Raw genomic sequence first — 113,915 nt, 5'->3', positions numbered from 1 at the left:
CGTCGGCGGCGTAATCACCCACAACGCCACCGCATCCTCCTCCCCAGGATTCCCATACTTATGCGGTTCCTGGCTGGAAAAACTAAAGCTATCCCCCTCACTCAACTGAAAATACCGTTCCCCCACCCACAGCTCAAAACTCCCCGACAGCACATAACCGGCTTCCTCGCCCTCATGGCTGTAACTCTCCTTGCTGTAGGTCCCCGGCGGAAAGCGCGAGTGCAAAAACTCCAGCTGCCGGGTCGGTTGCGGGGTCAGCAGCTGATCGATAATCCCGTTCTCATAATTCACCTGCAGCCGCTGTTTCTTGCGTACCACATAGCCTTGGTCTTCGGGTGCGGTCTGGGTTTCGCTGGCGAAGAACCATTGGATGGTCACGCCCAGGCTGCCGGCGAAGTTAAATAGTTCGGTGTGGGCGGAGGATGCGCTCCAGTTAGATGATAGGAGGAATTTTTTGGTTGCTGAGGCTGCTTTCTGCCAATAGAGGACATTCAGAAGTGATTGAACATCGCTTTGGATGTTATGCAAAAAAAGATATGCTTAATGTGAATGTTAGAATATTAGTAATATGCTGCACTGGCAGTGTCGCCTGATAATAGTTAAATGGAGGTTCGCTGATGGAGTGGGATGTCTATTCAGACGCGCATGAGCCGTTGTCCGATGATTTGATTGCAGGCATCGAAAAAGTTATCCGTTTCACGCTGCCTGAAGATTACGTTGAATGCGTAAAACGCTTTCATGGTGGACAGCCGAAAGACCGAAGCCTGTCCATTGAGGTTGGTGGTAAAACATGGAATATCGGCTTCGGCATGCTTTTGACTCTTGACCCTTTACACAGCGCCGAGAATATCGTTACCGCTCTATTTTCGTTGCGAAATCACCATCAGCTACCAAATTACTATCTGCCTATTGTCGTGGGTGGTGGCGGTGATTATCTGTGCTTTGATTACTCTGAAAGTCCTCTATTTCCAAAAGTGGTTTTCTATTTTCATGAGTTGGAAGTAGAAGAAGGAATATTTTATGTGGCCGACTCGTTTTCAGATTTGCTTTCTATGTTAAAGGAAGAAAACTAAAAGAATAACCAATGAAAGTATTAACCCTCTGGTTCGCACCGAGACCCATTCAGATGATGCAGTATTCGGCTGCTTATAGTCGCTGTGATGAAAGGCAGTAGGGCCGTTGGAAGCGCTAATTCTGTTCTCTACCAACGTATGCACGATTCAGCCGCAATCGTAATCACAACGAAGATACAAAGGACGTTCCCAGTGGAAAAAGCTTCTCTTAAGAGTTTTTTGGCTATTGTTTCTGTTTTTTTAGCCACATTCGCAAGCGCGAATGAAAACAATCTAAAAGTATCCGCAGAAAGTGAAGCGCTGTACTTCAAAGCGCTGCCTTACCTAGAGAAAATCGATGAAGTACAAAACGATATGTTCACTTTTCGAAAACAGTTAGCAGTCAACGAAAAGGTTCCCGACCAAAAAAAAGAACAATATAGAGACGAAATGCTTCCGCTTGTAAAAGAAGGAATGCCTTTGCTCAAGCGTTCAGCTGAGGAAGGCAACCCAGCAGCGCAGTACCGTCTAGCGTTGATGTTGTCGACTTTTGAATCTCGCGATCAAGTCGCCGAAAAAGTCTGCACTCTCCTAAAGTCCAGTTTCAGTAACGGATTTACTCCAGCGGGTTTGCAGATGCTTTTCTATTGCTTCGATGAGGTTAAAACACCTGGGTATCGGTCACTTGTCGACGCATTGCCTAATGATGAAACCCTGTATGGCAGGTACTACCCCCAGCCAACGATGATGCCGAGTTGCGATAGAAATAGTCGCTCTGACAGCAATCCAATCGTGTTGCTCGACGAAAAAAGTTTCGCGCCAACCTTTATATGAGTATGGCGACTCAAATGTTGACGCAAAACCTTAAGCAAGAGCAGGTGCAGTTTCTCAATAAAGCTGCCGAGCATGGATGCGTCAGGGCAATAGAAAGGCTAAAGCTCAGCAGCGCCACTAATGGAGCTCACCCGAAACTGGGAACACATGATTAACCGCGCCTGGAATGAAATGGGCGAGCACCACGCTCCGCTGACCGAGGCCCAGTTCAGCGAGTGGTTGCGGCAGCAGTTCTACTTCCCAGTCCGTGACAGCTAGTTTTCAGTAAACGAAAGAGCGGTGCATTGCGCTTCCGCTCGGTAGCTTGCTCAAAACGTCGGCGGCGTAATCACCCACAACACCACCGCATCCTCCTCCCCAGGATTCCCATATTTATGCGGTTCCTGGCTGGAAAAACTAAAGCTATCCCCCTCATTCAGCTGAAAATACCGTTCCCCCACCCATAGCTCAAAGCTCCCCGACAGCACATACCCGGCTTCTTCCCCCTCATGGCTGTAACTCTCCTTGCTGTACGTCCCCGGCGGAAAGCGTGAGTGCAAAAACTCCAGCTGCCGGGTCGGCTGTGGGGTCAGCAACTGATCGATAATCCCGTTCTCATAATTCACTTGCAGCCGCTGTTTCTTGCGCACTACATAGCCTTGGTCTTCGGGCGCGGTCTGGGTTTCGCTGGCGAAGAACCATTGGATGGTCACGCCCAGGCTGCGGGCGATGTTGAACAGGGCGGGGATGGAGGGGTAGGCGAGGTTGCGTTCCAGTTGGCTGATGTAGCCGGCGGTAAGTTCGCTCTGCTGGGCCAGTTCGCTCAGGGTCAGGCCGCGGCGTTTGCGCAGGCCGCGGATGCGGGTGCCAAGAAACTGTGGGCCGCCAGGGGCTTGGTTGTCGGTGCCGGGCTCCGGGGCGGGAGGGCGGCTCGCGGGCGGCGTCTTGCTGCTGGGGTTCATGGCGGGCTCCGGACCAGGTGAACGGGCGCTTCCAGGCGCCCGTCCTGCAAAAGCCCTGGAGTATAAAGCAGCCTCAAAGCGCCCAGGCGACTTTCAAGCCTTCATGGATGGCTTCTTCCACGGTGCGCGGTGCCAGGCAGTCGCCGATGCGTTGGAAGGGCACCAGGCCTTTGAGTTGTTGGCCGAGGTCGTCCACGGATTGGTGGCCTTGGCACAGGACGAGGCTGTCGATATTTTCCAGGAGCATGGGTTCGCCGCTGGCGGTGTGTTGCAGGTACACGGTGCTGTCGTCGCAGCCGTAGAGGCGGGCGTAGGGGATGATCGGGATCGCCAGTTTGTGCAGTTCGCCGGCCATTTGGTCGCGCACGTACAGCGGCAGGCTTTCGCCGCAGTGGGTGCCGTTGACCGCCAGTTGCACTTGGTGCCCGGCGCGTACCAGGCGCTCGGCGATGCCGGGGCCGATCCAGTCGCAGCGCCAGTCGGCCACCACTACGCTGCGGCCCAGTTGCACTTCGTCCCGCAGTACTTGCCAGGCGTCCACCACTTGCAGGTCGCCGCCGCGTTCGAAGTTCGGCCAGTAGGGCTGGGCGCCGGTGGCGATGATCACGTGGTCGGGGTTTTCGCGCTCGATCAGGGCGCGGTCGACTCGGGTGTTGCGCACCACTTCGACACCAGCCAGTTGCATTTCCCGTTGCAGGTTGGTGCTGGCGCCGCCGAATTCGCTGCGTCGGGGCAGCAGTTGCGCCAGTTGGATCTGGCCGCCCAGTTGCGCGCTGGCTTCGTAGAGGGTGACCTGGTGGCCGCGTTGGGCGGCGACGGCGGCGGCTTTCATCCCGGCCGGGCCGCCGCCCACCACCAGGATGCGTTTGCCGCGGGCGCTGGGTTTGGGCTGGCCGTAGAGCAGTTCGCGGCCGGTTTCCGGGTGCTGGATGCAGGAGATCGGCAGGCCCTTGTGGAAGTGGCCGATGCACGCCTGGTTGCAGGCGATGCAGGCGCGTACGTCTTCGGCGTGGCCGCTGTCGCTCTTGTTGGGCATCTGCGGGTCGCAGATCAGCGCGCGGGTCATGCCGCACACATCGGCCTGGCCCTTGGCAATGATCGCCTCGGCTTCCTGGGGCTGGTTGATGCGCCCGGTGACGAACAGCGGGATCGACAGCTGGGCCTTGAAGGTGCCGGCCTCTCGGGCCAGGTAGGCGGCTTCCACCGCCATGGGCGGGACGATGTGCACCGCGCCGCCGAGGGAGGCGGAGGTGCCAGCGACGATGTGCACGTAGTCCAGTTGCCCTTGCAGCAATTGCACGGCGGCCAGGGATTCGTCTTCGGTGAGGCCTTCGGGGTCGCGTTCGTCGGCGGAAATGCGCAGGCCGATGATGAACTCGGCATCGGTGCTGGCGCGCATGGCATCGAGGATTTCCCGGATAAAGCGCAGGCGCTGTTCCAGTTCGCCGTTGTAGCCGTCGCTGCGGCGGTTGACCCGCGGGTTGATGAACTGCGCCGGCAGGTAGCCGTGGCTGGCCACCAGTTCCACGCCGTCCAGCCCGGCCTGATACAGGCGCCGGGCGGCGTCGGCGTAGCCCTGGATGATCTCGTCGATCATGGCCTGGTCCAGGGCCCGGGGCATGACCCGGAAGCGTTCGTTGGGCACCGCCGAAGGGGCGTAGGCCACGGCCAGCAGGCCGTCGGAGGACTCCATGATTTCCCGCCCCGGGTGGAAGATCTGCGACAGCACCACCGTGCCGTGGGCGTGGCAGGTTTCCGCCAGGCGCCGGTAGCCGTCGATGCAGGCGTCGTCGGTGGCCATCAGCACGTGGCTGGTGTAGCGCGCACTGTCGTGGACCCCGGCCACCTGCAGCACGATCAGGCCGACGCCGCCTTCGGCGCGGGCGCGATGGTAGGCAATCAGCTGTTCGTTGACCAGGTTGTCGGTGGGCATCGAGGTGTCGTGGCCGCTGGACATGATGCGGTTCTTCAGGCGTTTGCCACGGATCTGCAAGGGTGCGAACAGGTGCGGGAAGGCGCTGGTCATTGCGGTGACTCCAGGCGGGCCAAGGGCAGGGGAGCACAGCCTTGGCGTTGTTATTGTTGGCCTATCAAAATTTACCGCCAGTAAAAAATCAAATTGTTTTTTTACTAAGGCTTGCCGTAGCTTTGATCTGCGCCCGCTTTTGGCGCGAACCTCACAACAATAAAAAAGGGCCGTGCCGGCGCCTGCCGGTGTGGCACCGCGACGAGGATTCACAGATGAAAGCGCTCACCCGCAAGCACGGTTGTTCTTTCCTGGCCCTGAGCCTGGCCCTGGGTTTGTCCCTGGGCCAGGGCACTGCCCAGGCAGCCCCCGACATGGTGGTCGTGGCGTACGGCGGAGCCGGACAAAAAGCCCAGGACGTGGCATTGTTCCAACCCTTCAGCAAGGCCGATGGCAGCAAGCTGATCCAGAGCGAATACAACGGCGAAATGGCCCGCATCAAGGTCATGGTCGACACCGGCAACGTCGACTGGGATCTGGTGCAGATCGAAGGCCCGGACCTGATGCGCGGCTGCGAGGAGGGCATGTACGAACCCCTGGACTGGAAGGCCCTGGGCCGTGCCGAGCAGCTGATTGCCGATGCCGCCCAGCCCTGCGGCTCGGCGGTGCTGGTGTGGAGCGTGGCCATCGCCTACGACCGCAACAAGCTGGCCAAGGCGCCGGCGTCCTGGGCGGATTTCTGGGACGTCAAGCAGTTCCCCGGCAAGCGCGGCCTGCGCAAGCGCGCGGTGTACAACCTGGAATTCGCGCTGATGGCCGATGGGGTCAAGGTCGAGGACGTGTACAAGGTCCTGGCCACGCCCCAAGGGGTGGAGCGGGCCTTCGCCAAGCTGACCGAACTCAAGCCCTACATCCAGTGGTGGGAAGCCGGGGCCCAGCCGGGGCAGTGGCTGGCCGCCGGCGATGTGGTGATGACCTCGACCTACAGCGGCCGCATCGCCGTGGCCGCCCAGGCCGGCGCCCCGCTGGCGGTGGTCTGGCCCGGCAGCCTGTACGGCATGGACTACTGGGCGATCATCAAGGGCTCGAAACACGTGGATCAGGCCAAGCGTTTCATCGCCTTCGCCAACCGCCCCGAGGTCCAGGTCGACTACGTCAAGCAGATCCCCTATGGCCCGACCAACACCCTGGCCGCGGCCAAGCTCGACCCGGCCCTGGCGCAGTGGGTGCCGACCTCGGAACAGAACCTCAAGGACGCCCTGGCGATGAACGTGGAGTTCTGGGTCGATCATGGCGAAGAGCTGGAAGAGCGCTTCAACGCCTGGGCCAGCAAGTAAGCGCACCGGGCTGGACGCCTGCGGGCGTCCGGTCCTATTGTTTGCCCGCCCAGATTGCCCCACCCACCCGCCTGGAGGACTCCAACAATGAACAATATCGCTCCCAGCCCCCACGCCAACGCCGAGCGCAGCGCCACCGAACAGCGCCTGCGGCAAGAGCTGGCGGCCTGCTACCGGCTGATCGCGCACTTTCGCATGACCGACCTGATCTTCACCCACATCTCGGTGCGCCTGCCCGGGCCCGAGCATCACTTTCTGATCAACCCCTACGGCCTGATGTTCGAGGAAATCACCGCCTCCAACCTGGTGAAGATCGACCTCAACGGCGAGGCCGTGGAGCCGTCGCCGTACCCGGTGAACCCGGCGGGTTTCGTGATTCACAGCGCCATTCACGGCGCCCGCGAAGACGCCCAATGCGTGCTGCACACCCACACCAAGGCCGGTTGCGCGGTGGCGGCGCTCAAATGCGGCTTGCTGCCGGTGAACCAGATCTCCATGGAGTTCTATGGCCGCGTGGCCTACCACGACTACGAAGGCGTAGCCCTGGACCTGGGCGAACAGCAACGACTGGTGGCCGACCTGGGGGACAAGAGCGTGCTGATGCTACGCAACCATGGCCTGCTCACCGTGGGCGAAACCGTAAGCCAGGCGTTTTTGCGCATGTACTACCTGGAGAAAGCCTGCGAGATCCAGCTGGCAGCCCAGGCGGCGGGGGAGATCGTCCTGCCGCCGGACGCGGTCTGCGCCCACACCGAACGCCAATTCAACGACCCGGGCCGGCCACTGCAGGAAGGCGAACTCAACGACCCGGACGCCATGCAACTGGCCTGGGCGGCGCTGTTGCGCCTGCTGGAGCGCATCGCCCCCGACTACCGCGCCTGACCAAACCTGGGTTTGTATCTGCCTGTAGCCGCTGCTGAGCCCTGGCGAAGCTGCGAAAAGGCCCGCAGGGCCTTGCTTGACGATCTCCAGCCGAGCTTGTGTCGTCTTCACGATCTTTGCGTCCCTGCGGGCCGTGCGCAGCCTGCGGCAGCGGCTACAGGGACCGCGCCATTTGTTGTTTTTGTCCATGACACGGTGCTCCCGGCTTTGTCATGTGTAGCCGCTGCTGAGCCATGGCGAAGCTGCGAAAAGGCCCGCAGGGCCTTGCTTGACGATCGCCAGCCGAACTTGTGTCGTCTTCACGATCTTTGCGTCCCTGCGGGCCGTGCGCAGCCTGCGGCAGCGGCTACAGGGACCGCGCCGTTTGTTGTCTTTGTCACGGTGCTCCCGGCTTTGTCATGTGTAGCCGCTGCTGAGCCCTGGCGAAGCTGCGAAAAGGCCCGCAGGGCCTTGCTTGGCGATCTCCAGCCGAACTTGTGTCGTCTTCACGATCTTTGCGTCCCTGCGGGCCGTGCGCAGCCTGCGGCAGCGGCTACAGGGACCGCGCCGTTTGTTGTTTTTGTCACGGTGCTCCCGGCTTTGTCATGTGTAGCCGCTGCTGAGCCTTGGCGAAGCTGCGAAAAGGCCCGCAGGGCCTTGCTTGGCGATCTCCAGCCGAACTTGTGTCGTCTTCAAGATCTTTGCGTCCCTACGACGGAATGCCGCCCAACCCGTTCGCAGCCTGCGGCAGCGGCCACAGGAAGCGATGCGGCTTGGGCGGTCACACAAACGCTGGATCGCCACGAAAGGCCTGTTGTACAGTCGTTCAGTTTCAATTTCCCGCCACTGTCCAAGGAACCCGCCCCATGAGCCAGGAAGCGCGCTTTTCCCGTCTGGAACCCGACCTGCGCAAGGCCGAGCTGATCGAGGCGACCCTGACGTGCCTCAAGCGCCACGGTTTTCAGGGCGCGTCGATCCGCAAGATTTCCGCCGAGGCCGGGGTGTCGGTGGGGCTGATCAGTCACCACTACGCCGGCAAGGACGAGTTGGTGGCCCAGGCCTATCGGGCGGTCACCGGGCGGGTCATGAACCTGCTGCGCGAGGCCATGGAGCAGGCCGCGCCCGATCCCCGGGAGCGGTTGTCGGCGTTCTTTCGCGCCTCGTTCTGCGCCGAACTGCTGGACCCGAAGCTGCTGGACGCCTGGCTGGCGTTCTGGGGCGCGGTGAAAACCGCCGAGGCGATCAATCTGGCTCATGAACATTCCTACGGCGAGTACCGCAACGAGCTGGCCAGCCTGCTGACCCGGCTGGCCGGGGAGCAGGGCTGGGAACGCTTCGACGCCGATCTGGCGGCCATCAGCCTCAGCGCCTTGCTCGACGGCCTGTGGCTGGAGTCCGGGCTCAACCCCGGAACCTTCAGCCCGCAGCAGGGCGTGCAGATCTGTGAAGCCTGGGTCGAGGGGCTGCTGGCCAGCCGGGGGCGCGGTTTCGTCAGGTCGACATAGGGCTGTTGATCGGTTGTTCAGTAATGGCTAGGCTGCTGCGCACAGGGTTCCTTTTCCAATAAAAATAATCAGGAAACAGGCGATGACTCCTCGGGTTTTGATCGTCGACGACGATCCGCTGATTCGCGAACTGCTTCAGGCTTATCTCTCTCAGGAAGGCTACGACGTGCATTGCGCCGCCACCGCGGAGCAGGCGGAGAGCTTTCTCGGCCAGCACACGGTGGACCTGCTGATGCTGGACATCCGTCTGCCGGGCAAGGACGGCCTGACCCTGACCCGTGAGCTGCGGGTGCGTTCGGAAGTGGGGATCATCCTGATCACCGGGCGCAACGACGACATCGACCGCATCGTCGGCCTGGAATGCGGCGCCGACGACTACGTGATCAAACCCCTCAACCCCCGCGAACTGGTGTCGCGAGCCAAGAACCTGGTGCGGCGGGTGCGCCATGCGCGCCAGCCCCAGGCCGGCTGCCCGAGCCCGGTCAAGCAGTTCGCCGACTGGGCCCTGGACACCGACCGCCGTCGGCTGATCGACCCGCGTGGCGGCGAAACCCTGCTGACCCACGGCGAGTACCAGTTGCTCAGCGTGTTCCTGCGCAACAGCGGCCACACCCTGAGCCGCGACCAGTTGATGGACCAGATCCGCAACCGCGAATGGGTGCCCAGCGACCGTTCCATCGACGTGCTGGTGGGCCGCCTGCGACGCAAGCTGCACGACGACCCGGCCGAGCCGGAGCTGATCATCACCATCCACGGTGCCGGTTACCTGTTCACCGCCAGCGTGGCCGCCTGAATTGCTGCGTCGCGCACTGAACCTGTGCCTGAGCCTGTGCTTGATTCTGCTGGCCGGCCCGACGTTCGCTGAACCCCAACCCGCGCTGCGCTATTGCGACTACCCGGTGTACCCGCCGATTTCCTGGAGCGACGGCCAGCAGGTGCGCGGGCTGGCGCCGACCCTGGTGCGGCAGGTGCTGGGGGACCTGGGGTATCAGGTGCAGGTGGTGGTGCTGGGCAACTGGAAGCGCTGCCTGCTGGACGCCGCCGCCGGCCGGGTGGATGTGGTTCTGGCCTACAGCACCAGCCAGCGCCAGCAGGACCTGCTGTTTTCCAAGGTGCCGGTGCTGCGCGAAGAAGTTGCGCTGTTCGTCAACCGCCGCCAGCTGCCGCGTTTCAACCACTTGCAGGATTTGCGCGCCTACCGCGGCGGCCTGCTGTTCGGCGAGAGCTACGGCCAGGATTTCGACCGCGAAGTGGTGCAGCACGGCAACATCGAATGGGTCTCCAGCAGCCAGCAGAACTTCGGCAAGCTGATCCGCCAGCGCATCGATTTCATCCCCCATGAACGGCGCACCGGGCAGCTGTTCATCGAGCAACTGCCGGGGGCCGAGGACATAGTCGCCTTGCCCCAGGCGGTGAGCGTCGACTACCTGCGCCTGGCGGTGTCGCGCCATTCGCCCCTGGCGCCGCGCATGGCCGAGATCGACGCGCGGTTGCAGCAGCAGGTGGACAGCGGCGCGGTGCAGCGCTGGCTGGCGCAAAGCCAGGACGACTACCGCGCCATGCTCAAGGCGCAACGGGGAACGGCGCCATGATCCCCCTGCGTTCCGCCGGCCTGTTGCGCCGTCTGTTGCTGTTTATTTTGCTGTTCAGCCTGTGCTTCACCGTGCTCGCCAGCAGCGTGCAGCTGTACTTCGAATACCGCCGGGAAATGCGCGAGATCGACAGCCGCATGGAGCTGATCCGCGCCGGTTACCTGGGCAGCCTGGAACGCAACCTGTGGGACCTCAACCAGGAGCAACTGACCGTGCAGTTGCAGGGGCTTGTGGACTTTTCCGACGTGGCCCGGGTGCACCTGATCAGCAACGATTTCGACTTGCAGCAGGGCAGCACCGAGCTGATCGGGCCGTTGCGGGTGGAGCGTTTTCCCTTGAGCTATCAACCGCCGTCCGGGCCCTTGCGCCAGCTCGGCGAATTGCAGGTCAGCACCGACCTGGGGGCGGTGTACCGGCGCCTGTACGCCACCGGGCTGGCCAGCCTGTTGTGGATGAGCGTGTTTCTCTGCGGGCTGGCGGTGGCCTTGTCCGGTTTGTTCTACCGGCTGGTGACCCGGCACCTGCAAGTGATGGCCGACTTCGCCCGGCGCGTGGCGGCCGGCGAGCTGCATGAGCCCCTGCACCTGGACAAGCGCCAGCGCCCCGGCGGCGACGAGATCGACACCGTGGCCCGGGCCCTGGACGACATGCGCCGGGCGGTGCTCGACGATGTGCAGCGCCGCGAAGCCGACCGCCTGGCCTTGCAGGACAAGCGCGACGAATTGCAGAAAATGGTCCAGCGGCGCACCGCCAGCCTGATGCACGCCAAGGACGAGGCCGAAGCCGCCAACCTCGCCAAGTCGCGCTTTCTGGCGACCATGAGCCATGAACTGCGCACCCCGTTGAACGGCATCCTCGGCATGGCCGAACTGCTGCGCCAGGCGCCGCTGGAGCAGCAGGACCGCCAGCGCTTGCAGGCTTTGCATCAAGCCGGGGAGGGCCTGCTGAGCATCCTCAACCAAGTGCTGTCCTTTGCCCGCCTGGAAGAGGGCGAAAGCCGCCCGGAACTGCGGGACTTCTCCCTGCGTCAGTTGCTGGAAGAAGTCACCACCTTGTTGCAGCCCCGGGCCGAGGCCAACCGCACCCGTTTGGAATTGCACATCGACGAACAACTGGCGCCGCGTCAGCAGGGCGCCGAGCAGTACTTGCGCCAGGTGCTGAGCAACCTGCTGGCCAACGCCATACGCTTTACCGAAGACGGCTGGGTGCGGGTCGACGTGCAGGTGCTGCACAGCAGCGCCGAGGGCCAGCGCCTGCGCTGCTGCGTGCGCGACAACGGCATCGGCATTGCCGCGTCGATGCGCGAGAAGATCTTCGAGCGTTTCGTCCAGGCCAGTGACGAGGTGACCCGGCGCTATGGCGGCACCGGCCTGGGATTGGCCATCTGCAAGCACCTACTGCAGCAACTGGACGGGCGCATCGGTGTGGACAGCGAGCTGGGGCAGGGCAGTTGTTTCTGGTTCGAACTGGCGTTGGGCATCGGCCAGGAACCCTTGTCGGTGCCCGCGCTTGAGTTGCCGATGCAGGCTTTGAACATCCTGGTGGTGGAAGACGTGGCCCTGAATCGCGAAGTGGCCAGCGGCCTGCTCGAGCGAGACGGCCATCAGGTGTGGCTGGCGCAAGACGGCGAGACGGCCCTGGCCCTGTGCCGACAGCAGGCCTTCGACCTGTTGCTGCTGGATGTGCACCTGCCCGGCATCAGTGGGGTCGAGCTGTGCCGGGAAATCCGCCGCCGCCCCGGGCCCAATCGGCAGGCGCGAATCTTCGCTCTCACCGCCAGCGTGCAGCCGTCGCTGGTACGCGGTTATCTGCAGGCCGGCATGCAGGGCATTCTCGGCAAGCCGTTGCAGCTGGCCAGCCTGCGGCAGGTGCTGGCCGGGCAGGTCCAGGTGCCGCCGGCCGACACCCGGCAAGGCTTGCTCGATCAGAGCGTGCTGGACACCCATCGCAGTCTGCTGGGCGAGCAGAAATTGCACAGCCTGCTCCAGGTCCTGGCCGATGCCCTGGATCAGCAACGACCACGGCTGGCCGACGCCCTGGCCGCCGAAGACTGCACCGAAGTCCTGCACCTGGCCCATCGCCTGGCGGGCAGCGCCGATTCCCTGGGCTTCTGCGCCCTGGCCCGAGTGCTGCGGGAGTTGGAAAGTGCGGCAGAGCAGGCCGATCGCCCGACGCTGGCGGCCCTGGGGGCAGATCTGCAAGCCTCCTGGCAGCAGTCCCGGGCCTTGCTGCAACAGCTGTTGGCGGCCTGACGTACAAAATCCTTACGACTTTTTACATCTTCGATCCTGGCGTTCAATCCGAACTTACATGGCTTTCCAATAATCGCCCAAGCCGCGCCCGCCGCGGTCTTCGAAGCTTATTGGAGATAATAATAATGAAACGCCTGCAAGCTGCTTCCGCCTCCCGCTGCACCCCCTCGACCCGCGCCCTGCGCCTCACTGACTGCTGAGGTGCGCCATGACAACCACCACTGAACGTAAAGGCATACACCTGACGCGCTCGCTGAAGAGCCGGCACATTTTCATGCTGTCCCTGGGCGGGGTGATCGGCACCGGGCTGTTCATGGGCTCCGGGGTCACCATCAACCAGGGCGGCCCCTGGGGGGCGATCCTCTCGTATCTGGTGGCCGGCTTCCTGATGTACCTGGTGATGGTCTGCCTCGGCGAGCTGTCGGTGCAGATGCCGGTGTCCGGCTCGTTCCAGGCCCACGCCACCAAATACATCGGCCCGGCCACCGGCTTCATGATCGGCTGGGTCTACTGGATGAGCTGGGCCACCACCGTGGGCCTGGAGTTCACCGCCGCCGGCATGCTGATGCAGCGCTGGTTCCCCGACGTGCCGATCTGGTACTGGTCGGCGCTGTTCGTGGCCTTGCTGTTCGGCATCAACGCCCTGGCCACTCGCGCCTTTGGCGAGGCCGAATACTGGTTCGCCGGGGTCAAGGTGCTGGCGATCCTGAGCTTTATCGTGGTCGGCGCACTGGTGATCTTCGGCGTCATCGACCTGCCCAGCGGCGCCCCGGCGCCGATGTTCGACAACCTCAAGGGCGACTCCCTGTTCCCCAACGGCCTGCCGGCGGTGTTCGCAGTGATGATGACCGTGGTCTACGCCTTCCAGGGCTGCGAGATCATGGGCGTGGCCGCTGGCGAAACCGACCAGCCGGAAAAAAGCATTCCGCGGGCCGTGCGCAACGTGGTGTTCCGCGTGCTGATCTTCTACGTCCTGGCGGTGATGGTGCTGGCGGCGATCATTCCCTGGCAGCAGGCCGGGCTGGTGGAAAGCCCCTTCGTCCAGGTGTTCGACATGGTGGGCATTCCCTACGCCGCCGACCTGATGAACTTCGTGATCCTCACGGCGATTCTTTCGGTGGGCAACTCCGGGTTGTATGCCTCCACGCGCATCCTCTGGGCCATGTCCAAATCCGGCATGGCGCCCAAGGCCCTGTCGCCCCTGAGCAAACAGGGGGTGCCCCTGCGGGCCCTGTTCATCACCCTGTGCTTTGCCCTGATCTCGCTGATGACCAGCTTTATCGCTGCCGACACCCTGTTCATGGTGCTGATGGCTGTGAGCGGCATGGCTGGCACTGTGACCTGGATCGTGATTGCCCTGGCCCAGTACCGCTTTCGTCGCCAGTTCCTGCGTGACGGGGGGCAACTGGAGCAGCTCAAGTACCGCGCGCCGTGGTTTCCGCTGGTGCCGTTGTTGTGCATCGTGCTGTGCAGCTCGTTGTTTGTGTTTTTGGCGCTGGATGAAACCCAGCGGCCGTCGTTGTATTGGGGGTCGGGGTTTATTGCTCTGTGCTATGGCGCTTATTACCTGATGCAGCGTAAACGCCAACTGCAACCTGCCGCCGCCGTGTAGGAGCCGGCTTGCCGGCGAAGGGGGGCGGGAGACATGCGGCGCCTGGGCGGATGCCTTTGCTGGCCTTTGCGGCTAGAGAGGCGGGGTACATATCCATTCCTGCGGGTGTGGCCGTTGGTGGTTTTGCTTTTATGGCGGGGAGTGGGGGGCATATCCGTTGCTGCGGTTATGGCTGCTTAGGGTTTCGCTCTTACAGCGGTGGGCTGTGTACATATCCGTTGCTGCGGTCACGGCCACTTAGGGTTTCGCCCTTACGGCGACTTACTTTTTTCAAACGCCAAAAAAGTAAGCAAAAACGCTTGCCCCTCCATACGGCCCCTCGCTGGGGCTCGGGGTTCCCTCGCTTCGGCATTGCTCCGGGGGCCCGCCGCCAACCGGCCATCCATGGCCGGGTGGCGGCTAGCTCGGCATCCCTGCCGAGCTGCCCCCTACGCAACGCCTGCGCTCGGCCTGCTGGGAAGGGGCCTGAAGATCAAGATCAAAAGCCAAAGCCAAGGTGCGCAGGCCGGCTCCTTGTAGCCGCTGCCGAAGGCTGCGAACGAGCGCTAGCGCTCGCAAAACCAGGCGACGCGATAGGTCAGGAATATCGGGGAGGCAGGTTTAGCGTCTCCTGCGGAGCCGGTCGCAGCCTTCGGCAGCGGCTACATGTAACGCGAACGGCGATGAAACAGGCCGGCCGGCAGGCCGCCGTCAGATTTTGCTTTGGCTTTGGCTTTGGCTTTTGTTTTTGATCTGGTTTTTGATCTTCCTGCCCCCTTAGACACGATGGCCGAACGCAGGCATTGATCCGTGGGTAACCCGGCAGGGATGCCGGGTTAGCCGCCACCCGGCCATGGATGGCCGGTGGCGGCGGCCCACGGATCAATGCCGGAGTGAGGGCATGCCGAGCCTAAGCGAGGCACCGAGTGGAGGGGCAGAGCGTTTTGCTTACTTTTGCGCTCTTCAAAAGTGAGCCGCTGTAAGAGCGGAACCGTAAGCGGCCGCACCCGCAGGAACGGATATGTACCCAACCTCCGCTGTAAAGGCGAAACCATAAGCCGTCGCACCCGCAGCAACGGATATGCCCACCAATCAGACCGCACCCTCATGTTTTACGGCCGCCACTCGCCCGAGCGGGAGCAAGCTCCCTCGCCACAAAAAACTCCCCGCTCGCACTTTTGTCGAGGCTTGTTCGAAGTTGTAACAACCCCCACGCAACAACCCCCAATGCCCAGATTTTTACCTAATAAAAACAAAGGGATACTTCAAAAAATCGACCAAAACTCCCCCCAAACCCCCCAATTGCCGCCTTGTTGAACACTCGTTTAGTATCACCCTCAAGCCACCCCCTCACGCCAACCACAATAATTCGAGGACGCCCATGACCCCTTCATCGTCGCTGCTCAGCCGGATCGAAGCCGGCGTAGCCTGGATCACCCTCAACCGCCCGGCGCAACGCAACGCCCTGGACATCCCGACCCTCAAAGCGCTGCACAGCCTGCTGGACACCTGCAACAGCGACCCCAGCGTCCGGGCCGTGGTACTCACCGGCAGCGGCCGCAGTTTCTGCGCCGGGGCCGATCTGGCGGAGTGGGCCGAAGCCGAAGCCCGCGGCGCCCTGGAAAGCTATGGCTGGACCGAAACCGCCCACGCCTTGATGACCCGCCTGCACAGCCTGGACAAACCCACCATCGCCGCCATCAACGGCACTGCGGTGGGCGCGGGCATGGACCTGAGTCTGTGCTGCGATCTGCGGGTGGCGGCGCAGTCGGCGCGGTTCAAGGCCGGCTACACCAGCATGGCCTACTCGCCGGACGCCGGGGCCAGCTGGCACTTGCCGCGCCTGATCGGCAGTGAACAGGCCAAGCGCCTGCTGTTTCTCGATGAGTTGTGGAGCGCCGAACGGGCCCTGGCCGCCGGGTTGGTGGGTGAGGTGTGCGCCGACGAGCAACTGATCGGCAACGTCGGCGAGTTGGCGGCGCGCTTGGCGGCGGGCCCGACCTTTGCCTTTGCCCAGACCAAGAAGCTGATCCGCCAGGGGGCCGAGCGCAGTTTGCCGCAGCAGTTGGCGGCCGAGCTGGCCGCCGGCCTGCTGTGCGGGCGCAGTGCCGACGGCGCCGAAGCCTTGCGCGCCGCCACGGAAAAACGCCCGCCACGTTTCCAGGGCATGTAGGAGCGGCCGGGCGGCGCTCCGTTTGCCGGCGAAAGGGCCCCAGGGCCATGCGCCCATTTTGTAGGAGCCGGCTTGCCGGCGAAGGCGCCGCAAGAACAGCGCCTTATTCAAGGGCCTGTTCGCCAGCAAGCTGGCTCCTACGGGAAGGAGTTTTTCGGCAGGCCGTCCTGCCCGATCACTGTTTTTTTGCACCGTCACTCACTCACAGGTAGCGCCATGAATTTCCAACTCAGCCAAGAACAAGAAATGCTGGTGGACGCGGTTCGCAGTTTTGTCAGCAAGGAGTTGCTGCCCCACGAAGAGGCAGTGGACCGCGCCGATGAGGTCAGCGCCGACCTCGCCGGGGAGATCCGCAGCAAGGCCATCGCCGCCGGTTTCTATGCCTTCAACATGCCGGAGGAGGTGGGCGGCGGTGGCCTGGATTACCTGTCCCAGGCGCTGATCGAGCGCGAGCTGGCCAAGTGTTCCTGGGCCTTGCATGTGTTCGTTGCCCGGCCTTCGAAAATCCTCATGGCCTGCACCGGCTCGCAGATCGGCGATTACCTGCTGCCCTGCGTGCAGGGGCGCAAGGTCGACTGCTTTGCGCTGACCGAGCCCGGCGCCGGTTCCGATGCCAATGCGATCAAGACCCGCGCCGTGCGTGACGCTGGCGACTTCGTGCTCAACGGCAGCAAGCACTTCATCAGCCACGCCGGGCATGCGGATTTCGCCATTGTCTTTGCGGTCACCGGCACCTATGAGCACAACGGCCGCCAGCGCAACGCGGTGACCGCGTTCCTGGTGGACCGCGACACCCCGGGCCTGACCATCCGCCGTGGCCCCAAGTGCGTGAGCAACCGGGGCTACCACACCTTCGAGATGTTCTTCGACGACTGCCGGGTGCCGGCCAACAAGGTGCTGGGGGAGGTGGGCAAGGGCTGGGAAGTGGCCAACGCCTGGCTCACCGCCGGGCGGGTGATGGTGGCGGCCAACTGCGTCGGGCAGGCCCAGCGCGCCCTGGATGCCTCCCTGCAATGGGCGGCGGATCGCAAGCAGTTCGGCCAGGCCATCGGCAGTTACCAGGGGGTGTCGTTCAAGCTGGCGGACATGGCCACGCAGATCCGCGCCGCCGAGCTGCTGACCCTGCACACCGCGTGGAAGATGGACCAGGGCAGCATGACCGACGGCGAGGCCGGGATGGCCAAGCTGTTCGCCAGTGAAGTGCTGGGCCGGGTGGCCGACGAGGCGGTGCAGATCTACGGCGGCATGGGCCTGATGGACGAAGGCCCGGTGGAACGCATCTGGCGCAATGCGCGGATCGAGCGCATCTGGGAAGGCACGTCGGAGATCCAGCGCCACATCATTTCCCGTGAACTGCTGCGGCCGCTGATGCGCTGAGCGCCCTGGAGAACTGCCGTCATGTCCCAGACTCTTCGTGACAACCTCAAGCGCCTGCTGGCCCCCCGGCATCTGGCCTTTGTCGGCGGGCGCAGCATGGCCCGGGCCCTCAAGCGCTGCGCCGAAGGCGGGTTTGCCGGGCCCATGTGGCTGGTCAACCCGCAACATGCCGAGCTCGATGGCGTGCCCTGCGTGGCCAGCATCGACCAACTGCCCTGCGGCCCGGACGCGGTGTTCGTCGCCACCAACCGTGAGCTGACCCTGACTTGCGTCGAGGAACTGGCGGCCAAGGGCGCGGGCGGGGCGATCTGCTACGCCTCGGGCTTTGCCGAAACCGGCGCCCAGGGCCAGGCCCTGCAACGGCAACTGCTTGCGGCCGCCGGCGACATGGCGCTGCTGGGCCCCAACTGCTACGGCCTGCTGGACTACCTGCACAGCGCCGCGCTGTGGCCGGTGGCCCATGGTGGCAAACCGGTGGAGCGGGGCGTGGCGGTGCTGACCCAGAGCGGCAACTTTGCCTACAACCTGTCCATGAGCGATCGCTCGCTGCCGGTGGCCTACATGGCCTCGGTGGGCAATCAGGCGCAGTTGGGCATTGCCGAGCTGATGGACGTGCTGCTGGACGAACCCCGGGTCACCGCCATCGGCCTGCACCTGGAAGGCCTGAAGAATGTGCCAGGGTTTGCCCGGGCAGTGCACAAGGCCCTGGAGAAGGGCATTCCGATCATCGCCCTGAAGACCGGGGTGTCGCAGATCGGCGCCGAGCTGGCCTTGAGTCACACCAGTTCGCTGTCGGGATCGGACGCGCTGTACGACGCACTGTTCCAGCGCCTGGGGGTGATCCGGGTCAGCGGCCCGGTGAGTTTTGTCGAAACCTTGAAGGCCGCCTCCTGCGGGCAGTTGCCGGCCGGCCCGCAGCTGATGGCCCTGGCCTGTTCCGGGGGCGATGCCGGGCTGATCGCCGACTACGCCGAACGCAACGGCCTGCAGTTGCCCAAGCTTGCGGCCGGGCAATGCGCCGAGCTGGCCCAGGTACTGCCCGGCTACGCCAATCTGGTCAACCCGCTGGATTTCACCACCGCCATCTGGGGCGACGCCCAGGCCTTGCAAGCCATGCTCGACACGGCCCTGCGTACCCGGGCCGACAGCGCCATGCTGGTGCTGGATTACCCGGCCGAGTTCACCGGCGAGCGCAAGGAATGCGACCTGCTGCTGGAGCTGTTCTGCGCCGCGCTGCAACGCCACGGCCTGCGCGGTTTTGTCACCTCGGCCTTTCCCGAGCTGCTGCCGGCCAGCGCCCGCGAGCGTCTGCATGCCCATGGCATTCCCGCCTTGCAAGGGGTGGAGGATGGCCTGGCGGCCTGGGGGCGGATCGTCGCCTATCAACAGCGGCGTCCAGCGTTGCTGGCCCTGGGCGAATCGGCCCTAGTGCCGCTGTGCCCGCAGGCCCTGCCCGGTGCCGGGGTGCTGCTGGACGAGTGGCAGTCCAAGCAGGCTTTGCGCGGCTTTGGCCTGAGCATCCCGGACGGGGTGCTGAGCAGCCCCGAGCAGGCCCTGAGCGCAGCGGCTGCGGTCGGTTACCCGCTGGTGCTCAAGGCGGTCAGCGCGCAGTTGCCGCACAAGACCGAGGCCGGGGCGGTGGCCCTCAATCTCAAGGACCCTGAAGCCCTGGGCGCGGCCCTGCGCCTGATGCGCACGCGGGTGGCCGAGCATGCGCCGGGCGTGGCCTTTGAGCGGGTGCTGCTGGAGCCCATGGCCGCGCCGCCCCTGGCGGAGCTGATTGTTGGCATCAAGCGCGAGAACGACTTCGCTCTGGCCCTGGTGATCGGTGCTGGCGGAGTGCTGGTGGAATTGCTCAAGGACAGCCGCAGCCTGCTGCTGCCCACCACCGAAGGGGCGATCCGCCAGGCCGTGCTCAGCCTGCGCAGCGCCGCCTTGCTGCAGGGCTTTCGCGGGCGCCCGCTGGCCGATCTCGATGCCCTGGTGGCGGCCATCGGCGCGGTGGCGGACTACGCCTGCGAACACGCCGGGCAATTGCTGGAACTGGATGTGAACCCATTGTTGGTCGGTGCCCAGGGCACCGTCGCGGTCGATGCGTTGATTCGCCTTGGCCAGGCTTGAGGAGAGAGACATGCACGATCAGACCTTGACCGGTGGCCAGGCCCTGGTTCGCCTGCTGGCCGGCTACGGCGTCGACACGGTGTTCGGCATTCCCGGGGTGCACACCCTGGAGCTGTATCGCGGCCTGCCCGGCAGCGGCATTCGCCATGTGCTGACCCGGCATGAGCAGGGCGCGGGCTTCATGGCCGACGGTTACGCCCGGGTCAGTGGCAAGCCCGGGGTGTGTTTCGTCATCAGCGGCCCGGGGGTGACCAACGTCGCCACGCCGGTTGGCCAGGCTTATGCCGACTCGATCCCGCTGCTGGTGATTTCCAGCGTCAACCACAGCGCCAGCCTGGGCAAGGGCTGGGGCTCGCTGCATGAAACCCAGGACCAGCGCGCCATCACCGCGCCTATCACCGCCTTCTCGGCCCTGGCCCTGAGCCCGGAAGACCTGCCGGAGCTGATCGCCCGGGCCTTTGCCGTGTTCGACAGCGAGCGCCCGCGCCCGGTGCACATCAGCGTGCCCCTGGATGTGCTGGCGGCCAGGGTCGCCCGGGACTGGACCGGCGAGGTGCGCCGGCGTCCCGCCCGTGGCCCGGCCGCGGCGGCAGATATCCAGCAGGCGGCCGACGCACTGCGCAATGCCAAGCGGCCGATGATCATTGCCGGCGGCGGCGCGCTGCATGCGGCCGAGCAGTTGCGGGCCTTGAGCACGCGCCTGGGCGCGGTGTTTTTCAGCAGCGTCGCCGGCAAGGGCCTGCTGCCGGACGAGGCGCCGCTCAATGCCGGGGCGACCCTGTGCGTGGAGCCCGGCTGGCAGTTGATCAGCCGGGCCGACGTGGTGCTGGCGGTGGGCACCGAGATGGCCGACACCGACTACTGGCGCGAACGCTTGCCACTGAACGGCGAGCTGCTGCGCCTGGACATCGACCCGCGCAAGTTCAATGACTTCTATCCGTGCGCGGTGGCTTTGCACGGTGATGCCCGTGCCACCCTGGATGCCTTGCTCCAGGCCTTGCCAGCCACACCGGCCGAAGCCGGGGCGGCGATTCACGCGGTGGCCGATCTGCGTCAGGCGGTGCACAACGGGCAGGGGCCCTTGCAACAGATTCACCGTTCGATCCTGCAACGCATTGCCGCCGAGCTGCCGGAACACGGCTTTATCGCCAGCGACATGACCCAGCTGGCCTACAGCGGCAACTACCTGTACCCGAGCCGGGCCACCCGCAGCTGGCTGCACCCCACCGGCTACGGCACCCTCGGCTATGGCTTGCCGGCGGGGATCGGCGCCAAGCTCGGTGCCCCCGAGCGTCCGGGGCTGGTGCTGGTGGGCGACGGCGGTTTTCTCTACACGGTGCAGGAGCTGGCCACGGCGGTGGAGGAGCTGGACAGTCCGCTGGTGGTCTTGCTGTGGAACAACGACGCCCTGGGGCAGATCCGCGACGACATGCTGGATCTGAACATCGAGCCCATTGGCGTGCTGCCGCGCAACCCGGATTTTGCCGCCCTGGCCCGAGCCTTCGGTTGCAGCGTCAGCCAACCCGCCAGCCTCGACGAGTTGCAGCAGGCACTGCGCGACGGCTTTGCCCGCAACGGCCTGAGCCTGATCGAACTCAAGCACGCCTGTGCGCGCTGACCATCCCTTTTTGCCTGGAGCCTGAGCATGCGCTTTTCTCAACTGACCCAACGTATTGCCGGAGACGGCGCCGCCGCCTGGGACATTCATTACCGGGCCCTGGCCAAACGCGAACGCGGCGAAGAGGTCTGGTTGCTGTCGGTGGGCGACCCGGATTTCGACACTCCGCAACCCATCGTCCAGGCGGCCATCGACAGTCTGCAGGCCGGCCACACCCATTACGCCGATGTGCGCGGCAAGCGCGCCTTGCGCGAAGCCATTGCCCGCCGTCATCAGCAGCGCAGCGGGCAAGTGGTGGAGGCCGAGCAAGTGGTGGTGCTGGCCGGTGCCCAGTGCGCCCTGTACAGCGTGGCCCAGTGCCTGCTGGACCCGGGCGACGAAGTGATCGTGGCCGAGCCGATGTACGTCACTTATGAAGCGGTGTTCGGCGCCTGCAATGCCCAGGTGGTGCCGCTGCCGGTGCGGGCCGAGGACGGTTTTCGGGTGCAGCCCGAGGCGGTGGCGGCGCGCATCACCGGCAAGACCCGGGCCCTGGTGCTCAACAGCCCGCACAACCCCACGGGGGCCAGCATCCCCCGGGCCACCTGGGAAGCCCTGGCGGCGCTGTGCATCGAGCATGACCTGTGGCTGATCTGCGACGAGGTCTACAGCGAGCTGCTGTACGAGGGCGAACATGTCAGCCCGGCCAGCTTGCCGGGCATGGCCGAGCGCACCGCGACCCTCAACAGTCTGTCCAAGTCCCACGCCATGACCGGCTGGCGCCTGGGCTGGGTGGTGGCGCCGACGGCCCTGGCCGCGCACCTGGAAAACCTCGCCCTGTGCATGCTCTACGGCTCGCCGGAATTCATCCAGGACGCGGCCATCGTGGCCCTGGAGCAACCCTTGCCGCAGTTGCGGGAGATGGCCGAGGCCTATCGCCAGCGCCGGGATCTGGTCTGCGACCGTCTGGCCGATTGCCCCGGTGCCCGGCCGTTGAAGCCGGATGGCGGCATGTTCGTCATGGTCGACATCCGCGCCACCGGGCTCAGCGCCCAGGCCTTCAGCCAGCGCCTGCTGGACGAACAGGGCGTCTCGGTACTGGCCGGCGAAGCCTTCGGCCCCAGCGCCGCCGGGCATATCCGCCTGGGGCTGGTGCTGCAGCCGGATGACTTGCGCGAAGCCTGCCGGCGCATTGCCCTGTGCGCCGAACACTGCCTGAGCCGCCGCGTTGCCCCCGCCACTTTGCCTACTGTTTGAGGAGTCTTCATGAAGGTACTGATCGTTCACGCCCACCCCGAACCGCAATCCTTCACCGCCGCCTTGCGTGACCAGGCCCGCAGCACCCTGGAGGCCCAGGGGCACCAGGTGCAGGTCAGCGACCTGTACGCCATGAACTGGAACCCGGTGGCCAGCGCCGCCGACTTTGCCGCCCGGGATAACCCGGAGTACCTGGTGTACGCCCTGGAGCAGCGTCTGGGGGTGAAGAACCAGAGCATCGCCGCCGACATCCAGGGCGAGCTGGACAAGCTGCTGTGGGCCGACCTGTTGATCCTCAACTTCCCGGTGTTCTGGTTCTCGGTGCCGGCCATGCTCAAGGGCTGGATCGACCGGGTGCTGGTGTCCGGGGTGTGTTATGGCGGCAAGCGCTTCTATGACCAGGGCGGGCTGGCGGGCAAGAAAGCCCTGGTGACCCTGACCCTGGGCGGACGCGAGCACATGTTTGGCGAAGGCGCGATCCATGGACCGCTGCAGGACATGCTGCGCCCGCTGCTGCGGGGCACCTTGGCCTATGTCGGGTGCGAGGTGCTGGAACCGTTCGTGGCCTGGCATGTGCCCTACATCAGCCAGGAGGCCCGAGAAGCCTTCCTGCACAGCTACCGTCAACGCCTGCAGCACCTGGCGAACGACCAACCCCTGGTCTTCCCGCGCCTGGAGCAATTCGACGAAGCCCTGTACCCCCTGCCGGCTGATTGCTCCCTGTAGCCGCTGCCGCAGGCTGCGAACGGCCCGCAGGGACGCAGGGTTCTTAACAGCGATAGAGGTTTGGCAGGCGATCGCCAGGCAAGGTCCTGCGGACCTTTTCGCAGCCTCGCTAAGGCTCGGCAGCGGCTACAGGATTCGCCGCGTTTCGTGTAGCCGCTGCCGCAGGCTGCGAACGGCCCGTAGGGCCGCAGGGTTCTCAACAGCGATAGAGGTTTGGCAGGCGATCGTCAGGCAAGGCCCTGCGGGCCTTTGCGCAGCTTCGCCGTGGCTCAGCAGCGGCTACAGGATTCGCCGCGTTTCGTGTAGCCGCTGCCGCAGGCTGCGAACGGCTCCGCAGGAGACGCAGGGTTCTCAAGAACGATAGAGGTTTGGCAGGCGATCGTCAGGCAAGGTCCTGCGGACCTTTTCGCAGCCTCGCTAAGGCTCGGCAGCGGCTACAGGATTCGCCGCGTTTCGTGTAGCCGCTGCCGCAGGCTGCGAACGGCCCGTAGGGACGCAGGGTTCTCAAGAACGATAGAGGTTTGGCAGGCGATCGCCAGGCAAGGTCCTGCGGACCTTTTCGCAGCCTCGCTAAGGCTCGGCAGCGGCTACAGGATTCGCCGCGTTTCGTGTAGCCGCTGCCGCAGGCTGCGAACGGCTCCGCAGGAGACGCGGGGTTCTCAAGATCGATAGAGGTTTGGCAGGCGATCGTCAGGCAAGGTCCTGCGGGCCTTTTCGCAGCCTCGCTAAGGCTCGGCAGCGGCTACAGGATTCGCCGCGTTTCGTGTAGCCGCTGCCGCAGGCTGCGAACGGCTCCGTAGGAGACGCGGTGATCTTGAGGCTGCCCAAGATCGTCAGGCAAGGCCCGTTGGGCCTTTGCGCAGCTTCGCAGGCTCAGCAGCGGCTACAGGGGCGGCGACTCCATGGGGCGCTCAGAAGCGCAGGGTTGCGCCGGTGGTCAGCCAGCGGTCGCGGGCTTCGGTCAGGTGCTGGCCCAGGATCAGGTCCAGGTCAAGGTGCTGGCCCACGTGCAGGCGTGGGCCAGCCTGCCAGCCTTGTTCGCCGCCGCGCTGGCCGTAGCGCTCGGCAATCAGGGTCAGGCTCGGCATCAGGTCGTATTCCACACCACTGCCCCAGGTCCAGCGGTGGTTCTGCTCGCCATCGTCGTAGGCGTGGGTCCAGCCGGCATTCAGGTTCAGCCGTAGGCTGTCGCTGGCGCTGAAGGTCAGGGGCAGGGCGAGGTCGCCGCCGTCGAAGCTGTGGTGGCGGTTCAGGGCCCAGTGGGCGGAGCCGGCCAGGGCCAGTTGCAGGCCCAGGTCTTCGCGGTTCAGCAGTTGGACCTTGATCTGTGGACTGAGCTGGGTTTCGCCGTGATCGTCGGCCTGCTGGCGCTGCACTGCGACCCCCAGTTGCACCCAGGACAGTTGGCTGAAGGTGCAGGCCGGGGCAATCACGCTGTTGTGGCTGGAGCCTTGATGCCGGGTGCTCTGGTACCAGGCATCGACATTGCATTCCCCGGGGGCGTTGATGGCGCCGTCATCCACCACGTAGGCGCCGCCGGCGGCCTGGGCCTTGGAGCACAGGGCCAGGGTGGCGGTGGCCCCGGCGGTGAGGGCGAGGAACAGCAGGTTGCGTTTGAGCATGCGGCTTTTCGCGGCAGGCAGGGTGTGGCCCCAGGAGGCGCAACGCGAGGAGCGATGTGGGCGGTGCTTGGACATGGCAGGTCTCGTTCTGTTGGGCGCCGGACCGTTTGGTTGGGGAGCCGGCGCGGGTGGGTGCTGGGTGGGGTGTTTACTGGGCGTCCACCGATAGGGTCTGGATGCCGCGAACCCGGGCCTGGGCCAGCAGCTCTTCGGTGTCTTCCCCGCCGGGCAGGGCGAGGACGATGTCCGGGCGGCTGTCGGCCAGCATGAAGCTGTTGCGCAGGCGCTCGGCGTGTTTGCCGTGCAGTTGCCAGTTGGGCGGGTAGCGGACGATGTGGGCCCCGGTTTCCCGGGCCCAGTCCTCGATGTGAGCACCGAGGAACTGGCTGCCGCCGTGGATCACTACCCGCACTTCGTGCAGGCGCTGGAAGGCTTCCAGGACCCGGCGGCACAGGCGGCTGTCGGCGTAGTAGCGGCCGGCGCAGATCAGGACGCGCATGGGGTGTCCTCCTTGAGCCCGGCCACGGGATGCTCGGCGCCCGGCGCTTCGGCCAGGGGCTCGCTGAGGTAGCCGTGCTCGATGTCGCGCTCGCCGGCGCGCTCCAGGGCCGGGTAGGCCAGGGCGGCGATGTGGTGGTGGACCCGGCGGTAGTCCCGCAGCAGGCGCTGGAAGATGTCCCCGGATTCGGCCCAGGCGCTCTGGTCTTCCCGCAGTTGGCGAAAGTGCTCGCGGCCGGCGGCGGCTTCCAGGCGCCGCACGTTTTCCTTGCGTGCCAGCAACTGGTGGGCGGTGGGCAGGTCTTCGCGCAGGAACACGGTGATGGCCAGGCTCAGGCTGTCCAGCAGCTCCTGGTGCAGCGGGTACAGGGTGCCCAGCTCGAACTCGGAGAAGGCTTCGCCTCGGCGCAGGCGGCGCACCGCCAGTTGCGCCAGGCTGGTGGCGAGGATGTCGCCGGCGTGCTCCAGGTTGATCACCAGCAGCAGGATCTCCTGGGAGCGGTCGGCGTCCTGGTCGCTGATGCCTTCCTTGCCGACGTCCGCCAGGTAGGCGCGGATCGCCGCGCTGAGCAGGTCCAGGGACTGGTCGATGTGCCGCACCTGCTCGGCATGGGTGATGCTTGAGGTGCGAAACAGCTGCAGCACCCGGTCGAGCATGCTCGAAAGCATGTCGGCCATGCGCAGGGCTTCGCGGGCGGCGTTGGCCAGGCCGATGTTGGCCACTTCCAGGCCGGCCTGATCCAGGTACAGCGGCATGCCCGGGTCGGTGACCGGGGCGGGGGCCGGCAGCAGCCGGGTCAGCAGTTTGCCCAGGGGCTGGGTGAAGCCGATGAACAGCAGGGCCAGGACCAGGCTGAAGGCGCTGTGCAGGTAGACCACCAGCAACTCCGGTGCCAGGGTCTGCACCGCCTCCAGGCGGGCCAGGGCGGTGATCCACGGCAGCACCAGGGCCACGCCCAGCAGGCGCACCAGCAGGTTGCCCAGGGGCAGGCGCCGGGCCACGTTGCCGCTGGCGCTGAGCAGGGATGGCAGGGTGCCGCCGAGGTTGACCCCCAGCACCAGGGCCATGCTGGTGGCCGGCGACAGCAGGCCGGTGCCGGCCAGGGAGGCGATCAGCAGAACCACCGCGACGCTGGAGTGGCACATCCAGGTCAGCAGCATGGCCACCAGCAGGGCCAGCAGCAGGTCGCCGTCGAGGCTGGTCATCACCAGCTGGAACACCGGGGTGCTTTCCACCGCGCCGAGGGTCGCGCCGAGCATGCCCAGGGCCAGCAGCATCAGGCCCAGGCCGATCAGCGCGCAGCCGATGCTTTCAAAGCGCGAGTCGTCCCGCAGGCGCAAGGTCAGGAAACCCGTCAGCAACAGCACAGGGGCCAGCAGCGACAGGTCGAGGTTGAGCAGCTGGACCACCAGGGTCGAGCCGATATTGGCCCCGAGCATGACCGCCAGCGCCGGGGCCAGGCCCAGGGTGCCGGCGGCGGTAAAGGAGCTGGCCATCAGGCTCACCGCGGTGCTGCTTTGCAGCACGCCGGTGATGCCGACGCCGCACAGCAGCGCCAGCCAGCGATTGTTCAGGTGTTGTCCGAGCCAGTGCCGCAGCGGGCTGCCGAAGCCGCGCAGCAGGGATCCGGAAATCATCTGCGAGCCCCAGAGCAGCAGGGCGATGGCCCCGGCCAGGTTGATCAGAAGTGTGGTGCCCGACATGAGTGTGCTCCCGGGTCGGTGACGGGTTCAGGCGATCGCCACCCGCAGCGAGGCGCGGGTGAGGGTGGCGCTGAAACCCAGCAGAAAACGAATTTCAACCGCGCTCAGCAGGCCGCGGACATACAGCCGGATGCTCACGCGGGTGAGCAGGCGGGCGCTGGTGCACAGGCAGCAGACCAGCAGGGCCTGGAGGCCGCGTTGCACCATGGAAAAAGGCTTGAGATACATGGCGATGCTCCTTTCGGGCGAACAGCGTCGCCGTCGGCAGGGCGCTGGCCGCGCCGACGGTGGCATCGTTGGTCAGGTGTATCGGGCGCGGCCGTTCGAGGGCGGCCGCGCCGGGCTCACGCCCTTAGAACCAGGCCCTTAGAACCACTGCTTGAAGCGGCGGATGTACAGGGTCTTCATGGTCTGGGCGACCACGCAGTAGCTGAGCAGGGTGCCCACCAGCCACGGGAAGTATTCCCACGGCAGCGGCACCAGGCCGACCATGCTGCCCAGGGGCGAGAAGGGCACGTAGATCCCCAGGGCCATCACCAGTCCCGTGGCCAGCATCACCGGCAGGGCCGCGGTGCTCTGGATGAACGGGATCTTGCGGGTGCGCAGCATGTGCACCACCAGGGTCTGGGACAGCAGCCCCTCGATGAACCAGCCGGACTGGAACAGGGCGGCCATTTCCACGCTGTTGGCGGCGAACACGTACCACATCAGGGCGAAGGTGGTGATGTCGAAGATCGACGAGGTCGGCCCGATCCACAGCATGAAGCGCCCGATGTTGTTGGCGTCCCACTTGCGCGGCTTGGCCAGGTATTCCTTGTCCATCTTGTCCCAGGGCAGGGCCAGCTGGGAGAAGTCGTACATCAGGTTCTGCAGCAGCAGGTGGATCGCCAGCATGGGCAGGAAGGGGATGAAGGCACTGGCCACCAGCACCGAGAACACGTTGCCGAAGTTGGAGCTGGCGGTCATGTTCAGGTACTTCATGATGTTGCCGAAGGTCTCGCGGCCCTTGATCACCCCTTCCTCCAGCACCATCAGGCTCTTTTCCAGGAGGATGATGTCCGCCGATTCCTTGGCGATGTCGGTGCCGCTGTCCACCGAGATGCCGACGTCGGCATCGCGCAGGGCCGGGGCGTCGTTGATGCCGTCGCCGAGGAAGCCCACGGTGTGGCCGTTGGCCTGCAGGGCCTTGAGCACCCGGGACTTCTGCAGCGGGGTGAGCTTGGCGAACACCGTGCGTTCTTCCACCAGGCGCCCGAGCACCTGGTCATCCATGTGCTCGATGTCGCGACCCAGCAGCGGCTCGCCCGCTTCCAGGCCCACTTCGCGGCAGATCTTCGCGGTGACGATGGGGTTGTCGCCGGTCAGCACCTTGACCGTCACGCCGTTGTCACGCAGGGCGGCGATGGCCGGACCGGCGGTTTCCTTGGGCGGATCGAGGAAGGTCAGGAAACCTTCGATCACCAGCTCGCGCTCATCGCTGGCGCTGTACTGGTTGCGGGTCTGGCCCTTGGGCAGGTCCCGGGTGCCCAGCAGCAGCACGCGGAAGCCGTCGCGGTTGTAGTCCTCGGCCAGTTGCAGCAGGGCGGCGCGGCGCTCGGCGTCGAGGCTCACGACGATGCCGTCCTGGCGGACCCGGGTGGCGGTTTCGAGCATCTCTTCCACCGCGCCCTTGCACACCAAAAGGTGGTCGCCACGGGCATCGGCGAGGATCACCGACAGACGCCGACGGACGAAGTCGAAGGGCAGTTCATCGACCTTGCGCCAGGCGGCGGGCGGGGTGAAGTGCGGGTTGCCCTCGGCGAAGGCGACCACGGCGCGGTCCATCAGGTTCTTCATGCCGCTCTGGTGGTGGCTGTTGAGCCAGGCCAGTTGCAGCACCGCATCGCAGCGGCTGCCGCTGATGTCGACGTGGTGTTCGAGGATGATCCGGTCCTGGGTCAGGGTGCCGGTCTTGTCGGTGCACAGCACGTCCATGGCGCCGAAGTTCTGGATCGCGTTGAGGCGCTTGACCACCACCTTGCGCTTGGCCATGGCCGCGGCGCCCTTGGCCAGGTTGGCGCTGACGATCATCGGCAGCATTTCCGGGGTCAGGCCGACCGCCACCGCCAGGGCGAACATGAAGGCATCGGCCCAGTCGCCCTTGGTGAAGCCGTTGATCAGCAGGACGATGGGCACCATCACCAGCATGAAGCGGATCAGCAGCCAGCTGACGCTGTTGACCCCACGGTCGAAGGCGGTCTGCGAGCGCGAGCCGACGATGGAACGGGCCAGGGAACCGAAGTAGGTGCGCTCGCCGGTGGCCACCACCACCGCGGTGGCGGTGCCGCTGACCACGTTGGTGCCCATGAAGCAGATGTTCGGCAGGTCCAGCAGGTCTTGCTGGTCGGCGGCCAGGGCCTGGGCGGATTTTTCCTGCACGGCGCCCAGGGTGTCGTATTTCTCCACCGGCAGGGCTTCGCCGGTGAGCACCGCCTGGCTGATGAACAGGTCGCGGGATTCGATCAGGCGGATGTCCGCCGGGATCATGTCGCCGGCCGACAGCTGGATGATGTCGCCCACCACCAGTTCGCGCATGGGGACTTCGCGAACCCGGGCCTGCATGCCCATCTGCTCGCGGCGCAGCACCGCAGCGGTGGTGCGGACCATGGCCTTGAGGGCTTCGGCGGCCTTGGCCGAGCGGTGTTCCTGCCAGAAGCGCATCAGGCCGCTGGCCAGCACCATCACCAGGACGATGATCACGCCGGTCAGATCAGTTTCTTCGCCGGCTTGCAGCGGCAGCCAGAAGTCGGTGAAGAAACTGATACCGGTCAGGGTCATCAGCACATAGATGAAGGGGTTGTTGAAGGCTTGCAGCAATTGCACCAGGGCGTGAGGCGGACGGTCGTGGGCGACTTCGTTGTGGCCGTCGCGTTGCAGGCGGCCTTCGGCGTCCAGTTCAGTCAGGCCGGCGGTGCTGGAGTTGACGTTGGCCAGGGTCACGGCCAGGCCGTTCTGGGCTTCGCGGGCGGCGCGCATCGACAGTTTGTTGCTGTCGCGGCTGGCGCTGGTGTTGCGGGAAGTTGCGGTTTTTACAGTCATTGCGTGTGCTCCTGCCGCCTGACTGCGACACGACACACCGACAACTCAACTAATTAAAGACGAGCGAAAGTATGTCGAATCGCAGGTTGGCGATCGATTAGGATCTTGGCGTTTTTCAGGTTTTAACGTTCGCTGTCCAAACAGTGAAGTTGAATGGACAGCGAACCTACTACTGGCCTCTTCCATAACTTTCTCCAACAGAATTAGTTAACTGACAGGCAATAAGAAACCGTCGAACTTCAAACTTGAAAGTTCGTGGGTAAACAACGGTGAATGACCGTCGAATCAGGCGGAAGTGCGCGCCCCGAGGTACAGGCCGAAGATCAGTCCGGCCTGCCGCAGCAGGGCTGCGCCCCGACTCTGCGGGTCCTGGCTGTCGTCCAGGCTCCAGCGTTGCTGGAGCTGGCCGGTCATCGGGCAGACGCGCCAATTGGCCCGCAGGGCGGTGCTGGCGGTGGGCACGCAAGAGGAGAAGGGGGAGCGCGCCAGAGCCTTGGGCTCACGGCACAGCCGGACCCGCATGGTCGCAGCGAAGGCGCGTACGCCTGGCAGTACGGAAGATGTGAAGTGCATAACTTTTGCCTCGTGACCGGACTGGTTCCGGGGAGGCAAGTTACGTTGGAGCGTCAAGCCCTAGCGCAGCTTACCCGACCGCGGAGTCGAGTCCCGTCATTGTTCAGGGGTGCCTGGCGCTGCGCAGCGGCAGTGACCAGACAGCGTCTAGATACTGTGTCCATTGGCTTCTTTAGTGAGTTGAAAAAAGGCCGGTTTGACCGGCCCGCGCAATTTACTCAGGAGGGTCCCGGGAGTCAAGGTCAAATTGTCTTGAAAGAGTATTTGGCGATGAAGTTTCAGGTGAGGTTCAGCTAAGAGACTAAGTTCAGTGCTGCAACAGCCGAGCTTATATAACGAGGGGTAATGAAAAAGTGCTCATGCCAGAGACCGGATGACATGAGCACTTGATATAACTTTGCCGATGATCAATTCAACACGTGCCGGGAGATGTCCTTGTACGTGTCGCTGTCGGTGGCGGCCATCAGTTGCCGGCCATCCTTGAGGGTGCCGATGAAGGTCACTTCGTTTTCCGTCCCCGCCATCAGGTAACCGGCAATGGCGCCTACCGGCCCCAGCAGCATGGCGCCGGCCACGCCATAACCGAAGGCGTCCTTGTTGGCGACGGGGCTTTCAGTGGCGATCTCCAGGCTCTTGAACGCCGACGCCTTGACCTCGACACCGGAGCTGTTGAATACCGTCTTGAGCCTGAAGGTGCCGTGCCGGTACTCGCCGGCGCCTTGCAGAAAATCGCCCGATAGAACTTCGATCTTTGCCATGTTGAATCATCCTTGTCCAAGCATAACCAGATGGGCCATTGAGCCCCTGGTCATGGGGGGCGTCAACGGGGTTGCGATGAAGGGTGCTACCACCAGTCCGCCTTCACCTGTCCTGAGCCTCGGCCAGGATCCTGCGCTCAATGCTGATCCAGATCAGGGCTGTGAATGTTTGTAGCAGTCCGCGGCGCCCGGACCGCGTCGTTCCGACCAGTGGCGGTCACGCAGCCGGGGCGGGGCGGCGGGGAATGGCGATGTTAAAAAATGTTAGATTGAAAAATATCTTCACATAATCCGTTCATTGGTGGATGATCGTTCACAGCCAACGTTCAACCTGATAACAACAGCAACAGGATGGCCACGATGATCGATTCGCTCCTGCCTTCCAGCGCACCCGCTCAGGGTGCCCTGTGCCGCCACGCTGCCCATTCGGGCGCAGTGCCTGTTGCTGCCTGTTCACCTTCGTCTGCCGGGCCCGCTGCCCGGGTTTCCCTGCCTTCCCCGGTTGCTGGCCGTCGCCTGTCTGGCGTGGTCCGGCCGTGGTCTTTCACTGGAGTCCCCCATGAATAACAACAATGTCGGTGTCATCGGTCTTGGCGCCATGGGCCTGGGCATCGCCCGGTCGTTGCTGCGCAGCGGTTTCAAGGTGCATGCCTGTGACGTGCGTGCCGCCGTCACCGAGCAGTTCGCCGCCGAAGGTGGCGTGGCCTGTGCCTCGGCCGCCCAGCTGGCGGAGCAGTGCGAGGTGATCATCACCGTGGTGGTCAATGCCGAGCAGACCGAGAGCGTGCTGTTTGGCGAGGGCGGGGCGGTGGCGGCATTGCGCCCCGGCAGCCTGGTGATCGGTTGCGCCACCGTGGCCCCGACCTACGCCGTGGACCTGGGCCAGCGCCTGGAGGCCCTGGGCTTGCTCTATCTGGATGCACCGATCTCCGGGGGCGCGGCCAAGGCCGCCGCCGGCGAGATGACCATGATGACCTCCGGCCCGGCGGCCGCTTACGCCAAGGCCGAGGCGATCCTCGCCGGCATGGCGGGCAAGGTCTATCGCCTGGGGGATGCCCACGGGCTGGGCTCCAAGGTCAAGATCATCAACCAGTTGCTGGCCGGGGTGCACATTGCCGCCTCCGCCGAAGCCATGGCCCTGGGCCTGCGCGAAGGGGTGGACGCCGATGCCCTGTACGAGGTGATCACCCACAGCGCCGGCAACTCGTGGATGTTCGAGAACCGCGTGCCGCATATCCTCAAGGCCGACTACACGCCGTTGTCCGCGGTGGACATCTTCGTCAAGGACCTGGGCCTGGTGCTGGATACGGCCCGGGCCAGCAAGTTCCCGCTGCCGCTGTCGGCCACCGCGCACCAGATGTTCATGCAGGCCTCCAGCGCCGGTTTTGGCCGCGAGGATGACTCGGCGGTGATCAAGATCTTCCCGGGCATCGAGCTGCCCGTGGCCAAGCCTGATGCCGTTTGAGGAGCCTGTGATGACGACTTCCACTCCACGCCCGTTGCTGGGTTGCATCGCCGATGACTTCACCGGCGCCACCGACCTGGCCAACATGCTGGTGCGCGGCGGCATGCGCACGGTGCAGAGCATTGGCATTCCCAGCGCCGAAGTGGCCGCCGGCCTGGACGCCGACGCCGTGGTGATTGCGCTGAAGTCCCGCACCACGCCGGTGGGCGAGGCGGTGGCCGAATCCCTGGCGGCCCTGCACTGGCTGCGCGAGCAGGGCTGCGAACAGATCTTCTTCAAGTACTGCTCGACCTTCGACTCCACCGCGGCGGGCAATATCGGTCAGGTCAGCGAGGCCTTGCTCAAGGCCCTGGGCAGCGATTTCACCCTGGCTTGCCCGGCGTTTCCGGAGAACGGCCGGACGATTTTCCGTGGCCACCTGTTCGTCCAGGACCAGTTGCTCAACGAGTCCGGCATGCAGCATCACCCGCTGACGCCGATGACCGACGCCAACCTGGTGCGGGTGCTGCAAGCGCAGACTGTGCTGCCGGTGGGCCTGCTGCGTTACGACAGCGTCGCCCAGGGCGTGGACGCGGTGCGGGCGAAGATCGCCGAACTGCGGGGCAAGGGCGTCGCCATGGCGATTGCCGATGCGCTGTCCGATGCCGACCTCTACACCCTCGGCGCGGCCTGCGCCGACCTGCCGCTGTTGACCGGCGGTTCCGGGCTGGCCCTGGGCCTGCCGGAGAACTTCCGCCGCGCCGGCAAGCTGCGGGACCTGGACGCCGCGAGCCTGCCGCCGGTGGCCGGTGGCGAAGTGGTGCTGGCCGGCAGTGCCTCGGCGGCCACCAATGCCCAGGTGGACGCCTGGCTGGAAGCCGAGCGCCCAGCCCTACGCATCGATCCCCTGGCCCTGGCGGCCGGTGAACCGGTGGTGGCCCAGGCCCTGGCCTTTGTCCAGGCCCAGCAGGACACCGTGCTGATCTACGCCACCAGCACCCCCGAGCAGGTCAAGGCGGTGCAGCGGCAATTGGGCGTGGAGCGCGCCGGGGCCCTGGTGGAGAACGCCCTGGGCGAGATCGCCCGGGGCCTGCGGGATAACGGCGTGCGCCGCTTCGTGGTGGCCGGTGGCGAAACCTCGGGGGCGGTGGTCAAGGCCCTGGGCGTGCGCCTGTTGCAGATTGGCGCGCAGATCGACCCCGGGGTGCCGGCCACGGTCAGCAGCGGAGGCGAGCCCCTGGCCCTGGCCCTGAAGTCCGGCAACTTCGGCGGTCGCGACTTTTTCAGCAAGGCCCTGGGCCAACTGGCCGGAGGTCAGCCATGAGCCGGGAAAACGCTCTGCGCGAAGAAATCTGCGACGTCGGCCGCAGCCTCTATCAGCGCGGCTACACCGTGGGCAGCGCCGGCAACATCAGCGCGCGGCTCGATGATGGTTGGCTGATCACCCCCACCGACGTCTGCCTCGGGCGCCTCGATCCGGCGGCGATTGCCAAGGTCAACCTGGCGGGGGAGTGGGTCAGCGGCGACAAGCCATCCAAGACCCTGGCCCTGCATCGTCAGGTGTATGACCGCAATCCGGGGGTGGGCGGGGTGGTGCACACCCATTCCACCCATCTGGTGGCACTGACCCTGGCCGGGGTCTGGCGCGACGACGACATTCTGCCGCCGCTGACCCCGTACCAGGTGATGAAGGTCGGGCACATCCCGTTGATCGGCTACCAGCGTCCGGGTTCGCCCAAGGTTGCCGAGCAGGTGGCGCAACTGGCCAACCGGGTGCGTGGGGTGATGCTCGAACGCCTGGGCCCGGTGGTCTGGGAAAGCAGCGTGTCCAAGGCCAGCTACGCCCTGGAGGAACTGGAGGAAACCGCGCGCCTGTGGTTGCTCACCCAGCCGCGCCCGGCGCCTCTGGACCAGACCGCGCTGGATGAACTGCGGGACGCCTTCGGCGCCGCCTGGTAAACGCAGCACGACTGCCAACGCTTGATGCAAGCCTGTCCCCGGGAGCCTTGACAGGACTCCCGTGGGGAGCGGCTTGCCGGTAAAAACAATAACAACAGGACTTCCCGAGATGAATGACTGCATGTGCTTTACGGGTTCCAGCGTCACCTGCCACACCTGCCAGCCACTGTGTGGAGGGCTTGGCCAATGAGCCCGCTGATTCTGATGATCACCGCCGGGGCCGGTATCGCCCTGCTGCTGTTTCTGGTGCTCAAGTACAAGTTCCAGCCCTTTGTCGCGCTGATGCTGGTGAGCATCCTGGTGGCGCTGGTGGCCGGGGTGAAACCGGCGGAACTGGTGGCCACCATCGAAGGGGGCATGGGCAAGACCCTTGGCCACATCGCCATCATCATTGCCCTGGGCGCCATGATCGGCCGCATCATCGAACTTTCCGGCGGCGCGGAGGCCCTGGCCAAGACCCTGATCGAGCGCTTCGGCAACCGCCGCACGCCCCTGGCCCTGACCATGGCCGGCTTCATCATCGGCGTGCCGGTGTTCTTCGAAGTCGGGGTGATCATCCTCATGCCGCTGGCCTACGGCGTGGCCCGCAGTGCGCGCAAGCCGCTGCTGGTGTTCGCCTTGCCGATGTGCGCCGCGCTGCTCACCGTGCACGCCTTCCTGCCGCCCCATCCGGGTGCGGTGGCGGCGGCCAGCCAGCTGGGCGCGGACCTGGGCCGGGTGCTGATGTTCGGCCTGCCGCTGACCGCGCTGCTGTGCTATGTCGGCTACCGCGTGGCGGGGCGCATGACCCGGCGCAACTACCCGATGACCGACGACATCCGCGCCGAAGTCTATGGCCCGCACGTCACCAATGAAGACCTCGCGGCCTGGAACAACGGCGCTGCACAGCCGGCCAGCCCGCAAGCGGTGGCGGCCGTGGCCCATATGGGCCTGGAGGAGTCCACCGGCACTCTGGCGGCGAAGCTGCCGCCGGCGCCGCCACCGGGGTTCGGCCTGATCGTCGGCCTGATCCTGCTGCCCATCGTGCTGATCCTGCTGGGCACCCTGGCCACCTCGCTGCTGCCGGTGGAATCCACCCTGCGCGGGGTGCTCACGGTACTTGGCGCGCCGCTGGTGGCGCTGCTGCTGGACACCTTGCTCTGTGCCTGGCTGCTGGGCTCGCGCCGTGGCTGGAGCCGCAGCCAGGTGTCCGATGTGATCGGCTCGGCGCTGCCCGGGGTGGCCATGGTGATCCTGATTGCCGGGGCCGGCGGGGTGTTCGGCAAGGTCCTGGTGGACACCGGGATCGGCGCGGTGGTCTCCGACCTGCTGCGCACCACCGGGCTGCCGGTCCTGGCCCTGGGCTTCTTGCTGACCATGCTGCTGCGCGCCGTGCAGGGCTCCACCACCGTGGCCCTGGTGACCACGGCCGGGATCATCGCGCCGCTGATCGCCACCCTTAACCTGAGCCCCAACCACATGGCCCTGCTGTGCCTGGCCATGGGCGGTGGCGGGCTGGCCATGTCCCATATCAACGACGCCGGGTACTGGATCTTCACCAAGCTGGCCGGGCTCAACGTCGCCGATGGCCTGCGCACCTGGACCGTGATTACCACCTTGCTCGGCACCTTGGGGTTCTGTATTACCCTGCTGATCTGGCCGTTTGTCTGACCCTTTGTCCCAGGAGTTCCCATGCCTCGTTTTGCTGCCAACCTCAGCATGCTCTACCCGCAACACGACTTCCTTGAGCGGTTTTCCGCTGCGGCGGCCGATGGTTTCAGCGCGGTGGAATACCTGTTTCCCTACGACTACAGCCCCGCGCAACTGAAACAGCGCCTGGACGATAACGGCCTGCAGCAGGCCCTGTTCAACGCGCCGCCCGGTGACTGGGCGGCGGGGGAGCGGGGCATCGTCTCCCTGCCCGGACGCGAGCAGGAGTTCCGCCAGGGTTTCGACAAGGCCCTGGAGTACGCCGCGGTGCTGGGCAATTCACGGATCCACGTGATGGCCGGCCTGCTGCCGTCGGAAAGCGACCGCGCCCGGCATCACGGGGTGTACCTGGAGAACCTGGCCCACGCCGCGACCCAGGCGGCCAAGGTCGGAGTCACCGTGCTGCTGGAGCCGATCAACACCCGGGACATGCCGGGGTTCTTCCTCAATCGCCAGGACCAGGCCCAGGCCCTCTGCAAGGAAGTGGGTGCGGCCAACCTCAAGGTGCAGTTCGACTGCTACCACTGCCAGATCGTCGAAGGCGACCTGGCTGTAAAACTGCGGCGGGATCTGCCGGGCATCGGCCATATCCAGATCGCCGGGGTGCCGGATCGTCACGAGCCAGACCTTGGCGAGTTGAACTATCCCTACCTGTTCCAATTGATGGACGAGCTCGGCTATGACGGCTGGGTCGGTTGCGAATACCGCCCGCGTGGCGACACCTCCGCCGGCCTGCAATGGCTGCGCGACTGGCAGGCGCGCCAAGGCTCGGCGGTGTAGCCGCTGCTGCAGGTTGCGCAGGAAAAGGCATCTGGGGAACGTCGCGCAAGGCCCTGCGGGCATCGCTTTATGTAGCCGCTGCCGAAGGCTGCGAACGAGCCGTAGGCTCGCAGCGACTCCCTGGCCGCCGAGGCCCCTGCGGGCCTTCGCGCATCGCTTTATGTAGCCGCTGCCGAAGGCTGCGAACGAGCCGTAGGCTCGCAGCGATTCCGCGACCGCCGAGGCCCCTGCGGTGCCTTGCGCAGCCTGCGGCAGCGGCTACAGAGGGTACGCAGGCCACGAACGGCTTGCGATGATTCGTAGCGATAAACACAGGAGTTTTTTCATGCAGCGTCTTGTCCGCCGGGCCGCGTTCGGCCTGATTCTGTCCCTGGGTGGTATGTCCCTGGCCGCGGCCGCGAGCTTGCCGCCGGCCACCGAGGGTGATTGGGTCGCCCCGCAATTCACCTTTCACAACGGCGAACAGCTGGCCAACCTGAAACTGCACTACATCACCCTGGGCAACCCCCAGCACCCGGCGATCCTCTACCTGCACGGCACCTACCGGCCGGCCAGCGACCTGCTGAGCAAGGATTTTGGCGGTGAACTGTTCGGCCCGGGGCAGCCTCTGGACGCGAGCAAGTACTACATCATTGCCACCGACGGCATTGGTGTCGGCCAGTCGAGCAAGCCTTCCGATGGCCTGCGCGCGCGGTTTCCCCAGTACAACTACGACGACATGGTCCAGGCCCAGTACCGGTTGGTCACCGAGGGGCTGGGGGTCAAGCACCTGCGCCTGATCATCGGCAATTCCATGGGCGGCATGCAGACCTGGCTCTGGGGCCAGCAATGGCCGCAGATGATGGACGCCCTGGTGCCCATGGCCTCCCAGCCCGGGGAAATGTCCTCGCGCAACTGGATGATGCGCCGCCTGCTGGTGGAGTCGATCAAGCAGGACCCGGCCTGGGACAACGGCAATTACCGGGTCCAGCCGCCGTCTCTGCGTCTGGCCAATGCGTTGTTCGCCACTGGCACCAGCGGCGGCACCCTGGCCTATCAGGCCCTGGCGCCGACCCGGGCCCAGGCCGACCAGTTGGTGGATGAACGCCTCAAGGCGCCACAGACCGCCGATGCCAACGACTTCATCTACCAGTGGCAGTCTTCGGCGGACTACAACGCCGCGCCGGGGTTGAGCAAGATCCAGGCGCCGGTGCTGGTGATCAACGCCGCGGACGATGAGCGCAACCCACCGGAAACCGGCACCCTGCAAGCGGCGCTCAAGCAAGTGAAAGATGCTCGCCTGCTGTTGATTCCCGCCAGCGCCGAAACCCGCGGGCATGGCACCACTGGCATGGCCCGGTTCTACGCCCGCGAGTTGGGGCAGTTCATGGCTGAAACCGAGAAACCACGCTAGCGGCCATGCACGCTCTGGGTGGCGAGGGAGCTTGCTCCCGCTGGGCGGCGCAGCCGCCCCAAACCCGGACGGCGCAACCTTTCAGACGTTGAGGGGCATCAGGCATTGCGTCTGCTGCGCAGGCGCGCGGGAGCACGCGCCGTCGCCACGGATTGCACGTGTTGGGGGTTACCGCTGACTCAGGATTGTGCCGGCAGCAGCAACTCCACCCCGTGCTTGCGAATCCCGTCCGCTGCCGCCGGGGCCAGGGCGGCGTCGCTGATGATGATGTCGAACTGCTCCAGTTCGGCGATCTTGTACATGCCGAAGGTGCCGTACTTGGAGCTGCTGGCCACCAGCACCGCCTGGGTCGCCGACTGCATCGCCACCTGCTTGACCTCGACCTTCAATGCCGAGGGCGTGGTGATGCCCCGGCGCAGGTCCCAGGAACTGGTGGAGATAAAGGCGATGTCCGTCACCACCTGACGCAGGGTGGCCACCGCCAGCCCGCCGACACAGGAATGGTTGGAGTGATCCAACTGGCCTCCGGTGTGAATCACCGTGACCTGGGGCGCCTCCATCAAGGCCTGGGCCACGCCGAAATCGTTGGTGATCACGGTCATCCCCGACAGCGCCTTGATGTAGGGCACGATCTCCAGGGTGCTGGTGCCGGCGTCCAGGTAGACCGTCATGTCCGCGTGCAACAGGCCCGCCGCGAGCTTGGCCATGGCCTGCTTCTGCGGCAGTTCCACCACCGCCTTGGACTGGTGGCTGGGCTCGCTGTGCAACTGGCTGGCGATGCGCACGCCGCCGGTCACCGAGTGGGCGCGGCCTTCCTGTTCCAGCAGGGCGATATCCCGGCGCACGGTCATGTGCGAGCAGTCGAACATCTCCATCAACTGATGCACGCTGAGCACCTGATGCTTGCGCAACTGGCGCAGGATCTGCTCGCGGCGCTGCTCGGGAATCATCGGCGCGCCGCTGTCGCTGGCAAGGTCCTTGGGGGTAGGCATTGAAGCTCCGGTTTGGCGGGTCGGCAAAGGCAGAAATCGGCACGCCATAGTAGCGAATGTAGCTGCCGTGGACGAGATTTAGTGCCGTGCGCGCGTCAGAAAACGCTTCGCAGAATCAGCGAGCCAGTTCGTTACGGGTCAGGGGCAGAACGGGCAATACAGATTGTCGAGAAAGTCCTGGCTGTCGATGTTGTCGTCAAGCACCTGCACCACCACCGGGCCATGGTGTTTGCATTGCAGGACCTGCCCGGCGCCGCTGCGGCTGGGGGGCTGGTCGCTGAATTCATGGCTGCCGCACCAGGGGCATTTGCGCACGCTGGCCTCGCTCTGGCCGAGGATCGCCAGGTGCCAGCCGCAGCCGGCGCAATGGAGGCGATGCAGCGGGCGGGCAGGGGTAAAGGTCGGCATGGAACATTCCTTGGCGCGGGGCTCAGCCCGGCATCAGCAGTCGTTTGAGCAGGCGGGTCAGCGGTTGGCGCGCCTTGCGGTGCTTGAAGGCCCCCGGGATGTGCAGCAGGAAGCTGCGCCAGGGATAGCCGCCGGGATCGCGTTGCGCTGACTCCAGGTAGTCGTGCAGGGCCAGCGCCGACTCGCGGTTGAAGGCCCAGAGCATCTGGCCTTTGTAGGCCACGGAAAAATAGGCCTCGCTCGGCCAGTTGAGCGTGTGACGCGCCGAGTACCGGCAGTGTTCGCAGGCCAGCGAGCCCAGGTCCAGGCCGTGATCGCGATACCAGTAGGGTGAACACTGCCAGTGGCTGGCCAGGTAGCCTTCGGGCAGCGGACCCAGGCTGTGAGTCGGGTCGCCGTGCAGGCCGGGAAAGTACAGGGCGTAGTGACGGTAGTGCCCGCAGCTGTCCTGCTCTTGCCGATAGTCCAGCAGTGGATGGTCGGCGAAGAACGGCACATCGACCTTGCGCGCGATGGGCCTGGAGACGACGAAGTCGAAGCGCGCCTGGGCCCCGCATTGCGGGCAGTTGAGTGCCAGTTGATGGGGCATGGCGCTCCATTGGACAAGGCGGGTCATGGCTTGAATTCACCCACCTGTGGGGGCGTGCGATCGATATGCCAGCGCTGCATGAACGCTTGCAGGCTGCCATCGTCTTTCATCGCGTCCAGGGCCCGCTGCCAGCGGGCCACCTGGGCTGCATCGACCTTGGGCGAGAAGGCGATGTAGGCGTCCTGGTGCATCAGCGGCATCTGGTAGCGCAACTGTTCGAAGGGCAGGCCCACATTGCTGGCGAAGGTACTGACGCTCATGGTGTCGGCGACCACGTACTGCACGCGGCCGATCTGCAGCAGGCGCATCATGATTTCCGGGCTGTCGACGCCCCACAGGTTGTCCAGGCCCTGCTGCTTGAGGTAGCTGTAGACCAGCCATTTGCGCGGTACGGCGATCTGGCCCTGGGCCTGGCTCAGGTCGCTGATCGGCGGAGTGTCGCCGCTGCGGGTGTACAGCGCGGTTTCGGTGCGCATCAGCGGGCCGACCCATTGGTAGCGGGATTCACGCTCCTGGGTGCGCAGGATGGTAAACACCGCGGTGTCGGCGTCCTCGCTGGCATCGCGCAGGGCGCGCAGCATCGGGCGTTGCTGCACCTGCACCGGGTCGCCGGTGCGTTGCGCCAGGGCTTGCACCACCTCCACTGCGAAGCCCGTCATGTGCGGGCCCTGCTGAAAGTGCAGCGGCGGGTGGTTGTCGGTCAGCATGCGCAACTCACCGGCTTGAGCGGTGAGGCTCAACAGCGGCAACAGTGCCTGCAGCATCCATTTCATGCAGTGCCCTTGGGGGATAAAAACCAGAGCTTAGTACGACTGGTTGCCGCCTGTCGCGCTAAAACTGTGGGCCTGCCGCGTGCCTTGGCGGGCCATGCCGGGGCGATTTTGTCGTCGGCAGATGGCTCTGCTGCAGGTATCCTGGCGCGGCCTTCGTTGAATGGAATCGACCCATGTTTGCCCCCCTTGTTCATCCCCTGCGAGCCAGTGGCTTGCTGCTGGCGCTGCTGGCCTGTGGCCAGGGCGCCCAGGCCAGCAGTTTCGACTGCGCCAAGGCCGCCAGTGCCAGTGAAAAGGCCATCTGCGCCGACCCCTATACCGCCGGGCTGGACAGCCGGTTGGGCAAGGCCTGGACGGCCGCCCTGGCCGAGGCCAAGGACCCCAAGGCGCTGCGCCTGGGCCAGCGTGAATGGCTCAAGCAGCGCGACCAGTGCCAGGCCGATCTGGGCTGCCTGCGCAGCCAATACCTGAGCCGGCTGACGGTGCTGCGCTATGTGAACATTCCGTTCAGCTGGCAGGGCACCTGGCAGCGGGTCTCGGTCAGCCCGTTCTACGGCGGTGAGCTGGTGATCCGGCGCAGCGGCGAGGATCGTCTGAGTTTCGACCTGTCGGCCATGGGCGGCGCCAATTCCGGTGCGCTGGCGGGCAAGCTGCAGCTCAAGGACGGTGAAGCCCGCTACGGCGTCGAGGGCTGCAAGCTGCGCTTCACCCCGCGCAACGGTCTGTTGCAGGTGACCCAGGAGGGCGATGCCTATGCCTGCGGCGCCGGCTCGGGGGTGTATTACGACGGGCTCTATGTGGCCTCCCGGCAAATCCTGGAGAACCAGTACGATTTGCTGTCCACCGCGCTGGTGCGTACCGAGGCAGAAGACCAGCGCGCCCGCAAGCTGCTGCAACAGGATTACCAGACTCTGCTCGACAGCGGCTCGGTGTTCTCCCAGGACACCTCGGCCGAGCTTCCGGGCGCCGAGGTCACCGATATGTGGCTGCAAGGGCTGGCTACCACCCATGCGGCGATTTTCGTGCGCGGTGCCCAGGGTGAGTTGTGGGTCGCGCTGCTGGCGGTGGTGGGCCCCGCCGATGAAGTGCGGGTGCGCTACTACACCACCGAGCCTGCGTGGAAGCAGCGCCTGCCGGACGTGGTACAGCGCTGGTACGAGGCGCGCAGCCAGGGCCAGCAACTGCCGCTGGACAGGATGCCCTGAAGCACAGGCCGGCCGGACTTCATCATCTGTTGATGAACGTGGCTGCAGAAATTTCGCCGAGTGGATGCACAAGCCTGCCGGTGCAGCTGCTAGAGTCTCGGCCCTGGCCGCCTGGATGTCGCCCCGAGGGTGCCGGCACGGGGGCGCCAAGCCTCGGCCTGCCGGGCAAATTCCATCAGTTGGTGACGCGAAGCCATTGTGAGCGTCTACGACCTTAGCAAGTGACACTGCCGCCGCCGTTACCGGCGCCTGGCACATTGAAATTGGGAGATTGTGAATGGTCATCAAACCCCGCGTTCGCGGCTTTATCTGTGTGACGACCCATCCGGTGGGTTGCGAAGCCAACGTCAAGCAGCAGATCGATTACGTCACCCAGCAGGGCGCCATCGACGCAGGGCCGAAGAACGTACTGGTACTCGGCGCCTCCACCGGCTACGGCCTGGCCGCGCGGATCACCGCCGCCTTTGGCTGCGGTGCCAACACCCTGGGTGTGTTCTTCGAGCGCGGCAGCGTTGACGGCAAGCTGGGCACCGCCGGCTGGTACAACACCGCAGCGTTCCACAAGTTCGCCGAAGAAAAGGGCCTGTACGCCAAGAGCATCAACGGTGACGCCTTCTCCGACGCGGTCAAGGCCGAAACCATCGAAACCATCAAGCGCGACCTGGGCAAGATCGACCTGGTGGTCTACAGCCTGGCCGCCCCGCGCCGCACCCACCCCAAGACCGGTGAAGTGCTGAGCTCGACCCTCAAGCCCCTGGGCAAGTCCGTGACCCTGCGCGGTGTCGACACCGACAAGGAAATCGTCAAGGAAACCACCCTGCAGCCGGCGACCCAGGAAGAGATCGACGGCACCGTGGCGGTGATGGGCGGCGAAGACTGGCAGATGTGGATTGACGCCCTGCACGACGCCGGTGTCCTGGCCGAAGGCGCGAAAACCACCGCCTTTACCTACCTGGGCGAGAAGCTGACCCACGACATCTACTGGAACGGTTCGATTGGCGAAGCCAAGAAGGACCTGGACCAGAAAGTCATCGGCATGCGCCAGCAACTGGCCGACCTGGGCGGCGACGCTCGGGTGTCGGTGCTCAAGGCCGTGGTCACCCAGGCCAGCTCGGCGATCCCGATCATGCCGCTGTACCTGTCGCTGCTGTTCAAGGTGATGAAGGAGCAGGGCAGCCACGAAGGTTGCATCGAGCAGGTCTACGGCCTGTACAAGGACAGCCTGTACAACAGCGAGCCGGTGATCGACCAGGAAGGCCGCCTGCGTGCCGACTACAAGGAACTGCAACCCGAGGTCCAGGATCGGGTCAAGCAGCTGTGGGACCAGGTCACCAGCGAGAACCTCTACGAAATGACCGATTTCGTCGGTTACAAGCATGAGTTCCTGCGCCTGTTCGGTTTCGAGATCGAAGGGGTCGACTACGAAGCCGACGTCGATCCGGACGTGAAGATCAGCAACCTGATCCAGCTGTAATCCGCTCGTAGCATCAACCAGCGCCCCTCCCTCGTGAGGGGCGTTGTCGTTTGCATCCCCCTGTTTCCCGTAGGAGCCAGCTTGCTGGCGAAGAGGCCCGCAGGTCTTGTGCTGGTCTTGGAGACGCCTTCGCTGGCAAGCCAGTGGCCGCTGCGGTTCGCGCCGCCAGCATGATCAGTCCGGGCGCTTGATCAAGGGTGGGAGCGAGCTTGCTCGCGATGGTGGTCAACGAAAACGCCGCGTTCACGGGGGCAACGCGGCGTTCTTGAGTGCATCGCGAGCAAGCTCGCTCCTAAGGCGTTTGGTGGTTGCAAAAAAAGCGCGGCGGTGGGCAATTGCGCAAGATCGTTCAAGCCAGGCGCCGTGCCAGCTGGCACAGTCAGCGTCCGTCATCTGTGTGCAGGGTGTTATGTCCAGCGTTCTTCTGCCCCGCGCCGCGTTTATCCGCGGTGCCATCGCCATCATGCCGCTGTCCCTGGCCACCGCGCCCTGGGGGCTGCTGGCCGGTTCCATGGCCATCGAGGCCAATCTCACGCCGCTGCAGGGCCAGGGGCTGTCGAGCATCGTCTTCGCCGGTGCCGCGCAACTGGTGGCCATCGGCATGCTCAAGGGCGGGGCGGGGATCTTCTCGATCCTGTTGACCACGCTGCTGCTGACCTCCCAGCACCTGCTCTACGGCATGAGCATGCGCTCGGTGATCTCGCCCTTGCCCGGGCGCTGGCGGGTGGGCCTGGGCTTTCTGCTCACCGATGAGTTGTTCGCCTTGACCAGCGCCCACGACAAGCAGCAGTTCGACCGCTGGTACGCCCTGGGCGTGGGCCTGACCTTCTACGTGGCCTGGAACCTGTTCACCCTGCTGGGCATCGTGCTGGGCAAGAGCATTCCCGGCCTGGAACACCTGGGCCTGGATTTTTCCATCGCCGCCACCTTCATCGCCCTGATCACGCCGCTGGTGCGCAATGTGCCCACCGTGGTCTGTGTCGCGGTGTCGCTGTTCTGCTCGGTGCTGTTCAGCTACTGGCACTGGGGCTCGGCCCTGGTGCTGTCGGGGCTGGCGGGGATGAGTGCGGGTTTTGTCTGCAACAAGCTGTATCGGGGGCGCGCATGATGGTCTGGGCAGTGATTTTCGGCATGGGCCTGCTGGTCTTTCTCAATCGCTACGTGTTTCTCGAACCGCGCCTGCCGCTGCGCCTGAGCAGCAACGCGCGGCAGTTCCTCGGTTTCGCCGTGCCGGGCATGCTCACGGCGATCTGCGGGCCGATCGTGTTCATGCCCGATCAGCAGTTGAACCTGCACTGGGACAATCCCTACCTTTCGAGCTCCCTGGTGGCCATCGTGCTGGTGATCTACACCCGCAATACCCTGGTCAGCATGCTGCTGAGCATGGGGTTCTTTTTCCTTCTGCGCTGGTGGCTCTGAGGCAGGATTGCGGTAGCCTGTGCAGCTTTTGGCACAGGCCGACCTTCAACCGCAACGGATGCATCGGATGAGCAACTTCCCCCACGATATCGACCTGGACGCGTTCTGGGACCACGACAGCAGCCGCAAGATCAACCAGCCACCGGCGAGCGCCGCGATGATCGCCGAGCTGCAAGCCCAGCTGGGCTATCGGCTGCCGCCGTCCTATGTGGCGTTCATGCAGCGTTACAACGGTGGCTACCCGCACCTGTGCTGTTGCCCCACGGAGCAGGGCACCTCCTGGGCCGAGGACCACTGCGCGATCGACAGTTTCCTGAGCATCGGTCGCGACAGCCGCTACTCCCTGGGCGGCGACCTGGGCAGCCGCTTCATGATCGAGGAGTGGGGCTACCCGGACCTGGGGGTGTACATCTGCAATTGCCCCTCCGCCGGGCATGACATGATCGCGCTGGACTACCGCGAGTGCGGCCCCGAGGGTGAACCCCGGGTGGTGCACGTGGACCAGGAGGGCGACTACGAGGTGACTGTCCTGGCGCCGAACTTCGAGGCCTTTGTCCGCAGTCTGGTGTCCTGGGAGGTGTATGACACCTCCGAGCAGGATTACCTCGACGACCTGGACACGGTCGCCAGCGCGCCGTTCTCGCCACTGCTGCAGGAGCTGCTTGAACACTGCCCGGACGTGCCTGACCTGGGGCCGCTGATCCGCCAGATCGCCCTGCGCATCGTCCAGGACAAACGCTACTTTGCGTTGCACGCCGACCCGCTGTCGCACCTGCTGTACGACCTGCAGTTCTGGCTGTACCAGAACCGCTACCCGGTCCCCAGCCAAGAGGCCTACCTGGAGGTCTATCAGGACATGATCGCCTTCGCCAAGGGCTTCAGCACCGGCGGCTACGCCCCGGATTTCATCCGCGACTGGTTCCGCGCGCGGCTGGCGGACGGTCATCTGCACCAGGTGGCGGGCGGGTTCGCCCTGACCCCGGCCTACCGCGTGCAGTTGCTGGAACAATTGTCGGGGTTTCGCCCCGCCGGCCCACACACTCAGGAGCAGCCATGAGCGAGGAAACCATCCGCATCACCGCCGAGAAGACCCTCTCCGACAACTGGTACGTGCTGAAGAAATACAGCTTCGAACTGCGCCGCCGCGACGGCAGCTGGCAGGCCCAGGAGCGTGAGGTCTACGACCGCGGCAATGGTGCGACGATCCTGCTGTACAACCTGGAACGGCGCACGGTGCTGCTGACCCGGCAGTTCCGCATGCCGGCCTTCGTCAACGATCACAGCGGTTACCTGATCGAGACGGCCGCCGGGCTGCTGGATAACGCCAGCCCGGAAGTGCGCATCCGCCAGGAAGCGCAAGAGGAAACCGGTTGCCGGGTGGGCGAGGTGCAGAAGGTCTTCGACGCGTTCATGAGTCCGGGCTCGGTGACCGAACGGGTGCATTTCTTCATCGGCCATTACCAGGCCGAAGACCGCATCGATGAGGGCGGCGGGCTGGAGCACGAAGGCGAGGACATCGAAGTCCTGGAGCTGGATATCGACCAGGCCCTGGACATGATCAAGAGCGGCGAGATCGCCGACGGCAAGACCATCATGCTCCTGCAGTACCTGCAGTTGCATGTGCTCAAGCCTCGCAGCCTGACGGTGCTGGTGGCCGGCCCCTACCGTTCCGGCACCGGCGACGATCCGCTGTTGCTGGCGCGCAATGTCGAGGCCATGGAGCAGTGCGCCGCCCAGGTGCTGGAGGCCGGGCATTTCCCGCTCTTGGGGGAGTGGGTGGCCTTGCCCATGACCCGTCTGGCCGGGTCCCGGGCGGTGGGCGATGAGGTCTACAACCAGCGCTTCCACGCCTATGCCGAGCGCCTGCTGCAGCGCTGTGACGCGCTGCTGCGCATCGGCGGTGCCTCGGCCGGCTGCGACGCCATGGTGCAGATCGCCCAGAGGCTGGGCCTGAGCATCTATCACCAGGTGCAGCAGCTGCCCAAAGTGACTCCCCGCCCAGGCCGGGACTGACCCCGGTCGCCTCTGGTCGGACGCCGCCGGCCCGTTGCCCGGTCGCCGGCGTCCTGCCCTGACCCCATCGCCATGGCTGCACGGCTTTCGCCCCCGGCGTTTCTTCAGGCCCGGGGGGGAAATACTGTCTATCGTCTAATAGGCAAGCAGGAGCTTCATCTCGGGCCGCGTGAGCTTGGAGCACACCGGTCGGTTTTTCGCTATGGCGCTTGGAGCACTATGGAAAACCTAGGTCTTGATCTGACGCCGGTGCGCAGCATCTCGAATCAGGCGCTGGCCCGCGCCACCTTGCTCGGATGCTCGGGATTGCTGTTGGCGCTGTTCCTCTTCACCGGCGTGTTGCTGGTGTACATCGCCCTCGACCAGAACCTGGCTGCCGAGCAGCACAACCGCCTGGAAATCGAAAAGGCCCTGCAATCGCTGAAAAACCATGCCCGTAGCACCGTCAAGGACTATGCGCAGTGGGGCGATGCCTATCAGCACCTGCACCTGAAGGTCGATCCGGACTGGGCCTACACCCGGCACAACTTCGGTTCGTCCCTGTACCGCGACCTGGGTTTTGACGGGGTGTTCGTCATCGACCCGGCCGATCGCACGGCCTACGCGATGGTGTCCGGTCGCCTGGAGGCGATGGAGGCCCGGGACTGGTTCGGCGATGCGCTGCAACCCTGGCTGGCGCAGGTGCGCCAGGCGCCCGATGGCAAGGTCTTCAGCCGTTATCACGCGATCGGCGGGACACCGGCGCTGGTGTTCACCAGCGTGCTGAGCCCGGGCAACGATCCGCAAGTGCCGGTCGATGACGGCCCGCAGTCGGTGCTGGTGTTCGTGGTGTGGCTGGACCCGAGCCGTTTGCTGGTGCTGGGCCGTGAGGCGGGCATCGAGCGCTTGCAGCGGGTCGACGCCGGGGCGCCGAGCCCGCAGCCGACCCTGAGCCTGCCCGACGGCGCCGGAACCCTGCACTGGCAGCCGACGCGACCGGGGCACCAGTTGCTGGTGCTGGTGATCCCGCTGTTGCTGCTGGCCGGGCTGCTGGTGGGCCTGATGGCGATCCTGCTGCTGCGGCGCTCTGCGGTGGCGGCGCGGCTCATCGATGATCAGGTCCAGGCCCTGCGCAGCAGTCGGGGCGCGCTGGAGGCCAGCGAGGAGCGTTTTCGCGATGTTGCCGAAGCGGCTTCCGACTGGATCTGGGAAGTGGATCCGCAGTTGCGCTTCACCTACCTGTCCGAGCGCTTCGAGGCGGTTACCGGCCTGTCCCGGGAGGCGGCCCTGGGGCGGCCGATGCATGAGCTGCTGAGCGCCGAGCAGGGATCGCTGCGCCACTGGCTGAGCGCCTCGCAGCGGCGTTCCCAAAGCCTGCTGCAATGCGCCTACCTGGACGGTCAGCGCCGGCCGCGGATCTGCCGCCTCTCGGTACGGGCCATGGACGGCGGCGGTTACCGTGGCACCGCCAGCGATATCACCGAGGAGGTCGCGGCCCGGCGGCGCATCGAATACCTGTCCCAGCACGATGCACTCACCGGCCTGGCCAATCGCATGCGCATGCGCGAATACCTTGAAGATCGGCTGTCGGCCCTGCGGGTGCTGCGCGAGCCACTGTTGATGCTCAGCGTCGACCTCGACCGCTTCAAGCCGGTGAACGATCTGCTGGGGCATGCCGCCGGCGACCAGGTGCTGCACGAGGTGTCCCAGCGCCTGTCCCACTGCCTGCGCAGCGAGGACCTGGTGGCCCGGGTCGGTGGCGACGAATTCGTGCTGGTGGTGCCCGGGCAGATGGCCCAGTCGGAAATCGACGGCCTGTGCCGGCGCTTGATCCAGCGTATCGAGGAGCCGTTCTACATTGGCGAGCATGAAGTCTTCATCAGCGCCAGCATCGGAGTCGCCCGGGCCCCGGCCGATGCCAGCCAGGCCGAAGAACTGCTGCGCTTTGCCGACATGGCCCTGTACGAGGCCAAGGCGGCGGGGCGCAGCACCTGGCGTTTCTACGCCGCCGACATGAATGCGCGGATCATCGAGCGCCGCGGCCTGGAGCGCGACCTGCGTCACGCCATCGACCAGGACCAGTTGAGCCTGCAGTTCCTGCCGCGCTATCGGCTGGGCGACGGCCAATGGCAGGGCGCCGAGGTGTTGGTGCGCTGGCAGCACCCGCAGCGCGGGCTGCTGGGGCCCGAGGTGTTCATGCCCATCGCCGAGGACACCGGGCTGATCCTGCCGCTGAGCAACTGGGTGCTGCAGGCGGCCTGCCGCGCGGCTCGGGCCTGGCCCGAACACCTGCAGCTGGCGGTGCATCTGTCGGCCTGCGAGTTCCAGCGCGGCCAGCTGGTGGCCAGGATCCGCTCGGTGCTCGCTCAGAGCGGGCTGGCTCCTTCGCGTCTGCTGCTGGAGGTGGCCGACAAGGCGCTGCTGGACGACGGGCGCCCGGTGCAGGACATCATGGGCGGGCTCAAGGCCCTCGGGGTGCAGCTGGTGCTGGACGATTTCGGCAGCGGCTGTTCGGCGTTGCAGGACCTGCGGACCTATCCCCTGGACGGCCTGAAGATCGACAGCGGTCTGGTGGCCGGCCTGGGTCGCAGTCCGGCCGGCCGTTCGATCGTCCAGGCGATCGTCGACCTGGGGCATGCCCTGAGCCTGAAAGTGCTGGCCGAAGGGGTGGACACCCCGGAGCAGTTTGCCGCGTTGCGGGACATTCGCTGCGATGAGGTTCAGGGGCGGTACCTGAGCCCGCCCCTGGATGGCGACGCCCTGTTGCACCTCTGCGCCCAGGCGCCCCGGGCCGGAAGCTCGATGAGCTGAGGGCAAGGGTTGCGGGTGTTTGGCCGGGGGAGGGGCGCGGTGCTTCAGTGCGCTTGCTCGGTCGCTGTCCGGGGCGCCTGGCGGATCGGCAGCTCCACGCGAAAGGTGCTGCCGACCCCCGGTTGGCTGCGGACGCTGATCTGCCCGCCGTGCTTCTTGACGATCCCGTAGGACAGCGACAGGCCCAGGCCGGTGCCCTTGCCCACCGGCTTGGTGGTGAAGAAGGGGTCGAAAATCTTCTGCAGGTGCTGTGCATCGATGCCGCAGCCGGTGTCGCTCACCTCCAGCCAGACATGCTCGCCGTCCACCCCGTTGCGCAGGGTGATGGTGCCGCGTTCCGGCCCGATGGCCTGGGCGGCGTTGACCACCAGGTTCATCACCACCTGATTGAGCTGGGAGGGCAGGCACTCGATCTGCGGCAGCTCGTGGTAGTCCTTGACCAGGTCGGCCTTGTACTTGATCTCGTTGGCGACGATGTTCAGGGTCGAGTCGATGCCCTGTTGCAGGTCCGCCAGTTGCCATTGCTGATCGCTGTCGACCCGGGAGAAGTTCTTCAGGTCCTTGACGATCTGCTCGACCCGGCCGATGCCTTCCTTGGATTCCTTGATCAAGAGCGGGATGTCCTCCTGGAGAAAGTCCAGGTCGATGCTTTCGCGCAGGCTTTGCAGGTGCTCGCGCACTTGCGGTGCGGTGATGGCTTCTTCGCTCTGGCGGTAGGCGCTGAGCATCTGGCCGATCTGTTGCAGGTAGCCGGCCAGGCTGCCGAGGTTGGAGGCGACGAAGCCGATGGGGTTGTTGATCTCGTGGGCCACGCCCGCGGCCAGTTGCCCGAGGGAGGCGAGCTTTTCCGACTGCACCAGCTGGTTCTCCAGTTGCTTGCGCTCGTCGATCTCCTGTTGCAGGGCGGTTCCGGCACGTTCCAGGTCCGCGGTACGCCGGGCCACCAGGTTCTCCAGGTGATGCATCTGCAGCAGGGCACGGGCGGTCATCTCCCACTTGCTGGTGAGGGTGCTGGCCATCTGCTGGACTTCGATATTGTCGAAGGGCTTCTTCAGGATCAGCAGGCGGTTGTGGCCCTGCAGACGCTCCAGCAGGTCTTCCCAGGAATAGTCGGAGTAGGCGGTGCACACCACCACCTGCAGGCGCGGGTCCTCTTGCCACAGCCGTTCGATGGTCTGCACCCCGTCCCAGCCCTGGGGCATGCGCATGTCGACGAACGCCAGGGCATAGGGGCGCTGCTGCGCCAGGGCCTGGGTGACCTTGTTCAGGCCTTCCTCGCCGCCGTAGGCCGAGTCCAGTTCGAAGGGCTGCTGGCGGGTGCGGGTCGGGGCGCCGAACAACTGCGCCTCCAGATCGTCGAGGCCAGTGTCCTGGCTCTGCGGCATGAGGATCTTGCGAAAGTCTTCGTGGATCGCGGGGGTGTCGTCGATCAGCAGAATCCGGCGGTTGATCAGTGAGTCCATGTGGGGTTCTCGGCGTCGATCAGCGGGATGTCCAGAGTAAAGGTGGCGCCCAGTCCCGGCCCGTCGCTGTGCACGCTGAGCTGGCCGTCCATCTCCATGGCGGCCAGGGCGCAACTGTGCAGGCCGAAGCCGTGGCCCTCCTTGCGGGTGGTGAAGCCGTGGGCAAAGATCCGCGTGAGGTTTTCGGCGGCGATGCCTTCGCCCTGGTCCTGAACCTGGATGCGCAGGGTCCGGCCCTCCAGCACCCGGGCGCGAATGGTCAGGGTGCGGGACTGCTCGTCGAGGTCGGACATGGCGTATTTGGCGTTGCTGATCAGGTTGATCAGGATCAGCAGCATGCGGTGCTTGTCGCCCATCACCGCGGGCACTTCGGCGTAGTCCTTGACCACCGTGACCTGGTGCCGGACCAGGGCCCCGGCGTTCATGCGCAGGGCGTCGTCGATCAGTTCGTTGACCCGCAGGGGTTCGATCAGCCGTGAGGCGCCGGCATAGGACTGCTGGGTGGCGACGATCTCCTTGATGTGATCGATACTGCGCCCGAGCTGGGCCAGCTCGTCGCTCATGCCCTGTTGCTCGCTGGCGATGGCCGCGACCAGTTGGTTGAGGTAGCCGGGGAGCAGCTTGCCCTTTTCGTCTTCAGTGAAGAACTGCCCCAGGTCGTTCTGGTGCTGGTTGATCAGCTGCATCGCCTTGCCCAGGCCCTGAGCCTTGCTGGAGCGCAGGGTACGGCTCAGCAGTTCGCTGGAGATGTTCACGCTGTTGAGCACGTTGCCGACGTTGTGCAGCACATTGGTGGCGATTTCCGCCATGCCCGCCTGGCGCGCGGCGTGCAGCAGTTCGCTCTGGGCTTCCTTGAGCTCGTGGGTGCGTTCCTCGACCCGTTGCTCCAGGTGTTCGTTGGCGCTCTGCAGGGCGGTGTTGACCCGGCGGATCACCCCGTAGCTGCGCATCAGATGGATCACCAGATAGAGGATCAACAGCACCAGCAGCGTCGAAAACAGCAGCAGGTACTGATGGGCCTTCTGGTCCTGCAGGTCGGCCTGGAGCTGGTCGCGGTTGAGCAGGGCGTTGATCTCGTCCAGGCGCTGGGCCACCGGGATCGAGGTGATTTTCTCCAGCAGCTGGTTGACCACCGGCTGTTCGCGCAGGATCACCGAGACGTGGTTGCTGAGGATGGCCACCGGTTCGTGCATGGCCTCGGGCAGGCGCTCCTTGTTCACCTCCAGCTTGTTCAGCCCCACCAGAATGTCGGCGGCCTTGTCGTCGCTGGACACCTGGGCGAACTCCAGGCTGCTGAGCAGCAGGTCGTAGGTGTCGATGGCGATGCTCTGCTGCGACAGGCGCTGGCTGTCATCCAGCCCGGCCAGGCGGCTCTGGATGTCGTCCTCGGCGGTGGGCAGGAAGGCCAGGGAGTTGCGCAGCACCGAGTTGTGGGACTTGAAGCGCTCCACCAGGTCGGCCTTTTCCTTGAACGCGGCGAGGAAGGCCTGATGACTGGCCTGCCACGCCTCGGGGTCGATGTGCTCCTGCTGCGACACCTGATCGAAGCGACTCCACAGCTGATTGATCTGTTGCACCGGCAGCACCAGTGGATCGTAGTCATGGGTGATGGCGATGCGAGCCTTGAGCACCTCGGTTTCCCACTGGGCATTCAGTTGCTTGATGTGACCGATCAGGTCCCGGGACAGGGTGTAGTTCGCCGTCTGGCCGATGACCGTCTTCACGTAGAGGAACGCCAGCGCCAGGACCAGGCCCAGGATCAGCAGGGTGAACAGGGTGACGGGCAGGCGGGGCAGCTTCATAGGGGCTTGTCCTGCCATTGCCCGGTCAGGGTCTTGAGAAACTTGACGATCAGGCCGGTGTCCTGGGGGCTTGGGGTCCGGCCCAGCTGGTACTTGAACATCACCTCGACCGCCTGTTCCAGGGTCTGCGCCGAGCCATCGTGGAAGTAGGGCCCGGTGACCGCCACATTGCGCAGGCTCGGCACCTTGAAGACGTTGCGGTCCTGCTCGTCGCCGGTGATCAGGAAGCGGCCCAGGTCGGCCTGGGTGGGGTTGCCCCGGGCGGCGAAGTAGTCGCCCATCACGCCGAATTTCTGCAGCATGTTGCCGCCGATGTTGACCCCTTGATGACAGGCGATGCAGCCGTAGTCCTTGAAGCGCTGGTAGCCGTATTTCTCGTCCAGGCTGAGGATCTCGGTGTTGCCTTGCAGGTACTGGTCGAAGCGCGAGCCGCTGCTGAGCAGGGTGCGTTCGTAGCTGGCCAGGGCGTCCTGCACGTTGGCCGCGGTCAGCGCATCCGGGTACAGCTCGGCGAAGCGCTGGCGGTAGTCGGGGTCGTCACTCAGGGTGCGGAGCAGGTCGGGCCAGTTGTTGCCCATCTCGATCGGGCTTTGCACCACCTGGTCGATCTGCGCTTCGAGGCTGTCGGCGCGGGCGTCCCAGAACTGCCGAAAGTTCAGCGCGGCGTTGAATACGCTGGGAGCGTTGACCAGGGTCGGTTGGCCCTTGATGCCCAGGGACTTGGCCTGAGTGTCGGCGCCGCCGTGGTCCATCCGGTGACAGCTGGCGCAGGAGCGGCTGTGGTCTTGGGACAGGCGCGGCTCGTTGAACAGCCGGCGCCCCAGTTCCACCCGCCCGGGGTCGAGGTCGGGGGCCGCGGGCAGGGGTTTGAGCGGTTCGTCCAGGGGCGCCGGGAGGGCGGGCAGGGCGATGCCGAGCAGCAACCAGAGCGCCACGCCCAGGTGGCGCCGCCGCGGCCGGCCCGCAGGTGCTGCGCGGTTCATGGCTGGCCCTGCCCGGCGGGTGCGGCCCGCCCTTGCAGGAACCGGGCGAAGTCTGCCGCCGGCAGGGCCTTGCTGAAGTAGTAGCCCTGGCCTTCCTCACAGCCTTGCTGGGTCAGGAAGGCCAGCTGCTGCGCCGTCTCCACCCCTTCGGCAATCACGTTCAGGTTGAGGTTGCGCCCCAGCTGGATGATGGCGCTGACCAGGGTCGCATCCTTGGGGTCGTGGCTCAGGCCGTGGACGAAGGACTGGTCGATCTTCAGCACGTCCAGCGGAAACTTGCGCAGGTAGCTGAGGCTGGAGTAACCGGTGCCGAAGTCGTCCACCGCCAGGCGCACCCCCAGGGTCTTGATGGCCAGCAGGGTGACCAGGGTCGCCTCGACGTTCTGCATCAGCACCCCTTCGGTGATTTCCAGCTCCAGCAGGGTCGGGTCCAGGCCGCTGTCCTGCAGAGCGCTCTGCAACTGGGCGAGCAACTGCGGCTGGCGGAAATCGCTGGGCGACAGGTTGACCGACAGGCGGATCGGTGCGAGCCCGGCCTGTTGCCAGGCGCGGGACTGGCGGGTGGCCTCGCCCAGCACCCACCGACTGACGGCGTTGATCAGGCCGCTGTCCTCGGCCACCGGGATGAACTGGGCCGGGCTGACCCAGCCCCGTTGCGGGCTGAACCAGCGGATCAGCGCTTCGGCCCCTACCACCTGGCCCGAGGCCAGGTGGATTTTTGGCTGGTAGTGCAAAACAAACTCCCGATGCTCCAGGGCCTGGCGAATGCCCGACTCCAGGTGCTGCTGTTCCCGGGCCCGATGGGTCATGTCCTCGGTAAAGAAACCGTAGCGGCCCGGTGCCTGGTCCTTGCTGTTGCGCATGGCCATCTCGGCCTTCTTGATCAGGGTCAGGGCGTCCTGGCCATCCTCGGGATACAGGCTGATCCCCAGGCTGGCGGTGACCTGCAGTTCGTGCCCGGCGATGTCGTGCACCTGGTTCACCGTGGCCAGGAGTTTTTGCGCGACGCTGCGCACCTGGGGCGGCGGCTGCTGGTCATGCACCAGCACCACGAACTCGTCGGAGCCGTAGCGGAAGACCGAGTCCGACTCGCGCATGCTTTGCTGCAGGCCCTGGGCGATACGCTTGAGCAGTTCATCGCCGGCCGGGTAGCCCAGGGCCTGGTTGATCCGCTTGAAACGGTCCAGGCCCAGGAACAGCACCGCCAGCTGTTGCTCATAGCGCCGGGCCCGGGCCATGGCCTGGCTCAGGCGGTCGCCCAGCAGGGTGCTGGAGGGCAGCCCGGTGAGCACATCGTAGTGCAGCAGGTGCGAGACCTTGAGCAGTTCGGCGACCCGCTCCTCGATGGTCCGCTGCAGGTCGTCGAGCTTGTTCCGTGCGTCCTGGGCCATCTGCCATTTCCAGGTCAGGGCGCTGGCCATCTGGCGGATTTCCAGGCTGTCGAAGGGTTTTTTCAGAATCAGCAGGCGATCGCCGAAGTCCAGGCGCTCGGCCAGGGCCTCCCAGGAGTAGTCGGAGTAGGCGGTGCACAGGGCGATCTGCAGCTCGGGGTCGGCCAGCCACAGCTGTTCGATGGTTTGCAGGCCGTCCCAGCCCGGCGGCATGCGCATGTCGATGAAGGCCATGGCATAAGGCGTGCCCTGGGCCAGTGCCGCCTCGACCCTGGCCAGGGCTTCGCGGCCCTGGAATGCCGAGTCCAGGCTGAAGGTCGGCGCGGGGCCAGGCGCCGCTTGACCGAACAGTTGCTCCTCAAGCGGCCCCAGGTCCGGTGCCTGCCGCGGGGCGAGGATCTTGTAGAAGTCTTCGTGGATCTGCGGGCTGTCATCGACGATCAGCACTCGCCGATTGACCCGCGCAGAGGGCGGGCCCGGAGTGTCTTGCGCTGTTGTCTGCGGGTCGCAGCCAGTATCCATAGACCGTCCCTAGTGCCCTGAGCCTGCGTTCAACGCTGTGAGCATAGTCACTGTGTTCTGCACCTGCGGAGGTTTTTTTAACGTTGGGCCAGAGCGCAAAAGCAAAATATGACTAGGATTGCCAAGGCAATCGAGCAACTGGCCGGTGGCCTGTCAGGGGTGTCCGGCCAATCCAAGGGATCACCGGGAGATGCATCACATGGAAGAGCCGCAGTCCGTCGAACCTGGCCGGCGTCCCTGCCTGTTGCTGGTGGATGACGAAGAATCGATTCTCAACAGTCTGCGGCGCCTGCTGCGCGGCCAACCTTATGACGTGCTACTGGCCGACAGCGGCGCCAGGGCCCTGGAGATGCTCGCCGAGCGTCCGGTTGACCTGGTGATGAGCGACGCGCGCATGCCCAACATGGACGGCGCCACCTTGCTGGCCCGGGTGCGCGAGAGCTATCCGGGCACCCGACGCATTCTGCTGACCGGCTACGCCGACGTGAGCACCATCATCAAGGCGGTCAACCAGGGGCAGATCCACCAATACCTGAGCAAACCCTGGAATGACGAAGAACTGCTGCTGATCCTGCGTCAGGGGCTGGAGCACCAGCAGGCCGAACGTGAACTCAAGCGCCTGCAGCAACTGGTGCTGGAGCAGAACCGCCAGCTCAAGGCCAGCAATGCCGGGCTGGAACAGCGGGTGGCGTCACGCACCGCGGAGCTGCAGCAGACCGCCGACATGCTGGACCTGGCCTATGAGGAGCTCAAGCACAGTTACGTCACCGCCACCGAGGTGTTCTCGCTGCTGGCCAACCTGCGCCTGCCGGCGGACAAGCAAACCAACCGCAAGATCATCGAGCTGGTGCGCGCCTGCTGCACAGCCCATGGCCTGGACGAGAGCGCCAGCCGCGACCTGGCCATGGCCGCCGCCCTGTACAACATCGGCAAGCTGAGCTGGAGCGATGCCATGCTGGTCGCCCCCGCGGACCTGTTGCGCCATACCGAACAGGAGCGCTACCGGGCCTATCCCGAGCAGAGCGAGTCGGTGCTGATGGCCCTGGAGCCGATGCAGGACGCGGCACGCCTGATCCTGCATCACCAGGAACGCTGGGACGGCAGCGGTTTTCCCCGGCACCTCAAGGGCGAGGCGATTCCCTGGGGCTCGCGCCTGCTCAAGCTGGCGGTGGATTTCATCGAGTTGCAGTGCGGGCTGATCCTGGAGCGCCACATGAACAGCGACGAAGCCCTGCTGTTCATTCGCAAGTACGCCGGTCGCCTGTACGACCCCAATCTGGTGGAAAGCTTCGTCCAGGTCTGCGCGGCCTATCTGAGTGACGTGACCGTCGATGATCCAAGCGTCAGGGTCCTGGGCACCCGGGAGTTGCAGGCCGGGATGGTCCTGCGTCGCAACCTCAATGCCGACAACGGCATGTTGCTGCTCAATGCCGGCAAGGTGCTCAGCGAGCCGCTGGTGCACAAGCTGATCGCCTTCGAGGCCATGGAAGGGGCCCGCTACAGCGTCTTTGTCAGCGTGCCCGAGCAGGTCGCGGCACTGGATGTTGGTCACTGATCGCGCCTGAGCGCCTGCCTGTTGTATTGTCGCCGCCGCGCCTGGCCGGCTTTGCCGGGACAGGCGCGGCGCATGTCATGTTCCTGCAACCCCGGCATGCCAAGAAGGTGGAGCGGTGTGCCGGCGGCTCCACCCCGATGGCGGGGCCAGGACGATTCGATTCCACAAGGAGAGGTCACGATGAGAAAGTTTTTTGCCCTGATGGCGGCCCTGGTGCTGACCCTGGGGCTGGTGGGCATCAGCGACGCACGTCAGCCCAAACAGCAGCGGGACTCGGTGGCGGGGACCTTCGACTACTACCTGCTGACCCTGTCCTGGTCGCCGACTTTCTGCCTGATGCACCCGGAAAACGAGCAATGCTCGGGCAAGGGCTACGGCCTGGTCCTCCACGGGCTGTGGCCGCAGTACGCCAAGGGCGGCTGGCCCGAATCCTGTCCACCCCTGACCCCGTTGACCCCGCAAGAGCGAGCCAAGGGCCTGACCCTGTTTCCCACCGCCAAGCTGATGAACCATGAGTGGACCAAGCACGGCACCTGCAGCGGCCTGGGGGGCATGGGTTACCTGGACGCGGCGGACAGGGCCCTGGGCTCGGTCAAGATTCCCGAGGTCCTGCAGCCTTCGACCACGGTGCGCTACTTGCCTGCCACGGAAATTGCCCGGCAGTTGCGCCAGAGCAACCCGGGCATCGGTGAAAACGGCGTGGCCATTCTCTGCAGCGGTCCCGAGCTGTCCGAGGTGCGCGTGTGCCTGACCCGGGACCTGGAGTTCGGCCCGTGCGGCAAAGGGGTGAAGACCCAGTGTCGGGCCGGCGACATCCGCATCCCGCCGATCCGCTGAGAGCGCCCGCGCGCCGCAGCGATCGGCGTTTGCGGGCATCGGGATTGCCGCGCCACTGTGCCCCCCCGCCTCTGTAGGAGCCGGCTTGCCGGCGAAGAGGCCCTCGCACCTTGCATCGGGCTTGAGGACGCTTTCGCTGGCAAGCCAGCTCCTACGGGCCGCAGGCACGGCAATGCCGATGATCCGTAGGGCAAGCCCTTCAGGGCAGGCCGGCCAGCAGGTGTTGCAGGTGGGCGGCGGTGGCAGCGCTGCAATCCTGCATCGGGGCCCGCAGGTGTGGCTCGATCAGACCCTGATGGGCCAGCAGGGCCTTCACCGGCGCCGGGTTGGGTTCGGCGAACAGCGCCTGGATCAAGGGCACCAGTTGCCGGAAGCTGGCCCTGGCCGCATCCAGCTGCTGGTCCATGACCTGGCGCTGCAACTGCACGAACAACTCCGGACGAATGTGCGCCGCCGCCGCAATGGCGCCGCTGGCCCCCAGGCACAGGGCATTGAACAGTTGCAGGTCCTCGCCGCACAGCACCTCTACCGCGCCGCTGGCCAGCAGCGCCAGGGTCTTGTCCAGGTTGCCGCCACAGTCCTTGACGGCGGCGATCCGCGGATGGCGCACGATGTTGAGCAGGGTGTCCTTGTCCAGGTTGACCCCGGTGCGGTAGGGAATGTCGTAGACGATCAGCGGCACGCTGGAGGCATCGGCGACGCTGTGGAAGAAGCTTTCCAGGGCCGCCTGCGAGGGGCGGATGTAATAGGGCGCGGGCACCAGCAGGGCCGTCACCGGGCGCTTGAGGATTTCCTGCTGCAGGCTCAGCAGCGATTTCAGGTTGTTGCCCGCCAGGCCCATGATGACGCGCCCGGCGGGGGCCTGTTCGAGCACGGCGTCGAGCACCGCCAGTTGCTCGTCCTTGTCCAGGGCCGCGGCCTCGCCGGTGGTGCCGCAGACCACCAGCCCGGCCACGCCGCTTTCCAGCAGATGGGCGCTGAGCCGGCGCAGGGCGGCAAAGTCGATGGCGCCATTGTGAAAGGGCGTGACGATGGGGACCCAGATTCCTTGAAACGATGACATGCGTGTTCTCCTGAAGGTTGACCGTCGGGTCGTCGTCAGAAGAGTAGAAGGGCGGTAAGCAGGGGGGGAGGTCCGTCGCGCTTGATGTCCTGTCAGCTCATCTGACGGGACACAGCGCCCCGGTCACATGAGCGACTGTTTCTTCGATTTAGAGTTGCAAGCCACCCAGGCTCCGGCCTTGGCCAGCAGGCCAATGGCGCGAGAATCGAGGGTCGGGGCTTGGGACATGGTTCGGCAGACTCTGAAATCAGGTGCACAGTTGTAAAAGCCGGCGCGGGCTTTGTCAATCCTCGAACCCGACTCGCTTGCCAGGGTGTGGCCACGCCGGGGCGAGACGGGATTGACCCTGGCTACAGGGTTTTTACCGCGCGCCCAATGAACTGCACCGGGCCGCTGGGCCTGCCTAGCGCCGAGCCTTGGCGGTCCTCCAGGGTCAATTCGAACAACTGATTGGTTTGCAGGGGCGGCAGGTGATCAAGCGGCACACGCAGCGGCTGGCCGGGCTTGACCAGTCCTAGAGACACCGGGCCCTGCCAATCGTCGGCCTTGGTCCAGAACTCCAGGGCCTTGTCCGCCGGAACCTCGATGCTGCCCAGTGGAATCAACTGCAACTCCCGGGTGTCATTGGCCTGCACCACCCAACCGGGTGATTTGTCCTGAGGGGCGACCAGCACCACCAGGTAACCGGGCGGGGCATGGGGGCGCAGCATCAGCAGGCTGGCCAACAGGACACTGGCGGCCAGGCCGGCAGCGGCCAGTCCGCGCCACAGCGCCAGGGAGTTGAAGCGCCCGGGGTTGCCGGAAGCCGAAACCGGCCCAGGTTCAGCCAGTTGCTCCAGGCTGCGTTCTATACGCCGCCAGAGCCGGGGCGACGGCGTGACGGGAGCGGCCAAAGCGGTGAGTGGATGCAGGCGTTGTTCCCAGCTGTGCACGGCGTTACGCAAGGCGGGCTCATGGGGCAGGCGCTGTTCGAGCAGGCGCCGTTGTTCGGCGTCCAGGGTGCCCAGGACATATTCACTGGCCAGGGCCTGGAGCGCGGGATCGCTGTCGTCCCGTGGCGCGATCTTCATCCCAGGCACTCCCGTAAAGCACTGAGGCTGCGTTTGATCCAGGCTTTGACCGTCCCCAGCGGGGTGGCCATCCTGGCGGCAATCTCCCCGTGTGAATAACCGTCCACATAGGCCTGCAGGAGACACTCGCGGCGTTGCGAGGGCAGTTGCCCCAGGCAATGCTCAAGACGTCCGGCATCAGCCAGCGCGGTGGCTGGCGCCGTGCTCATGGCCAGCACATCAAGGGCTTGGGGGTATTCGGGATAGGGTTCATCAATGGGCACCTCACGGCCATGGCGCCGCAGGAAATTCAGCGCCAGATGCCGGGTGATGCTGAACATCCAGCCGCGGGCACTGCCCCGTTCCGGGTCGAAACCGCTTGCGCCTTGCCAGATTCGAATGAAGGCGTCGTGCAGGATGTCTTCAGCCAGGGCCGTGTCGCGTACCAGGCGTCTGGCGACGCCAAGCAGGCGCGGCCCTTCCTCGTGATAGAGGGCCTCCAGGGCCTGGCGCTCGCCTCGGGCACAAGCGGCGATACAGCCTGCGTGGTTAAACAGGGATTCGGGTAGAGACAAGGGCGTTTACCTGCGACAGATGACAGCCACCGCCACCCTGGCGGCGCGGTGGCTGTCAGCAGCGTAGACCAGTTGCCGGTGCCGGTACTGGCATCTTGCGGGGCGAGTCAGCGGGCCGCCCAGAAGATGTAGTCCGCCTGGTATTTCACTGTTTCGCGGGTGCCCTTGTTGGCCGCGGTGCACGCGCTGCCGGGGGCCACGCCACCCTTGAGGGCCACTCGCTGAATGTAGCTGACGCCGCTCATCAGCCCCTTGCCTTCGGCCGGATTGGCCTTGACCAGTTGATAGGGCAGGTTGCCGGGGCTGGACGGCGCCACGGCGACCTGGGTCCCGGTGATCTTCGAACCGTCCTTGGCCTGCCAGGTGGCCGGTGGGCCAAAGTAGTCACCCAGCACTTTGCCGCCGCGATCGCTGAGCACCGCCTTGGGACCGACGAAGAACCACTCGGTCTCGCCCGGTGCGTTGGCCTTGTCCCGGCATTCGTAGGTGATTTCACCGGTGCCCACGGTTTCCAGGGCAACTTTGTGGCCCTCTGGGACCTTGATGCTGTCGGGCAATGCGCTCTGCGCCTGGGCGGCGGGCAGGGCGCCGAGGCAGGCGATGGTCAGGGTTGCGCTGAGGCAGATAAGACGTTGTCTGGCGTGCATGGTGGCTCTCCATTGGGGATCGGTTCGGCAGTTTTCAGGACTGCTATGGGTACTACCCCTGAGCGACGTATCTGGATGCAGGGCCGAGAAAAAATATTCCGCGCAGCCAACACTCATCCGCTGCGGATCATCCGGTGATCCTGGGCGTTGAGCCGGTACAGCAGGCTCGGTGGCTGCCCGGGAAAATCCTCCAGCTCGCCGTCCAGGGTCATTCCCAGGCGTTCCAGGGCCCGCCGGGACGGCAGGTTGTCGGGCCGTACCAGGCCGGTGACCCGAGGCGCCAGCAGTTCGCCGAAGGCCAGTTGCAGGGCCGCCTGGGCCATCTCGTTGGCGAAACCCTGGCCCCAGGCTTGGGGGGTGAAGCGAAAGTACAGGTTCAGCCCGGCCTCCTGCCCGAAGTGCGCCCGCATGAGCCCGCCAAAGCCGATGAGCTGCTGCGGTGCGTCCAGCCGGGCGATGGCCCAGTAGCCAAAGCCGTACTGCTGCCAATGGGCAATCCAGCTGTGCAGCCGGTCGCTGGTGGCTTCGGCGCTGTCGGGGCCGCTGGGGTTGAAGCGGTGGGTCTGCGGGTCGCCGTGGATGGCGCAGGCCTGCGGCAGGTCGGCCAGGGTCGGTGGACGTAACAGCAGGCGTGTGGTGCGGGTGGTGGACGATGACATGGACGAGGCTCTTTGCATCAAGCGCAGGTGGAGCGCCAGGCGGCGGGGGGGCCGGGCCTGTGCGGGTGGTCCCGGAGAAGGTAGGCGATCGGCGCGGACGTTGCCAATGTCGTCAGGGTGCGGTGCAGGAAGCCGCGCGCCGGCGCAGCCTGGGCAACCCGGCGCGGGTGCCGGTGCAGCGTCAGCCTGGCCAACGGTACAGGCTGGCGGGATAGCCCTGGGCGACGATCGAGGTCGGGGTTTGCCCCGCCAGCATGGCCTGCCAGAAATCCCGGGCGGGCAGGTTGGCCTCGAAGTGCATCACCTGCCAGGGCCCCTTGTGTTGCTCGAACAGCTGTTGCGCCACCTGCCGGCCGACGCCCAGGCGCCGGAACCGTCGGGCAATGAACAGGTAGCCGAGATTGTGGCGGGCATCGCTGTCGCAGCGTTGCTGGTCGACGACGGCAAAGCCCGCCAGCTCTCCCCCCACCAGGATCAGCCAGGGATGGGTGGCCGGGTGGCGCCAATAGTCGTCCAGGGACTGCAGGGCATACAGCCCCTGGGCCGCCAGTTTGATGGGCAGCCACCGGCTCAGCTCATAAAGATAGAACTGCATGAGGTTTTCCAGGCAGGGCCAGTCGTCGCGAGCGGCCGGGCGCAGTTCGAGGTGTTCCATCAACAGTCACTCCAGCTCCGGTCGGTCCGGGGCGTTGTGGGACGCCGGCAGCGCCGGGGTCCGGGGCGTGGACAGGGTATGTGCAACTGCGTCCCATTGGCTTGAACCGTTAAAAATGCTGGCTTGCAGGCCTATACCAAGGTAGTGGCATTGTGCTCATGGATCTTGGTCTAGGATTCTCTGGCCGGGGGAGGATATTCATCTCGGAGAATCGGGCAGAGGGACCAGCACGATGCTCAATCACAAGCCGATCATTCTGATCGTGGACGATCAGGTCAATGACCTGCGGATACTCGGTCAGGCGCTTCAGGACCTGGGCGAGGTCTATGTCGCCACCCAGGGAAGCCAGGCCCTGGAAGTGGCCCGCCAATGCCACCCGGACATTGTCCTGCTGGACATCGAAATGCCCGACATGGACGGCTACTCGGTGTGCGAGCTGATCAAGTCCGACCCGCGGCTGTGCCAGGCCTCGGTGATCTTCGTCACCTCGCACCGCCAGACCGAGCACGAATTGCGCGCATTGCGCCTGGGCGGCGCCGATTTTCTGCAAAAACCGATCAATGTGCCCATTGCCCGGGCGCGGGTCGAAGCCCATATCAAGCTGGGCGAAGAGTCCCGGCGCCTGGCCAACTACGACCCCCTGACCCAGTTGCCCAACCGTCAATTGCTGCACGACCGCACGGAACAGGCCATTCGCCAGGCCGCCGCAGGCCAGGGGCTGGTCGGCTTGCTGTCGATCGATATCGACCACTTCAAGGTCATCAATGACACCAGCAGCCATCGCGAAGGCGACGCAGTGCTGCAGGAAATCGCCCTGCGTCTGCGCCATTGCTGCCGCCTGACCGACACCCTGAGCCGCCAGGGCGGCGATGAGTTCATGCTGTTGGTGCCCGAGCTCAACGCCGTGGACGACTTGAGCGAGTGCGCCGAGCGGGTCATGCAGACCATCGCCCAGCCGCTGGTGATCGGCCCGTCGCGCTATGACCTGACCGCCAGCATCGGCGTCAGTGTCTATCCCGATGACAGCCTGGACGCCGAGTCCCTGCTGCAGCACGCCGACGCCGCGGCGCATCAGGCCAAGCAGGCGGGGCGCGGGCAGTACCGCTTCTTCGACCACCCGACCCATCAGCGGGTCCGTGCCCGGCATCAGTTGGAACAGGAGATGCGCACCGCGCTGGAGCAGGAGCGCTTCGAGGTGTTCTATCAGGCCAAGGTCGATCTGCGCCTGCAGCGGGTGGTCGGCGTCGAAGCCCTGCTGCGTTTGCGCGACGAGCACGGCAGGATGATTTCCCCCGCCGAGTTCATTCCCCTGGCCGAGGATTGCGGGCTGATCGTGCCCCTGGGGCGCTGGGTGTTGCGCCAGGCGTGTCGGGCGATCCGCCAATGGAACGAACAGGGGCATGCCATCAGCGTCAGCGTGAACATCTCGCCGCTGCAGTTTTCCGATCCGCAGTTTCTCGATCTGGTCAAGCAGGCGCTCGCGGAAAGCGCCATCGAACCCCGGACCCTGGAACTGGAAATCACCGAAGGGGTGCTGGCGCTGGTGGACGGCGAGCACAGCTGCGACTTGCTCAGCGACCTGAAGGCCCTGGGGGTGAGCATCGCCATCGATGATTTCGGCACGGGCTATTCCAGCCTGGCCTACCTCAAGCGCTTGCCCATCGATGTGCTGAAGATCGACCAGAGTTTCGTGCGGGACATGGTCAGCGATCCCAGTGACGCGGCCATTACCCGGGCCATCATCCAGCTGGGGCTGGCCCTGGGCCTGCAGCTGGTCGCCGAGGGCGTGGAGACCGAGGAACAGGCCCGGGCCCTGTCCGCCCAGGGCTGCCACGTGATGCAGGGCTTTCTGTACTGCCGTCCGCTGTCGTACCCCAACATGAGTGAGTACCTGGCCGCGGGCCGCCTGCCGGCGCTGCCCTGAACCCTGCCGGCCCCGACGAGGATCGCCCGTGAAGCCTGGACGCACTGTTCAAATGGGATTTGTCTACCTGGCGCTGATCAGTGTCCTGGGTAGCAGCGCCACCGCCGCGGTTTACTGGCTGGTGGCACGGGTCAACGCCCATCAGCTGGAACAGGCGGTGTCGCGGGCCGCCGAGGACGCCGCGCACCATGTGCTGGAGCGCATGACCTTGTATCAGTACGGCTTGCGCGGCGCCCGCGGGGTGATTGTCACGGCCGGTGCAGATGGCGTGAGCCGGGAGATCTTCTATCGCTATAGCCAGGGTCGGGACCTGCACAGGGAGTTTTTCGGCGCCCACGGTTTCGGCTTTGTCCGGCGTGTGCCCGAGGCGCAGGAGAGCTCGTTCCTGGCCGCGGCGCAACTCGACGGCGCGCCAGGCTTTCACCTGCAGCAATGGCAGCCCCACCACGGTGATCGTTACGTGGTGCAGTACATCGAACCGCTGGCGCCGAACCAGTCGGCCCTGGGCCTGGACCTGGCGTCGGAGCCGGTGCGCCGGGCGGCCGCGGTGGCCGCGATGCGCAGTGGCGAGCCGCGGCTGACCGGGCCCTTGTCGCTGCGCCAGGAGCCCGGCGTGGTGATGGGCTCGTTGCTGTTCCTGTTGCCGGTATACCGCAGCGCCGAAGTGCCGCCCTCGCCGCAGGAGCGTGAGGCCCAGCTCCTTGGCTGGACCTTTGCGCCCCTGGTGATGAACCAGGTGCTCAAGGATCTGTCGTTCGATCCTGCCAGCCAGCGCCTGGTGTTGCGCGACATCACCGATGACGCCGACGCCGGCAGTTTTTTTGCCAGCTCGACCCAGCCGTTGCAGGACACGCTGGCCTTGCGGACCCGTGAGGAACAGGTGTTCGGGCGGCGCTGGGCCTTCGAGTTCAGCGTGGGGCCGGGGTTCGTCGAGCCGCTGCATCAGACCTCGTTGGCCTGGGTCCTGTGGGTCGGTGGCCTGTTGACCCTGTTTCTCGTGGTGGTGGGCACCATCATCGCCCTGGGGGTCAACCGGCAGAACCGCTTGCGCCGTGACCAGACCCGGCTCGCGGCCATCGTCGAGAGCTCCACCGACGGCATCATCGGCAAGACCCTGGAAGGGCGCGTCACCAGCTGGAACCGCGGCGCCGAAGAGATTTTCGGCTATAGCGCCGAACAGGCGCGGGGGCGCTTGATCCTGGAACTGATCGTGCCGCCGGAGCTGGCGCAGGAAGAACAGCAGATCCTGCGCAAGCTGCGCAATGGCGAACGGGTGCACAGCTTCGATACCCAACGCCTGCGTCGGGACGGCAGCCGGGTGGAGGTATCGATCAACGCTTCGCCGATTCTCAATGAGCGCGGTCAGGTCATCGGCGCCTCGAAGACGGTCCGTGACATCACCGCGCAGAAAGCCGCCGAGGCGCGGATTCTGGAGCTCAACGCCAGCCTGGAGGACCAGGTGGCGGCACGCACCGCCGAACTGGGGCAGATCAACCTGCTGCTCTCCAGCGTGCTGCGCTCGGCCTCGGAGGTGGCGATCATCGCCACCGACCGCGACGGCATCATCCGTGTGTTCAATCGCGGCGCCGAGCGCCTGTCGGGCTACCTGGCCGAGGAGCTGGTGGGGCTGCACACCCCGGAGGTGATCCACCTGCCGGAAGAGGTCCGCCAGCGCGGCATCGAACTCAGTGCCCAGCATCAGCGTCCCATCGAAGGCTTTCGCGTGTTCGTCCAGCAGTCGGAAACCGAAGGGGCGCAAACCCGCGAATGGACCATGGTGCGCAAGGACGGTTCGCACTTCGCCGCGACCCTGGTGGTCAGTGCCTTGCGTGATGAAGGCGGGCAACTGACCGGCTACCTGGGCATCGCCGTGGACATCACCGAGCGCAAGGCCGCGGAAAAGACCCTGGCTGCCGCCCGCGACCAACTGTTGATGGCCGCCGAAGTGGCCAGGCTGGGGATCTGGTCCTGGAACCTCGATGACCACTCGCTGGACTGGAACGAGCGCATGTTCGAGCTCTACGAGCAGCCGCTGGAACTGCGGGGCAACGGTTTGAACTATGAGCACTGGCTGGCCCGGGTGCACCCGGAGGACCGGGAGCTGACCCAACGCAAGCTGGAAGAGGCGGTGGCGGGCCAGGGTATCTACGATCCGATCTTTCGCGTGGTCAGTCCCAGCGGGCAGGTGCGTTTCATCCAGTCCGGGGCCTATGTGGAGCGCAACGCCGATGGCAAGGCGCTGCGGGTGACCGGGATCAACCTGGACATCACCGCCCAGCGCGAACTGCAGTCCCAGTTGCTCTACGCCAAGGAGCAGGCGGATGCCGCGAGCCAGGCCAAGTCTTCGTTCCTGGCCAACATGAGCCATGAGATCCGTACGCCGATGAACGCCGTGCTGGGCATGCTGCAACTGCTGCAGCTGGCCGGCCTGGAGCCGCGCCAGCTGGATTACGCGACCAAGGCGCAGACCGCCGCCAAGTCGCTGCTGGGGCTGCTCAACGACATTCTCGACTACTCGAAGATCGAGGCCGGCAAGTTGCAGCTGGAGGAACACGCCTTCGACCTCGACCAGCTGCTGCGCGACCTGGCGGTGGTGCTGGCCGGCAACCAGGGCGTGGGCGATATCGAGCTGATCTTCGATCTCGACCCGCAGTTGCCGCTGAACCTGGTGGGCGACAGCCTGCGCCTGCAGCAGGTGCTGATCAACCTGGCGGGCAATGCCCTGAAGTTCACCGCCCAGGGCCAGGTGGTGGTGGCCCTGAAGCTGCTTGAACAGCGCGAGCACAGCGTGCGTTTGCAAGTGGCGGTGAGTGACAGCGGCATAGGCATCAGCGCCGAACACCTGCAGGTGATTTTCGAAGGCTTCCATCAGGCCGAGGCCTCGACCACCCGGCGTTTTGGCGGCACCGGCCTGGGGCTGGCGATCTGCAAGCACCTGGTGCGGCTGATGGGCGGGCAGTTGCAGGTGCGCAGCCAGCTTGGCGCCGGCAGCTGTTTCAGCTTCGAACTGGAGCTGGGGCTGGACGGCGCCTGTGTCGCCGAAACCCTGCCCTTGGGCGGCAAGGCCCTGCGGGTACTGGTGGTGGATGACCACCCCCTGGCGCTGGCGCTGAATGTGCGCACCTTGCGCAACTTCGGCTGGAGCGTCGAACACGCCGCCAGCGGCGCTCAGGCCTTGCTCGTCGTGGATGCCGCCGCGGCCCGGGGCGAGGCGTTCGATCTGGTCCTGCTGGATTGGCTGATGCCGGGCATGGACGGCCTGCACGCCGCCCAACTGATCAAGGACATGAGACTCGAAGCACCGCCGACAGTGGTGATGCTCAGTCACCACGATGCCACGGCGCTGCTGGTCCGGCTGGACTGCGCCGAGGCGCCCTTTGCCCACTACCTGAGCAAGCCCTTTACCCCCCGGCAACTGGCGCAGACGCTGCTGGCCGAGCGCACTGCCGCCCTCGATGACCCACCGGCCAAGACGCCCGTACGGCGCTCGACCCTCAGTGGCCTGCGGTTGCTGGTGGTGGAAGACAACGCCCTGAACCGGCAGATCGCCCGGGAACTGCTGACCCTGGAAGGGGCCCAGGTGCAGTTGGCCGACGGCGGGCTGCAGGGGGTGCAGATGGCCCTTGATGCCCAAGAGCCCTTTTCGGCGGTGCTGATGGACATCCAGATGCCTGATATCGATGGTTATGAAGCCACCCGGCGGATCCGCGCCGATGCGCGCTTTGCCCGCCTGCCGATCATTGCCATGACCGCCAATGCCTCCCAGGCCGACCGCCAGAGCTGCCTGGCCGCGGGCATGGATGACCACGTCGGCAAACCGATCAACCTGCCGCAGTTGGTCAACAGCCTGTTGTTCTGGACCGGTGGTGCGGTGCGGGCCGCGCAGGTTGCCGAGCCCTCCACGGACACCGGCCTGCTCGAGGATCCGACGCTGATTCTCGAACGCTTCGGCGGGAACCGTGACTTGCTCAAGCAGGTGCTCGAGGGCTCGGAGGCCACGCTGGGAGAACTGCTCGAACGGCTGCGCCAGAGTCTTGCCCAGGACAACGCCAAGGACGCCTGCTACCTGCTGCATACCCTCAAGGGCGCTGCCGGCAACCTCGGGGGACGCGGGTTCGCGCTCTACTGCGCAGAGTTGGAACAGCCCCTGCGAGACGGCGCGGCGCTGCAGCTGACCCTCACCGAGGGCCATCTGGATGAACTGCAACGGTTGCTGGCCAGCACGTTGGCGAGCTTGCAGGTGGAGTTCGGCCGTGCTTCACCGGAGATGGCCCGCGCCTCTCAAGACATTTTGCACCTGGCGCTTTTCCAGAGCGCCCTGCAGGAGATTCTGCCGCTGTTGCGGCAGAGCAACTTGCAGGCCCTGACGCTCACTGAAGCCCTGGCGCAACATGCGTTGCCGGTCGATAGAACGACGTTCGACGAGTTCGTGGCCCATGTTCAGCGGATGGAGTTTGTGCGGGCGCAAAGTGTTTTGGAAAGAATGCTTCTCAACAACTAGAAAGCTAGCTTTCTATTCTGGCTTCAATTGTTGATTTACATCAGAAAATCTTTGATTTTTTGCCCTCTAAGTTGAATGGCTTTATGAAATTTTCACACTTTTTTTGACGCCGGAATCTAGACTTGCCTCGACTGGATTGATAATGGCCATTTGCAATAATCCACTTGGCTCTGAAAAGTTCTGCAAGTCGGCAGAGGAAGTCTTCGAGTCATCGCAGGATGCGGAAATCTTTATTTGATACCGAATGGAAAATGAACACTTTCCTGCGAGGCTCTTTAGATGAGAAACAATCTTCCTGTGACCCAGCGCGAGCTGGTGTTTCCTGCAGAACAACGGCTGATTTCCGCCACTGATGTTCACGGCAAGATCACTTACTGCAATGACGAGTTTGTTGCGGTCAGTGGTTTCAGCCGCGAAGAACTGATCGGCAGCCCGCACAATATCGTGCGCCATCCGGACATGCCCGAAGCGGTGTTCGCGCACATGTGGTCCTACCTCAAGGACGGCAAGAGCTGGATGGGCATCGTCAAGAACCGCAGCAGCAACGGTGACCACTACTGGGTCAACGCCTACGTCACGCCGATCTTCAGCAAGGGCGTGATTGCCGGCTACGAGTCGGTGCGGGTCAAGCCCGAGCGCGAACAGGTGGAACGCGCCGGCGCACTGTATCAACGCATGCGTAGCGACAACCTGGCCCTGCCCTGGAGCTACCGGGTGGCCAGCGTCTGCGGCTTTGCCTTGCCGCCGCTGCTGGCCCTCGCGGCTACGGCCGGGGCCTATTGGCTGGGGGGCGCCTGGGCGGCACTGGGGGCGGCGGTTCCCGGTTATTTCGCGGTACAGGGGTATGCCTTCTATCGCGCGCGGCAGATGTTGCAGCGCATCAGCTCGGTGTCCCTGGGCAGTTTCGACAGCGAGCTGATCGCCCGTACCTACACCGACGAACACGGCCCGGTGGCCCAGTTGCAGATGATCCTGATCAGCGAATCGGCGAAAATCCGCACCGCCCTCAGCCGGCTTGGCGACTACGCCAACCAGGCGGCGTCCCTGGCATCCACCAGCCAGAGTCTGTCCAAGCAGGCGGAAACCGCCCTGGGCAAGCAGCGCGACGAAGCGGACATGGCGGCCACCGCGATGAACCAGATGGCCTCGTCGATTTCCGAGGTGTCGGTGCATATCCACGACACCGCCTCGGCCGCCGATCAGGTCAACAACCTGACCCAGGTGGGCTCCGAGGAAGCCCAGAAAACCCGGGTGGTGATCGAGAAGCTGGCGGACACCGTGGATGCGGTCAGCCAGTCCGTGGAGGGCCTGGCCGCGGAAACCCAGTCGATCCAGCAGGCGGCCAACATGATCCGCTCCATTGCCGAGCAGACCAATTTGCTGGCCCTCAACGCGGCGATCGAGGCCGCCCGGGCCGGTGAGCAGGGCCGCGGTTTCGCGGTGGTGGCCGACGAGGTCCGGGCCCTGGCCTCCAAGACCCAGGAGTCGACCCAGAGCATCCAGCGCATCATCGTTACCCTGCAGGAAGTGGCCACCCAGGCGGTGGAAGTGGCGCGCCAGGGCAGTGTCGAAGCGCGTTCCGGCGTAGCCCAGGTGATCAGCACCCAGGAAGCCCTGAATGGCATCAACTCGGCGGTGGAACGCATTCACCAGATGAGCCAGCAAATGGCCGCCGCTTCGGAGCAGCAGGCCCATGTCGCCGAGGAAATCTCCGAGCAGATCACCAAGATTGCCCGGGTTTCGGATCAGAACGCCGAGATTGCCGTGCATTCGTCCACCGTGGGCGGCGATCTGGAGTCTACCGCTCACGAACTGAACGCCTTGGTGACCCGTTTCAATAGTTGAACGCCAACAGCAGTCAGCAACTTTCATTTAATCGCCGATTGATCAACTAGATCAGGGCAGGGGGTTCATATGTCCAGTGTGATGGAAGCGGTGAATAGCCGTACTCAGTTGGCCGGGCAGAATCGTCTGGAACTATTGTTGTTTCGTTTTAATGAGTCACAGTTGTACGGCATCAACGTCTTTAAAGTCAGAGAAGTTCTCAAGTGCCCCAAGTTGAATGTACTGCCCATGTCACATTCGGTGGTGTGTGGCGTGGCCAATGTTCGCGGTGTATCCATTCCGATACTTGACCTGGCACTGGCCACCGGTTTGCCCGGAGTCGAGGATATCGACAACGCTTACGTGATCATTACCGAGTACAACAACAAGACCCAGGGTTTCCTGGTCAGTGCGGTGGAGCACATCGTCAACCTGAACTGGGAGGAAATTCACCCGCCACCCAAAGGCAGCGGCCTGGACAACTACCTGACGGCGGTGACCCGGGTCGGCGAGCGCATGGTGGAGATCATCGACGTGGAGAAGGTCCTGGCCGAGGTGTCGCCGGTCTGCGAGGACATCTCCCAGGGGGTGATCCCGCCGCAGACCCAGGTCGCTGCGGCCCATTGGCGGGTGCTGACGGTGGACGACTCGGCGGTGGCACGCAAGCAGGTGACCCGCTGCCTGGAGAGCGTCGGGGTGCAAGTGGTGTCGTTGAAGGACGGCCGCGAGGCGCTGGAGTACCTGCAGGCCCTGCTCGACGCGGGCAAGCGCCCGGACGAGGAGTTCCTGATGATGATCTCCGATATCGAAATGCCGGAAATGGACGGCTACACCCTCACCGCGCAAGTGCGCAACGACCCGCGCATGAGGCAACTCTACATCGTGCTCCATACCTCGCTGTCCGGGGCCTTCAACCAGGCCATGGTGAAGAAGGTCGGTGCCGATGATTTTCTCGCCAAGTTCCGCCCCGACGATCTGGCCGGGCGGGTGGTGGACCGGATCGCCAGCCTGACGCCGGCGTGAGCCGGCCCCCCGGGGCAGTGAGGCAGTGCCCGGGATTGACTTCATGGTGGGAGTGAGCGTCATGCAAATGTCTGAACTCGACTATCAGCAAGCCTTGCTGCGTTACCTCGCCGAACGTCCGGAGCTCGCGGCCCAGCTGGGGCTTGGCCCATCCTCGGGACGCCCCTGGCAACCCGGGGACTTGAGCGAGTTGCAGATCCAGCACGCCAGTCGGCTGTTTGACGAAGAAGCCCGCTTGCGCGGCATGGGCAACTGGGAGCTGGCGCTGTCGTTCATTGCCCGCACGCCCCAGGAACTGAAGCGGATGACCCTCGAGGCACATCGGGAAATCGCCGAGATGGTGGACATGGAGTGGGACCAGTATTGCCAGCTCAATCACTTGCACTGCTAGAGGCCGACGAGGGCAGTTTTCTTCAATACGCCGCGATCCTGGCTCCCTAATCTGGGCGGCGGTCAATCCGACCCAGATTGGAGAAACAAGACATGAGCCTGGTGTTTTCCATGGCGGCCTTTGCCCTGGCCGCTTCCATCACCCCGGGGCCGGTGAACATCGTCGCCCTCAGCAGCGGCGCGCGTTTTGGCTTGCGCAGCAGCATGCGCCATGTGACCGGAGCCACCTTGGGCTTCGTCGGGCTGCTGGTGCTGATCGGCCTGGGGCTGCACGAACTGCTGCGCCAATGGCCGATCCTGACCCAGGGCATTCGCCTGTTTGGCGTGGCCTTCCTGCTGTTCATGGCCTGGAAACTGGCCAGCGACGATGGCCGGCTCGACACCCAGGACCAGGCGCGGGCGCCTTCGGCCTGGTATGGCGCGCTGATGCAGTGGCTCAATCCCAAGGCCTGGCTGGCCTGCGTGGCCGGCATGGGGGCTTTTGCCGCCGACGGCGAGCTGCGCCAGGTGTGGCTGTTTACCGCGGTGTACCTGGTGATCTGCTACCTGTCGATTGCCTGCTGGGCCTATGTCGGCAGCTGCCTGCGCCACTACCTGAGTCATCCGCCGGGGGTGCGTCTGTTCAACCGCAGCATGGCGGCGTTGCTGGCTGCCAGCGCGGCTTATCTGCTGTTCTAGCGCTGGCCGCGGTACTGGCCGGGAGTGGCCGCCAGGTGCTGTTTGAAGGCGCGCTGGAAATGCGCCTGATCGGCAAAGCCGGCCTCCAGCGCCACCTCGGCGATCGGCGCGCCGCTGCGCAGGCGGGCCTGGGCGAACTGCACCCGCTGGTTCACCAGGTAGGCGTGGGGCGGCATGCCGAACTGCTGCTTGAAAGCGCGGATCAGGTAGGACGGTGACAGCTGCGCCGCCTGGCACAGGTCGTCCAGGCTCAGGGCCTGGGTGCAATGCCGGCGGATGTAGTCGGCGGCTTCCTGCAGTTTGCGGTTGTCGCCCCGGGGCGGCGCCTCGGCGGGGTTCAGGCGCTGCTGCAGGTCGCTGAAAAAGCTCACCACGGCGCTGTGCTTGAGCAGGGGCTCGGCCTCGGCGGCCACCAGGGTCCGGTACAGCTGCTCCAGCTCGGCGAACAGCTGCGGGTCGCGGCTGTGAGTCTCGCGAAACGGCCGAAAGCCCAGCTCGGCGCAAAAGCCCAGGTCGTGCTGCAGGGCGGTCAGCCAGGGCGTGTCGACATACAGCATGCGATAGGACCAGGGCTGATCGTCGATCGGGTTGCAGGCGTGCACCACCCCCGGGTTCATCAGCACCACGGTGCCGCGGCTGACCCGCCACTGCGAGTGGCCGCTGAGGTAGGTGCTGACCCCCGCGGTGATGCTGCCGATGGAGAACTGTTGGTGGGCATGGCGGCTGTAGCAGACCTTGCGGCCATCGGCGATGGAGCGGGCTTCGATGAACGGCAGGGCAGGGTCGCGCCAGAACTGCGGTTCCTGGTCGGCGGTGAGGGCAGGCTTCATTGAGGTTGTCCGTCTGCGAAAGCTGGCGCGATTGTATTAGCTCTGGCCGTCGAAGGCGCGTTGCAGCGTTGCGATATCGAGTTTTTTCATCCCCAGCAGGGCCTGCATCACCCGTTGCGAACGGGCCGGGTCGGGGTCGCAGATCATCGGCGTGAGGCACTGCGGCACGATCTGCCAGGACAGCCCGAAGCGGTCCTTGAGCCAGCCGCAGCGCTGCGCCTGTGGTGGGCCGCCAAAACCCAGGGCGTTCCAGTAGTGATCCAGCTCGGCCTGGCTGCGGCAATGCACTTGCAGGGAAATGGCTTCGTTGAAGCAGAACAGCGGGCCACCGTTGAGGGCGGTGAAACCCTGGCCGTCGAGTTCGAACGCCACGCTCATCACCGAGCCCTCGGGGCGTCCGTGAATGTCGAAGCCGGCCTTGCCGTAGTGGCTGATGTGGGTGATGTGCGACTGTTCGAAGACCGAGCAGTAGAACTGTGCCGCCTCGTGTGCCTGGTGGTCGAACCACAGGCACGGGGTGATGGTCTGGATACGTGGCATGGTGTCGGTCCTCTGCGGGTTGATCACGCTGGCTCAAGCGTAGTCAACCCGCTGCCGCGCAGCGCGACCGTGGATCGGCGCGCTCAGAAGTCCCAGCGGGTCGCCAGTTGCAGGCTGCGTGGCTCGCCGTAGAAGCCGGTGCCGAAGTTGCCGATGCCGGTGTAGTACTTCTTGTCGAAGAGGTTCTTCACGTTCAGGGTCGAGCTCAGGTGCTGGCTGAACTGGTAGCGGGCCATGGCGTCCACCAGGAAGTAGCCGTCCTGGGCGATGCGCGAGTCATGCCCGCCGTTGACCGCGTCGCTCGGGTCGGGCTGGTAGACCTTGCCGAAGAATTGGCTCTGCCAGTTGACCCCGCCGCCCAGGGTCAGGCGGTCCCAGGCGCCGGGCAGGCGGTAGCTGCTGAACAGCCGCGCCACCTGCTGCGGCTCGGTGGTTTGCAGGACCGAGCCGTAGACGTAGTCGTGATTGGCGTCGCGGGTGTGGTTGTAGCTGTAGCCGGCGGACAGGTTCCAGCCGTCCAGCAGCTCGCCGGCCACCTCGACCTCGAAGCCCTTGGTGGTTGCGCCCTTGGTCGGGCGGTAGACCGCGTCGGTGCCCCAGCCGTCCACCAGTTGCGCGACATTGTCCTGCTGCACATGAAACACCGCGAAGCTGGCATTGACCCGGCCGTCCAGGTATTCGGCCTTGATCCCGGCTTCGTAGCTGTCGCCCTGCACCGGGTCGAGGATCCTGCCGTCGGCGTCCTTGCTCATCTGCGGCTGATAGATGCTGGTGTAGCTGGTGTACAGCGAGTAGCGGTCGTTGAGGTCATAGACCAGCCCGGCATAGGGCGTGACCACTCCGGTCTGCTGGTAGCGCTGGCGCGCGTCGGCGCGGCCGGGCTCGAAGTAGCGGGTGTTGTCGATGCCCTTGAAGTCGCTGACCCGGGTGCCGAGGATCACCGCCAGGTCGTCGCTGGGCTTGAGCCGGGTGGCCAGGTAGGCACCGGTCTGGCGCTGGAGGATGTCGTTGTCGCCGATCTGCGGGATGTCCGGCTTGGCGAATTCGCCGCGCCACTGATAGATGCTGCCGCCCACCGGCGGGTACACCGAACCGTGGACCGGGATGTCCTGCTTGGCGTTCATCAGCATGAAGCCGGCGATCAGCTCGTGTTCGCGGCCCAGCAGGCTGAAGGGGCCGTGCAGGTTGATGTCGAGGTTGTCCTGGGTCTGCTCGCCCTTGAACTTGCCCATGTACATGAACATGCCGTCGCCGCTGGCCTGGTCCGGGTTGCCGCCGCTGGCCGAGCCCAGCAGGGTGTCGTGCTCGCGGCGCAGGTGGTCGTAGCTGACCTTGAGGGTCCAGTCATGGGCCAGTTGCTGTTCCAGGGAGGTGAACAGGGTCTGGTTCTTGAAGTCGCGACGGCTCCAGTCGGTGGCCGGGTTGAACGAGCGGGAAAAGTGTGTGCGCGAGCCGTTGCTGAAGTACATCGGGAAGCCGGTCCAGGTGGCGCCCCGGGAGCGGGTGTTCTGCTGGTCCAGGCCCACCGTCAGCAGGGTGTCGGGGGTCAGGTCGGCCTCCAGCACGCCGTAGGCGATGTCCTTGCTGTTCTGGTAGTGGTCCAGGTACGAGCTGCGGTCCTGGTAGACCCCGACGAAGCGCCCGCGCAGGTTGCCGGTCTCGGTCAGTGGCCCGGAGATATCGCCTTCGCTGCGGTAGTTGTCCCAGGAGCCGAGGGTGCCGGTGACCGAGGCCTTGAAGTCCTTGGTCGGCCGCTTGCGGATCAGGTTGACCGTGGCCGAGGGGTCGCCGGAGCCGGTCATCAGGCCGGTGGCGCCCTTGATGATTTCCACCCGGTCGAAGGTCGCCATGTCGGTGCTGGTGGTGCCGTAGTCGTAGACCCCGTCGTAGGTGACGTTGACCCCGTCGTACTGGAAGTTGGTGATCGGCAGGCCGCGGCTGGAAAACTCCCAGCGTTCGCTGTCGTAGTTCTGCACGCTGACCCCCGGGGCCCGGCGCAGGGCATCGGCGATGCTGTTGCTGCCCTGGTCGTCCAGTTGCTGGCGGGTGATCACCGTCACCGATTGCGGGGTTTCCCGCAGCGACAGGTTGAGGCCGGTGGCCGAGGCGCTGGCCCCGGTGGTGTAGCTGCGGCTGTCCTCGGTGACGCTGCCCAGGCCCTGGGCGGACACCTGAGTGGTGCCCAACTGCAACGGGCCGCTGGCGGTCGGCAGCGCTTGCAGCACATACCCGCCGCTGACGGCCTGGGCTTGCAGGCCGCTGTCCTTGAGCAACTGCTGCAGGGCTTGTTCGACGCTGTAGCGGCCCCGCAGCCCCGGGCTCTGCTTGCCGGCGGCGAGGTCGTTGTGCCCGGCGACAAAGACCGCGCTCTGTTCGGCGAAGCGATTGAGCACGCTGACCAGTGGGCCGGGGCCGATGTCGTAGCTCCGGCGCTGGCTGTCCGCCTGCTGGCTGGCGGGGTTTTCGGTGGCCTGGGCCCAGGGGGCGGGCAGGCACAGCAGGGCGCTGCACAGGGTCAGGGGACGCAGGGACGGGCGCAAGCGGGGACGGTTGGGGGTTGGCATGGGGCTCCCTTGTGGATCGGCAATGTGAGTGCTGTTACCCGGTTAACCGAACCAGACAGGCAAAAGGGAACCGCAACCTTAAAAAAATGTTCGCCGGATGTTCAGGCGCGGGGTTCAGGCCCGAGGCTCAAGGGTCACCCACCAGGCAGTCAGGCGCTGGACCCGCACTGGCAGGGCGGCTTCCAGCAGGGCCAGGGCCTGGTCGGAATCGTGCAAGGGGAAGGCGCCCATCACCGGCAAACGACCCAGGGCCGGGTCGCAGCCCAGATGCCCCGGGCGATAGCGCCCCAACTCTTCGAGCAGTTGCGCCAGGGGCAGGTTGTCGGCCAGCAGCAGCCCGCGACTCCAGGCTTCGCGAGCGGCGCTGGCGCCTTGCAGCGGACCCAGCGCGACGGCGTCGAAGGCCAGCTGCTGGCCGGCGTCGACCCGCAGCTGCCGGCCGCTCTTGGCGCTGTGCACTTGCACCGCGCCGGCGTAGACGTTGAGCAGGGTGCGGGCGCCCTCCCGGCGCACGCTGAAGCGCGTGCCCAGGGCCTGCAGCCGTCCGTGTTCGGTGTCCACCCGCAGCGGTCGCTGCGGATCCCTGGCGGTGTCGATGAGGATTTCGCCCTGGTGCAGTTGCAACAGTCGCTCCCGGGCGCTGTAGCGCACATCCAGCGCGCTCAGGGCATTGAGCCAGAGGTGGGTGCCGTCGCTGAGCCGGACCTCGCGGATCTCCCCGGTGCCGGTGGCATAGTCGGCCCGCCAGCGACCCAGAGCCTGGGGCAGCGGCGTACCGCGCCAGGTGCCCCAGCCCAGGCCGAGCAACAGCAAGGCGCCGAGCACCTGGCGCCGCCCCAGTGGCGCCCGCCGGCCACCGCGCAGGGCCTGGCCGGCGGCTTGCTGGGCGCCGGCCTCCTGCAGCGGCAGCAGGCACTGGCTGACCCGCTCGACGTAGCCCCAGGCCCGACGGTGTTCCGGGTGCTGTTCGAGCCAGGCCTGCCAGTGGCGGCGTTGTTCGTCGCTGACGGCCTCGTCCTGCAATTGCACGTACCAGTGCGCGGCCTGTTGCAGGCTGGCGTGGCTCAAGCGCTGGGCGCCGTGTTCGCTCATGGGGCTCTACTCGATCAGCAGGCCGTCGAGTTCGGCCTCCAGCAGCGCGCAATGCACCAGGGCCTGGGCCAGGTATTTCTTCACCATGCGCTCCGAGACCCCCAGTTCTTCGGCAATGGCTTTGTAGGGACGGCCATGCAACTGCGCCAGGAGAAAGGCCTCGCGCACCCGTTGCGGCAGGCGGCCGAGCATGGCGTCCACTTCGTGTAGGGTCTCGACGATGATCGCCCGTTGCTCCGGGGACGGTTGCAACGCCTGGGGCCGCGCCGCCAGGGCCTGCAGCCAGGCCTGTTCCAGCTGGCGGCGGCGCCAGTGATCGATGCACAGGCCCCGGGCGATGGTGGCCAGGTAGGAGCGCTGCTGCACCTCGCCGTCCAGCTGCGGCGGGCGCTTGAGTACCCGGACGAAGATTTCGTGGGCCAGATCGGCGGCATCCCAGGCGTGGTTCAGGCGGCGCCGCAACAGTTCATAGAGCCAGGGGTGATGGGCGTCATAGAGGTTGTGGACCAGAGCGGGGCTGGCGGGCGGCATGGAAGGCAAGGGCGTGGTCCGGTGGCGGGTGGCGTTGCAAATGGGAATTGCTCGCGATTAAAGCAAAACCCCTGATACGCTGCAAATGATATTGATTCGCCGTTATACCGGGGTGCAGCCGGGCCGGAGGCGCGGCGTCGGGGTCAAGTCTGGCGCCGCCGGGGCGATAAAACACTCAAGGCAGTGCCATCGAGTGCTTGCCGACCAGGGTTTCTACAGTGGTATCTTCGCCTGCACCCCCTGTTTGCCCCACGGCGCCGCCAGACGCCGGGCGGCCGTGGCGGGGGCCGTCTGCGGGGGACGGACGTGTGCTGGCAGAGGGGAGAGGCCGATGCGGCAACTGGGGTTCAAGCTGTTTTTCACCCACCGCCTGGCGTTGCTGGCGGGCGCCGAGTCGTTGCGCTCGATTCGCGAAGGCCTGCTCTGGCTATTGCCCTGCCTGCTGGTGTCGGCACTGTTCCTGATCCTCGCGCAATGCGCCCAGGCCCTGGGCGCCCCCGGCTCCCTGGTGGACCTGCTGACCGGGCTGCACAACCGCATCAGTTCGATCATTCCCCTGCTGGTGGCGGCGTCCATCGGCTACATGCTGGCGATCCAGCACCGCTTGCCCCAGCTGCCGGTGGCCTTTCTCTGCCTGGCCCATGTGGTGATCGCCATCTACCTGCTGCGGGACTATCCGCTGGCGTCGGCGACCTTCGTGCTGTTCATCGCCATCGCCTCGCCCCTGGTCAATGTCCCGGTCATGGCCTGGCTGCACCGCCGACGCTGGACCCGGCTGGTGGACGAAGGCCTGGTGGGGCACAACCTCAAGGGCACCATCAACATGGTGCTGCCGGGAGGGCTGACCTGCCTGGCGCTGGTGGCGGTGCTGCAGCTGCTGTTGCAGGTCCACGACTTTGCCTACATCCAGCGCCCGCTCGACATCGACAGCCTGGATCACCCCTACCTCAACGCGATTCTCCTGACCTCGACCAACTCCCTGCTGTGGTTCTTCGGCATTCACGGCACCTACGCCATGCAGCCATTGATGGAGGTGATGGATCAGGCGGTGGCCCTCAATGCCGCCGATCACGCTGCCGGGCAGCCCCTGCGCTTTGCCCTCAACAGCGGGCTACTGGGATGTTTCGCCTTTATCGGCGGTTCCGGCGGATCCCTGGCCCTGGTGCTGGCGATCCTCGGATTTTCGCGCAACCGTTCCATGCGCCTGCTGGCTATGGCGAGCCTGGCGCTGTCGCTGTTCAACGTCAACGAACTGCTGCTGTTCGGCCTGCCGATCATCCTCAACCCGCGGCTGCTGGTGCCCTTCATGCTGGTGCCCATGGTCAACGCCTGCCTGGCCCTGCTGGTGGTGCAACTGGGCTGGGTCAGCCCGGCGCTGGTCAGCCTGCCCTTTACCTCGCCGGTGCTGCTCAATGCCTACCTGAGCACCCAGGGCGACTGGGGCGCGGTGCTTCTGCAACTGCTGTTGCTGGGGATCGGCACCCTGATCTACCTGCCTTATGTGCGCAGTATCCAGCGCCAGGGCGAAGGCGCCGGGCAGGTCTACCTGAAAACCTTCGACACCACCTTCCGCGGCCTGGAGGAGCGCGGCAGGCTGTTCGAGCTGGACCCGATGGTGGCGGCCTACCGACAGGCCGCGCAGCAGTCCCTGCAACTGGCGCGGATCCAGCAACTGAGCGGCTACGACTTTCACCTGGAGTACCAGCCCCAGGTGGCCAAGGGCAGTGGCCTGTGCACCGGCTGCGAGGCGCTGATCCGCGCCCGGGACGGCGAGGGCAAGGTGCAGTCGCCCTGGGAGCTGTTGCAATGGCTGGGGCAGGCCGGGCTGATGCCTGAGGTGGATTTCTGGGTCGCCTCCCAGGCGGTGCGCCAGCACCTGGCCTGGAGCAAGAGCGGCTTCCAACTGCCCATCACCATCAATATCTCCAGTGCCACCCTGGCCTCGGCGGAGCATGGTCGGCGCCTGCTGGAGATTCTCGCCTGGGCCCAGGGGCAGGTGTCGGTGGAGATCACCGAGGACGCGCTGGTGGGCGATGCCCTGCTGACCCAGCAATGGATCGGCAAGCTGCATGCCCTGGGGGCGCGGGTCTACATCGATGACTTCGGCACCGGTTTTTCCGCCTTGAGCTACCTGCACCAGTTTCCGGTGGACGGGATCAAGATCGACCGCAGCTTCGTCCTGGCCCAGCGCGAGCCCAGGGGCGCCCAGGTGCTCAACGGTCTGTTGCGCTTTTGCGAGACGCTCAAGCTCAAGGTGGTGGTGGAAGGGGTGGAAACCCGGGAGCAACTGGACTTTCTGCAATCGAGCTCGGAGCTGATCATCCAGGGCTGGTACTACAGCAAGTCCCTGCCCGGGGAGCAGATCCCCGGTTTTGTCAGCCAGCGGGCGCACAGTGCCCTGGCCGCCCGCGAGGACTGAGGCGCCGCTTCAGGCTGCGGGACCAAACGCCGGATGCTCCGGGCGCGCCAGGGCCTGCCAGGCGCCGGCCAGGTGCGCGTCGGCGGCGAGCAGCCACAGGCCCTGATGGGGCTCCAGGGCCTGGGCGGGCAGGGCGAGCAACTCGGCCAGGGGCAGGCGCAGGCTGCGGCCCGGATCGGCGTCGTCCGCGGCCTGCCAATCCCGTTCGAACAGGCGCAACTCCAGGTCCTGGTGGTCGAAGCGCCGCAACAGCGGCCGGTGGCGCAGCCATTGCGGTGCGATGCGCAGGCTGCGCTGGTGCACGTCCAGCAGCAACAGCTGCCAGGCGCGGTGGCCGTCCTCGACGTCGAGGCGCAGCCGGGTCAGGGCCAGGTAACGGCCATCGGCGGACCAGATCAGCGACGGTGCCAGGTCCGTCAGGGCGCAGCCGCTGGCGGTGAGCAAGTGGCCGCCCAGGCGCGGGCTGCTTTCCCGCAGCCAGCTGTCGGCGTATTCGGTTTCGCTGCCGAACAGCCACGCGGCATCCCGGCCGTCGGGGGCCGGCTGGATGAAGTCGCCTTCAGCCACCGCGGCCTGGGGCCGGTCCACCAGGCGCCAGTCGGGCAGCGGCAGCAGCTGCTGCTCGGTGATCTGCAAGCGCTGGCGTTGGTAGCACAGCTGGGAGCCGTCTTGCTCGGCGCAGAACGCGGCAGCGTCGTCGGGTGCCGGCGCGGGCTGATTGAAGCGTTGCAGGGGGCTGCTTGGCAGGTCCTGGTCGAGGCGGCCGACGATCACCGCCAGGCTCAACTGGCCATGGCGCAGGTCCAGCAGGCGCGCCGCCAGCAGCGGCGGGCTGTGCAGCAGGCGTCGCTGTTGCAGGTCGGCCACCACCGCCCGGTCGCTGACCAGGGGAAGCCGGGCAACAGGCAGCAGGGCCAGGTAGCGCCGGCAGTCGGAAACCCGATGGTCCAACCGCCAGTGCCCGGGCAGTTGCCAGTCGCCGATCCGGCAGGCGTAGGTGCCCAGGCCGTGTTCATCGTCGGCCAGCCAGCTGAACAGCGCCCGCTGGCCGCCCAGCAGCGGCTCCGACTCGATCTGGCTGTCACCGCGCTGGCCGCCGCTGTCCAGGGGCTGGCGCACTCGGGTCCGCACCAGGGGCAGCGGCGCGACCTGCAGGCAACCTTCGGGGTCGTGGCCGACGCCGGTCTCGGTGTCGCTGTGGATGCTGTGCAGGCGATAGCCGTAGCGGCCCCGGTCGGCTTCGGCGCAGTCCAGGTAGGCCGCGTGGCGCAGGTAGTGGCTGTCCAGCTCCAGCAGGGGGCCGGGGTAAAAGGAGGGTTCCGCCGGACTGGCAACCCAGGGCGCCGGCAGCGGGCGCCAGCCGTGGTCTGCCTGCCACAGCCAGGTCGCGGCCAGATCGGGTTGTTGTTCCTCGCGGGCGCTGCAGGCCAGGGAGCGGCTGTCGCGGCTCCAGCAGCGGGGGCTGTCGGCGCCGATCAGCAGGCCAGTGGGCTGGCCGTCCAGGCTCAGTTGGTAAGGCGGCGCCCGCAAGGGTTCCAGGGGTTGGGGCAAGTCTCGCAAGCAACGGGGCAGGAGCATCCGCGCCTGGAGCCGGTGACGTCCGTCCGGGGACTGTTCCTCGAAGCTCTGCCGGGCCAGGCTGTCGACCCAGGCACCGGGCTCCAGCCACAGATCGGCCACCGCCAGCAGGTCGATCGCTTCGGCGCCCTCCAGCAGCGTGGCCAGGCTGGCGTGGCGCGAGCCGTTGTCCACCAGGGGACTGTGCCGCCCGATCAGGCGCTCTTCGCTGAAGGCGTCCAGCTCCCAGAACTCGCTGTGGTCGCAGCGGTACAGCCGGCGCAGCGAGCGATCGAGGATCGCCAGGCCCCAGCGTTGCCGCGATGGCAAGGGCGCCGCGAAGTAGCGTCCGTCGCTGGAGAAGCGCGCCGACGACCCCAGTCCTTGCAGCAACACGCCGTCCGGAAACAGGTAGTCGCAATAGGTGGGGCCGCCCATGGCGATCTCGCCCTGGTTGAACACCCGGATCGGCAGGCCTTCCGGGGTGCTCTGCGGTTCGCTGCCGCCCCAGGCGCTGGTGCTGGCCGCGGGGGCCTGGACCAGGCCCAGGCGGCGCTCCAGGTGGCTGATGGTGCCCATGCCAACCAGGATGCTGGCGAAGGCCGCGGCGATGTCCCAGTACGCCGGCAATGCCCGCCCCAGGCTGAAGCCCAGGCCGAACACCGCACTGATCATCAGGCGGGCCATGGCGCGGCCGGTGCGGGGCCAGCCCAGGCGAGCCGCCAGGACCATGCCGGCGGCGCAGCCCAGCACCACGGCCAGGGCCAGGGGCGGCGGCAGCACGGTGACCAGGAAGATCGGGATCAGCAGGGCGCTCAACTGCCAGAGCAGTTCCAGCAACAGGCGCGACAGGCTTTTTTCGGACGGGGCGCTGGGACGGGAGGGCACCGGGGACATCCTTGTGGCGTAGGGGGATGGCAAGGGCTGCCAATCTACGCCCTTGGGCGGAAAAACGCAGCTCGCAAAACCGAGTCGAATTGACCTGTTGCGTGGTCGTTATGACCTGATTTTTTCGGGTCATAAAGACTCGGTGTGGCTGGCGGCCGCGGTTTTGCCGGGCGGCGGTCTTGGCATGAAACCTGATGGGGCTGATGCATCGCTGATTGGCCAAGGAGTTCCGAGCATGATTCGTCGCTGCAATTCGCCGTTGCCTGTCCCGAGCCAGGGGAGGGATGCCTGTGTCGCTGCCTGAACGTTGGCGGCAATGGGCCGCGCAGCCGCTGTGGAGCCTGGGCTTCCGGCCGTTTTTCCTCGCCGGAGCGGCGTTTGCCTGCCTCGCCCTGGTGGGCTGGGGCCTGTGGCTGCACGGCGGCTGGAGCGGCCGCCAGCCGCTGGGCGGCATGCTGGCGTGGCATCGGCACGAGATGCTGTTCGGCTTCGCCGTGGCGATCATCGCCGGGTTTCTGCTGACGGCGGTGGCCAACTGGACCGGGCGCCCGGCACTGAGTCGCACGCCGTTGATCCTGTTGTGGCTGCTCTGGCTGCTGGCGCGGCTGGCCTGGTGGCTGGCGCTGCCGCTGCCGTTGTTCCTGGTGCTGCAACTGGCCTTCATGCCGGCGCTGGCCGCGGTGGTGGGGCATGAACTGTGGCGTGCGGGCAAGCGCGACAACTACCCCATGGTGCTGATCCTGGGCCTGTTGACGCTGTTTCAGGGGCAGACCCTGCTGGGCCTGCTGGCGGCGCAGGAACTCTGGCAGCGCCACGGCGAGCTGGGGGCGCTGTGGCTGGTGGCGGCCCTGATGACGGTGATCGGCGGTCGGGTCATTCCGTTCTTCATCCAGCGCGGGCTCAATCGGCCGCCGGCGCCACCGGCTTCGCCCTGGCCCACCCGGGTGTTGCTGCTGGGCAGCCTGCTGGCGGCAATCTCCATGGCCCTGGGCGGCGGTGACGCGCCACGGCCCTGGCTGGCAGCGTTGTTCGCAGTGCTGGCGGCCCTGCATCTGTGGCGCCTGTGGCGCTGGCACCAGCCGGGGCTGTGGCGGCTGCCGCTGCTGTGGTCGCTGTACCTGGGCTACCTGTGGCTGGCGCTGGCCACCCTGGGCATGGCGCTGTGGCACCTGGGCGGTCTGTCGTCGCAGAGTCTGGTGACCCACGCCCTGGCGCTAGGCGGTCTCGGCGGGCTGGTGCTGGGCATGATCGCCCGGGTCAGCCTGGGCCATAGCGGCCGGCCGCTGCAGGTGACCCGGGCCATGGTCGGGGCCTTTGCCTTGCTGTTCCTGGCGGCCCTGTGCCGGGTGCTGCTGGTGCCATTCAGCGCCCTGGGCCTGGGGATTTCGGCGCTGTTGGGCGCCTTGGCCTTTGCCCTGTTCGTCGGCGGCTACGCGCGGATCCTGTTGACCGCGCGGCTGTGACAGGCCGCGATCGAGGACCGCCAGCCGCCTCGCCAGGGGCTGGCGGTGAAACTGGACTACGCTTGCGGTCTTAGCCGCGAATGGAGTCCGCGATGTTGTATCCCCGCAAACCCAGTGATGAGGCCCGGCGAGTCCAGACCCTGCGCGAGCTGAATGTGCTCGACACCTTGCCGGAGGAGCGTTTCGACCGGGTGACCCGACTGGCCAAGCGCCTGTTCAATGTGCCCATTGCCCTGATCAGCCTGGTGGACAGCGATCGCCAGTGGTTCAAGTCCGCCGCGGGGCTGGAGGCCAGCCAGACCTCCCGGGACATTTCGTTTTGCGGCCACGCGATCCTGGATGACCAGATCTTCATGGTCCGCGACGCCGAGTGCGACGAACGTTTCCAGGACAACCCACTGGTCACCGGCGAACCGCGGATCCGCTTCTACGCCGGTTGTCCCCTGAGCGTGCCCAATGGCAGCAAGCTGGGCACCCTGTGCCTGATCGATACCCGGCCCCGGGACCTGGACGACGAAGAGCGTGCCCTGCTGCGAGACCTGGCCCGCATGGCCGAGCAGGAACTGGCGGCCGTGCAGATGGCCAGCATGGACGAGATGACCCTGCTGTCCAATCGGCGCGGCTTCGAAGCCCTGGCCCGGCATGCCCTGGCGGCGTGCACGCGTCTGGACAAGTCGGCGACCCTGCTGTTTTTCGATCTCAACGAGTTCAAGCGGATCAACGACAGCTACGGTCATGCCGAAGGGGACGGGGCCTTGAAGACCTTTGCCGATGTGCTGCGCATTGCCTTTCGCGAGAGTGATGTGATCGGCCGCCTGGGCGGCGATGAGTTCGTGGCCCTGCTGACCGGGACCGATGACGTCGAGACGTCGGCGATCATGGCGCGCCTGCGGGAGATCCTCGATGAGCGCAACGCTTCCCTGAAACGCGGCTACGACATCCGCTTCAGCGTCGGCCAGATCGCATACGACCCCGAGCGCCACGCCGGTATCGAAGCGCTGCTGGCCGATGCCGACCAGGCCATGTACCTGCACAAGCAGGCCGGCAAGCGCAGCCACTGAATCTGCTGCCGGCAAGGCCGGCAGCGTGGAGCGGGGCTGCAACCCAAGGCGCTGGCCGGCCGCTACGGGCCGCGCTCGATGGCCGGTGGCGCATAGCCTTCCTCGAGGGTCACCCCGGCGGCCCTGGCGCGGGTTTCCGCTTGCGAGCGCCGCTGCAGCAGGGCTTGCAATTGAGCCGGGAGCAGGGCTTTCCAGTGTGCTCGCTGGTGCTCGGCAAAATGGCTCGCCCAGAACCTGTCCAGGGACATCAGGTTGACGCTGATCAGGTAGACAGCGGTTTCCAGGGGCGCGCTTTTCGAGTCGTAGCGCAGGGCCCGGACATGGGCGATGAAGTTGCCCTGGTAGAGATACCAGTCATAGAAGGTGCCGACGCCGAGCCATTCTTCCAGGCTCATTTCACGCTTGGCATCGAACAGGGGATGGCTGAGCGGGGTCATGCCCAGGAGGCTCTCCTGCCCGTCGAGCTTGTGCCATTGCGCGCCGGGTATCCGCGGGTCTGAAGGGAAGTAGTAGGTTTGCCAGCCGGCGCTCTTCAAGTTCCCGATGAGGCGATAGATCAGGTCCTTGTTCTGCTTGTGCGTGCTGTTGTCCGGCAGGCCGCGCAGGTCGATGTTCAATGCCTGGATGTTGTTCGAAACCCGGCCATCCACGGCCATGCTCAGCCCGGACACCTGATCCAGCTCCAGCGCGCCCTCGGGCTGGGAAAGGCTCAGGTCAAGGAGCGCGCCTTGGCGATCGGCTTCATACCAGCACATGTCGACCGCCTCCAGGCAGTCGGCGCCAAAGCGTACCGGGCTGTTTGCAATGATCTCGTCAACCGTTGCGGCCAACGGGATGTGCAGGCTGGCGACTGTGTCGGTCAGGCGATTGGGCTGGGTGTCTTGAGGCTTGTCGCAGCCGGCAAGAAAGATCACCAGCAGCAGGCACGGCAGCTTGATGCCGGGCGGTTTCGGCGGGCGAGCAGACGGCCGGGTTTTCCATGGGGTTCTTTGCATCGGGCATCCGTGAGGGGCAGGTATCTGCACTGCGGCCGGTGAGCCTGGATCGGCGATCAGCCGGTGTCGCGGCGCTGCGACGAGGGCCTGAGGGCCCTCGCCACAGCCGGGAGTCATTCGTCGAGGTTGCCCATGGCGGTGGTGTTGAAGCCGCCGTCGACGTACATGATCTCGCCGCTGATGCCCGAGGCCAGGTCCGAGCAGAGGAAGGCCCCGGCGTTGCCGACTTCCTCGATGGTGACGTTGCGCCGCAGCGGGGTCTGGGCTTCGTTGGCCGCCAGCATCTTGCGGAAGTTCTTGATGCCCGAGGCGGCCAGGGTGCGGATCGGCCCGGCGGAGACCGCGTTGACCCGGGTGCCTTCCGGGCCCAGGGAGCCGGCCAGGTAGCGCACGCCGGCTTCCAGCGAGGCCTTGGCCATGCCCATCACGTTGTAGTTGGGCATGGTGCGCTCGGCGCCCAGGTAGGACAGGGTCAACAGGCTGCCGTTGCGGCCCTTCATCATGTCGCGGCCGGCCTTGGCCAGGGCCACGAAGCTTTAGGCGCTGATGTCGTGGGCAATGCGAAAGCCTTCGCGGGTGGTGGCGTCGGTGAAGTCGCCTTCGAGCTGATCGCCCGGGGCGAAGCCCACGGAGTGGACGATGCAGTCCAGGCCGTCCCAGTGCTTGCCCAGCTCGCTGAACACCTGGGCGATCTGCTCGTCGCTGGCCACATCGCAGGGGAAGCACAGCTCGGCGCTGGAACCCCAGCCGGCGGCGAATTCCTCGACCCGACCCTTGAGTTTTTCGTTCTGATAGGTGAAGGCCAGCTCGGCGCCTTCACGGTGCATGGCGGCGGCAATGCCGGAGGCGATCGACAGCTTGCTGGCGACACCGACGATCAGGACACGCTTCCCAGCGAGAAAACCCATAAGTGGCTACTCCTGTTGCAGGTTATTCGGCGCTTGCCGGAGCCAGGAAGGCGGCTTCCAGCAATTGCCGTGTGTAAGGGTGTTGCGGGGCGCCGAAGATTGCCTGGGCGTTCCCTTGTTCCACCACCTGGCCGTGCTTGATCACCATCAACTGGTGGCTCAGGGCCTTGACCACCGCCAGGTCGTGGCTGATGAACAGGTAGGTCAGGTTGTACTTGCGTTGCAGGTTGCGCAGCAGCTCCACTACCTGGCGCTGCACGGTGCGGTCCAGGGCCGAGGTCGGCTCGTCCAGCAGGATCAGCCGCGGCTTGAGCACCAGGGCCCGGGCGATGGCGATGCGCTGGCGTTGCCCGCCGGAGAATTCGTGGGGGTAGCGGTGTCGGGTGTCCGGGTCCAGGCCCACTTCCTTGAGCGCTTCGATGATCGCCTGTTCCTGCTCCTGTTCGTTGCCGATCCTGTGGATGCGCAAGCCTTCGCCCACGATCTGGCTCACGCTCATGCGCGGGCTGAGGCTGCCGAAGGGGTCCTGGAACACCACCTGCATTTCCCGCCGCAGCGGCCGTACCTGTTGCTGGCTCAGGGCGTCGAGCTGCTGGCCTTCGAAACGAATCCCGCCCTGGCTGGCGATCAGGCGCAGGATCGCCAGGCCCAGGGTCGACTTGCCCGAGCCGCTCTCGCCGACGATGCCCAGGGTCTGGCCCTGGGGCAGGCTGAAGTGGATGCCGTCCACGGCCTTGACGTGATCCACGGTGCGGCGCAGCAGGCCCTTCTTGATCGGGAACCAGACCTTGAGGTTGTCCACTTGCAGCAACGGCGGGCCGACTTCATTGCTCGCCGGCAGGCCGCTGGGCTCCGCGGCCAGCAGTTCCCGGGTGTAGGGGTGCTGCGGCGCGCGGAACAGCTCCTCGCAGGACGCCTGCTCGACGATGCGGCCTTTCTGCATGACACAGACCCGGTGGGCAATGCGCCGCACCAGGTTCAGATCGTGGCTGATCAGCAGCAAGGCCATGCCCAGGCGCGCCTGCAGTTCCTTGAGCAGTTCGAGGATCTTCAACTGCACGGTGACGTCGAGGGCGGTGGTCGGCTCGTCGGCGATCAGCAGTTCCGGCTCGTTGGCCAGGGCCATGGCGATCATCACCCGTTGCCGCTGGCCGCCGGACAGTTCGTGGGGCAGGGCCTTGAGGCGCTTGTGCGGCTCGGGAATGCCCACCAGTTCCAGCAGTTCCAGGGTGCGCCTGCTGGCGACCTTGCCGGTCAGACCCTTGTGGATGCCCAGCACCTCGTTGATCTGCTTCTCGATGCTGTGCAGCGGGTTCAGCGACGTCATGGGCTCCTGGAAGATCATGGCGATGCGGTTGCCGCGAATGTGGCGAATGGTCTTTTCCTTCAGGGTCAGCAGGTCGTGCCCGGCGTACTGGATGCTGCCGGACGGGTGCTGGGCCAGGGGGTAGGGCAGCAGGCGCAGGATCGAGTGGGCGGTCACCGATTTGCCGGAGCCGCTTTCCCCTACCAGGGCCAGGGTTTCGCCGCGCTTGATGTCGAAGCTGATGCCTTCCACCACGCGCTGGCACTGGGCGCCGGCGACGAATTCCACCGCCAGGTCGCGGACTTCGATCAGAGTGTCCTGGGTCATGTCATTTCCTCGGGTCGAAGGCATCGCGGGCGGATTCGCCGATAAACACCAGCAGGCTGAGCATGATCGCCAGCACGGCAAAGGCACTGATGCCCAGCCACGGCGCCTGCAGGTTGGACTTGCCCTGGGCCACCAGCTCGCCCAGGGACGGCGCCCCCGGCGGCAGGCCGAAGCCGAGGAAGTCCAGGGCGGTGAGGGTGCCGATGGCCCCGGTGAGGATGAAGGGCATGAAGGTCATGGTGGAAACCATGGCGTTGGGCAGGATGTGGCGGAACATGATGGCGCCGTTCTGCATGCCCAGGGCCCGGGCCGCGCGCACGTATTCCAGGTTGCGCCCGCGCAGGAACTCGGCGCGCACCACGTCCACCAGGCTCATCCAGGAAAACAGCAGCATGATCCCCAGCAGCCACCAGAAGTTCGGTTGCACGAAACTGGCGAGGATGATCAGCAGGTAGAGCACCGGCAGCCCGGACCAGATTTCCAGGAAGCGCTGCCCGGCCAGGTCCACCCAGCCGCCGTAGAAGCCCTGCAGGGCGCCGGCGATGACCCCGATGATGGAACTCAGGATGGTCAGGGTCAGGGCGAACAGCACCGAGATGCGAAAGCCGTAGATGACCCGGGCCAGCACATCGCGGCCCTGGTCGTCGGTGCCCAGCAGGTTGTCCGCCGAAGGCGGCGCCGGGGCCGGCACCCGCAGGTCGTAGTTGATGCTCTGGTAGCTGTAGGGGATCGGTGCCCAGAGCACCCAGGCGTCCTTCTGTGCCAAAAGCTCGCGGATGTACGGGCTCTTGTAGTTGGCTTCCAGGGGGAATTCGCCGCCGAAGGTGGTTTCCGGGTAGCGCTTGAGGGCCGGGAAGTACCAGCCGCCTTCGTAGTGCACCACCAGCGGCTTGTCGTTGGCGATCAGCTCGGCGCCCAGGCTGAGGATGAACAGCACCAGGAACAGCCACAGCGACCACCAGCCGCGCTTGTTGGCCTTGAAGCGTTCGAAGCGCCGGCGATTGAGGGGGGACAGGTTCATCTCAATGCTCCCGGCTGTCGAAGTCGATGCGTGGGTCGACCAGGGTGTAGGTCAGGTCGCCGATCAGTTTCACCACCAGCCCCAGCAGGGTGAAGATGAACAGGGTGCCGAACACCACCGGGTAGTCGCGGTTGATCGCCGCCTCGAAGCTCATCAGGCCCAGGCCGTCGAGGGAGAAGATCACTTCCACCAGCAGGGAGCCGGTGAAGAAGATGCCGATGAAGGCCGAGGGGAAGCCGGCGATCACCAGCAGCATGGCGTTGCGGAACACGTGGCCGTAGAGCACCCGGCGCTGGGTCAGGCCCTTGGCCTTGGCGGTGACCACGTACTGCTTGTTGATCTCGTCGAGGAAGCTGTTCTTGGTCAGCAGGGTCATGGTGGCGAAGTGGCCGATCACCAGGGCGGTGACCGGCAGCGCCAGGTGCCAGAAGTAGTCGAGGATCTTGCGCCCCCAGCTCAGCTGGTCGAAGTCGTTGGAGGTCAGGCCGCGCAACGGGAACCAGTTGAAATAGCTGCCGCCGGCGAACACCACGATCAGCAGGATGGCGAACAGGAAGGCCGGGATCGCGTAGCCGACGATGATCGCCGAGCTGGTCCAGACATCGAAGTGGCTGCCGTGGCGGGTGGCCTTGGCGATCCCCAGGGGGATCGACACCAGGTACATGATCAGGGTGCTCCACAACCCGAGGGAGATGGACACCGGCATCTTCTCCTTGATCAGGTCCACCACCTTGGCGTCACGGAAGAAGCTGTTGCCGAAATCCAGGGTGGCGTAGTTCTTGATCATGATCCACAGGCGTTCCGGCGCCGACTTGTCGAAGCCGTACATGTGCTCGATTTCCTTGATCAGCGCCGGGTCCAGGCCCTGGGCGCCGCGGTAGCTGGAACCGGCCACCGAGACTTCGGCGCCGCCGCCGGCGATGCGGCTGGTGGCGCCGTCGAAGCCTTCGAGCTTGGCGATCATCTGCTCCACCGGGCCGCCGGGGGCGGCCTGGATGATCACGAAGTTGATCAGCAGGATGCCCAGCAGGGTGGGGATGATCAGCAGCAGTCGGCGAAAGATATAGGCCAGCATGTCATTGCTCCCTGTCGGCCGGGGCCGCCTGGTCCGGGGCCGGTTCTACGGCGGGCTTGGCATCGGGCTTGATCCACCAGGTGTTGATGCCGATGTCGTACTTGGGCGCGACTTGCGGGTGGCCGATGTGGTCCCAGTAGGCCACGCGCCAGGTCTTGATGTGCCAGTTGGGGATCACGTAGTAGCCCCATTGCAGGACCCGGTCCAGGGCCTTGGCGTGGGCCACCAGGCTGCTGCGCGAATCGGCGTTGATCAGGCTTTCCACCAGGCTGTCGATGGCCGGGTCCTTGAGGCCGATGTAGTTGCGGCTGCCGGGCTTGTCGGCGCTGGAGGACATCCAGAACTCGCGCTGCTCGTTGCCCGGGGAGTTGGACTGGGGAAAGCTGCCGACGATCATGTCGAAGTCCCGCGAGCGCACCCGGGTGATGTACTGGGACACGTCGACCCGGCGGATCACCAGGTCGATGCCCAGGTCGGCCAGGTTGCGCTTGAACGGCAGCAGCACCCGCTCGAACTCGGTCTGGGCCAGGAGGAACTCGATCACCACCGGCTTGCCCTGGGCGTCGACCATCTTGTCGTCGACGATGCGCCAGCCGGCCTCTTGCAGCAGTTGGTAGGCCTGGCGCTGCTGGGCGCGGATCATGCCGCTGCCGTCGCACACCGAAGGCGAGAAGGCCTGGTCGAACACCTGTGGCGGGATTTTGCCCCGCAGCGGTTCGAGGATCGCCAGCTCCTCCGGGCCCGGCAGGCCGGTGGCGGCCATCTCCGAGTTCTCGAAGTAGCTGCGGGTGCGGGTGTAGGCCCCGTTGAACAGCTGCTTGTTGCTCCACTCGAAGTCCAGCAGCAGGCTCAGGGCATGGCGCACCCGCACATCCTGGAACATTGGCCGGCGGGTGTTGAAGACAAAGCCCTGCATGCCGGTGGGGTTGCCGTTGGCGATCTGTTCCTTGATCAGCCGGCCCTGGGCCACGGCCGGGATGTTGTAGGCGTTGGCCCAGTTCTTCGCGCTGATTTCCAGCCAGTAGTCGAACTGGCCGGCCTTGAGGGCTTCCAGGGCCACGGTGTTGTCGCGGTAGTAGTCGCTGGTGATCACGTCGAAATTGTAGAAGCCGCGGTTCACCGGCAGGTCGCGGCCCCAGTAGTCCTTGACCCGCTCGTAGCGAATCGAGCGTCCGGCCTTGACCGCGGTGACCCGGTAGGGGCCGCTGCCCAGGGGCACTTCCAGGTTGCTCTTGGCAAAGTCGCGGCTTTCCCACCAGTGCTTGGGCAGGACCGTCAGCTGGCCGAGGATCAGCGGCAACTCGCGGTTGTTGTTGTGCTTGAACTTGAACAGCACCCGCAGCGGGTCTTCGGCGATCACCTGGTCGACGTCGGCGTAGTAGCCGCGGTACAGCGGCGAGCCGGCGCTCATCAGGGTCTGGAAGCTGAACACCACGTCCTCGGCGCGAATCGGCTGGCCGTCATTGAAGCGTGCTTCCGGGCGCAGGTAGAAGCGCACCCAGCTGTTGTCCGGGGCTTTCTCGATCTTGCCCGCCACCAGTCCATATTCGGTGAAGGGTTCGTCCAGGCTCTGGGTCATCAGGGTGTCGTAGATCAGGCCGATGTTCTGCTCGGGCACGCCCTTGCTGATGAAGGGGTTGAGGCTGTCGAAGCTGCCGAAGCCGGCCATGCGGAAGGTGCCGCCCTTGGGGGCCTGGGGATCGACGAAGTCGAAGTGCTGGAAGCTCGCCGGGTATTTCGGCGCTTCGTTGTACAGGGTCAGGGCATGTTGCGGCGCAGCCTGGGCACAGCAGGCGATGACGCCGAACAACAGGCCGCCGGTGCGCAGGAGCAGGGCTCGCAGAGGCATCATTGGGGAGTCTCCAGGGACTTCAGCCACCAGGCGTTCAGGCCCAGGTTGTAGGGCGGCGTGGTGACGAAGGCGAACCGGTTTCGGTAGGCCAGTCGGTGATAGTTGAGGTACCAGTTGGGAATCATGTAGTGCTGCCACAGCAGCACCCGGTCCAGGGCGCGGCCGGCGGCCAGTTGGTCGTCGCGGCTCTGGGCGGCCAGCAGTTGCTCCAGCAGGTGATCGACGATCGGGTTGTTGATGCCTGCATAGTTCTTGCTGCCCTTGACCGAAACCTGGCTGGAGTGGAAGTACTGCCATTGCTCCAGGCCCGGGCTCAGGGTCTGGTTGAGGGTCATGAGGATCATGTCGTAGTCGAACTGGTCCAGGCGCTGCTTGTATTGCGCCCGGTCCACGGTACGCAGGCGCGCCTCGATGCCGATGCTCGCCAGGTTCTCCACATAGGGCTGGAGAATCCGTTCCAGGTTGGGATTGACCAGCATCAGCTCGAAACGCAGCGGCTGCCCGGTGCTGTTCTGCAGGCGCTGGCCGTTGAGCTTCCAGCCGGCGTCGGCCAAAAGCCCCAGGGCGCGGCGCAGGGTTTCCCGGGGAATGCCGCGGCCCTCGGTGCGGGGCAGGCCGAAGGCCTGGGTGAACAGGCTGGCCGGCAACTGGTCGCGGTAAGGCGACAGCAGCAGCCATTCGTGTCCCACCGGCAGGCCCGTGGCGGAGAATTCGCTGTTGGGGTAGTAGCTCAGGGCGCGCTGGTAGGCACCGCTGAACAGGGTGCGGTTGGTCCATTCGAAGTCGAACATCAGGCCCAGGGCTTCACGCACTCGCACGTCGGCGAAGAGGCTGCGCCGGGTGTTCATGAACAGGCCCTGGGTCTGGGTGGGGATCTGGTGCGCCACCTGGGCCTTGATCACCTCGCCGCGATTGACCGCGGGGAAGTTGTAGCCGTTGGCCCAGTTCTTGGCCTGGTGCTCGATGTAGATGTCGAACTCGCCGGCCTTGAAGGCTTCGAAGGCCACGTCGCTGTCGCGGTAGAACTCCACCTCGACCCGGTCGAAGTTGTTGAAGCCGCGGTTGACCGGCAAGTCCTTGCCCCAGTAGTCCTGGACCCGTTCGAACACCAGTTGGCGTCCGGGCTGGACCTGGGTGATGCGATAGGGGCCGCTGCCCAGGGGCGGGGTGAAGGTGGTGGCCTTGAAGTCGCGGTCTTTCCAGTAGTGCTGGGGCAGTACCGGCAGCTCGCCCAGGCGCAGGATCAGCAGCGGGTTGCCGGCGCGCTTGAACACGAAGCGGATGCGCTGCGGGCCGAGGATGTCCACCCGTTGCACTTCCTGCAGGTTGGTGCGGTATTGCGGGTGGCCTTCCTTGAGCAGCAGGCGGTAGGAAAACGCCACGTCATAGGCGGTGATCGGCTGGCCGTCGTGAAAGCGTGCCTCGGGCCGCAGGTTGAACACCACCCAGCTGCGGTCCTCGCTGTATTCCACGGAGCGGGCTATCAGGCCGTAGCTGGAGGTGGGCTCGTCGCCGGAGGGCGCGTAGAGGCCGGTGCCCACCATCAGGGGTTCGTTGAGTTCGTTGACCCCGTATTGCAGGAAGTTCGGCGTGGCGACCGGGCTGGTGCCCTTGAAGGTGTAGGGGTTGAGGGTGTCGAAGGTGCCAAAGGCCATGACCCGCAAGGTGCCGCCTTTGGGCGCAGCGGGATTGACCCAGTCGAAGTGGGTGAACTTGGCCGGGTACTTGAGCGTGCCAAACTGCGCATAACCATGACTTTCGGTGATCGTCGCGCTTGCGGGAAAGCTCAAGGCCAGACTGAAGAAGAGCAGAAGGAGGGGACGCATCGAGTCAGAGATCCGTTCCAGGCGGCTTGGGCTTAATGCTCCGTACAGTAACAGCTTGTATCAGCAGGAAAAAGCTCGCTGGCGCGAGCTTCGTGCAATTGAAACCTGCTGTAGAAGCCGGCTTGCCGGCGAAGGTTGTTGGCTGGCGAGCCGGCTTCTACAGGGGCGGATTTCAGTGCGGCAGGTAGACCGTGAGCATCTGGCCGGGCTTGAGGGCCTGGGCCGCCCGAGGGTTCCAGCGCTTGAGGTGCTGCATCTCGACATTGAAGCGCTTGGCCACGATGTACAGCGAGTCGCCTTGCTTGACCTTGTAGCGGGTCGACTTCTGTTTGCCGCTGCTGGCCACGGTGGTTTTCTTGCCGGCGCTCTTGCGGGTGTCCTGCATCACCAGGGTCTGGCCGACCTTGAGGTCCTTGCCGCTGAGCTTGTTCCAGCGTTGCAGGTCCTGCACATCCACCTTGTTGGCCTTGGCGATCAGCGTCAGGTTGTCGCCGTTCTTGACCCGGTAGATCCGCTTGGGCCGCAGCGAGTCGCGGCCATCGTCGCGGTCGAAGACCGGCTTGAGGGAGCGCTTGCTGATCAGCTCTTCGGGTTTCATGGTGGACAGGCTGGTGGTCAGCAGCTGGGCCTTGGACGTGGGCACCAGCAGGTGCTGGGGGCCGTCGACGGTGGTGCGCTGCTTGAACGCCGGGTTGAGCTGGAACAGCTCGTCTTCGTCGATGTTGGCCACCGCCGCGACCTTGGACAGGTCCATGCGCTGGTTGATTTCCACCACCTGGAAGTACGGCTCGTTGGCGATCGGGTTGAGGTTCACGCCGTAGGCCTGCGGGGCCAGCACCACCTGGGACAGGGCCAACAGCTTGGGCACGTAGGCTTGAGTCTCGGCCGGCAGCGGCAGGTTCCAGTAGTCGGTGGGCAGGCCGAGCTTGTCATTGCGCTCGATGGCCCGGCTCACGGTGCCTTCGCCGGCGTTGTAGGCGGCCAGGGCCAGCAACCAGTCACCGTTGAACATGTCGTGCAGGCGGGTCAGGTAGTCCAGGGCGGCGGTGGTGGAGGCGGTGATGTCGCGCCGGCCATCGTAGAAGCGGGTCTGGCGCAGGTTGAAGTAGCGTCCGGTGGCCGGGACGAACTGCCACAGGCCCACGGCATCGGCCCGGGAATAGGCCAGCGGGTTGTAGGCGCTTTCGATCACCGGCAACAGGGCCAGCTCCAGCGGCATGTTGCGCTCTTCGAGACGCTCGACGATGTAGTGGATGTAGAGACTGCCGCGTTCGCCGGCGTTTTCCAGGAAGGAAGGGTTGCTGGCGAACCACAGGCGCTGCTGTTCAATACGCGGATTGACGCCCAGGCCTTCTTGCAATTGGAACCCCTGGCGCATGCGTTCCCAGACATCCTGGGGCACTTGCGGGCTTGGTTTGTTGCTCAGCCAGATGGGTTTTTGCTTGATGCGGGCGTTGAAATTCTGGGTGTGTGTCGCGTCGCTCTGCGGGGCATGGCCGGTGCTTTGGCAGCCCGCAAGAGTCGCTGACACAGCTACCGCGATGGCCTGGGCCAAGCGCGTCAATGCGTCTGAACTGATGGAATAACGAATAGATGACGACATTGGCTGGAAGTAAGTTCCGGGCAAAAATGTCGGGCGATTCTAGAAAGCACCCGGGGTGCGGTCAACCATTCAGAATTTTTGTACCAATAGATAGCTTGCTTAGAATATATCTTTCCAAGCCCTCAGGGCCGCAAAGACCGCACTCTGCGACAGGTTATCCGAGCCGGTCCGTTCGTCCACTTTTTGTTTAACGGATGTTTCGCCAGTCCGCAGGAACGGGTTGGTCAGTTTCTCCAGGGCCAGGGTCGAAGGCAGGGTCATGCGCCCGTGCTCGCGCAATTGCGTGACCTTCTCCAGGCGCTGGGCGATCTCCGGGTTGGCCGGCTCCACCGCCTGGGCGAAGCGCAGGTTGCTCAGGGTGTATTCGTGGGTGCAGTAGATCAGGGTGTCCTCCGGCAGCGCGGCGAGACGGCCTAGGGACTGGTGCATCTGTTCCGGGGTGCCTTCGAACAGGCGCCCGCATCCGGCGGCGAACAGGGTGTCGCCGCAGAACAGCAGGCCGTGGTGGTAGTAGGCGATATGCCCCAGGGTATGGCCGGGGACGGCCAGCACCTGGAATTCCCAGCCGAGGACGCTGATGCGCTGGGCGTCGTCCAGGGCTACATCGCGACCGGGGATCTTTTCCTGCGCCGGGCCATACACGGTGGCGCCGCTGTGCTGCTTCAGACGCTCGACACCACCGACGTGGTCGTGGTGGTGATGGGTCACCAGGATGTCGCTCAGGACCCAGCCCGGGTGCTGTTCCAGCCAGGCCAGGACCGGCGCCGCATCGCCCGGATCGACGACCGCGCAGCGCTGGCTGCGATGATCTTGTAACAACCAGATGTAGTTGTCGGTGAAGGCGGGCAGGGCACTGATCTGTATCATCTTCGGATTCGCCAAGCGGAAAACAATGGCGCATCTTAGAGCTTCTTGGCGTGTTGGAGAATGCAATGACCGATAAAGCCTTCGCTCAGGCAGATCCCGACTGGCTGGCCCTGATCAGTGCGGCCCGGGACTGGCTGTCCGGTCCCCTGGGGCAATTTTTGCTGGACGAAGAGCGGCGCATGCTCGAAGAGGAACTGGGGCGTTTCTTCGGCGGTTACCTGGTGCATTACGGGCCTTCGGCGCAAAACCCGCCGGTGGCGCCTCAGGTGCAGCGCAACGTGCGCCTGGGAGCACCGCTGCCGGGGGTGGAGATCGTCTGCGAGGAACAAGCCTGGCCCCTGAGCGAGCATGCCGCCGATGTGGTGGTGCTGCAGCATGGCCTGGATTTTTGCCTGTCGCCCCACGGCCTGCTGCGCGAGGCCGCCAGTAGCGTGCGCCCCGGTGGTCATCTGCTGATTGTCGGCATCAACCCCTGGAGCACCTGGGGCCTGCGCCATGTGTTCGCCCACGACGCCTTGCGCCAGGCCCGTTGCATCTCGCCTTCGCGGGTTGGCGACTGGCTCAACCTGCTGGGCTTCGCGCTGGAGAAACGCCGCTTCGGGTGCTATCGTCCGCCGCTTGCCTCACAGGCATGGCAGGCGCGACTGGCCGGCTGGGAGCGCAAGGCCGGGCAGTGGCAACTGGCCGGCGGCGGCTTTTACCTGCTGGTGGCGCGCAAGATCGCCGTCGGCCTGCGCCCGGTGCGCCAGGTGCGACGCGAACCCATGGGCAAGCTGGTGCCGCTGCCCATGGCCAAGGTCAATCGCCGTAACAGCGAACCCTGATGACCTGCAGCAACCTTCTTTTTATATAGACCGGCCGAGTGACCTCGGCCTTGGGCGCTGTCGACCGCAATCGGCAGGCCACTGGCAATTTTCTGATGGAAGGCGTGGATGAGCGATAGCGTAGAAATCTTTACCGACGGTGCCTGCAAGGGCAATCCCGGCCCGGGTGGCTGGGGTGCGTTGCTGGTGTTCAAGGGCGTCGAGAAGGAGCTCTGGGGAGGCGAGGCCAACACCACCAACAACCGCATGGAGCTGATGGCGGCGATTCGCGGCCTGGAAGAACTCAAGCGCGAGTGCGACGTGCTGCTGGTCACCGACTCGCAGTACGTGATGAAGGGCATCAACGAGTGGATGGCCAACTGGAAGAAGCGCGGCTGGAAGACCGCGGCCAAGGAGCCGGTGAAGAACGCCGACCTGTGGCAGCAGCTGGACGAGCAGGTCAACCGGCACAAGGTTACCTGGAAATGGGTCCGTGGCCACACCGGTCACCACGGCAACGAGCGGGCCGACCAGTTGGCCAACCGTGGCGTGGATGAGGTTCGCGGCTACAAGGGCTGAGGGCGTTACAGGGTGAGAATCGCCGCCGCCAGTTGTTCGTCGCTGTAGGGCGGGTTGTGCAGTGTCCGGCGAATGTGCTGTAACGCCGATTCCAGTCGCGCCCCGCGAATCGCGCCGTCGCTGGCGACGAAGGCCGCGGCGTCGCTGCGGGCTTCCAGGACAAGCTTGTCATCCCTGAACGAACTGCTGATCTTGGCCGTGCCTTGGCTGCTGCTCAGCAGTCCGCTCATGCTCAGGTCGGTGCTGATCACCAGGCTGGTGGCAAGGCTGGAACTGCTGAACATTGCAATGAGCAGGGCGATGAATAGCAGGTTTTGCAGACGGCGCCGGAGAGTCTTCATGACCGCGAGTTTCCCTGGAAAAGATCGGCGGCACCCTAGCAGCCGGGCCTTGGGCGAACCTCATCAGCTTTGCGAATAACTGTTAAAAAGTGCGCGGCAGCGGCCTGTTCCCTGCGGCGCGCTGTCCCTGGGCCGGGCATGCTAAAATCCCGCCCTTTGCCAGATTGAGAACGGACCACTGATGGCCAACAGATCTGTTGTACTCGATACCGAAACCACCGGTATGCCGGTGACCGACGGCCACCGGATCATTGAAATCGGCTGCGTCGAGTTGATCGGTCGGCGCCTGACCGGGCGGCACTTCCACGTTTACCTGCAACCGGATCGCGAGAGCGATGAGGGCGCCATCGGCGTCCACGGCATCACCAACGAGTTCCTGGTGGGCAAGCCGCGCTTTGCCGAAGTCGCCGATGAGTTCTTCGACTTTATCCAGGGTGCTCAGCTGATCATCCACAACGCGGCGTTCGACGTTGGCTTCATCAACAACGAATTCGCCCTGATGGGGCGCCACGACCGCGCGGACATCACCCAGCACTGCAGCATCCTCGACACCCTGTTGATGGCCCGTGAGCGTCACCCGGGCCAGCGCAACAGCCTCGATGCCCTGTGCAAGCGCTATGGCGTCGACAACTCCGGTCGTGAACTGCACGGCGCCTTGCTCGACTCGGAGATCCTGGCCGACGTCTACCTGACCATGACCGGTGGCCAGACCAGCCTGTCCCTGGCGGGCAACGCTTCGGACGGCAACGGTTCTGGCGAAGGCTCGGGCAACCGGGCCACGGAAATCCGCCGTCTGCCGGCCGATCGTCCACGGGGGCGGATCATCCAGGCCAGCGAAGCCGAATTGGCCGAACACCAGACGCGCCTGGAAATCATCGCCAAGTCTGCCGGCGGCCCGGCCCTGTGGACCCAGTTGCTCGAAAACCAACACTAAGCCGTTGTCGTCCGTGGCCCTGTAGCCGCTGCCGCAGGCTGCGAACGGCTCCGAAGGCGACAGGTGTTTGCCGGGAGATCGCCAAGCAAGGCCCTGTGGGCCTTCACGCAGCTTCGCCATGGCTCAGCAGCTGCTACAGCTGTGTGGGGCGTGGGCCGGCAATTGTGCCTGTGCGACCTTTTGTTACATCCAGTCTGTGCTCGGGGTGACAGGCGACGCCAGGAGCTTCTACCCTGAGTCCATTGGCGGGACCTACCCGCCGCCTCAGGACAGCCTGCCCCATGTACAAAGACCTGCAGTTTCCGATCCTGATCGTGCACCGCGATATCAAGGCCGATACGGTGGCCGGGGACCGGGTCCGGGGCATCGCCCGGGAGCTGGAGAAGGACGGCTTCAGCATCTTCTCGGCGGTCAACTACGCCGAAGGGCGCCTGGTGGCTTCTACCCACCACGGCCTGGCCTGCATGTTGATCGCCGCCGAGGGCGCCGGGGAAAACACCCATCTGCTGCAAAACATGGTGGAGCTGATCCGCCTGGCCCGGGTGCGCGCGCCCCTGTTGCCGATCTTCGCCCTGGGGGAGCAGATGACCCTGGAGAACGCTCCGGCCGACGCCATGAGCGAGCTCAACCAGCTGCGGGGCATTCTCTATCTGTTCGAGGACACGGTGCCGTTCCTGGCCCGGCAAGTGGCCCGGGCCGCGCGCAATTACCTCGATGGCCTGCTGCCGCCGTTCTTCAAGGCCCTGGTGCAGCACACCGCCGACTCCAACTATTCCTGGCATACCCCGGGGCACGGCGGTGGCGTGGCTTATCGCAAGAGCCCGGTGGGGCAGGCGTTCCACCAGTTCTTCGGCGAGAACACCCTGCGTTCGGACCTGTCGGTGTCAGTGCCGGAGCTGGGTTCGCTGCTGGACCACACCGGGCCCCTGGCGGAAGCCGAGGCGCGGGCGGCGCGCAATTTTGGTGCCGACCATACCTTCTTCGTGATCAACGGCACGTCCACCGCCAACAAGATCGTCTGGCACTCCATGGTGGGGCGCGATGACCTGGTGCTGGTGGATCGCAACTGCCATAAATCGGTGTTGCACTCGATCATCATGACCGGGGCCATCCCCCTGTACCTGTGTCCCGAACGCAATGAACTGGGGATTATCGGGCCGATCCCCTTGAGCGAGTTCAGCCCCGAGTCGATCCAGGCCAAGATCGACGCCAGTCCGCTGACCCGTGGCCGGCCGCCCAAGGTCAAGCTGGCGGTGGTCACCAACTCCACCTATGACGGCCTGTGCTACAACGCCGAACTGATCAAGCAAAGCCTGGGCAACAGTGTCGAGGTGCTGCATTTCGACGAGGCCTGGTATGCCTACGCCGCTTTCCACGAATTCTTTTCCGGGCGCTATGGCATGGGCACCTCGCGCAGCGCCGACAGCCCGCTGGTGTTCACCACCCATTCCACCCACAAGCTGCTGGCGGCCTTCAGCCAGGCGTCGATGATCCATGTCCAGGATGGCGGCGCCCGGCAGTTGGACCGGGACCGTTTCAACGAAGCCTTCATGATGCATATCTCCACGTCGCCGCAATACAGCATCATCGCCTCGCTGGATGTGGCCTCGGCGATGATGGAAGGGCCGGCGGGGCGCTCGCTGCTGCAGGAAATGTTCGATGAGGCCCTGAGCTTCCGCCGGGCCCTGGCCAACCTGCGGCAGCACATCGCCGCCGATGACTGGTGGTTCTCGATCTGGCAGCCGGAACGCGTCGAAGGCATCGATCAGGTGCGCACCGGGGACTGGCTGCTGGAACCCGAAGGCGAGTGGCACGGCTTTGCCGGCGTCACCGACGACTATGTGCTGCTGGACCCGATCAAGGTGACCCTGGTAATGCCCGGGCTGACCGCAGGCGGGGCCCTGAGCGAGCACGGGATTCCGGCGGCGGTGGTCAGCAAGTTTCTCTGGGAGCGCGGGCTGGTGGTGGAAAAGACCGGGCTCTATTCGTTTCTGGTGCTGTTCTCCATGGGCATCACCAAGGGCAAGTGGAGCACGCTGCTGACCGAGCTGCTGGAGTTCAAGCGCAACTACGACGCCAATGTCAGCCTCGCCAGTTGCCTGCCCAGCGTCGCCAGCCAGGACCCGCAGCGCTATCAGGGCATGGGTTTGCAGGACCTGTGCGACCAGTTGCATGCCTGTTACCGCAGCAACGCCACGGCCAGGCACCTCAAGCGCATGTACACCGTGCTGCCGGAGGTGGCGATGAAGCCTGCCGATGCCTACGACCAACTGGTGCGCGGCGAAGTCGAGGCGGTGTCCATCGATCAGTTGCAGGGCCGTATCGCCGCGGTGATGCTGGTGCCGTATCCGCCGGGCATTCCGTTGATCATGCCCGGCGAGCGCTTCACCGAGTCGACCCGCTCGATCATCGATTACCTGGCTTTCGCCCGGGCCTTCGACAGCAGCTTCCCGGGCTTTGTCGCCGATGTGCACGGTCTGCAGCATGAGGATCTGGGCGACGGGCGCCACTACACCGTCGATTGCATCAAGGCATGAGGAGTTTTCCCGCTATGCAGCCTGTTGTGAACCCCGTGCACCCGGGGCTGGCGATCCGTGTGGCCGACCAGGGGTTCGCCGCCTATGTCTGGGGCAGCGATTTCAGCTTCGAGGTCAGCGCCTACGCCGAGCCTGCGCCAGGCCTGGCGGTAGCGGACTGGCCGCTGCGCAAGGTGGTGCCGTATCGCAAGTGCTATGGCATCGATCCGGAGGAATTCGGCAGCTATCGCAATGCCGCGGACAGCGAGATCTTCATGGCCTATCTCGATGACCAGCCCGTGGGGCATGTGGTGGTCAGCACCAACTGGAACGGCTACGGGCATGTCGACGAACTGGCGGTGCATGCGCCGGCCCGGCGTCACGGCGTAGCCCGGGCACTGCTGGAGGTGGCGCAGTTCTGGAGTCGCAAGAAGCAACTGCCGGGGGTGATGCTGGAAACCCAGAACAACAACCTGGGGGCCTGTCGCCTGTACGAGCAGTGCGGCTATGTGGTGGGCGGGGTGGATCAACTGCGTTATCGCGGCATCGATCCGCAGACCCGCGAAGTGGCGATCTTCTGGTATTGCCTGTTTGCCGATGAACCCCAGGTCCGCCAGCCTTAGCCCGCCAACAGGGCCTCGGCCTGTTGCGTCAGCAGTTCCAGCAGGGCATTGAGCAGGGGCGAGACTTCGCTGCCCTGGCGGCGCAGGGCGTACAGGGTGACGCCGATCGGCGGCGACAGCGGGCATGCATCGAGCCCGGCACTGCGGGCGCCGACGGCGGTGAAGGGGTCGACAATGGCCAGCCCTTCACCGGCTTCCACCAGGCTGCGCATCATCTGATAGGTCTGCACCCGGGTCTGGATCACCGGGCTTGGCCGCAGATTCTGCAATTTACTGGCGAGCATCACGCTCAGCGGGTCCTGGCCTTCCAGGCCGAGCATGGCCTGGCCGGCCAGATCCTGCAGGGCAGCGTATTTCTGCCGGGGCTGCAGCCAGCCGTGGGGTGCCAGCAGGAACAGCTTGCCCTGGGCCAGAGCCTGGCTGTGGATGTCCGGGTGTTCGGGGTCATGCAGGCTCAGGCCCAGGTCGCAATCGCGCAGCAGCAGGCGCTCGACCATGTCCCGGGTGCCGTGGCTGAGGAGACTGCAAGGGGTATCGGGAAAGCGCCGCCGCAGGGCGGCGATGCATTGGGGCAGCAGTTGCTGGACCAGTGGCGGGGTGCCGATGATGCGCAACGGCGGTGCTTGGTGAAAGCGCAAACTGTCGGCCAGGCGTTGCAGCGGCTCGAAGGCGTCGTAGACCCGGGTGATCGCCGGTTGCAGTTCCCGGGCTTCGCGGGTGGCCTGCAAGCGTCCGCGCACGCTGGCGAACAGCATGAACCCCAAGTGGCTTTCGGCATCGCGCAGCAAGGCCTCGACCTCGGCCACCGAGAGCTGCAGCAGCTCGGCGGCGGTGCCCAGGTGGGCGGTTTGCAGGAGGGCCTGAATCACTTCGATATGACGTAGACGCATGCTTGAAGTCCATCTCCAGCCGTTGGGCGGTCAAGCATCGAATCCTACCCCAACTGCAGGTCCGGAATCTGTAGTCGCCAGCCTTGGCCGGACCGGACCGCCGGGGCCGGTTGCGCCTATTCGGTGACGTAGGTCTCGGGCTCGCGGACGATGGTCACATCCGATTGCACCAGCAGGAACTGATTGTCGTCGAGCTTGCGCACCCGGTCGCCAATCGCCAGGCGGTAGGTGGTGACGGGTTCCGAGCCGGTCGTACCGTCCTGCGCGGGCATGGATTCCTGGAACTCGTGCACTGAATACACCCGTCCTTCGGCATCTCTTGCATGGAATTGTCCGACAAGTACTGCAGCCATCTTTAGAGCCTCTGGAGATAAAACACGCAAATTTCGCTGCTGTAGACCCGGCGGGTGCCGGGTAAGTTTTGCCGCCTGGAAAAAATAATCCACGGCCGCCGCCGGCCGTGGGGTGCGGCAGGATTTATCTGAGCAAATGGCGCTCGCGGGGTAGCAGGCACCCCCCGGGCTCATCTATAACTAACACCTTCTTCACGCCAAGGGTTGGAAACTCCAATGAGCAATGTCTACAAGGTTGCAGTGCTGGTCGGCAGTCTGAGAGCGCAGTCCCTGAACCGTAAGGTCGCCCTGGCGCTGGCCGAGCTGGCCCCGGCGAACCTGCAGTTGGGCATCGTCGAGATCGGCGACCTGCCGCTCTACAACGAAGACATCGATGTGACGCCGCCGGCGACCTACACCCGCTTTCGCGAACAGATCGCGGCCGCCGATGCCGTGCTGTTCGTGACCCCTGAATACAACCGCTCGGTGCCTGCACCGTTGAAGAACGCCATCGACGTCGGTTCGCGTCCTTATGGCAAGAGTGCCTGGAGCGGCAAGCCGGGTGCGGTGATCAGCGTGTCCCCGGGGGCCATCGGCGGCTTCGGGGCCAACCACCACCTGCGCCAGTCCCTGGTGTTCCTCAATGTGCCGTGCATGCAGCAGCCGGAAGCCTACCTGGGCGGCGCCGGTGCGGCGTTCGATGATTCGGGCAAGCTGTCGGAGGCCACCCGGCCGTTCCTGCAGGGCTTCATCAACGCCTACGGCCAATGGGTCGAGCAACAGAAGAAAGCCTGAACGCCTTCCTCCCTCCACATTCCCCTGCTGTTGCAGGAGCCGGCTTGCCGGCGAGCGGGTTCCTGAGGCTCATGGAGGCCTCGGGGGCAGCTTCGCTGGCAAGCCGGTTCCTTTGCCGGTCAGCTCTTTATTCAAGATTCCTTAAATCATGTTGATTGCAGTATTGATCTTCCTGCTGACCATCACCCTGGTGATCTGGCAGCCCAAAGGCCTGGGCGTGGGCTGGAGCGCGGTGTTCGGCGCGCTCCTGGCGCTGTTCTGCGGCGTGGTGCAACTGGCCGACATCCCGGTGGTGTGGCAGATCATCTGGAACGCCACCGGCACCTTCGTCGCGCTGATCATCATCAGCCTGCTGCTGGACGAGGCCGGATTCTTCGCCTGGGCCGCCCTGCACGTGGCGCGCTGGGGACGGGGCAGGGGGCGACGCCTGTTCGCCTTCATGGTGTTGCTCGGCGCCCTGGTGTCGGCGCTGTTCGCCAACGACGGTGCGGCGCTGATCCTGACCCCCATCGTCATTTCCATGCTGCTGGCCTTGCGCTTTTCTGCCGCCACCACCCTGGCATTCGTCATGGGGGCCGGCTTCATCGCCGACACCGCGAGTCTGCCGCTGGTGGTGTCGAACCTGGTGAACATCGTCTCTGCGGACTTTTTCAAGATCGGCTTCAACCGCTATGCGGCCGTGATGCTGCCGGTCAACCTGGTCAGCGTTGCCGCGACCCTGGCGGTGCTGCTGTGGTTTTTCCGCCGGGACATCCCTGAGCAGTACGATCCGCGGCAACTGGCCGAGCCGGCCAGTGCCATCCATGACCGGGCGACCTTCATGGCCGGCTGGTGGGTGCTGCTGATCCTGCTGCTGGGCTGCTTTGCCCTGGAGCCGCTGGGGATTCCCATCAGTGCCATTTCCGCGGTCTGCGCCACCTTGCTGCTGGTGATCGCGGCGCGTGGACACAAGATCTCCACCCGCAAGGTGCTCAAGGAAGCACCCTGGCAGATCGTGATTTTTTCCCTGGGCATGTACCTGGTGGTGTACGGCTTGCGCAATGCCGGGCTGACCGGGCACCTGGCCGCCTGGCTCGACGCCTTTGCCGGCGGCGGAATCTGGGGGGCGGCCCTGGGCACCGGCTTGTTGACCGCCGGGTTGTCCTCGGTGATGAACAACCTGCCGACGGTGCTGATCGGTGCCTTGTCCATCGATGCCAGCCAAGCCACCGGGGTGGTCAAGGAGGCGATGATCTACGCCAACGTCATCGGCAGCGACCTGGGGCCGAAGATCACCCCCATCGGCAGCCTGGCCACCTTGCTCTGGCTGCATGTGCTGGAGCGCAAGGGCATTCATATCGGCTGGGGTTATTACTTCCGGGTCGGCGTCGTGCTCACCGTGCCGGTGCTGCTGGTGACCCTGGCGGCCCTGGCGTTGCGGCTTTCCCTGGCATAGCGAAACCCCACGGCTGGAGCCGGCTTGTCGGCCAAAAGGCCCGCAAGCCTTGCGCCATTCGTGGAGAGGCTTTCGCTGGCCAGCCAGCGGCTACGCAGGTTGGTCTCTGGGCGGGAAGGGCTGGGTTACGGGGAGGTTGGGCCACAGGTCGGCCACCAGGAACAGGCGCTCGGCTTCTTCCCAGCCCCCTTCGGCCGTTTCCTCCAGTCGCACCAGCAATTGCGCCGGGGCGTGGGGGGAGAGGGCGCTCAGCCATTGCCCCAGTTCCCCGGCGGTCCAGGCCTGTTCCGCCGGATAGTGAGCCGGGGCCAGCCAGGCGTGGCGGGGCAGGGGCTGCCAGCGCCCCGGGGCGCCCAGGGCCAGGTAGGCCGGCCAGTCCCGTTGATGCAGCCAGCGCCCCCGCAGGTGCTGCGGATGGGCGCCCTCGGGCGGTTCGGCGTGGCCCGGCCAGGGATAGAGCAGGTAGCCCCCCAGCCACAGGTGGGCGCGAAACTGCTGGATATCCAGCGCCGCCAGGGCCTCGCGGCTTTCATCGCGGGCGGAAATCGGCAGTTGGTGTTCGTCCAGGTGCGCCAGCTTGCGGTCCAGGCGATCGTGGCAGCCCGGCCCCAGCCATTGCGCGCTGTCGCTGCCGTTGCCCCGTTGCGGGCCCAGGTAGAGCTTGATCGCCAGTTCCAGGTGATGCACGCCTTCGCGGTCGCGCAGCAGCATGTCCAGCTCGCCCAGGGTCTGGCCGCCACGGCGGATCGGCAGGTTGGCCGCCAGCAGTTCGACGCCGGGGGCGTGCTGCACGGCAAACTGCCAGAGGCGTTCGTAGTACAGGCCCAGGCGCCGTGTCTGGCTGCGGTCGAGCCAGTGGCGCAGCGCGCTGGGGTCCAGGTCCAGGCGCTGCAGCCAGTGCGCCAGCAATTGCGGCGCCTGCACCCAGTCGCTGCCGGACAGAGGGTGGCGCTGCGGCCAGGGCGTGTGGCTGAGCATCGGCGGCGCGAGGATGACCCAGGCGAGGTCGCGGACTTCAGGTTGACGCAACTGGCGTGGAAGGCTGAGCAGATCCGGGAACAGGAGCATGCTGCGAGCATAGACGCAAACCCTTGCGCTTCGCGATAAATGCGTGTCGCTCGGTGCTCTCGCCGCGGTTCCTAAGCCCGCGTGGCTGAAAGGATTTTGTCTAACGCCGGGTTTCGCCCATAATCCTCCGTTTCGCCCGTACCCGAACCCCGCAGGAGCCCCATGGAGCAATTTCGCAATATCGGCATTATCGGTCGCCTGGGCAGCTCCCAGGTGCTGGACACAGTTCGCCGACTGAAGAAGTTTCTGCTGGCACGCCACCTGCACGTGATCCTCGAAGACACCATCGCCGAAGTGCTGCCGGGCCACGGCCTGCAGACCTCCTCGCGCAAGCTGTTGGGCGAGGTCTGCGACATGGTCATCGTGGTCGGCGGCGACGGCAGCCTGCTGGGCGCCGCCCGGGCCCTGGCGCGGCACAATATTCCGGTGCTGGGGATCAACCGTGGCAGCCTGGGGTTTCTCACCGACATCCGCCCCGATGAGCTGGAGGTCAAGGTCGCCGAAGTGCTGGACGGCCATTACCTGGTGGAAAACCGCTTCCTGCTGCAGGCCGAAGTCCGCCGTCACGCCGAGGCCATTGGCCAGGGCGATGCGCTGAACGACGTGGTGCTGCACCCGGGCAAGTCGACGCGGATGATCGAGTTCGAAATCTACATCGACGGCCAGTTCGTCTGCAGTCAGAAGGCTGACGGCCTGATCGTCGCCACGCCCACCGGCTCCACGGCCTATGCGCTGTCCGCCGGCGGCCCGATCATGCATCCCAAGCTGGATGCCATTGTGATTGTGCCGATGTACCCCCATACCTTGTCCGGAAGGCCGATTGTGGTCGACGGCAACAGTGAGCTGAAAATCGTCGTGTCCAAAGATATGCAGATCTATCCGCAAGTCTCCTGTGACGGGCAGAACCATTTCACCTGCGCACCGGGCGACACCATCACGGTCAGCAAGAAGGCGCAGAAACTGCGCCTGATTCACCCGCTGGACCACAACTACTACGAGGTCTGCCGGACCAAGCTTGGCTGGGGCAGCCGACTGGGCGGTGGAGGCGACTGATGCTCGATCCCGCGCGTAGCTACGACCTGATCGGTGACGTGCACGGTTGCGCCCTGACTCTGGAGCACTTGCTGGATCGGCTCGGGTACCACAAGCAGGGCGGCGTCTGGCGGCATCCGTCGCGCATGGCGGTGTTCCTCGGTGACATCATCGACCGCGGCCCGCGAATCCGTGAATCCCTGCATATCGTCCACGACATGGTCGAAGCCGGTCAGGCGCTGTGCATCATGGGCAACCATGAGTTCAACGCCCTGGGCTGGAGCACTCCGGCGGCGGCCGGCAGTGGCAAGCAGTTCGTGCGTGAACACACGCCGCGCCATGCCCGGCTGATCCACGAGACCCTGACCCAGTTCGAACACCACCCGGGCGACTGGCACGACTTCCTCGAGTGGTTCTATGAACTGCCGCTGTTCGTCGACGCCGGGCGCTTTCGCGTGGTTCACGCCTGCTGGGATGCGGGCCTGATCGCCCCGCTGCGCCAGCAGTACCCCAACGGCTGCATCGACCGCGAGTTCCTCCAGGCCTCGGCGCTGCCCGACAGTTTTGCCAGCACCGCCTTCGATCGCCTGCTGCGCGGCACCGACATGCGCCTGCCCCACGGCCTGACCATGACCAGCGGCGACGGCCTGACCCGGGCGTTCTTCCGCACCAAGTTCTGGGAAGACGACCCGCAGACCTACGGCGACATCGTCTTTCAGCCCGATGCCTTGCCCGATCCGGTGGCGCGCACGCCGTTGTCCCCGGCCGAGAAAAACAGCCTGCTGCGCTACGGCCCTGACGAACCGATGCTGTTTGTCGGCCACTACTGGCGCAGCGGCAAGCCGGCGCCGATCCGTCCCAACCTGGCGTGCCTGGACTACAGCGCCGTGCTCTACGGCAAGCTTGCCGCCTATCGCCTGGACCAGGAAACCCGCCTGGATCCGAATAAATTTGTCTGGGTCGACGTCGAGCGGCCCGAGGTGTTGCGATGAGCGCAGTAGCGGTTTTGCGTCTGCCACTGGCCACCGACCTGAGTGGCTTCGTCAAGCTGCTGCAGCGCATGCAGGTGCCCCACCGGGTCAGTGAAGAGGCCGGCGAGCAAGTGCTCTGGGTGCCCGAATCCATCAGTGAGGATGTGCGGGGCCTGTACCAGCGCTTTCCCCAGGGCGATCCCGAGCAGCAACTGGACATCCCGCAGGCGGCCTCGCCGGCGCGGGTTGGCCTGGTGCAGCAGTTGCGCCGCAGCCCGGTCACTGCGCTGATCCTGCTGCTGAGCCTGGCGGTGTGCGGCATCACCTTGCTCGGTGACAACCTGCAGACCCTCGGCTGGTTCACCTTCCTCGAGTTTCGCGTGGTGGGCGACTACATCCAGTTTAGCTCCCTGGCCGACAGCCTGGCGGCGGGGCAGTGGTGGCGCCTGGTGACGCCGATGCTGATTCACTTCGGCATCCTGCACATCGCCATGAACGGTATGTGGTACTGGGAACTGGGGCGGCGCATCGAACTGCGCCAGGGCAGCATCAACCTGCTGGGGCTGACCCTGCTGTTCAGCCTGGTTTCCAACTTCGCGCAATACTATTTCAGCGGCCCAACCCTGTTCGGTGGTCTGTCCGGGGTGCTCTACGGCCTGCTCGGGCATTGCTGGATCTATCAATTACTGTCCCCCAACCCCATCTACCGCCTGCCCCGGGGCGTGCTGGTGATGATGCTGGTGTGGCTGCTGTTGTGCCTGTCCGGGCTGGTGTCGATGATCGGCTTCGGCGAAATCGCCAACGCCGCCCATGTCGGCGGGCTGCTCATCGGTTGCCTCACCGGCTTGTTGGGTGGCCTCTACAGCCGCCATAAACTGGCCCTTTAAACGCTGGAGTCGTGTATGTCGTCCTTTGTCGAAATGATCGAAAACATCACCCCCGAGATCTACCAGAGCCTGAAGCTGGCGGTAGAGATCGGCAAATGGGCCGATGGCCGCAAGCTCACCGCCGAGCAGCGTGAGCTGTCCCTGCAGGCCATGATCGCCTGGGAGATGCAGAACCTGCCCGAGGAACAGCGCACCGGCTACATGGGGCCGCAGGAATGCGCCTCGAAGTCGGCACCGGTGCCGAACATCCTGTTCAAGTCGGATGCCATCCATTGATCGAGATTGGCCGCGGTTCCATCAGCAAAATGTCGGCACGCCTGGACGGGCCGAATGTTCAGTACGCCTTTCGCCTGGGTGACAGCGAGGTGCCGGTCAACCCCCTGATCGGCACTCAGGTGCGCCTGGAGTACCTGGGGGCGATCCATTGCACCCATTGCGGACGCAAGACCAAGACCAGCTTCAGCCAGGGCTATTGCTACCCCTGCATGACCAAGCTGGCCCAGTGCGATGTGTGCATCATGAGCCCCGAACGCTGCCACTACGACGCCGGCACCTGCCGCGAGCCGTCCTGGGGCGAGCAGTTCTGCATGACCGATCACGTGGTCTACCTGGCCAACTCCTCGGGGATCAAGGTCGGCATCACCCGCGCCACCCAGTTGCCGACCCGCTGGCTCGACCAGGGCGCCAGCCAGGCGCTGCCGATCATGCGCGTGGCGACCCGCCAGCAATCGGGCTTCGTCGAGGACCTGTTCCGTTCCCAGGTGGCCGACAAGACCAACTGGCGCGCGCTGCTCAAGGGCGATGCCCAGGCCGTGGACCTGGTGGCGGTACGCGACCAGCTGTTCGCATCCTGCGCCGAGGGCCTGCTGGCGCTGCAACAGCGTTTCGGCCTGCAGGCGATCCAGCCGGTGAGTGACATCGAACCCCTGGAAATCCGTTATCCGGTCGAGCAGTACCCGAGCAAGATCGTCAGTTTCAACCTGGACAAGAATCCGATCGCCGAAGGCACGCTGCTGGGCATCAAGGGCCAGTACCTGATCTTTGATACCGGCGTGATCAACATTCGCAAATACACGGCCTATCAGCTCGCCGTGCATCAGTAGAAGGAATTCGCCATGCGCACCGAACAACCGAAGATGATCTACCTGAAGGACTATCAGGCCCCCGAGTACCTGATCGACGAGACCCACCTGACCTTCGAGTTGTTCGAGGACCACAGCCTGGTCCATGCGCAGCTGGTGATGCGTCGCAACCCCGCACGCGGCGCTGGCCTGCCACCGCTGGTGCTGGACGGCCAGCAGCTGGAGCTGCTGTCGGTGAGCCTGTCCGACCAGTTGCTGAGCGCCAGCGACTACCAGCTCGATGACAGCCACCTGACCCTGCACCCGACCAGCGCCAGCTTCACCCTGGACACCAGCGTGAAGATCCACCCGGAAAGCAACACCGCCCTGGAAGGCCTGTACAAGTCCAGCGGCATGTTCTGCACCCAGTGCGAGGCCGAGGGCTTTCGCAAGATCACCTATTACCTCGATCGTCCGGATGTGATGAGCAAGTTCACCACCACCGTGGTGGCCGAGCAGCACCGCTACCCGGTATTGCTCTCCAACGGCAACCCGATCGCCAGCGGTCCTGGTGAAGACGGCCGGCACTGGGCGACCTGGGAAGACCCGTTCATGAAGCCGGCCTACCTGTTCGCCCTGGTGGCCGGCGACCTGTGGTGCGTGGAAGACAGCTTCCGCACCCAGAGCGGGCGCGACGTGGCGCTGCGCATCTATGTCGAGCCGGAAAACATCGACAAGTGCCAGCACGCGATGAACAGCCTGAAGAAGTCCATGCGCTGGGACGAAGAAACCTACGGTCGCGAATACGACCTGGACATCTTCATGATCGTTGCGGTCAACGACTTCAACATGGGTGCCATGGAAAACAAGGGCCTGAACATCTTCAACTCCAGCGCCGTGCTGGCCCGCGCCGAAACCGCCACCGATGCCGCGCACCAGCGGGTCGAGGCGATCGTTGCCCACGAATACTTCCACAACTGGTCGGGCAACCGCGTGACCTGCCGCGACTGGTTCCAGTTGTCGCTCAAGGAAGGCTTCA

Annotated in this window: 94 protein-coding genes and 3 pseudogenes (2 of these 97 cut by a window edge); 54 read left to right on the top strand and 43 right to left on the bottom strand. The window is 65.3% G+C overall.

What is annotated here, in order from left to right; genetic code table 11:
- Nucleotides 1-405 (bottom strand): annotated as a pseudogene (locus tag ACMGG8_RS21090) (cupin domain-containing protein); its annotated part reaches 6 nt to the left of the window's first position; the annotation flags it as partial.
- A 212-nt stretch (nt 406-617) separates the two neighbouring features.
- On the opposite strand from ACMGG8_RS21090, the gene ACMGG8_RS21085 reads away from it, so the two are divergent.
- From ACMGG8_RS21085 to ACMGG8_RS21075, 3 genes are all read left to right on the top strand, one after another.
- Nucleotides 618-1,073: an SMI1/KNR4 family protein gene (locus ACMGG8_RS21085; RefSeq protein ID WP_060843397.1), complete on the top strand. Its 456-nt coding sequence runs from the start codon at nt 618-620 to the stop codon at nt 1,071-1,073.
- A 192-nt stretch (nt 1,074-1,265) separates the two neighbouring features.
- Nucleotides 1,266-1,886 carry a hypothetical protein gene (locus ACMGG8_RS21080; RefSeq protein ID WP_414158339.1) on the top strand — a complete coding sequence of 207 codons (621 nt, stop codon included), beginning with the start codon at nt 1,266-1,268 and terminating at the stop codon, nt 1,884-1,886.
- Between the two features lie 120 nt (nt 1,887-2,006).
- A complete protein-coding gene (locus ACMGG8_RS21075; RefSeq protein WP_414158338.1) occupies nt 2,007-2,144 on the top strand; it encodes a hypothetical protein in 138 nt (45 codons plus the stop codon).
- Nucleotides 2,145-2,194: 50 nt separating this feature from the next.
- Here the strand turns inward: ACMGG8_RS21075 and ACMGG8_RS21070 are convergent, their stop codons facing one another.
- Nucleotides 2,195-2,827 carry a cupin domain-containing protein gene (locus ACMGG8_RS21070; protein ID WP_414158337.1) on the bottom strand — a complete coding sequence of 211 codons (633 nt, stop codon included), beginning with the start codon at nt 2,825-2,827 and terminating at the stop codon, nt 2,195-2,197.
- A 73-nt stretch (nt 2,828-2,900) separates the two neighbouring features.
- Entirely contained in the window at nt 2,901-4,853 is a 1,953-nt protein-coding gene (locus ACMGG8_RS21065) for an FAD-dependent oxidoreductase (protein ID WP_414158336.1), read from the bottom strand.
- Between the two features lie 215 nt (nt 4,854-5,068).
- Here ACMGG8_RS21065 and ACMGG8_RS21060 point away from each other — a divergent pair, with 215 nt between their 5' ends.
- The 13 genes from ACMGG8_RS21060 (at nt 5,069) to ACMGG8_RS21000 (ending at nt 23,182) form a co-directional block, all read left to right on the top strand.
- Nucleotides 5,069-6,130 (top strand): ABC transporter substrate-binding protein, encoded by a 1,062-nt coding sequence (locus tag ACMGG8_RS21060; protein WP_129406772.1) that lies wholly within the window; start codon nt 5,069-5,071, stop codon nt 6,128-6,130.
- Nucleotides 6,131-6,217: 87 nt separating this feature from the next.
- The gene (locus ACMGG8_RS21055) at nt 6,218-7,012 is read left to right on the top strand and encodes a class II aldolase/adducin family protein (protein WP_060838990.1); all 795 of its coding nucleotides are present in this window, start codon (nt 6,218-6,220) and stop codon (nt 7,010-7,012) included.
- An 845-nt stretch (nt 7,013-7,857) separates the two neighbouring features.
- The gene (locus tag ACMGG8_RS21050; protein ID WP_414158335.1) at nt 7,858-8,496 is read left to right on the top strand and encodes a TetR family transcriptional regulator C-terminal domain-containing protein; all 639 of its coding nucleotides are present in this window, start codon (nt 7,858-7,860) and stop codon (nt 8,494-8,496) included.
- An 82-nt stretch (nt 8,497-8,578) separates the two neighbouring features.
- Nucleotides 8,579-9,289, top strand: a complete 711-nt coding sequence (locus tag ACMGG8_RS21045; RefSeq protein ID WP_414158334.1) for a response regulator — start codon at nt 8,579-8,581, stop codon at nt 9,287-9,289.
- 1 nt (nt 9,290) lies between these two features.
- Nucleotides 9,291-10,088: a substrate-binding periplasmic protein gene (locus ACMGG8_RS21040; RefSeq protein WP_414158333.1), complete on the top strand. Its 798-nt coding sequence runs from the start codon at nt 9,291-9,293 to the stop codon at nt 10,086-10,088.
- Entirely contained in the window at nt 10,085-12,340 is a 2,256-nt protein-coding gene (locus ACMGG8_RS21035) for an ATP-binding protein (protein ID WP_414158332.1), read from the top strand. The genes ACMGG8_RS21040 and ACMGG8_RS21035 overlap by 4 nt, the downstream gene beginning before the upstream one ends.
- Before the next feature lie 208 nt (nt 12,341-12,548).
- The gene (locus ACMGG8_RS21030; RefSeq protein ID WP_060838995.1) at nt 12,549-13,952 is read left to right on the top strand and encodes an amino acid permease; all 1,404 of its coding nucleotides are present in this window, start codon (nt 12,549-12,551) and stop codon (nt 13,950-13,952) included.
- Between the two features lie 1,360 nt (nt 13,953-15,312).
- Nucleotides 15,313-16,104 carry an enoyl-CoA hydratase/isomerase family protein gene (locus ACMGG8_RS21025; protein ID WP_414158331.1) on the top strand — a complete coding sequence of 264 codons (792 nt, stop codon included), beginning with the start codon at nt 15,313-15,315 and terminating at the stop codon, nt 16,102-16,104.
- A gap of 216 nt (nt 16,105-16,320) precedes the next feature.
- Nucleotides 16,321-17,481, top strand: coding sequence for an acyl-CoA dehydrogenase family protein (locus ACMGG8_RS21020; RefSeq protein WP_129405962.1), 1,161 nt, complete (start codon nt 16,321-16,323; stop codon nt 17,479-17,481).
- A 21-nt stretch (nt 17,482-17,502) separates the two neighbouring features.
- The gene (locus tag ACMGG8_RS21015; protein WP_414158330.1) at nt 17,503-19,602 is read left to right on the top strand and encodes an acetate--CoA ligase family protein; all 2,100 of its coding nucleotides are present in this window, start codon (nt 17,503-17,505) and stop codon (nt 19,600-19,602) included.
- Nucleotides 19,603-19,612: 10 nt separating this feature from the next.
- A complete protein-coding gene (locus ACMGG8_RS21010; protein ID WP_414158329.1) occupies nt 19,613-21,220 on the top strand; it encodes a 5-guanidino-2-oxopentanoate decarboxylase in 1,608 nt (535 codons plus the stop codon).
- 27 nt (nt 21,221-21,247) lie between these two features.
- On the top strand, nt 21,248-22,456 hold the full coding sequence (locus ACMGG8_RS21005) for a pyridoxal phosphate-dependent aminotransferase (RefSeq protein WP_414158328.1): 1,209 nt from the start codon (nt 21,248-21,250) through the stop codon (nt 22,454-22,456).
- Nucleotides 22,457-22,465: 9 nt separating this feature from the next.
- On the top strand, nt 22,466-23,182 hold the full coding sequence (locus ACMGG8_RS21000) for an NAD(P)H-dependent oxidoreductase (protein ID WP_414158327.1): 717 nt from the start codon (nt 22,466-22,468) through the stop codon (nt 23,180-23,182).
- Nucleotides 23,183-24,093: 911 nt separating this feature from the next.
- On the opposite strand, the gene ACMGG8_RS20995 is transcribed toward ACMGG8_RS21000, so the two are convergent.
- The 7 genes from ACMGG8_RS20995 to ACMGG8_RS20965 form a co-directional block, all read right to left on the bottom strand.
- Complete coding sequence (locus ACMGG8_RS20995) at nt 24,094-24,879, bottom strand: hypothetical protein (RefSeq protein WP_414158326.1); 786 nt, start codon at nt 24,877-24,879, stop codon at nt 24,094-24,096.
- A 73-nt stretch (nt 24,880-24,952) separates the two neighbouring features.
- Entirely contained in the window at nt 24,953-25,303 is a 351-nt protein-coding gene (locus ACMGG8_RS20990) for a DUF2493 domain-containing protein (protein WP_060839003.1), read from the bottom strand.
- Nucleotides 25,291-27,006, bottom strand: coding sequence for a Na/Pi cotransporter family protein (locus tag ACMGG8_RS20985; protein WP_414158325.1), 1,716 nt, complete (start codon nt 27,004-27,006; stop codon nt 25,291-25,293). The genes ACMGG8_RS20990 and ACMGG8_RS20985 overlap by 13 nt, the downstream gene beginning before the upstream one ends.
- Before the next feature lie 27 nt (nt 27,007-27,033).
- Complete coding sequence (locus ACMGG8_RS20980; RefSeq protein WP_060839005.1) at nt 27,034-27,234, bottom strand: hypothetical protein; 201 nt, start codon at nt 27,232-27,234, stop codon at nt 27,034-27,036.
- A 138-nt stretch (nt 27,235-27,372) separates the two neighbouring features.
- Nucleotides 27,373-30,084 carry a magnesium-translocating P-type ATPase gene (mgtA, locus tag ACMGG8_RS20975; protein ID WP_060843415.1) on the bottom strand — a complete coding sequence of 904 codons (2,712 nt, stop codon included), beginning with the start codon at nt 30,082-30,084 and terminating at the stop codon, nt 27,373-27,375.
- Between the two features lie 285 nt (nt 30,085-30,369).
- The gene (locus ACMGG8_RS20970; RefSeq protein ID WP_060843416.1) at nt 30,370-30,657 is read right to left on the bottom strand and encodes a hypothetical protein; all 288 of its coding nucleotides are present in this window, start codon (nt 30,655-30,657) and stop codon (nt 30,370-30,372) included.
- A gap of 407 nt (nt 30,658-31,064) precedes the next feature.
- Nucleotides 31,065-31,415 carry a hypothetical protein gene (locus ACMGG8_RS20965; protein WP_060839009.1) on the bottom strand — a complete coding sequence of 117 codons (351 nt, stop codon included), beginning with the start codon at nt 31,413-31,415 and terminating at the stop codon, nt 31,065-31,067.
- 559 nt (nt 31,416-31,974) lie between these two features.
- Between ACMGG8_RS20965 and ltnD the strand changes: the two genes are divergently transcribed.
- From ltnD to ACMGG8_RS20935, 6 genes are all read left to right on the top strand, one after another.
- Complete coding sequence (ltnD, locus tag ACMGG8_RS20960; RefSeq protein ID WP_060839010.1) at nt 31,975-32,880, top strand: L-threonate dehydrogenase; 906 nt, start codon at nt 31,975-31,977, stop codon at nt 32,878-32,880.
- A gap of 10 nt (nt 32,881-32,890) precedes the next feature.
- Nucleotides 32,891-34,183: a 3-oxo-tetronate kinase gene (gene otnK, locus ACMGG8_RS20955; protein ID WP_060839011.1), complete on the top strand. Its 1,293-nt coding sequence runs from the start codon at nt 32,891-32,893 to the stop codon at nt 34,181-34,183.
- A complete protein-coding gene (locus tag ACMGG8_RS20950; protein WP_060839012.1) occupies nt 34,180-34,818 on the top strand; it encodes an aldolase in 639 nt (212 codons plus the stop codon). The genes otnK and ACMGG8_RS20950 overlap by 4 nt, the downstream gene beginning before the upstream one ends.
- 186 nt (nt 34,819-35,004) lie before the next feature.
- Nucleotides 35,005-36,468, top strand: a complete 1,464-nt coding sequence (locus ACMGG8_RS20945) for an SLC13 family permease (RefSeq protein WP_414158324.1) — start codon at nt 35,005-35,007, stop codon at nt 36,466-36,468.
- 21 nt (nt 36,469-36,489) lie between these two features.
- Nucleotides 36,490-37,287: a 2-oxo-tetronate isomerase gene (gene otnI / locus ACMGG8_RS20940; protein WP_414158323.1), complete on the top strand. Its 798-nt coding sequence runs from the start codon at nt 36,490-36,492 to the stop codon at nt 37,285-37,287.
- Nucleotides 37,288-37,612: 325 nt separating this feature from the next.
- On the top strand, nt 37,613-38,680 hold the full coding sequence (locus tag ACMGG8_RS20935; protein ID WP_414158322.1) for an alpha/beta fold hydrolase: 1,068 nt from the start codon (nt 37,613-37,615) through the stop codon (nt 38,678-38,680).
- A 179-nt stretch (nt 38,681-38,859) separates the two neighbouring features.
- Here ACMGG8_RS20935 and ACMGG8_RS20930 read toward each other — a convergent pair whose 3' ends face one another.
- The 4 genes from ACMGG8_RS20930 to ACMGG8_RS20915 all read right to left on the bottom strand — a co-directional run bounded on the left by ACMGG8_RS20930 (nt 38,860) and on the right by ACMGG8_RS20915 (nt 41,442).
- Nucleotides 38,860-39,672, bottom strand: coding sequence for a DeoR/GlpR family DNA-binding transcription regulator (locus ACMGG8_RS20930; protein WP_060839016.1), 813 nt, complete (start codon nt 39,670-39,672; stop codon nt 38,860-38,862).
- Between the two features lie 138 nt (nt 39,673-39,810).
- Entirely contained in the window at nt 39,811-40,080 is a 270-nt protein-coding gene (locus ACMGG8_RS20925; protein WP_060839017.1) for a hypothetical protein, read from the bottom strand.
- Between the two features lie 22 nt (nt 40,081-40,102).
- Nucleotides 40,103-40,696: a hypothetical protein gene (locus tag ACMGG8_RS20920; protein ID WP_235758350.1), complete on the bottom strand. Its 594-nt coding sequence runs from the start codon at nt 40,694-40,696 to the stop codon at nt 40,103-40,105.
- The gene (locus ACMGG8_RS20915) at nt 40,693-41,442 is read right to left on the bottom strand and encodes a substrate-binding periplasmic protein (RefSeq protein WP_060839019.1); all 750 of its coding nucleotides are present in this window, start codon (nt 41,440-41,442) and stop codon (nt 40,693-40,695) included. Before ACMGG8_RS20915 ends, ACMGG8_RS20920 begins: the two co-directional genes overlap by 4 nt.
- A gap of 173 nt (nt 41,443-41,615) precedes the next feature.
- On the opposite strand from ACMGG8_RS20915, the gene ACMGG8_RS20910 reads away from it, so the two are divergent.
- From ACMGG8_RS20910 to ACMGG8_RS20880, 7 genes are all read left to right on the top strand, one after another.
- The gene (locus ACMGG8_RS20910; protein ID WP_060843422.1) at nt 41,616-42,647 is read left to right on the top strand and encodes a lysozyme inhibitor LprI family protein; all 1,032 of its coding nucleotides are present in this window, start codon (nt 41,616-41,618) and stop codon (nt 42,645-42,647) included.
- A gap of 277 nt (nt 42,648-42,924) precedes the next feature.
- Nucleotides 42,925-44,121, top strand: a complete 1,197-nt coding sequence (gene fabV / locus ACMGG8_RS20905) for an enoyl-ACP reductase FabV (RefSeq protein WP_060839021.1) — start codon at nt 42,925-42,927, stop codon at nt 44,119-44,121.
- 409 nt (nt 44,122-44,530) lie between these two features.
- Nucleotides 44,531-45,229 (top strand): AzlC family ABC transporter permease, encoded by a 699-nt coding sequence (locus tag ACMGG8_RS20900; RefSeq protein WP_060839022.1) that lies wholly within the window; start codon nt 44,531-44,533, stop codon nt 45,227-45,229.
- The gene (locus ACMGG8_RS20895) at nt 45,229-45,540 is read left to right on the top strand and encodes an AzlD domain-containing protein (RefSeq protein ID WP_164990737.1); all 312 of its coding nucleotides are present in this window, start codon (nt 45,229-45,231) and stop codon (nt 45,538-45,540) included. The genes ACMGG8_RS20900 and ACMGG8_RS20895 overlap by 1 nt, the downstream gene beginning before the upstream one ends.
- A gap of 67 nt (nt 45,541-45,607) precedes the next feature.
- Nucleotides 45,608-46,597, top strand: coding sequence for an SMI1/KNR4 family protein (locus ACMGG8_RS20890; protein WP_414158321.1), 990 nt, complete (start codon nt 45,608-45,610; stop codon nt 46,595-46,597).
- The gene (nudK, locus tag ACMGG8_RS20885) at nt 46,594-47,553 is read left to right on the top strand and encodes a GDP-mannose pyrophosphatase NudK (protein ID WP_060839025.1); all 960 of its coding nucleotides are present in this window, start codon (nt 46,594-46,596) and stop codon (nt 47,551-47,553) included. The genes ACMGG8_RS20890 and nudK overlap by 4 nt, the downstream gene beginning before the upstream one ends.
- A gap of 219 nt (nt 47,554-47,772) precedes the next feature.
- Nucleotides 47,773-50,343 carry an EAL domain-containing protein gene (locus ACMGG8_RS20880; RefSeq protein ID WP_060839026.1) on the top strand — a complete coding sequence of 857 codons (2,571 nt, stop codon included), beginning with the start codon at nt 47,773-47,775 and terminating at the stop codon, nt 50,341-50,343.
- Between the two features lie 44 nt (nt 50,344-50,387).
- Here the strand turns inward: ACMGG8_RS20880 and ACMGG8_RS20875 are convergent, their stop codons facing one another.
- Genes ACMGG8_RS20875 through ACMGG8_RS20860 form a run of 4 tightly spaced genes read right to left on the bottom strand, consistent with a single transcriptional unit; the run spans nt 50,388 to nt 56,504 of the window.
- Nucleotides 50,388-51,806, bottom strand: coding sequence for an ATP-binding protein (locus tag ACMGG8_RS20875; RefSeq protein WP_414158320.1), 1,419 nt, complete (start codon nt 51,804-51,806; stop codon nt 50,388-50,390).
- The gene (locus tag ACMGG8_RS20870) at nt 51,794-53,608 is read right to left on the bottom strand and encodes a DAHL domain-containing protein (protein WP_414158319.1); all 1,815 of its coding nucleotides are present in this window, start codon (nt 53,606-53,608) and stop codon (nt 51,794-51,796) included. The genes ACMGG8_RS20875 and ACMGG8_RS20870 overlap by 13 nt, the downstream gene beginning before the upstream one ends.
- Nucleotides 53,605-54,591 carry a cytochrome c peroxidase gene (locus ACMGG8_RS20865; protein ID WP_414158318.1) on the bottom strand — a complete coding sequence of 329 codons (987 nt, stop codon included), beginning with the start codon at nt 54,589-54,591 and terminating at the stop codon, nt 53,605-53,607. Before ACMGG8_RS20865 ends, ACMGG8_RS20870 begins: the two co-directional genes overlap by 4 nt.
- Complete coding sequence (locus tag ACMGG8_RS20860) at nt 54,588-56,504, bottom strand: putative bifunctional diguanylate cyclase/phosphodiesterase (protein ID WP_414158317.1); 1,917 nt, start codon at nt 56,502-56,504, stop codon at nt 54,588-54,590. The genes ACMGG8_RS20865 and ACMGG8_RS20860 overlap by 4 nt, the downstream gene beginning before the upstream one ends.
- Nucleotides 56,505-56,703: 199 nt before the next feature.
- Here ACMGG8_RS20860 and ACMGG8_RS20855 point away from each other — a divergent pair, with 199 nt between their 5' ends.
- Nucleotides 56,704-58,059, top strand: coding sequence for an HD domain-containing phosphohydrolase (locus ACMGG8_RS20855; protein WP_060839031.1), 1,356 nt, complete (start codon nt 56,704-56,706; stop codon nt 58,057-58,059).
- A gap of 180 nt (nt 58,060-58,239) precedes the next feature.
- Nucleotides 58,240-58,896 (top strand): ribonuclease T2 family protein, encoded by a 657-nt coding sequence (locus ACMGG8_RS20850; RefSeq protein ID WP_060839032.1) that lies wholly within the window; start codon nt 58,240-58,242, stop codon nt 58,894-58,896.
- 199 nt (nt 58,897-59,095) lie between these two features.
- Here the strand turns inward: ACMGG8_RS20850 and dapA are convergent, their stop codons facing one another.
- The 6 genes from dapA to ACMGG8_RS20820 all read right to left on the bottom strand — a co-directional run bounded on the left by dapA (nt 59,096) and on the right by ACMGG8_RS20820 (nt 63,544).
- Entirely contained in the window at nt 59,096-59,959 is an 864-nt protein-coding gene (dapA, locus tag ACMGG8_RS20845) for a 4-hydroxy-tetrahydrodipicolinate synthase (protein ID WP_414158316.1), read from the bottom strand.
- A 350-nt stretch (nt 59,960-60,309) separates the two neighbouring features.
- The gene (locus ACMGG8_RS20840) at nt 60,310-61,029 is read right to left on the bottom strand and encodes an anti-sigma factor domain-containing protein (protein WP_414158315.1); all 720 of its coding nucleotides are present in this window, start codon (nt 61,027-61,029) and stop codon (nt 60,310-60,312) included.
- Nucleotides 61,026-61,583, bottom strand: coding sequence for a sigma-70 family RNA polymerase sigma factor (locus tag ACMGG8_RS20835; protein WP_414158314.1), 558 nt, complete (start codon nt 61,581-61,583; stop codon nt 61,026-61,028). The genes ACMGG8_RS20840 and ACMGG8_RS20835 overlap by 4 nt, the downstream gene beginning before the upstream one ends.
- Nucleotides 61,584-61,690: 107 nt before the next feature.
- The gene (locus tag ACMGG8_RS20830) at nt 61,691-62,230 is read right to left on the bottom strand and encodes a DUF3455 domain-containing protein (RefSeq protein WP_414158313.1); all 540 of its coding nucleotides are present in this window, start codon (nt 62,228-62,230) and stop codon (nt 61,691-61,693) included.
- 113 nt (nt 62,231-62,343) lie between these two features.
- Nucleotides 62,344-62,889 (bottom strand): GNAT family N-acetyltransferase, encoded by a 546-nt coding sequence (locus ACMGG8_RS20825; RefSeq protein ID WP_060839037.1) that lies wholly within the window; start codon nt 62,887-62,889, stop codon nt 62,344-62,346.
- 181 nt (nt 62,890-63,070) lie between these two features.
- Entirely contained in the window at nt 63,071-63,544 is a 474-nt protein-coding gene (locus tag ACMGG8_RS20820; protein ID WP_414158312.1) for a GNAT family N-acetyltransferase, read from the bottom strand.
- Nucleotides 63,545-63,776: 232 nt separating this feature from the next.
- Here ACMGG8_RS20820 and ACMGG8_RS20815 point away from each other — a divergent pair, with 232 nt between their 5' ends.
- From ACMGG8_RS20815 to ACMGG8_RS20785, 7 genes and pseudogenes are all read left to right on the top strand, one after another.
- Nucleotides 63,777-65,468 (top strand): putative bifunctional diguanylate cyclase/phosphodiesterase, encoded by a 1,692-nt coding sequence (locus tag ACMGG8_RS20815; protein WP_414158311.1) that lies wholly within the window; start codon nt 63,777-63,779, stop codon nt 65,466-65,468.
- 52 nt (nt 65,469-65,520) lie between these two features.
- Nucleotides 65,521-69,969, top strand: coding sequence for a PAS domain S-box protein (locus ACMGG8_RS20810; RefSeq protein WP_414158310.1), 4,449 nt, complete (start codon nt 65,521-65,523; stop codon nt 69,967-69,969).
- 279 nt (nt 69,970-70,248) lie between these two features.
- Nucleotides 70,249-70,563 (top strand): annotated as a pseudogene (locus tag ACMGG8_RS20805) (PAS domain-containing protein); the annotation flags it as partial.
- Between the two features lie 81 nt (nt 70,564-70,644).
- Nucleotides 70,645-71,814 carry a methyl-accepting chemotaxis protein gene (locus tag ACMGG8_RS20800; RefSeq protein WP_414159962.1) on the top strand — a complete coding sequence of 390 codons (1,170 nt, stop codon included), beginning with the start codon at nt 70,645-70,647 and terminating at the stop codon, nt 71,812-71,814.
- 69 nt (nt 71,815-71,883) lie between these two features.
- Nucleotides 71,884-72,816 (top strand): chemotaxis protein CheV, encoded by a 933-nt coding sequence (locus ACMGG8_RS20795; RefSeq protein ID WP_060839042.1) that lies wholly within the window; start codon nt 71,884-71,886, stop codon nt 72,814-72,816.
- A 61-nt stretch (nt 72,817-72,877) separates the two neighbouring features.
- On the top strand, nt 72,878-73,207 hold the full coding sequence (locus ACMGG8_RS20790) for a DUF6388 family protein (protein WP_060839043.1): 330 nt from the start codon (nt 72,878-72,880) through the stop codon (nt 73,205-73,207).
- 92 nt (nt 73,208-73,299) lie between these two features.
- Entirely contained in the window at nt 73,300-73,884 is a 585-nt protein-coding gene (locus ACMGG8_RS20785; RefSeq protein ID WP_060839044.1) for a LysE family translocator, read from the top strand.
- Here ACMGG8_RS20785 and ACMGG8_RS20780 read toward each other — a convergent pair.
- The 5 genes from ACMGG8_RS20780 to ACMGG8_RS20760 form a co-directional block, all read right to left on the bottom strand.
- On the bottom strand, nt 73,881-74,714 hold the full coding sequence (locus ACMGG8_RS20780; RefSeq protein ID WP_060839045.1) for an AraC family transcriptional regulator: 834 nt from the start codon (nt 74,712-74,714) through the stop codon (nt 73,881-73,883). The two genes, ACMGG8_RS20785 and ACMGG8_RS20780, sit on opposite strands and share 4 nt — an antisense overlap.
- A 36-nt stretch (nt 74,715-74,750) precedes the next feature.
- On the bottom strand, nt 74,751-75,254 hold the full coding sequence (locus tag ACMGG8_RS20775) for a VOC family protein (RefSeq protein ID WP_060841934.1): 504 nt from the start codon (nt 75,252-75,254) through the stop codon (nt 74,751-74,753).
- An 83-nt stretch (nt 75,255-75,337) separates the two neighbouring features.
- Nucleotides 75,338-77,818, bottom strand: coding sequence for a TonB-dependent siderophore receptor (locus tag ACMGG8_RS20770; protein ID WP_414158309.1), 2,481 nt, complete (start codon nt 77,816-77,818; stop codon nt 75,338-75,340).
- 114 nt (nt 77,819-77,932) lie between these two features.
- Nucleotides 77,933-78,910, bottom strand: a complete 978-nt coding sequence (locus tag ACMGG8_RS20765; protein ID WP_129405989.1) for a FecR domain-containing protein — start codon at nt 78,908-78,910, stop codon at nt 77,933-77,935.
- 6 nt (nt 78,911-78,916) lie between these two features.
- Nucleotides 78,917-79,441, bottom strand: a complete 525-nt coding sequence (locus tag ACMGG8_RS20760; protein WP_060843437.1) for a sigma-70 family RNA polymerase sigma factor — start codon at nt 79,439-79,441, stop codon at nt 78,917-78,919.
- Nucleotides 79,442-79,772: 331 nt separating this feature from the next.
- On the opposite strand from ACMGG8_RS20760, the gene ACMGG8_RS20755 reads away from it, so the two are divergent.
- Entirely contained in the window at nt 79,773-81,860 is a 2,088-nt protein-coding gene (locus tag ACMGG8_RS20755) for an EAL domain-containing protein (RefSeq protein ID WP_060839049.1), read from the top strand.
- A gap of 9 nt (nt 81,861-81,869) precedes the next feature.
- Here the strand turns inward: ACMGG8_RS20755 and ACMGG8_RS20750 are convergent, their stop codons facing one another.
- Nucleotides 81,870-84,305 carry a hypothetical protein gene (locus ACMGG8_RS20750; protein WP_414158308.1) on the bottom strand — a complete coding sequence of 812 codons (2,436 nt, stop codon included), beginning with the start codon at nt 84,303-84,305 and terminating at the stop codon, nt 81,870-81,872.
- Nucleotides 84,306-84,589: 284 nt separating this feature from the next.
- On the opposite strand from ACMGG8_RS20750, the gene ACMGG8_RS20745 reads away from it, so the two are divergent.
- Complete coding sequence (locus ACMGG8_RS20745; RefSeq protein WP_235758339.1) at nt 84,590-85,768, top strand: NnrS family protein; 1,179 nt, start codon at nt 84,590-84,592, stop codon at nt 85,766-85,768.
- A gap of 92 nt (nt 85,769-85,860) precedes the next feature.
- Complete coding sequence (locus ACMGG8_RS20740; RefSeq protein WP_060843440.1) at nt 85,861-86,829, top strand: sensor domain-containing diguanylate cyclase; 969 nt, start codon at nt 85,861-85,863, stop codon at nt 86,827-86,829.
- A gap of 62 nt (nt 86,830-86,891) precedes the next feature.
- On the opposite strand, the gene ACMGG8_RS20735 is transcribed toward ACMGG8_RS20740, so the two are convergent.
- From ACMGG8_RS20735 to gloB, 9 genes and pseudogenes are all read right to left on the bottom strand, one after another.
- The gene (locus tag ACMGG8_RS20735; protein WP_414158307.1) at nt 86,892-87,824 is read right to left on the bottom strand and encodes a hypothetical protein; all 933 of its coding nucleotides are present in this window, start codon (nt 87,822-87,824) and stop codon (nt 86,892-86,894) included.
- 113 nt (nt 87,825-87,937) lie between these two features.
- A pseudogene (fabI, locus tag ACMGG8_RS20730) lies at nt 87,938-88,732 on the bottom strand (enoyl-ACP reductase FabI).
- A 22-nt stretch (nt 88,733-88,754) separates the two neighbouring features.
- Complete coding sequence (locus tag ACMGG8_RS20725) at nt 88,755-90,365, bottom strand: ABC transporter ATP-binding protein (protein ID WP_414158306.1); 1,611 nt, start codon at nt 90,363-90,365, stop codon at nt 88,755-88,757.
- Between the two features lies 1 nt (nt 90,366).
- A complete protein-coding gene (locus ACMGG8_RS20720) occupies nt 90,367-91,386 on the bottom strand; it encodes an ABC transporter permease (protein ID WP_060843442.1) in 1,020 nt (339 codons plus the stop codon).
- Nucleotide 91,387: 1 nt separating this feature from the next.
- Entirely contained in the window at nt 91,388-92,461 is a 1,074-nt protein-coding gene (locus ACMGG8_RS20715) for a microcin C ABC transporter permease YejB (protein WP_060839056.1), read from the bottom strand.
- A gap of 1 nt (nt 92,462) precedes the next feature.
- Nucleotides 92,463-94,313 (bottom strand): extracellular solute-binding protein, encoded by a 1,851-nt coding sequence (locus tag ACMGG8_RS20710; protein ID WP_414158305.1) that lies wholly within the window; start codon nt 94,311-94,313, stop codon nt 92,463-92,465.
- A complete protein-coding gene (locus tag ACMGG8_RS20705) occupies nt 94,310-96,139 on the bottom strand; it encodes an extracellular solute-binding protein (RefSeq protein WP_060839058.1) in 1,830 nt (609 codons plus the stop codon). The genes ACMGG8_RS20710 and ACMGG8_RS20705 overlap by 4 nt, the downstream gene beginning before the upstream one ends.
- 172 nt (nt 96,140-96,311) lie before the next feature.
- Complete coding sequence (locus ACMGG8_RS20700) at nt 96,312-97,742, bottom strand: transglycosylase SLT domain-containing protein (protein ID WP_060839059.1); 1,431 nt, start codon at nt 97,740-97,742, stop codon at nt 96,312-96,314.
- Between the two features lie 99 nt (nt 97,743-97,841).
- Nucleotides 97,842-98,609 carry a hydroxyacylglutathione hydrolase gene (gloB, locus tag ACMGG8_RS20695; RefSeq protein WP_414158304.1) on the bottom strand — a complete coding sequence of 256 codons (768 nt, stop codon included), beginning with the start codon at nt 98,607-98,609 and terminating at the stop codon, nt 97,842-97,844.
- A 65-nt stretch (nt 98,610-98,674) separates the two neighbouring features.
- Between gloB and ACMGG8_RS20690 the strand changes: the two genes are divergently transcribed.
- Nucleotides 98,675-99,433: a methyltransferase domain-containing protein gene (locus tag ACMGG8_RS20690; protein ID WP_060839060.1), complete on the top strand. Its 759-nt coding sequence runs from the start codon at nt 98,675-98,677 to the stop codon at nt 99,431-99,433.
- Between the two features lie 108 nt (nt 99,434-99,541).
- Nucleotides 99,542-99,991 carry a ribonuclease HI gene (rnhA, locus tag ACMGG8_RS20685; protein ID WP_016964267.1) on the top strand — a complete coding sequence of 150 codons (450 nt, stop codon included), beginning with the start codon at nt 99,542-99,544 and terminating at the stop codon, nt 99,989-99,991.
- 5 nt (nt 99,992-99,996) lie between these two features.
- On the opposite strand, the gene ACMGG8_RS20680 is transcribed toward rnhA, so the two are convergent.
- Nucleotides 99,997-100,332, bottom strand: a complete 336-nt coding sequence (locus ACMGG8_RS20680) for a DUF2388 domain-containing protein (RefSeq protein ID WP_060843445.1) — start codon at nt 100,330-100,332, stop codon at nt 99,997-99,999.
- 181 nt (nt 100,333-100,513) lie between these two features.
- Here ACMGG8_RS20680 and dnaQ point away from each other — a divergent pair, with 181 nt between their 5' ends.
- The 3 genes from dnaQ (at nt 100,514) to ACMGG8_RS20665 (ending at nt 104,405) form a co-directional block, all read left to right on the top strand.
- The gene (gene dnaQ, locus ACMGG8_RS20675; RefSeq protein WP_060839062.1) at nt 100,514-101,266 is read left to right on the top strand and encodes a DNA polymerase III subunit epsilon; all 753 of its coding nucleotides are present in this window, start codon (nt 100,514-100,516) and stop codon (nt 101,264-101,266) included.
- Nucleotides 101,267-101,547: 281 nt separating this feature from the next.
- On the top strand, nt 101,548-103,803 hold the full coding sequence (locus ACMGG8_RS20670; RefSeq protein WP_414158303.1) for an Orn/Lys/Arg decarboxylase N-terminal domain-containing protein: 2,256 nt from the start codon (nt 101,548-101,550) through the stop codon (nt 103,801-103,803).
- A gap of 14 nt (nt 103,804-103,817) precedes the next feature.
- A complete protein-coding gene (locus tag ACMGG8_RS20665; RefSeq protein ID WP_060843447.1) occupies nt 103,818-104,405 on the top strand; it encodes a GNAT family N-acetyltransferase in 588 nt (195 codons plus the stop codon).
- On the opposite strand, the gene ACMGG8_RS20660 is transcribed toward ACMGG8_RS20665, so the two are convergent.
- Entirely contained in the window at nt 104,402-105,295 is an 894-nt protein-coding gene (locus tag ACMGG8_RS20660; protein WP_108543431.1) for a LysR substrate-binding domain-containing protein, read from the bottom strand. The two genes, ACMGG8_RS20665 and ACMGG8_RS20660, sit on opposite strands and share 4 nt — an antisense overlap.
- 116 nt (nt 105,296-105,411) lie before the next feature.
- Nucleotides 105,412-105,648 (bottom strand): hypothetical protein, encoded by a 237-nt coding sequence (locus tag ACMGG8_RS20655; RefSeq protein WP_060839066.1) that lies wholly within the window; start codon nt 105,646-105,648, stop codon nt 105,412-105,414.
- A gap of 216 nt (nt 105,649-105,864) precedes the next feature.
- On the opposite strand from ACMGG8_RS20655, the gene ACMGG8_RS20650 reads away from it, so the two are divergent.
- Both ACMGG8_RS20650 and ACMGG8_RS20645 read left to right on the top strand, forming a co-directional pair.
- Nucleotides 105,865-106,422: an NADPH-dependent FMN reductase gene (locus ACMGG8_RS20650; RefSeq protein ID WP_060839067.1), complete on the top strand. Its 558-nt coding sequence runs from the start codon at nt 105,865-105,867 to the stop codon at nt 106,420-106,422.
- A 148-nt stretch (nt 106,423-106,570) separates the two neighbouring features.
- The gene (locus tag ACMGG8_RS20645) at nt 106,571-107,857 is read left to right on the top strand and encodes an arsenic transporter (protein WP_108543433.1); all 1,287 of its coding nucleotides are present in this window, start codon (nt 106,571-106,573) and stop codon (nt 107,855-107,857) included.
- Nucleotides 107,858-107,947: 90 nt separating this feature from the next.
- Here the strand turns inward: ACMGG8_RS20645 and ACMGG8_RS20640 are convergent, their stop codons facing one another.
- Nucleotides 107,948-108,925 carry a DUF1853 family protein gene (locus ACMGG8_RS20640; RefSeq protein ID WP_414158302.1) on the bottom strand — a complete coding sequence of 326 codons (978 nt, stop codon included), beginning with the start codon at nt 108,923-108,925 and terminating at the stop codon, nt 107,948-107,950.
- A gap of 162 nt (nt 108,926-109,087) precedes the next feature.
- On the opposite strand from ACMGG8_RS20640, the gene ACMGG8_RS20635 reads away from it, so the two are divergent.
- The 6 genes in view from ACMGG8_RS20635 to pepN are tightly spaced (at most 15 nt apart) and all read left to right on the top strand, a layout consistent with a single transcriptional unit that may run on beyond the window.
- Nucleotides 109,088-109,978 carry an NAD(+) kinase gene (locus tag ACMGG8_RS20635; RefSeq protein ID WP_007920913.1) on the top strand — a complete coding sequence of 297 codons (891 nt, stop codon included), beginning with the start codon at nt 109,088-109,090 and terminating at the stop codon, nt 109,976-109,978.
- Entirely contained in the window at nt 109,975-110,949 is a 975-nt protein-coding gene (locus ACMGG8_RS20630; protein WP_173655942.1) for a metallophosphoesterase, read from the top strand. Before ACMGG8_RS20635 ends, ACMGG8_RS20630 begins: the two co-directional genes overlap by 4 nt.
- Nucleotides 110,946-111,815 (top strand): rhomboid family intramembrane serine protease, encoded by an 870-nt coding sequence (locus ACMGG8_RS20625; RefSeq protein WP_060839070.1) that lies wholly within the window; start codon nt 110,946-110,948, stop codon nt 111,813-111,815. The genes ACMGG8_RS20630 and ACMGG8_RS20625 overlap by 4 nt, the downstream gene beginning before the upstream one ends.
- A gap of 15 nt (nt 111,816-111,830) precedes the next feature.
- Complete coding sequence (locus tag ACMGG8_RS20620; RefSeq protein WP_060839071.1) at nt 111,831-112,091, top strand: YeaC family protein; 261 nt, start codon at nt 111,831-111,833, stop codon at nt 112,089-112,091.
- Nucleotides 112,088-112,918: a DUF2797 domain-containing protein gene (locus tag ACMGG8_RS20615; protein ID WP_060843452.1), complete on the top strand. Its 831-nt coding sequence runs from the start codon at nt 112,088-112,090 to the stop codon at nt 112,916-112,918. The genes ACMGG8_RS20620 and ACMGG8_RS20615 overlap by 4 nt, the downstream gene beginning before the upstream one ends.
- 12 nt (nt 112,919-112,930) lie before the next feature.
- Nucleotides 112,931-113,915, top strand: partial view of an aminopeptidase N gene (pepN, locus tag ACMGG8_RS20610; RefSeq protein ID WP_414158301.1) — the start only. The gene runs 1,673 nt beyond the window's last position; 985 of the gene's 2,658 nt are visible here — the first part of the coding sequence; it begins with the start codon at nt 112,931-112,933; its stop codon lies off the right edge, out of view.

The sequence above is a fragment of the Pseudomonas sp. BNK-45 genome, assembly GCF_047456255.1.
In the GTDB taxonomy this organism is placed as follows: domain Bacteria; phylum Pseudomonadota; class Gammaproteobacteria; order Pseudomonadales; family Pseudomonadaceae; genus Aquipseudomonas.
Note: the sequence above shows the minus strand (reverse complement) of the source record. Positions and strands in the feature narration are given on the sequence as shown.

Bases quoted from the DNA above. Each gene is read 5' to 3' on its own strand.
- ACMGG8_RS21085 (WP_060843397.1), top strand. From the start codon at position 618: ATGGAGTGGGATGTCTATTCAGACGCGCATGAGCCGTTGTCCGATGAT.
- ACMGG8_RS21075 (WP_414158338.1), top strand. From the start codon at position 2,007: ATGGAGCTCACCCGAAACTGGGAACACATGATTAACCGCGCCTGGAAT.
- ACMGG8_RS21070 (WP_414158337.1), bottom strand. From the start codon at position 2,827: ATGAACCCCAGCAGCAAGACGCCGCCCGCGAGCCGCCCTCCCGCCCCG.
- ACMGG8_RS21065 (WP_414158336.1), bottom strand. From the start codon at position 4,853: ATGACCAGCGCCTTCCCGCACCTGTTCGCACCCTTGCAGATCCGTGGC.
- ACMGG8_RS21060 (WP_129406772.1), top strand. From the start codon at position 5,069: ATGAAAGCGCTCACCCGCAAGCACGGTTGTTCTTTCCTGGCCCTGAGC.
- ACMGG8_RS21055 (WP_060838990.1), top strand. From the start codon at position 6,218: ATGAACAATATCGCTCCCAGCCCCCACGCCAACGCCGAGCGCAGCGCC.
- ACMGG8_RS21050 (WP_414158335.1), top strand. From the start codon at position 7,858: ATGAGCCAGGAAGCGCGCTTTTCCCGTCTGGAACCCGACCTGCGCAAG.
- ACMGG8_RS21045 (WP_414158334.1), top strand. From the start codon at position 8,579: ATGACTCCTCGGGTTTTGATCGTCGACGACGATCCGCTGATTCGCGAA.
- ACMGG8_RS21035 (WP_414158332.1), top strand. From the start codon at position 10,085: ATGATCCCCCTGCGTTCCGCCGGCCTGTTGCGCCGTCTGTTGCTGTTT.
- ACMGG8_RS21030 (WP_060838995.1), top strand. From the start codon at position 12,549: ATGACAACCACCACTGAACGTAAAGGCATACACCTGACGCGCTCGCTG.
- ACMGG8_RS21025 (WP_414158331.1), top strand. From the start codon at position 15,313: ATGACCCCTTCATCGTCGCTGCTCAGCCGGATCGAAGCCGGCGTAGCC.
- ACMGG8_RS21020 (WP_129405962.1), top strand. From the start codon at position 16,321: ATGAATTTCCAACTCAGCCAAGAACAAGAAATGCTGGTGGACGCGGTT.
- ACMGG8_RS21015 (WP_414158330.1), top strand. From the start codon at position 17,503: ATGTCCCAGACTCTTCGTGACAACCTCAAGCGCCTGCTGGCCCCCCGG.
- ACMGG8_RS21010 (WP_414158329.1), top strand. From the start codon at position 19,613: ATGCACGATCAGACCTTGACCGGTGGCCAGGCCCTGGTTCGCCTGCTG.
- ACMGG8_RS21005 (WP_414158328.1), top strand. From the start codon at position 21,248: ATGCGCTTTTCTCAACTGACCCAACGTATTGCCGGAGACGGCGCCGCC.
- ACMGG8_RS21000 (WP_414158327.1), top strand. From the start codon at position 22,466: ATGAAGGTACTGATCGTTCACGCCCACCCCGAACCGCAATCCTTCACC.
- ACMGG8_RS20995 (WP_414158326.1), bottom strand. From the start codon at position 24,879: ATGTCCAAGCACCGCCCACATCGCTCCTCGCGTTGCGCCTCCTGGGGC.
- ACMGG8_RS20990 (WP_060839003.1), bottom strand. From the start codon at position 25,303: ATGCGCGTCCTGATCTGCGCCGGCCGCTACTACGCCGACAGCCGCCTG.
- ACMGG8_RS20985 (WP_414158325.1), bottom strand. From the start codon at position 27,006: ATGTCGGGCACCACACTTCTGATCAACCTGGCCGGGGCCATCGCCCTG.
- ACMGG8_RS20980 (WP_060839005.1), bottom strand. From the start codon at position 27,234: ATGTATCTCAAGCCTTTTTCCATGGTGCAACGCGGCCTCCAGGCCCTG.
- mgtA (WP_060843415.1), bottom strand. From the start codon at position 30,084: ATGACTGTAAAAACCGCAACTTCCCGCAACACCAGCGCCAGCCGCGAC.
- ACMGG8_RS20970 (WP_060843416.1), bottom strand. From the start codon at position 30,657: ATGCACTTCACATCTTCCGTACTGCCAGGCGTACGCGCCTTCGCTGCG.
- ACMGG8_RS20965 (WP_060839009.1), bottom strand. From the start codon at position 31,415: ATGGCAAAGATCGAAGTTCTATCGGGCGATTTTCTGCAAGGCGCCGGC.
- ltnD (WP_060839010.1), top strand. From the start codon at position 31,975: ATGAATAACAACAATGTCGGTGTCATCGGTCTTGGCGCCATGGGCCTG.
- otnK (WP_060839011.1), top strand. From the start codon at position 32,891: ATGACGACTTCCACTCCACGCCCGTTGCTGGGTTGCATCGCCGATGAC.
- ACMGG8_RS20950 (WP_060839012.1), top strand. From the start codon at position 34,180: ATGAGCCGGGAAAACGCTCTGCGCGAAGAAATCTGCGACGTCGGCCGC.
- ACMGG8_RS20945 (WP_414158324.1), top strand. From the start codon at position 35,005: ATGAGCCCGCTGATTCTGATGATCACCGCCGGGGCCGGTATCGCCCTG.
- otnI (WP_414158323.1), top strand. From the start codon at position 36,490: ATGCCTCGTTTTGCTGCCAACCTCAGCATGCTCTACCCGCAACACGAC.
- ACMGG8_RS20935 (WP_414158322.1), top strand. From the start codon at position 37,613: ATGCAGCGTCTTGTCCGCCGGGCCGCGTTCGGCCTGATTCTGTCCCTG.
- ACMGG8_RS20930 (WP_060839016.1), bottom strand. From the start codon at position 39,672: ATGCCTACCCCCAAGGACCTTGCCAGCGACAGCGGCGCGCCGATGATT.
- ACMGG8_RS20925 (WP_060839017.1), bottom strand. From the start codon at position 40,080: ATGCCGACCTTTACCCCTGCCCGCCCGCTGCATCGCCTCCATTGCGCC.
- ACMGG8_RS20920 (WP_235758350.1), bottom strand. From the start codon at position 40,696: ATGACCCGCCTTGTCCAATGGAGCGCCATGCCCCATCAACTGGCACTC.
- ACMGG8_RS20915 (WP_060839019.1), bottom strand. From the start codon at position 41,442: ATGAAATGGATGCTGCAGGCACTGTTGCCGCTGTTGAGCCTCACCGCT.
- ACMGG8_RS20910 (WP_060843422.1), top strand. From the start codon at position 41,616: ATGTTTGCCCCCCTTGTTCATCCCCTGCGAGCCAGTGGCTTGCTGCTG.
- fabV (WP_060839021.1), top strand. From the start codon at position 42,925: ATGGTCATCAAACCCCGCGTTCGCGGCTTTATCTGTGTGACGACCCAT.
- ACMGG8_RS20900 (WP_060839022.1), top strand. From the start codon at position 44,531: ATGTCCAGCGTTCTTCTGCCCCGCGCCGCGTTTATCCGCGGTGCCATC.
- ACMGG8_RS20895 (WP_164990737.1), top strand. From the start codon at position 45,229: ATGGTCTGGGCAGTGATTTTCGGCATGGGCCTGCTGGTCTTTCTCAAT.
- ACMGG8_RS20890 (WP_414158321.1), top strand. From the start codon at position 45,608: ATGAGCAACTTCCCCCACGATATCGACCTGGACGCGTTCTGGGACCAC.
- nudK (WP_060839025.1), top strand. From the start codon at position 46,594: ATGAGCGAGGAAACCATCCGCATCACCGCCGAGAAGACCCTCTCCGAC.
- ACMGG8_RS20880 (WP_060839026.1), top strand. From the start codon at position 47,773: ATGGAAAACCTAGGTCTTGATCTGACGCCGGTGCGCAGCATCTCGAAT.
- ACMGG8_RS20875 (WP_414158320.1), bottom strand. From the start codon at position 51,806: ATGGACTCACTGATCAACCGCCGGATTCTGCTGATCGACGACACCCCC.
- ACMGG8_RS20870 (WP_414158319.1), bottom strand. From the start codon at position 53,608: ATGAAGCTGCCCCGCCTGCCCGTCACCCTGTTCACCCTGCTGATCCTG.
- ACMGG8_RS20865 (WP_414158318.1), bottom strand. From the start codon at position 54,591: ATGAACCGCGCAGCACCTGCGGGCCGGCCGCGGCGGCGCCACCTGGGC.
- ACMGG8_RS20860 (WP_414158317.1), bottom strand. From the start codon at position 56,504: ATGGATACTGGCTGCGACCCGCAGACAACAGCGCAAGACACTCCGGGC.
- ACMGG8_RS20855 (WP_060839031.1), top strand. From the start codon at position 56,704: ATGGAAGAGCCGCAGTCCGTCGAACCTGGCCGGCGTCCCTGCCTGTTG.
- ACMGG8_RS20850 (WP_060839032.1), top strand. From the start codon at position 58,240: ATGAGAAAGTTTTTTGCCCTGATGGCGGCCCTGGTGCTGACCCTGGGG.
- dapA (WP_414158316.1), bottom strand. From the start codon at position 59,959: ATGTCATCGTTTCAAGGAATCTGGGTCCCCATCGTCACGCCCTTTCAC.
- ACMGG8_RS20840 (WP_414158315.1), bottom strand. From the start codon at position 61,029: ATGAAGATCGCGCCACGGGACGACAGCGATCCCGCGCTCCAGGCCCTG.
- ACMGG8_RS20830 (WP_414158313.1), bottom strand. From the start codon at position 62,230: ATGCACGCCAGACAACGTCTTATCTGCCTCAGCGCAACCCTGACCATC.
- ACMGG8_RS20825 (WP_060839037.1), bottom strand. From the start codon at position 62,889: ATGTCATCGTCCACCACCCGCACCACACGCCTGCTGTTACGTCCACCG.
- ACMGG8_RS20820 (WP_414158312.1), bottom strand. From the start codon at position 63,544: ATGGAACACCTCGAACTGCGCCCGGCCGCTCGCGACGACTGGCCCTGC.
- ACMGG8_RS20815 (WP_414158311.1), top strand. From the start codon at position 63,777: ATGCTCAATCACAAGCCGATCATTCTGATCGTGGACGATCAGGTCAAT.
- ACMGG8_RS20810 (WP_414158310.1), top strand. From the start codon at position 65,521: ATGGGATTTGTCTACCTGGCGCTGATCAGTGTCCTGGGTAGCAGCGCC.
- ACMGG8_RS20800 (WP_414159962.1), top strand. From the start codon at position 70,645: ATGCGTAGCGACAACCTGGCCCTGCCCTGGAGCTACCGGGTGGCCAGC.
- ACMGG8_RS20795 (WP_060839042.1), top strand. From the start codon at position 71,884: ATGTCCAGTGTGATGGAAGCGGTGAATAGCCGTACTCAGTTGGCCGGG.
- ACMGG8_RS20790 (WP_060839043.1), top strand. From the start codon at position 72,878: ATGCAAATGTCTGAACTCGACTATCAGCAAGCCTTGCTGCGTTACCTC.
- ACMGG8_RS20785 (WP_060839044.1), top strand. From the start codon at position 73,300: ATGAGCCTGGTGTTTTCCATGGCGGCCTTTGCCCTGGCCGCTTCCATC.
- ACMGG8_RS20780 (WP_060839045.1), bottom strand. From the start codon at position 74,714: ATGAAGCCTGCCCTCACCGCCGACCAGGAACCGCAGTTCTGGCGCGAC.
- ACMGG8_RS20775 (WP_060841934.1), bottom strand. From the start codon at position 75,254: ATGCCACGTATCCAGACCATCACCCCGTGCCTGTGGTTCGACCACCAG.
- ACMGG8_RS20770 (WP_414158309.1), bottom strand. From the start codon at position 77,818: ATGCCAACCCCCAACCGTCCCCGCTTGCGCCCGTCCCTGCGTCCCCTG.
- ACMGG8_RS20765 (WP_129405989.1), bottom strand. From the start codon at position 78,910: ATGAGCGAACACGGCGCCCAGCGCTTGAGCCACGCCAGCCTGCAACAG.
- ACMGG8_RS20760 (WP_060843437.1), bottom strand. From the start codon at position 79,441: ATGCCGCCCGCCAGCCCCGCTCTGGTCCACAACCTCTATGACGCCCAT.
- ACMGG8_RS20755 (WP_060839049.1), top strand. From the start codon at position 79,773: ATGCGGCAACTGGGGTTCAAGCTGTTTTTCACCCACCGCCTGGCGTTG.
- ACMGG8_RS20745 (WP_235758339.1), top strand. From the start codon at position 84,590: ATGCCTGTGTCGCTGCCTGAACGTTGGCGGCAATGGGCCGCGCAGCCG.
- ACMGG8_RS20740 (WP_060843440.1), top strand. From the start codon at position 85,861: ATGTTGTATCCCCGCAAACCCAGTGATGAGGCCCGGCGAGTCCAGACC.
- ACMGG8_RS20735 (WP_414158307.1), bottom strand. From the start codon at position 87,824: ATGCAAAGAACCCCATGGAAAACCCGGCCGTCTGCTCGCCCGCCGAAA.
- ACMGG8_RS20725 (WP_414158306.1), bottom strand. From the start codon at position 90,365: ATGACCCAGGACACTCTGATCGAAGTCCGCGACCTGGCGGTGGAATTC.
- ACMGG8_RS20720 (WP_060843442.1), bottom strand. From the start codon at position 91,386: ATGAACCTGTCCCCCCTCAATCGCCGGCGCTTCGAACGCTTCAAGGCC.
- ACMGG8_RS20715 (WP_060839056.1), bottom strand. From the start codon at position 92,461: ATGCTGGCCTATATCTTTCGCCGACTGCTGCTGATCATCCCCACCCTG.
- ACMGG8_RS20710 (WP_414158305.1), bottom strand. From the start codon at position 94,313: ATGATGCCTCTGCGAGCCCTGCTCCTGCGCACCGGCGGCCTGTTGTTC.
- ACMGG8_RS20705 (WP_060839058.1), bottom strand. From the start codon at position 96,139: ATGCGTCCCCTCCTTCTGCTCTTCTTCAGTCTGGCCTTGAGCTTTCCC.
- ACMGG8_RS20700 (WP_060839059.1), bottom strand. From the start codon at position 97,742: ATGTCGTCATCTATTCGTTATTCCATCAGTTCAGACGCATTGACGCGC.
- gloB (WP_414158304.1), bottom strand. From the start codon at position 98,609: ATGATACAGATCAGTGCCCTGCCCGCCTTCACCGACAACTACATCTGG.
- ACMGG8_RS20690 (WP_060839060.1), top strand. From the start codon at position 98,675: ATGACCGATAAAGCCTTCGCTCAGGCAGATCCCGACTGGCTGGCCCTG.
- rnhA (WP_016964267.1), top strand. From the start codon at position 99,542: ATGAGCGATAGCGTAGAAATCTTTACCGACGGTGCCTGCAAGGGCAAT.
- ACMGG8_RS20680 (WP_060843445.1), bottom strand. From the start codon at position 100,332: ATGAAGACTCTCCGGCGCCGTCTGCAAAACCTGCTATTCATCGCCCTG.
- dnaQ (WP_060839062.1), top strand. From the start codon at position 100,514: ATGGCCAACAGATCTGTTGTACTCGATACCGAAACCACCGGTATGCCG.
- ACMGG8_RS20670 (WP_414158303.1), top strand. From the start codon at position 101,548: ATGTACAAAGACCTGCAGTTTCCGATCCTGATCGTGCACCGCGATATC.
- ACMGG8_RS20665 (WP_060843447.1), top strand. From the start codon at position 103,818: ATGCAGCCTGTTGTGAACCCCGTGCACCCGGGGCTGGCGATCCGTGTG.
- ACMGG8_RS20660 (WP_108543431.1), bottom strand. From the start codon at position 105,295: ATGCGTCTACGTCATATCGAAGTGATTCAGGCCCTCCTGCAAACCGCC.
- ACMGG8_RS20655 (WP_060839066.1), bottom strand. From the start codon at position 105,648: ATGGCTGCAGTACTTGTCGGACAATTCCATGCAAGAGATGCCGAAGGA.
- ACMGG8_RS20650 (WP_060839067.1), top strand. From the start codon at position 105,865: ATGAGCAATGTCTACAAGGTTGCAGTGCTGGTCGGCAGTCTGAGAGCG.
- ACMGG8_RS20645 (WP_108543433.1), top strand. From the start codon at position 106,571: ATGTTGATTGCAGTATTGATCTTCCTGCTGACCATCACCCTGGTGATC.
- ACMGG8_RS20640 (WP_414158302.1), bottom strand. From the start codon at position 108,925: ATGCTCCTGTTCCCGGATCTGCTCAGCCTTCCACGCCAGTTGCGTCAA.
- ACMGG8_RS20635 (WP_007920913.1), top strand. From the start codon at position 109,088: ATGGAGCAATTTCGCAATATCGGCATTATCGGTCGCCTGGGCAGCTCC.
- ACMGG8_RS20625 (WP_060839070.1), top strand. From the start codon at position 110,946: ATGAGCGCAGTAGCGGTTTTGCGTCTGCCACTGGCCACCGACCTGAGT.
- ACMGG8_RS20620 (WP_060839071.1), top strand. From the start codon at position 111,831: ATGTCGTCCTTTGTCGAAATGATCGAAAACATCACCCCCGAGATCTAC.